Origin of the sequence: Methylobacterium radiodurans, assembly GCF_003173735.1 — a bacterium.
Classification (GTDB): Bacteria; Pseudomonadota; Alphaproteobacteria; order Rhizobiales; family Beijerinckiaceae; genus Methylobacterium; species Methylobacterium radiodurans.
This window is the reverse complement of the sequence record NZ_CP029551.1, coordinates 2,290,849-2,402,501: the sequence shown is the minus strand read 5'-3', so window position 1 is coordinate 2,402,501 and position 111,653 is coordinate 2,290,849. Positions and strand designations below refer to the sequence as shown.

Below are 111,653 nucleotides of genomic sequence, written 5' to 3'. Positions count from 1 at the left end.
TCGGCCTGGCTCCAACCGCTCCCACCGGGATCGAGGACCTCGGCGAGGCGCGCCTGCAGCAGGGCACGATCCTCGGGATGAACCGCGGCCCAGATCGTGTTGGCGTCGAGTTGGCCGACCGGCGCGAGCCCGCTGATCTCGGCCGTCCGCGCATCAAACACGAAACGGTCGCTCTCCACCTCGAACGACCATACGCCGAGTCGCGACGCGTCCAGGGCAAGGCGCAGCCGCGCCTCGCTCGCACCAAGTCGCTCCTCGGCTTCGCGGCGCTCGGTGATGTCGATGGCGATGATGCAGCCACCCACGATCTGGCCGCCCGCCTCGCGCAGCGCGCTCACGGCGTTGCGCACCCATACCGGCGTGGCATCAGGGCGTAAGTAGCGCTTCTCGATGGTAAACGGGATACCCTCGGCCAGCGTCCGCCGCAGCAGACGCGCGTTGGCCGGCCAGTCCTCCGGATGCGTGAGTTCACGCATGGAGCGACCGACGAGTTCGGTCCGCGCCCGCCCCAGGATCTCGCAGTAGCGATCGTTGGCGAAGGTGACGCGGTCGTCCGCGTCTACGAGGACGATGCCCGCCTCGGCCTGCTCGGCTAAAGACCGGAACCGCTCCTCGCTCGCGCGCAGAGCGCGCTCGGCCTCCGCGCGCTCGACCGCGTCCCAGGTGCGGGCTGCCACCTGCTCGATCAGGCTGATCTCGTCCGGCGTCCACGTTCGGGGAACGCGGTGCGCGGCGTACAAGACGGTCACCAAGCGCCCGCCACGCACGAGCGGCACCGATACGAAGGCGCGAGCGTCCAGGGTCTGCCAGAGTTCGGGGTTGGCAGCGGCCAGATGACCGACATCCGCTAGCGCGATCGTATGCCCCGCGCGCTGCCGCGCGAGAAGCTCGGATCCAAGCAACTCCATATCGCGCGAGCGGGGCTGCGGGCTTTCCCGGTCGGCATAGCGAACCTGCGCCCGGATGGTGCGGCCATCGGGCTGAACGGAGGCGTAGCCGACTTGACTCACGTCGAGTTGTCCGGCGAGCGCGCCCACGGCGATCTCCATGATCGCCCGCGGCTCAGCGAGCGGCTGCAACTCGTCACTGAGCCGCAGCAGGAAGGCTTGGCGGACCTCGCTCGCGTCGAGGGCATGGAGCTTGTGCAGGCGGTCGATCAGCGGCCCGAGGATGATGGTGTAGGTGCGAAGGAACTCCGTGTCCTCCGGCGTGAAGTCGCGCGGCTCGGTCGCGTCCACCTGGAGCAGACCGTAAGCCTTTCGGCCGGGCAGGAAGATCGGCGCGTTGGCAAGCGCGATCACCCCGGCCGCACGCATGAAAGCGGAGCCCGTGAAGCGCGTTTCGGCGCGTATGTCCTGTGTTACTACGGGCCTTCCGATGGCGATGGAGTAGCTCTCCAGAGAGTGCTCGCTCACGGGCAGGCGAACGTGGCCGACGACGTCGGCGGCCCAGCCGACGCCGGCGCGCACGAGGAAGACCGTGCCATCGTGCTGGATCTCCAAGATCTTGGCACGACCGGTGCCGAGCACGTCGGCCACGAGGCGGCAGGCCTCTGTCAGAATCGCGTCGAGATCCTGGCTTTCCAGGGCGAACTCGCCGAAGTCCGCGAGCACCTTCTGGCGCTGCAGCATCTGCTCGCAATTTGGCATCACGATCGTCCCGGCTCGAGCAACGTCGTGCTTCCAGTGCATAACGCTATCTGTGCGCGCGCGCCAACGGGTGAGCCTGTTCCAAGACAGGTGTCTTCGCGCTCTGGAACGCCTCGATCATTCTGTGCCGAGATGAATTATGACATGATAATTCATCTCTCATGACCGAAACTCATCGACAGATTTACCGCGACTTCATGTCGACCATACTGATGCGAGCTCAAATGTCAGCCGCGCATCTCGGTGCTCCGGTGCCGTCCCCTCAATGCACGCTCGATCTAACATCAACGGCTTGTTCCATGCCGCGCGATCACGAAGGTCAAGTGGAACCGGGGACTGAAGTTGATCTCTCGCCGGGAAGCAGACATGGCGCTTGGCGCCCCACACAGCCCTATAGCAGCTCGCAACCTTGTCCCGGACGCGGACGCTGAGCTGACAAAAGGCCCGGATCCGGATCGCACCAAGTGTGGTTCGCCGCCGTTCACGGGTCCGACCGGAACCGGCCTGTCCAAATCAGGTGATCAAACCGGGATTGCCTTCACGGCCGGCGGATGGCTTGGAGCCGCTCCGGTCCTGCATGAGATCGGGAGTGAAAGAGGCAGCCGACAAGTTACATCTGCATAGCCCGTTGAATTTACCGTCTGCCTTCCCCGATCGAGCTGCAACCACCGGAGCGGTGACCTCCGCCTCAAACAGCACCAGGGCAATTGCCGGCGTGAGCATCCGGCGCTGACTGCCCGTAGCCTCACGATCGACCGAGGTTGAGATGCCTTGACCGTGAAGCTGCACACCGAAAGGCAGCCTGACCCGATCTCACGGATCGCTGCAAATTTTGACGTCGTTGAGCGATTGTCGCCCACGGCTCAGACGATTGCCGACAATATGCGCAATATCGTGGCTGCTTTGCAGCGCCTTTCGTCTTTGCGTCTGCTTGCACTCGCTCGACAATTGCCGCGTCTTTCCGTGGGAGTTGGAGAACGATGGCGCATCTTACGCGGCGCGGCTTCGTCGGATCTGCGGCGCTGCTGGCAGCACCCGCGATCGTGCGGCCTGCCTTCGCGGCCGACACCGTGAAGCTCGGCTGCCTGTTCTCGTCGTCGGGCACGATGGCGAACATCGAGGGCCGCCTGAACCACGTCGTCCGCATGGCCGCCGACGAGATCAACGGCCGCGGCGGCGTCAACGGGCGCCGCATCGAGGTGCTGACCTCGGATCCGGCCTCCGACTGGCCGCTCTACGCGCAGATCGGCCGGCAGATGCTGCAGCAGGAGAAAGTGGCGGCCCTGTTCGGCTGCTGGACCTCCGTGTCGCGCAAGTCGGTCCTGCCGGTGGTCGAGCAGAACGACGGGCTGCTGTTCTACCCGCTGCATTTCGAGGGCGACGAGAATTCGAAGAACGTCGTCTACGTGAACTCGCCGCCCGCCAGTTCCGTGCTGCCGGCGGTCGACTACCTGATGGGCCCGGACGGGGTCGGCGCCAAGCGCTTCTTCATGATCGGCTCGGACTACGTCTGGCCGCGCACGATCAACAAGCAGCTGAAAGGTTACTGGAAGAGCAAGGGCATCCCGGAGAGCGCGTGGCGCGAGGAATACGTGCCCTTCGGCTTCTCGAACTTCCAGACGCTCGTGAACCAGGTGCGCAGCTTCGCCAGCCAGCCCGGCGGCCAGCCCATCGTCGTGCTCACCGTCGTCGGCTCGTCCATCCCCGACTTCCTGCGCGAGTTCGCCAACCAGGGGATCGCCGCCACCGACGTGCCGATCCTCGGCCTCGACATGGTGGAGGCCGACCTCGAAGGGCTCGATACGGCCAAGCTCGTCGGACACCTCAATTGCTGGGCCTATCTGCAGGCTGCCAAGGGCGAGAAGAACAAGGCTTTCCTGGCCGATTGGGCCGCCTACGTGAAGACGAAGAGCGTGCCCTTCAGCGCCGACACCGTGATCGACCCGATGGTGTCGGCCTACGACAGCGTCCATCTCTGGGCGCTGGCGGCCGCCAAAGCCGGCTCCTTCGCAGTGCCAGAGGTGCGCAAGGCCTTTGCGGGGCTCAGTTTCGCCGACCCTTCCGGCTACACGCTGACGATGACGGGGGAGAACAACTACGTCTCCCGTGGCGTCTTCATCGGCTCGGTCAACGAGCGGCGCGGCTTCGACGTGCTCTGGCAATCGCCCGATGCCCCGAAGCCGGTCCCGTTCAGCCCCTACGGTTGAATGCGGGACCCTGCGATGAACCGTGTCCGCGCCGCGCTCGCGGCGCTCGCGATGCTGGCGATTCCGGCCTCCGCCGCGCCCCTCGACCGGGGTGCGCTTGCGGTGGACCTCTGCGGCGACCCGGCCGCTCAGGCGCGCGGGGCGGAGGGCGTAGTGCGCGCCGCCGCCGACGCCTCGGTCGAGGATCTGAGAGCGGCCGGCCACCTGCTGTCGGCGCTTGCCGAACGGCGCCTCGCCTGCGGGAGCGCCGGCGCCCTGCTGCTCGACGGAGCGGGCGCTTCGGAAGGCCGTGACGCGCTCACGGGCGCGATGCGGCCCGCCGCCGAAGCGCGCGCGCCGGTGCTCGGCCTGCGCCAGCGTGCCCTCGTGGAGACCGCGCGCGCCGCCGTCGCGCTTCTCACGGCCGAGAGCGTCGCCGCGCGCGCCGCCGGGCTCGCCACCCTGGAGCGGCGCGCCGGCGCAGTGCCGGACGCGGTTCTGGAGCGAGCGCGGGATGCCGAGCGCGACCCCGCCCTCAGGACCGCGATCACGGGCGCGGCCCAGGCCGCCGCCCTTTCCTCGCCCGATCCGGAAAAGCGCCGCGCGGCGGTCGCCGCGGTGGCGGCGGCCCCCTCGGGGGCCGCCCTCGCCCGGCTCCAGGCCCTTCGGAACGAGCCCGCCGCAGCCGACCCGGCCTTCACCCGGGCGCTCGATGCCGGCATCGCCTCCGTGGAGCGGGCGGTGCGGATCGGAGACGGCCTCGCGATTCTCTACAACGGGCTGAGCTTTGCCAGCATCCTTTTCATGGCCGCGGTGGGCCTCGCGATCATCTTCGGCCTGATGGGGGTGATCAACCTCGCGCAGGGCGAGTTCATCATGCTGGGGGCCTACGCCACCTTCGGCGTGCAGGAGGCTTTCCGGCGCCTCGCGCCCGGTCTCCTCGATCTCTACCTCATCGCGGCGATCCCCGTGGCGTTCGGGGCGACGGCGCTCGTCGGCATCGCGGTGGAGACCCTCGTCCTGCGCCACCTCTACCGGCGCCCGCTGATGAGCCTGCTCGCCACCTGGGCGGTCAGCCTCTTCCTAGTGAACCTCGTGCGGGTCGCGGTCGGGACCCAGAACCTGCAATTCGCGATGCCGCCCTACGTCAGCGGCGGCGTGCCGCTCTACGCCGACTTCGTCGTCACCTGGAACCGCCTCTTCGCCATCCTGTTCGCGGCGGCGACCCTCGCCCTGACCCTTCTCGTCCTGCGCTGGACGCCGCTCGGCCTCGACATTCGCGCCGTGACGCAGAATCGGGAGATGGCGGCCTGCCTCGGCCTGCCGACCCGCCGGATCGACCGTCTCGCCTTCGGCCTGGGCTCCGGGCTCGCCGGCCTCGCGGGCGTGGCCCTCTGCCCGATCTACAGCGTGAATCCCGGCATGGGCTCAGGCTTCGTCATCGATGCCTTCATGGTGGTGGTGCTCGGCGGCGTCGGCAGTCTCGCGGGCACGCTGGTGGCCGCCCTCGGGATCGGCGGCGCCAACGTGCTGATCGAGCCGCTCTCGGGCGCGGTCGCCGCGAAGGTCATCGTGCTCGTCGGCATCATCCTGTTCCTGCAGCGTCGGCCGGAAGGCCTTTTCGCGGCGAGGCGGCGGCGATGAGCGGCGCGGTGCAGGCCGGCCTCGCAACCACCGCCCGGAAGCGGCGCGCGCCGCGCGATACGCTGGTCGCGCTCCTCGTCGGCCTGTGTCTCGCCGCGGCGCTGGGCCTCGTGCTCGGCAGGCCCGCTCCGTACCTCGTCAACGCGGTGGGCCAGCTCGCCGCCTTCGCGATCCTGGCGGTCTCCCTCGATCTGATCTGGGGCTACCTCGGCATCCTCAGCCTCGGTCACGGGCTGTTCTTCGCGATCGGCGGCTACGTCTGCGCCATGCATCTCCTGGCGCACGGGACCAGCGTGACGGGCCAGCTTCCGGATTTCGTGCAGTTCATGGGCTGGAAGGGCCTGCCGGCCTACTGGGCCGGCCTCGAACATGCGCCCTACGCCCTTCTGCTGGCCCTCGGGCTCGCCGGGCTCGTCGCCTTCCTGTTCGGGCTCGTCGCATTCCGCTCGCGCGTCAACGGGGTCTACTTCTCGATCATCAGCCAGGCGCTCGTCTACGTCGCGATGCTGCTGATGTACCGCAACGATACCGGGCTCGGCGGCAACAACGGTATGACGGGATTTCCGCTGCTCTTCGGCTGGCCGATGGGCTCGCCCGGTGTCGTCACCGGCCTCGCGGTCGCGACACTCCTGGCCCTGGCGGCGGTGCTCGCCGGCACGCGCTTCCTCGTCGGCAGCGCGATCGGGCGCCGGACGCTCGCCTGCCGCGACGACGAGACCCGCCTTCGCACGCTGGGCTACGCCACCACGCGGCTGAAGCTCCAGGTCTGGTGCCTCTCGGCGATGATCGCGGCGCTTGCCGGTATCCTCTACGTGCCGCAGGTCGGCATCATCAACCCGCGGGTGCTCGCGCCCGACCTCTCCATCGAGATCGCCGTCTGGGTGGCGATCGGCGGCATGGGACGTCTCGGCGGCGCAGTGATCGGCGCCGTCCTCGTCAACGCCCTGAAGTTCTGGCTCAGCGCCGCGATGCCTGAGGCGTGGCCCTTCATCCTCTCGGGCCTCGTCCTCGTCGTCGTGCTGGTCCTGCCGAACGGGCTCCTCGACCTCGCGGGCCTGCGCCTGCGGCCGACCTGGGCGCGGGGCACCCGATGAGCGCGCTCGTCGTCGATGGGCTGACCGTCGCGTTCGGCCGCTTCCGGGCGCTCGACGCGCTCTCGCTCGCCGTCGATCCCGGCGAGGTCCGCGCCGTGATCGGCCCGAACGGGGCCGGCAAGACCACGCTGCTCGACGTGATCTCCGGCATCACCAAGCCGATGTCCGGCCGGGTGATGCTGGGCGACCGGCTCGACCTCACGCGGATCTCCGAGGCCGCGATCGCCCGGGCCGGAGTGCGGCGCAAATTCCAGAAGCCCAGCGTCTTCCCCGCGCTCACCGTGCGCGAGAACCTCGCGATCGGCTGCGGGCCGGATCTCGGCCCGGGGCCGCGCGCGGCGCGGATCGCGGCTGTGCTCGGCGAGATCGGCCTCGGCGCCCGTGCCGCGGTGCCGGCGGGCTCGCTCGCGCACGGCGAGAAGCAGTGGCTGGAGATCGGCATGGTGCTGGCCGCCGAACCCAGGCTCCTGCTCCTCGACGAGCCCGTGGCCGGGCTCTCCGACGCCGAGACCCAGCGCACCGCCGAGTTGATCGGACGCCTGCGCCGGCCCGACCGCGCGATCCTGGTGATCGAGCACGACATGGGCTTCGTGGAGGCCATCGCCGACAAGGTGACGGTGCTGCACGAGGGCCGCACCCTGTACGAGGGCGGGATGCGGGGCGCCCGCGAGGATGCCCGCGTGATCGAGGTCTTCCTCGGCCGATGACCCGCGCGACCGCACCCGCCGCCCTCACCGTCGAGGGGCTCGACCAGCATTACGGCAGCGCGCAGGTGCTGCGCGGCGTCGGGCTCGCGATCGAACCCGGCGCCTGCCTCGCGGTGCTCGGCCGCAACGGCGCCGGCAAGACCACGCTGCTGCGCTGCCTCACCGGCATGATCCCGGCGAGCCGCGGCTCGGTTCGCCTCGACGGGGCCGACCTGACGCGCTTGGCCCCCGACCGGCGCGCGCGCGCGGGCCTCGCCTATGTTCCGCAGGGGCGCGAGATCTTCCCCGACCTCTCGGTTGCCGAGAACCTGCGGGTCGCAGCCCGCGCGCACGGACTGGAGCGGACCGACGCGGTTGACGAGGCCGCCGCCTTGTTCCCGGCGCTCCGCGGCCTCTGGGGGCGGCCGGGCGGCAACCTCTCGGGCGGGCAGCAGCAGCAACTCGCCATCGCCCGCGCGCTCGCGACCCGCCCCCGCGCGCTCCTCCTCGACGAGCCGACCGAGGGCATCCAGCCCTCGATTGTCGCGGCGATCGAGACCGTGCTCGCCGGGCTGAAGGGCCGGATCACCGTGCTCCTGGTCGAGCAGTACCTCGATTTCGCGCTCTCGGTCGCCGACGCCGTGGTGGTCCTCTCCCGCGGCAGCGTCGTCGAGCGCGGCGAGCGCGGGGCACTGAGCCGCGCCGACCTCTCGCTCCACATCGCCGTCTAGCTTTCCCTCAGGAGACCCCCGTGTCCACGCATCACGAGATTCCCGCCACCCCCGAGACAATGGTGCTCGGCTATTTCGACGCCGCGCTCGCGCCCATTCTCACCGTCGAGTCCGGCGACACCGTCACCCTGCACTCGCACCCGGCAGGCGGCCGAGAATCGCTCCACCCCGACTCGTCGCGGCTCCCGGCCGACCTTACGGCGGCGCTCGATACGCTGAAGCCCGGACCCGGCCCCCACTTCGTCACCGGACCTGTCCACGTGCGCGGCGCCGAGCCCGGCGACATGCTGCAAGTCGACATCCTCGATCTGAAGTTCCGGCTCGACTGGGGGTTCGTGGCGATCCTGCCGCTGCTCGGCACGCTGCCCGACGAATTCACCGACTACGAGACCGTTCACGCCGACATCGACGTCGCGCGCGGCGTCTGCCGCCTGCCCTGGGGCACGGAACTCCCGCTCGACCCCTTCTTCGGCATCCTCGGCACCGCCCCACCGGCTGCCTGGGGCCGGGTCGGCACGCCGGTACCGCGAGCCTTCGGCGGAAACATGGACAACAAGGAGATGCGGGTCGGCACCACGCTCTACCTGCCGGTGTTCAACCCCGGGGCCGGCTTCTACGCGGGCGACGGGCACGGCGTGCAGGGCGACGGCGAGGTCTGCATCACCGCGCTGGAGACCGGGCTGACCGGCACCTTCCGGCTCACCGTGCGCAAGGATCTCCGGGGCGTTTGGCCCTTCGCCGAGACACCCACCGACCTGATGTCGATCGGCCTGCACGAGACCCTCGACGAGGCGATGCGCCAGGCCGTGCGCGAGATGGTGCGCCTCGTCTGCGCGCGCACGGACCTCACCCGCAACCAAGCCTACATGCTCTGCTCGCTCGCCGGGAACCTGCGCATCACGCAGACTGTGGATGGCAACAAGGGCGTGCACATGCTGATGCCGAAGGCGGCTCTCGCCCAGAAGGGGTGAGCCGCGGACGGTGCCTCCCAACGGAGAGGAGGCCCGCGCCGCATCCGGCGGCGCAGGTGGCTCTCCTGCTCAATTCGCCGTCCGGACGAATGCGAAGCGGCCCACGCTGGCCTCCGCACCGCGATGGCGCGGACCCGGCCGCGGCGGCAGCGCCCGGTCGGCCGGGACGGAGCGCGCCGCCAGCGCCGCGCGCAGGCGCTGCACCTCCGCCCGCAGGACCGCGTTCTCCTGCTCCGCCCGGTCGAGGCGGACGACGCCCGCGGGCTTGAGGCCGCCGAGGCGGCGGCGCCAGCGATAGAAGGTGCCGAGCGAGACGTGGGCGCTCGCGCAGATCTCGGCGATCGGTATACCGCGCGCGGCCTCGCCCAGCAGGAAGGCGATCTCCTCGTCCGTGTGCAGGGATCGACGCATACAGGATCTCCCGGTTCGGCAGTCGCGAGTGCACCCCTCGGTTGCGAGGCGAGCAAGAAGCGGACCGATCCGGCAATTTTGACGTTTGGCGGCGGAAGCGCCTTCCGGGCGGGCCGAAGGGCGCCGATTTGCGCAAGGGCCGGCCGGTCCTGCAGCCCATTTCACCTTGGGATTCCACACACCGCGCCGGACAATCCTCGTGCGAGCGATGCAGCCTGAGGAGTTCCGATGGACCCCACGCCGACACCCGACAGCTCCGCCGACCCAAAGACCGCCCCCGTGCAGCTCGCGCTGCGCGGCATCCGCAAGAGCTTCCATGCCCGGTCCGGCCCGGTCCCAGTCCTCGACGGCCTGAGCTTCGACATCCACGAGCGCGACTTCGTCAGCATCATCGGGCCGTCGGGCTGCGGCAAGACCACGGTCTTCAACGTCATCGCGGGGCTGCTCGAACCGGATGCCGGCACGATGCTGTTCCGCGGACGGCCGGTGGCGGGCCTGCGGGGCCGGATCGGCTACATGATGCAGAAGGACCTGCTGTTTCCCTGGCGCACGGTGCTGCAGAACGTGATGCTGGGCCTGGAGATGCGGGGCACGGACCCGCGCGAGGCCACCGACACGGCCCGCCGCTACCTCGCCCAGTTCGGTCTCGGCGGCTTCGAGAACGCCTATCCGAAGACCCTCTCGGGCGGCATGCGCCAGCGCGCGGCGCTGATCCGGACGCTCATCATGGATCCAGACATCCTGCTCCTCGACGAGCCGTTCTCGGCCCTCGACTACCAGACCCGCCTCTACCTGGAAGGCGTGCTGCTCGACGCGGTGGAGCGCTTCGGCAAGACCGTGGTGCTGGTCACCCACGACATCGACGAGGCGGTGGCCCTGTCGAAGCGCGTCGTGGTGCTGGGCGGCCGGCCCTCGCGGGTGAAGAACGTGCACGCGATCGAACTCGGCGACCGCTCGCCGATCGGCGCGCGCAGCGACCCGCACTTCTCCGACTACTTCCACACCCTGTGCGGCGAGCTGGACATTCAGACCCGCGCCGGGACCGCCTCCACCGCCCGCGCCGAGGCCGCCTGATGACGACGCACGCTCTGAAATCCGCCGCACCGCCCGAGGCCGAGCGCCCCGCCGCGATCCGCCGCGGCCCGGGCCCGCTCGCCCGCGCGGTCGACACCGCCCTCGGCCGAGGCCTGATCCAGGTCGTCGCGGTGGCCGTGTTCTTCGCCGCCTGGGAGATCGCGGTCGATGCCGGCTGGCTCACCGAGTTCCTGGTCGGCGCGCCGTCCGGCATCTGGCGCGTCTTCCGGGCGAGCCTGATGGACGGCAGCCTCGCGGTCGACACCTGGTACACGCTGATCGAGGCCATCCTGGGCTTCGTCATCGGCACGGCGCTCGGCTCGCTGGCGGGCCTCGCGCTCTGGTACTCGGTCCTCGTCGCCCGGGTGGTCGAGCCCTTCATCGTGGCGATCAACTCGGTGCCCAAGATCGCGCTCGCGCCGATCGTGATCCTGTGGTTCGGCACCGGCTTCGTCTCGAAGGTGGCGCTCGCGGTCTCGCTCACCGCGCTGGTCGCGCTCATCGCCGCCTATCAGGCCGCGCGCGACGCCGACCCGGACCTCCAGGCGCTGATGGCCTCGATGGGGGCCTCCAAGAACCGGATCTTCCGCTCGGTCATCGTGCCCTCCACGCTGCCGGCGATCATCGGGATGTTCCGGATCAATATCGGCTTCGCGCTGGTCGGTGCGGTCGTGGGCGAGTTCATCTCGTCCCAGCGCGGCCTCGGCCACCTGATCTACAACGCCTCGTCCCTGTACGACCTGAATACGGTCTGGGTCGGGCTGTTCGTGCTGATGTTCGTCGGCTTCGTCCTCTACCACGTCATCGACGTCGTCGAGCGCCGCATCCTGCCCTGGCGCCAGGTCTCGACGGCCGGCGGCATCCAGGTCTGACGCCTCTCTTCCCCTCCCGCCCCTCCCGCCCAGGATCCGTCCCGATGAAGCCGCTGCGTCCCGCCCTGCTCGCCGCACTCCTCGCCTGCGCGAGCCCGCTCCCCGCGCTCGCCGCCGAGCTGAAGGCCACGGTCTCCCAGGCCTTTCAGTCGATGCTCTACCTGCCGCTCTACGTCGCCATGGACGAGGGCCTGTTCGAGAAGGCCGGCATCGACGTCACGAAGGAGACGGCAGGCGCGCCGAGCGTCGCGCTCTCCGCCGTGATCTCGAAGAGCGCGCAGTTCTCGATCCACGGGCCCGAATGGACCGCGGTGGCGGCCTCCAAGGGCGCACCCGTCAACGTGGTGGCCAACGTCGTCAACGGTGCCGCGGTCTGGATCGCCACGGCGCCGGACTTCCCCTGGACGGACGTGAAGAGCCTGAAAGGCCAGACCATCGTCACCGGCCTGATGCCGACCACCAGCACCTCGCTCTTCCTGAAGCTCCTGAAGGAGAACGGGATGAGCAAGGACGACGTGACGCTCACGCAGGTCGCGCTCGGCACCGAGCCGGGGCCCTTCCTCGCCGGCCAGGCCAAGGTCGCGGTGATGTACGAGCCCGGCCTCGATCAGGTCGTCGCCAAGGGCATGAAGGTGGTGCTCGGCTTCCCCGAGAAGTACGGCCCCTACGCCTTCTCGGCCGTGAGCGCCCGCAAGGACGTCGACCCGGCCGTCGCCCAGGCCTTCGTGAACGGCATGCAGGCGGCGATCCGGCTGATGCACGCCGAACCCGCGCGAGCCGTGGCGGTTGCCAAGAAGCAGTTCCCGACTCTGGACCCCGCCGTGGTCGAGGCGGCGGTGAAGCGCATGACGACCGAGAAGGTGTATCCGGACAGCGTGGACATCACCAAGGAGGCGATGACCCTGGGTCTGGACACGCAGATCGCGCTCGGCAACCTCGCGGCCCAGCCCGATTACGCGACGTTCGTGCGGCGCGACTTCATCACGAAGGCGACGGCCGGCAACTGAGGAGCTGACGCAACCGTGTCGATGCACGAACGCGGCCTCGTCGAGGCGGTCCTGGCGATCCGCGCCGGCCGCCTCGACCCCGAGGCCTACGCCGCCGCCCTCCACGCGCGGGCACGGCAGCTCGATCCCACCGTGCGCGCCTTCACGGTCCTGGCCGAGCCGATGGAGCCGGCGGACGGCCCACTCGGGGGCATCCCGGTCGCCGTGAAGGATATCGTGGCGACCCGCGACCTGCCGACCGCGAACGGCTCGCCGATCTACGCGGATCACGTGCCTGCGGCGGATGCCTGGGTGGTGGCGCGCCTGCGCGACCTCGGCGCCTCGGTGCTCGGCAAGACCGTCACCACGGAGTTCGCCTGGCGCCATCCCGGCCCGACCCACAATCCCTGGCGCCTCGGGCACACGCCCGGCGGCTCGTCCAGCGGCTCCGCCGCTGCGGTCGCGGCCGGGCTCGCTCCGCTGGCGCTCGGCAGCCAGACCTTCGGCTCGGTGATCCGCCCGGCCGCCTTCTGCGGCGTGGTGGGGCTGAAGCCGAGCTACGGCGCGATTCCCCGCACCGGCGTGCATCCGCTGGCCGGCTCCCTCGACCATATCGGCCTGTTCACCCGCTCGGTCACGGACGCGGCCTTCGCCCTTGGATTGCTCGCGGGCGCGAGCGATGCGGACCCGCACGGACAGCCCCTGCCGCCGTTCCGGATCGACCCGGAACAGGGCGTCGAGCCCCTCGCGGGCCCGCGCCTCGCCCTGGTCCGGATCGGACCCTGGGACGAGGCGGAGCCGGCGGCGCTCGCCTGCCTGGAGGCCTCCGCAGCGCGGTTCCGAGTGGCCGGCGCCCGCGTCGAGAGCCTCGCCCTGCCCGAGGCCTTCGCCGGGACGGCGGAGGCGGCGCGCACCATCCTGGCCTGCGAGGCCTCGGCGATCTATGCGCCGCTGATCGCGGCCCATCCGGACAAGGTCAGCGCCCCGCTGCGCGATCTCGTGCAGGAGGGCGCCGGCATCCCGGCGGTCCGCTACATCGCTGCGCGGCAGTTCCAGGCGGAGCTGCGCGCCGAGTTCGGCGCGGCGCTCGACGGCTTCGACGCGCTGCTCACGCTGCCGTCGCCCGGTGCCGCGCCGCAGGGCCTAGCCTACACGGGCGACCCCTCCTTCTGCGTGCCCTTCACGTATCTCGGTGTGCCCTGCCTCACCCTCCCGGCGGGCGGTATCGACGGCCTGCCGCTCGGCATCCAGCTCGTCGCGGCCTACCGCAACGATCTGCGCCTGCTGCGGATCGCGCGCTGGTGCGAGACGATCCTCGATCGCCCCCGGCGCTTCCCCGCACTCTGACGAGCCCCTGTCCGACACTCGGCGGCCGCGCAGTCGCGCCGCCAGAAGGCTGTTCCATGCTCTCGCTCATGTCCCTTCGCGCCCGCATCGAGGCGGGCACCCTCACGCCTGCGGGTGCATTGGCGCTCGTCCGAGAGGCGATCGCGGCACGCGAACCGGAGGTGGGTGCCCTCGTCAGTCTCGACCCGGACCCGGTCGTGCCGCAGGCCGGCCCGCTCGCCGGCATCGCCTTTGGGGTGAAGGACGTCATCGATACCGCCGACCTGCCGACCCAGATAGGCTCGTCGATCTACGAGGGCTGGCGCCCGAAGGCCGACGCGCCGGCGGTGGCGCGGTTCCGCGCGCTCGGCGGCGTCGCGCTTGCCAAGACCACCACGACCGCCTTCGCCTTCATGGACCCGACGCGGACGCGAAACCCCAATGCGCCGGGGCGCACGCCGGGCGGCTCCTCGGCGGGCTCGGCCGCCGCGGTCGCCGCCGGGATGCTGCCGCTGGCGCTCGGCACCCAGACCGGCGGTTCGGTGATCCGGCCGGCCGCCTTCTGCGGGGTCGTGGGCATCAAGCCCTCGTTCCGGCTCCTGCCGACCGTCGGGATGAAGTGCTTCTCCTGGACCCTCGACACGCTCGGCCTGTTCACCGCGAGCGTCGCGGACGCCGCTCACGCGCTGGCGCTCCTCACTGACCGGGCTGAGATCGAGCGCCTCGACGACGCACCACTCCGCATCGGAGTTCTTGTGCCGGATTTCTGCGCGGACCCGGAGCCGGAGGGCCTCGCCGCGCTCCGGCGCGCTGCGCGGGCCGCAGAGGCGTCCGGCGCGTCAATGTGCGATCTCGCCCTGCCGGGTCTCTACCGGGAGGCCTTCGAACTGCACGGCACGATCCAGGATTTCGAGGGGATCCGCGCGCTCGCTTGGGAATACACCCACCACCGCGCGGCGCTGCCCCCGCTGCTGCGGGCGCAGCTGGATGCGGCGGGCGCGATCCCGGCCGCGGCCTACGACGCGGCGCGGCGGGTGGCCCGCGCGGGCCGGCGAGATTTTCGCGACATGCTGAAGGGTGAGGGCGTCGACGTCGTGCTTACCCTGCCGGCGCCGGGCACGGCGCCTCACGGCTACGCCTCGACGGGCGACTCGCGCTTCAACCGGCTCTGGACGCTGCTGGGCGTCCCCTGCGTGACAGTCCCGGTCCCCGGTGACGGACCGCCGCTCGGCGTGCAGGTGGTCGCACCGTTCGGGGAGGATGCCCGCGCGCTCGCCGCCGCAAGCTTCGTCGAGCGGGCCTTGGCACGCTGACTGCCGCGCTGAAAGTGCAGTCCGCCGAGCGGTTCGTCAGAGCGGACGTTCGACCGTCGGGAGGTCTTCTGACCGGCAGGATGACTGGCCCCGAACAACTCATTCCGGCCGCGGACGAGCCTCGCAACCGAAACCCGCGTCTCATATTTTCACGCCCTGGAACCGGTGCGCGTGGGGGGTCGCGACGGTGCTTCCGATCTCGGCGCGACGGCGGCATCGTGCTGGCCGCTGCGGGCCAGGGCGGTCGCTACGAATCCGGACGCCTTCATCTCCTCGATGTAGCGAGCCAGATAGGCCAAGGCCGTGTCGCGTCCTCTCGGTGCCGCCATGGCCTGCTCGATCACCATGAATCGCCCGGGAAGGACGCGCACATCCGCATGGTCGCGTGCGTAGATCTCCAGCGGCTGCCTGACGGAGGCGACCGCGTCCAGCCGTTCCTGGCGGAACAGGTCCAGGGCCACCTGTGAGGTCGGAGCGAAAACGCGCTCGGCCGACGTGAGGGCGCGCGCCAGATACAGGTCGTAGGCCGTGTTTCGGCCGACCGCGATCCTGACCCCGGGCCGGTCGACTTGGTCGTTCTCCAGGATCGGAGAGGCTTTCGGGACCATGTAGGCCCCCTCGATGATCACCTAGGGCGGGGTGAAGGCGATCGTCTGGGCTCGCTTCGGATCGACGGCCAGAAAGGCCACGTCCCAGCTCCCGGGGCCGTTCAACGCATCGACGACCTTGCCGGCCGTGTCGAAGGTCGTGAACGACACTGGAACCTTGAGCCGGCGTCCAAGCTCACGGGCCAGATCGGCCGAGATCCCGGCCGGCTCCCCGTCCGGCCCCCGCTGGGCCAGGACGATGTTGCCGTAGTTGATCGCGGCCCGCAGCGTCCCTGTCGGCGCGATGTGACGCGCGATGTCGTCATCGTCAGCTCTCGCCATCCTGCTATCTCCGGCGTTGATGAGCATGAGGACTGCACAAATCGTGGCCTGCACCGCCACGTAACGGAAGCGCGTCATCGGTGGCTCGCTCTCTCGGCCCTTCGCCGTTCAGTTCCCGCAGATGAAGGCGCCGCCGAGCCGAATGTTCAACAGGGCGGCGACGGCCGTCATCGTCGGGGCGGTAGCCGGTACCAACGGCCTTGAAGCGCCCGTCCGAGCCGTAAGCGTCCGTCAGCGTCCAGCCCGAGCCGCGTCATGCCCGTGCGACCGCGCTGGTGGCGCCGACCTCGCCCGTCCGGGATCGCCGGCGACCAAGCCAGAAGACCAGGGCGCATCCCGTGCCCGTGAGGGCGCAGAGCGGCAGGAGGGCAAGCGGGAAGCTCCCCGTCTGCTCGCGCAGCACGCCGATCAGCGAAGTGATCGCGCCGGTTCCAAGATGCGCCAGGGTGTTGATGGCCGCGATGCCCGCCGCCGCCTGGGCCGGCGGCAAGGTCTCGGTGGCGAGGGCGAAGAACGGACCCTTGATGGCGTAGTTGCCGAGCAGGACCAGCGACAGCAGGACCAGCGTGATCCAGAGCGAGCCCGTCAGCAGCGTCAGGGCGAAGCTGAGGGAGGTCAGCGCGAGTGGCAGGGCCGTACTCCAGATGCGCTCGCCGCTGCGGTCCGCCCGCAGGCCCCAGACGATCATGAACACCGAGGCGATGCCGAACGGGATCATGTTCAGCAATCCGGTCTCCAGGTTGCTGAGGCCGAACCCCTTCAGGATCTGCGGCATCCAGAGGGACAGCGTGTTGCTGGTTGCCGAGCTGCCCGCGTAGATCACGGCGAGGATCCAGACCTTACCGTTCGTGAGCACCGCCCGGACCGCGGCGAGACCGTGCGCGTGCGATTGTCCGGCCTCGGCGGCCCGGCGCTCGGTGTCGAGGCGGTCCGTCAGCCAAGCCCGCTCCTCGGCGGTGAGGAACGTCGCCTCCGCGGGGCGGCTCGGGAGCAGGGCGAGGGCGGCGAGACCGAGGAGGACCGCCGGCACGGCCTCCAGGATCAGCAACCACTGCCAGCCGCGCAGGCCGCCCGAGCCGTCGAGGGTCAGCAGCGCGGCGGAGAGCGGCGAGCCGAAGAAGCTGGAGAGCGGGATCGCCACCATGAACATCGCTACGATGCGCGCCCGGTAGGCCTTCGGGAACCAGTAGGTCAGGTAGAGGATGACGCCGGGAAAGAACCCGGCCTCGGCCGCGCCGAGCAGGAAGCGGGCGACCGAGAAGCTGACCGGGCCGGTCACGAAGGCCGAGCCGATGCCGACGAGCCCCCAGGTGATCATGATGCGGGCGATCCAGATCCGCGCGCCCACCCGCTCCATCGCGAGGTTGCTCGGCACCTCGAACAGCACGTAGGCCACGAAGAACAGGCCCCCGCCCAGGCCAAAGGCCGCGGTGGAGAGGCCGAGGTCGCGGTTCATCGTCAGCGCCGCGAAGCCGACATTCACCCGGTCGACGTAGGCGATGAAGTAGCACAGCACCAGAAAGGGGATCAGGCGGAGCCCGACCTTGCGCATCGTCCGGCTCTCGAAGGTGCCGCCGGCCTCGGTTGGGGATACGGTCGTCCGTGACATGGGTCAGTCCTCGTCGTCTGGTCCGGAGCGCCGGGCTCGCGGGGGCTATCGGTCGAAGCGAAAGAGCTTTGCGGGGGTGTCTCCGAGGACGATCCGGCGCTCGGCCGCGTCCGGTATCCAGGCTTCGAGGTCGCGCAGCGCCTCGGCGGGGCTCGCCTGCGTCTCGAACTGCGTGTGCGGCCAGTCGCTGCCCCAGAGCAGCCGTCCCGCTCCGAAGGACGCCCGCAGGCGCTCGGCGGCCGCCCGCGCCGTCTCTCTTCCCGCCTCACCGCTGCCGATGCGGTAGGCGCCCGACAGCTTCACCCAGACGCCGCTGCCGGCACCGAAGCCCAGGAGCTGCGCGAAGCCGGGATCGGCGATGCCGAGGGCGGGATCGATGCGGCCGAAATGATCGACCACCACGGGGATTCCCGCCGCGATCAGCGGCGGGAGAAGGCCACCGAGGCGGCGGGCCTCGGCCTGGACCTCGATCTGCCAGCCGAGATCCTTCACCCGCGCCAGATGGCTCTGCCAGACGGGCGTGCCGAAATCCGGGTCCGGCCGCCCGATCAGGTTGAGGCGCAGGCCGACGACTCCCGCCTCCGCCAAGTCGCGCATCGTCCCGGCATCCACCTCAGGCGACAGGACCGCGATGCCGCGCAACCGCTCCGGCGCCTGGCGCAGGGCCGAGACCATGTAGCCGTTGTCGGTGCCGAGGAAGCTCGGCTGGATCAGCACGCCGCGGGCCATGCCGTTCCGGTCCAGCATCGTCAGGTAATCGGCGGTGCTCGCGTCGTAGTCGGGGGCGTAGCGCCGCTCGCCGGCCAGGGTGAGGGCGCGGGTGAAGACGTGGGCGTGGGTGTCCACCGCGGCGGTGCCCTGGGCGAGGCCCGGCGCAATACGCGAGGCCGTCGCCTCCGCTGCGCGGCCAAGCCCGGGAAGGGCGAGAGCGAGGCTGCCCGCGAGCAGGTCGCGGCAGAAGGTGCGCCGGTTCATCGGATCATCTCGGGGTTTGGGGGAGGAGCGCGCCGCCGCTCCGCGCGTCCGGCAGGAGGCCGACGGCGAGGAGGACCAGCCCGTAGGCGGCCAGGGCGAACAGGCCGATAGCCGGACCGAGGCCGCAGATCTCGCTGAGCAGGCCGACGCCGAGGGGAAGCGCAGCGGAGGCGAGACGCCCGGCATTGTAGCAGAAGCCCATCCCGGTCCCCCTCAGGCCGGAGGGGAAGAGCTCGCTGAACAGGGCCGCGAGGCTCGCCGGGATCCCGGCCGCGCAGAAGCCGAGGGGGGCGCCGAGGAGCAGCAGGACCGTGCCGTCGATGGGGACCAAGAGGTAGAGGACGACCAGGGCCATGCAGCCCCCGGCGAAGAGCGCCACCGTCCGCCGCCGGCCGAGGCGGTCCACCAGTCCGCCCGCGACGAGGCAGCCCAGGCCGAAGGACGCGATGATGATCGCGAGGTAGAGGCCGGTGCCGAGGACCGAGGTGCCGCGCTCGGCGCTCAGATAGGTGGGCAGCCATGTGAATAGGGCGTGGAAGCCGCCGTGGGCGCCCAGCCCGAGGAGCGCCCCGATCACCGTAGCCCGGCGCAGGCCGGGCGAGAAGATCGCGAGGGGACCGGCGTGCGCAGGAACGGCCGCGGCGGTGCGGGGCCTCGCCGGTTCGGGCACGGAGCGGCGGAGGTAGAGGATGAAGAGCGCCGGCGCGAGGCCGCAGGCGAACAGCGCGCGCCAGGCGACCTCCGGTTCAAGACACGAGAATGCGAGGGTCGAGAGGAGCACGGCGGCGCCCCAGCCGATCGCCCAGCCACCCTGAACGGCGCCGAGAGCCTTCCCGCGATGCTCCGGCCGGATCGCCTCGGCCATCAGGACGGCCCCGGCCGCCCACTCGGCACCGAAGCCGATTCCCTGCAGCAGCTTCAGCGCCAGGAGCTGCGTGAAGCTCTGCGCGAAGGCGGCCAGGAAGGTGGAAACCGCGAACCAGAGGACCGTGATCTGCAGGGCCCGAACCCGGCCGAGCCGGTCCGACAGGAAGCCGCCGATCCATCCCCCGAAGGCCGCCGCGACCAGGGTGACGGCACCAATGAGGCCGGCATCCGAGCGGCTGAGCCCGAAGGTGGCGATCAGGGCCGGGATCGCCAGGCTGAACATCTGCACGTCCAGGGCGTCGAGCGACCATCCCCCGAGGCAGGCCCAGAAGGTGCGACGCTCGGCCGGACCGGTCTCACGGTACCAGCGGAACACGGGGTTTCCTCCGTCCTCGCAAGAGGACTAGTCATTTATATGACTAGAGGAACACGGTTCGTTGCGAGCGTCAAGGCACCCGAGAACGGTCAGCGGATGTCGATACGGTAGCGAAAGTCCGCGGCCGCACCCCGGGTGAGGCGCCACTCGATCGGGCGGCCATCGAAGCCGAAGGCGAGGCGCTCGACGACGACGACGGGTGCGCCCTCGGCGATATCCAGGCATTCCCCGTCCGCCGCGGTTGCTGAGGCGACGGTCAGCGTCTCCTCGGCGCGGGCGACGATCTCGTTGCAGAGCCGCTCGTAGGCCGGATAGAGGAGATCGCCGATCTCCGGAAGCGGCGCCGTGAGCAGGGGGGCGAAGCGCCCGGCCGGCAGCCAGATCTCCTCGGACAGGATCGGGCGCCCCTGCAGCAGTCGGAGGCGGACCAGCTGGATCGTCTCGGCGCGCGCATCGACGGCGAGAGCCGCGCGCACGGTTTCGGGTGCCGGGCGAAGCGCGCGCGACAGGATCCTGCCTTCCGGCACGACTTGGCTTCCGTCCGGTCCGAGGTGCCGGAAGAAGCGGAACAGCGAGCGGTCGAAGCGCGGACGACGGACGAAGGTGCCGCGGCCCTGCTGGCGCTCGACCAAACCGTCGGCGACAAGGACGTCGATCGCCTTCCGCACGGTGCCTATGGCGACACCATGCGTGGCGGCGAGTTCGGCCTCGGTCGGGATCGGCTCGCCGGACCGCCAAGTGTTGCGCGCGATCTGGTGCGCGATCTCGTCGCGCAGGCGCTGGTAGAGAGGCAGGCGAAGGTCAGGTTGGGTCGTCGGGCTCGAAATCATGTGTATGACTGTATGACCCGCCTGCCCGCTAGCCAATGGGGTCGGAGCGAGAAGTCCGGCCCAACCGATTCTATCCGCTGTCAGCGCTCTCGCACCGCATCACGCGGCGCCATTGTCGGAGGCGATCGAGGCGACGGTGCGTTTCGGTCCACCAAAGCATCAGCTGGCGGCCGGTCAGCTCCATGTCCGGCGCGCCGGCCTCGCTGCGGCGCTACAGGGACACGATCGTGCTGGCGGCCAGATAGAGGCCGAGCACGAGCATCGCGATCAGGAACCACCGGCGGAACCCATCCGGATCCATCCGCTGGCGGATCGCCTGGCCCGCGAACATGCCGGCGAAGGCGGCCCCCATCGCGAGAAGCCCCGGCAGAGCGGTCGAGGCGTTGAGGAGGCCCACGCTCGTGAGATTGAACGCCTGCGCCAACGTCGCCACCGTGAAGAAGACGCCGAGCGCCTGGACCAGTTCGTCCTTCTCCAGGCCAATCGACTGCAGGTATGGCATCGACGGTATGACCTGAACGCCCGTGGCAGCCGAGATCACGCCCGTCAGGAGGCCGACGATGCCGCCGATCCATTTCTCGTTCCGGGGCGCCGTCCGGAACTGCAGACGCGTCAGCCCGAGCCCCGCGTAGATCACCAGCAGGATCCCGAGCACGATTGTGGCGTAGCGCGCGTAGGGGCCCGCTATCAGCGCGCCGGATGCCCAGATCGCGACGCCGGTGACGAGGAGCAGCGGCCACAGCCTGCGCAGGATGCTGGGCAGGTAAGGCCCGGCGAAGGTCTGCCAGATGTTGGTGACGATGGCGGGCACGATGACGATGGTCAGGGCCTGCAGCGGCGTCATCGCCACGGCGAGCAGGCCCATCGAGACGGTCGGCAGCCCGAGGCCGATCACCCCCTTCACGAAGCCGGCGATGCCGAAGACGACGGCGATGAGGACGAGCATGCTGGGGAGCCTGACTGGAGGATCGGCCCGATCGTGCGAGCGGCGGTTGCGCCTTAGGTTCCCTTCCGCCGCGACGCCAGCCCTGGCAGCCGGCAGCATGACGCAGACTGGGCGCCCGCGGACGGCAGGGCCTGGGCGGCGCGCGCGATTGGCCGCTCCTCGGGCGGTGTGATATCCGGGCCGGATGTCCGAAGCTCTCGAGATTGCCCACGGCGACTTCGGCCGGGTGGCCCTGCTCGACATGGACCGCGGCCTGGTCCGGCACGCGCATCATCACTGCCACGTCCTGCTGAAGGTCGAGGGCGACGACACACAGTTCCTGGTCGGCGAGCGCGTCGTCCGCCTCACGGACGAGCAAGCCGTCCTCGTCAACGCCTGGGAGACGCACGCCTACTTGCACGATCCGGCGCGCGACAAGGCGATGATCCTCGCGCTCTACATCGAGCCCGCCTGGCTCGGATCGTTCCGCAACAACTGGGCGGCGAGCGGCGCTCCGGGCTTCTTCGAGCAGCCGGTCGGGCTGATCACGGCCCGGATCCGTCAGCTCGCCCGGGATCTCGCGGCCGAGATGGTCTACGCACCGGACGCGCGCCACATCCGTGAGACCCTGCTGCCCGGGCTGATGATCGCCCTGATCGAGCGGTTCACCGCGTGGCGCGAGGCCGGGTTCTCCCTGCGGGGCGCCAGCCGCGGCCGGGACTGGCGCGTGCAGCGGGCCATCGTCCGGCTCCGGGCCGAGCCGGGGAGCGAGACCGGCATCGACGCGCTCGCGCGCGAGGTCGGGCTCTCGCGGGCCCATTTCTACCGCCTGTTCGAGCAGACGACCGGCGCCTCGCCGAACGTCTTCAAGAACGCCATCCGGGTCGAGCGCGCGGTCCGGACCATCGTCGGCACCGACCAGGGACTGACGGAGCTCTCGCTCGGTCTCGGCTTCTCCACGCCCGCGCATTTCTCACGCTTCTTCCGCGACCATGTCGGCGTCCCGCCGAGCGTCTTCCGCAGCATCGTGCGCCGCGGCGCGCCCCCGCTCGCCTGAGCACCACCGGCTTCTTGCCGCGGCGCTTTTTGAGACGTTTCGGTAAGTCGTGAGACGCGGCGGGATCCTCCGTCGCGTTCAACGCGATGCATCCTCCTCGCACCGGGCCGGCAAGAGCCCCGGACGAGGACGCGAACGTTGGGCATCGAGCACATCCCGTTCGTCGGACGGTCGGTCGCGCGCGTCGAGGACGCGGGCCTTCTGTCGGGGCGCGGGCGCTACATCGACGATCTGGGCACGAAGCCGGGCACGCTGCACGCGGCGATCCTGCGCTCGCCCCACGCGCACGCGGACATCCTGGCGATCGACGCCGCCGCCGCGCTGGCTCTGCCGGGCATCGCGGCCGTGTTCACCGGGCGCGACCTCCTCGACATCACCGCGGGCCTCGTCCCCGCCCTGCGCGCGGCCTTGGATGCCCGCGCCGTCGCGGTCGATCGCGTCCGCTACGTCGGCGAGCCGGTCGCCGTCGTCCTAGCGATCGACCGCTACGTCGCCGAGGACGGCTGCGACCTCGTCGAGGTCGCGTACCGGCCGCGTCCGGCCGTGGTCGATCCGCTCGCGGCCCTGGCGCCCGACGCGCCCGTCCTCCACGAAGGCGTCGGCGCGAACCAGGTCAGCGACCGCTCCTTCCGCTACGGCGACCCGGAAGCGGCTTTCGGGCGGGCGAAGCACACCCTCTCGGTGACGGTGCGCTACCCTCGCAACACCGGCTCCCCGATGGAGACCTACGGGGTCGTCGCCGAGTACGACGCCGCCGACGACAGCTACGACGTGCTCGCCAACTTCCAGGGCCCGTTCAGCATCCACGCCGTGGTCGCCCGGGCGCTCAAGGTGCCGGGCAACCGCCTGCGCCTGCGCACGCCCCCCGATTCCGGCGGCAGCTTCGGCGTGAAGCAGGGGGTCGCGCCCTACGCGGTCGTGATCGCGGCGGCCGCCCGCAAGGTCGGCCGTCCGGTGAAATGGGTCGAGGACCGGCTGGAGCATCTCGCCGCCTCGGTCTCGGCCACCAACCGGGTGACCACGCTCACGGCCGCCTTCGACGACGAGGGCCGCGTCGAGGCCCTCGACTGGGATCAGGTCGAGGATTGCGGGGCGTATCTGCGCGCGCCCGAGCCCGCCACCCTCTACCGGATGCACGGCAACATGACCGGCGCCTACGCGATCCGGAACGTGCGGATGCGCAACCGCGTAGTGCTGACCAACAAGACGCCGACCGGGCTGGTGCGCGGCTTCGGCGGCCCGCAGGTCTACTATCCCCTGGAGCGGCTGATGCAGCGCATCGCCGTGACGCTCGGCCTCGACCCGCTGGAGGTGATCCGCCGCAACCTGATCCCGGCCGACGCCTTCCCCTACCGCACGGCGACCGGCGCGCTCTACGATTCCGGGAACTACCAGCACGCCCTCGACGTGGCCGCGCGCGACGGCGGGCTCGACGCCCTCGTCCGCCGCCGCGCCGAGGCCCGCGCCACGGGCCGCCTCTACGGCATCGGCTACACCGCGGCGGTCGAGCCCAGCGTCTCGAACATGGGCTACATCACCACCGTCCTCACCGCGGCCGAGCGCGCCAAGGCCGGGCCGAAGAACGGGGCGCAGGCCACCGCGACCATCACGCTCGATCCGGTCGGCGCGGTGACCGTGCAGGTCGCCTCCGTGCCGCAGGGCCAGGGCCACCGCACCGTGCTGGCGCAGGTGGTGGCCGACGTGTTCGGGATCGGCCTCGACCAGATCCGGGTCACCGCCGACCTCGACACCGCGAAGGACGCGTGGTCGATCGCCTCGGGCAACTATTCGAGCCGCTTCGCCGCTGCGGTGGCCGGCGTGGCGCACCAAGCGGCCGTGCGGCTGCGTGAGAAACTCGCGGCGGTGGCGGCGACCCAGCTCAACCTGCGCGCGGACGACCTCGTCTTCGCCGGGGGCCGCGTCGGATCGCGCACGAACCCGGACGCCTCGCTTCCCTTCGCCCGCGTCGCGGCGACGGCCCACTGGTCGCCGGGCCTCCTGCCCGACATGGACGGCGCGCCGATCCGCGAGACCGCCTTCTGGACGCCCCCGCAGCTCACGGCGCCGGACGAGGCGGACGCGATCAACTCCTCGCTCTGCCACGGCTTCATCTTCGATTTCTGCGCGGTCGAGGTCGATCCGGTCACCGGCAAGATCGCGATCGACCGCTACGTCACCATGCACGATTGCGGGCGGATCCTGCATCCCGGCATGGTCGAGGGGCAGGTGCGCGGCGGCTTCGCGCAGGCGCTCGGCGCGGCGGTCTACGAGGAACTCGCCTACGGCGAGGACGGCGCCTTCCTGTCGGGGACGCTGGCCGACTACCTCCTCCCCACCGCGACCGAGATGCCGGACCTCACGGTCCTGCACGTCGAGAGCCCGTCGCCCTTCACGCCGCTCGGCGCCAAGGGCGTCGGCGAGGGCAATTGCATGTCGACCCCGGTCTGCCTCGCCAACGCGGTGGCGGACGCGCTCGGCCTCGCGGCGATCGACCTGCCGCTGACCCCGGCCAAGCTCGCCGCGCTCGCCGCCGGCCGCGACGAGCCGGCGCCGCCCGCCGGGCAGCGCCCGTCAGCCGCCAAGCCCGGCGACCGCACGATGCGGGGCGAGGGCTCGGCGCTCGTCGCGGCGGCGCCCGAGGCCGTCTGGGCGATGCTGCTCGATCCCGATGTGCTGGCCTCGGTAATCCCGGGGGCGCACGGCGTGCGCAAGTGTTCGGACACGCATTTCACCGCCGAGGTCACCCTCGGCGTCGGACCGGTGAAGGGCCGCTACAAGGCCGACATCCGGCTCTCCGACCTCGACGCCCCGCGCGCGGCGACGCTCGCCGGCACGGTGACCGGCGCGCTCGGCAACGGCGGCGGCTCCGGCCGCATCACCCTGACGCCCGAGGGGCCGGGCACGCGGATCGGCTACGCCTACGAGGCCGCGGTCGGCGGCAAGGTCGCGGCGGTGGGCGGGCGCCTGCTCGACGGCGCCGCCCGCGTGATCATCGGCGGCTTTTTCGCGGCGCTGGCCCGCAGGGCCGGTGGATCCGCGGGCGCACGCGCGAACGCCCCGGGCCTGCTGCGCCGCCTCCTCGCCCGCCTGGGGATCACGCGATGAAGCCCGCCCCCTTCGGCTACCTGCGCGCGGAAAGCCTCGACCAGGCGCTCGACGCGCTCGCGCGGCACGGCGACGAGGCCCGCGTTATGGCGGGCGGCCAGTCCCTCCTGCCCATGCTGAACATGCGGCTGACGAAGCCTGCCCTGCTCGTCGACGTGATGCGGATCGCGGCGCTGCGCGAGCCCGTGCCGGAGCGGGGCGCGCTCGTGATCCCGGCCGGCGTGCGCCAGGCGATCCTGCTCGACCGGCCGGGGCTCGCCGCCGACCTGCCGCTGCTCGCCGCGGCGCTCCCCTGGGTCGGGCATGTCCAGACCCGGGCGCGGGGCACGCTGTGCGGCTCGGTCGCCCATGCCGACCCGAGCGCCGAGATCCCGCTCTGCCTCGTAGCCCTCGAAGGTGAGGTGCGGCTGCGCGCGCGCAAGCGTCGGCGGAGCGTGCGCGCCGAGGACTTCTTCACCGGCATGATGGTCACGGAGCGTGCCGACGATGAGCTGATCGAGGCGGTCAGTTACCCGACCCGGGCGGCGGGGACCGGCTACGCCTTCGCCGAGGTCGGACGCCGCCACGGCGACTTCGCCATCGTAGCCTGCGCGGCGGTCGTGGACGCCCGGCGCATGCGCCTCGCGGTGGGCGGCGTCGCCGACCGGCCAACCGCGCGGGACTTCCCTCTCCTCGACGGCTCCGCCCTCGACGACGCCCTCAACGCCTTCGCCTGGGATCTCGGCGCGGGCGAGGATCTCCACGCCACCGCCCGCTACCGCCGCGACCTCGTGCGCCAGCTCGGTCGCCGCGTGCTGAGCGAGGCGCGACAGGACAGCCTCCGATGCAGCTAGACGCGCATCAGCGCCACCGCGTGCGCTTCACCCTGAACGGCGCGCCCGCCGAGGTCGAGGTCGAGCCGCGCACGCTGCTCACCGACGCCCTCCGCCACGGGCTCGGGCTCACCGGCACCCATGTCGGCTGCGAGCACGGCGTCTGCGGGGCCTGCACGGTCGCGATCGACGGCGTGCCGGCGCGCGCCTGCCTGACGCTGGCGGTCGGGGTCGAGGGCTGCAACCTGCGCACGGTCGAGGGACTGGCCCCCGAGCCCGGACGCCTCGGCGTGCTCCAGGCGGCCTTCCGGCGCCACCACGCCCTGCAATGCGGCTTCTGCACCGCCGGGATCCTGATGTCGCTCGACGCCTACCTGCGCCTGCGTCCGCGGGCCGGGCGCGCGGAGCTCACGGAAGTCGTCGGCGGCCATCTCTGCCGCTGCACCGGCTACGCCTCGATCCTCGCGGCGGCGCTTGAGGCCGCCGCCATCCTGCGCGGCGAGGACCCGTCCGACCCCGCGACCCGAGAGGCGACCGACGCGGAGAAGCCCCATGCTTGACCTCGGCACCAGCTTTCTCGCGAGCGTCTCGCGGGACCCGCACGCGCTCGCCATGGTGGACGGCGAGACCCGCCTGACCTACGCGGCCTGGTACGCGCGGATCTCCGACACGGTGGCCGGGCTCGACCGCCTCGGCCTCAAGCCCGGCGACCACCTTGTCACCGTGCTGCAGAACCGCCTGGAGGCGGCGACGCTGCACTGGGCCTGCCAGTTCGCCGGCCTCGTGCTGACGCCGATCAACTGGCGCGCCAAGCCCGACGAGATCGACTTCGCGATCGAGAATTCCGACGCCCGGGCACTCGCCTACGAGGAGGTCTCGGCAGCCGCCGTGCGGGCGAGCGCCGCCGCCAGGAGCCTGCCGCGCATCGCTGTCGGCCACGGCACGGGCTCGGGGACAATTCCTTTCGCGGATCTCGCGCGGCCCGGGGCGCCGCCGGTCCGGCCCCGCGTCGGCGCGGAGGCCACCTCGCTGATGCTCTACACCTCGGGCACCACGGCCAAGCCGAAGGGCGTGCCCCGCCGCCACCGCGCGGAGCGCGCCGCCGCGCTCGCCCATGTGGCGCAGAACCTCTACGCGCGCGGCGAGCGGACGCTCGGCGTCATGCCGCTCTACCACACGATGGGCGTGCGCTCGCTCATCGCCATGTCGCTGATCGGCGGAGCCTTCGTCTGCCTGCCGCGCTTCGACGTGGCCGGGGCGCTCCGCCTGATCGCGGCCGAGCGGGTCACGAACCTCTACCTCGTGCCGACCCTCTACCACGACCTCGTGCACCATCCGGATTTCGCCCGGACCGACACCGCCTCGGTGCGCAAGCTCGGCTTCGCCGGCGCGCCGATGACCGACGGCCTGCTCGCGAGACTTACCGAGGCGTTCCGGCCCGACCTCTTCGTCAACCATTACGGCTCGTCGGAGGTCTACACCTTCACGATCAACCAGGACGCCGCGAAGAAGCCCGGATCCGCGGGCCGCGCCGGCCTCAATACCCTGGTGCGCGTGGTGCCGCTCGGCGCCGCCGATCCGGAGGCGACCGCCGCCCCCGGCGAGGAGGGCGAGATCGCGGTGATCGCCAGCGGCGACGAGGCCTTCGAGGGTTACTGGCGCCGCCCCGAGGCGGACGCGAAGGCGTTCCGCGGCGGCTGGTACTTCACCGGCGACACGGGCTTCGCGGATGCCGACGGCGACATCTTCGTCACGGGCCGGGTCGACGACATGATCATCACCGGCGGCGAGAACGTCTCGCCGGTCGAGATCGAGAGTTGCCTCTCACTGCACCCCGCGGTCTCCGAGGTGGCGGTGGTCGGCCTGCCCGACGAGCGCTGGGGCAAGCGCGTCACCGCCTTCGTCAAGCGCCGCGACGGCACCGACGGCCCCGCCCTCGACGCCCATTGCCGCGCGGCCGGCCTGCCGAGTCACAAGCTGCCCCGCGCCTACGTCTTCGTGGGCGACATCCCGAAATCACCCGTGGGCAAGCTGCTCCGCCGCCAGCTCGTGGCCGGCGAGTACCAGCCCGAGGCCGCGGGCGAGCCGGCCGCCGCCTGACGAGGCCCGCCCTCCCCTATCCCCTTCCGAGCAGAGAGCGCCGATGACCGACGATCCCCGCCTGACGAACCTCGACGGATTTCGCGTCGAGATCGACCCCGCCCGCGAGCGCGCCGACGTGATCCTGAACCGGCCGCCGATGAACGTGATTGCGATGCCCCAGCGCGACGAGATCCGGAAGGTCTTCGAGGCGCTCGACGAGGATCCGCGCGTGCGCGTGATCGTGCTGCGGGCCGAAGGCGAGCACTTCTCTTCGGGCGGCTACATCAAGGGCTTCCTGGAGGCCTCGCCCGAGCACGTCTCGAAGCTCGCCTGGAACATCGCCGCGCCCGCGCGCTGCACCAAGCCGGTGATCGCGGCCAACCGCGGCTACACCTTCGGGGTCGGCTTCGAGATCTCGCTCGCCTGCGATTTCCGCATCGTCTCCGAGACCTGCCGCTACGCGCTCCCCGAGCAGAAGCTCGGCCAGATCCCGGGATCGGGCGGCTCAGCCCGCCTGCAGAAGATCGTCGGCATCACCCGCACCAAGGACATCGTGATGCGCTCGAAGCGCATCCCGGGCCGGCAGGCGCTCGACTGGGGCATCGCCACCGAGTGCGTGGCCGACGCGGACCTCGAGACGGCGGTCGACGCGCTGGTGGAGGAACTGCGCGCCTTCTCGCCGATCGCCCAGCGCACCGCCAAGAAGCTCCTCAACGACACCGAGGATTCGAGCCTCGCGATCGCCATCGAGCTCGAGGGCCACTGCTACAGCCGCCTGCGCCAGGCGGACGACTTCCGCGAGGGCGTCGAGGCCTTCCACGAGAAGCGCCAGCCGAAGTTCAGCGGCCGCTAGAGCCGCCCGCCGAGGGACGCCGGGGAACGACCGCCGCGCCGGCATCAAGACCGGCGGGCGGCATAGGGGCGGGCTCGCGCGGGCCAAGAGGGAGAAGAGACATGGACGCCACCACGACGCTGGCCGCCCCCGCGGCCCTGCCCAAGCCGACCACGCGCCAGACGGCGACCGCCGCGCTCGCCTCGCTGTTCGGCTGGGGCCTCGACCTGTTCGACCTGTTCATCCTGCTCTACGTGGCGCCGGTCGTCGGGACCCTGTTCTTCCCGGCCGACAAGCCGATGCTGTCGCTGGCCGGCGCCTACGCCTCCTTCGCGGTGACGCTGCTGATCCGGCCGCTGGGCTCGGCGCTGTTCGGCACCTATGCGGATCGCTTCGGGCGCCGCCGCGCCCTGATGGTGGCGGTCATGGGCGTCGGCCTCTCGACGGCCGCCTTCGGCCTCCTGCCGACCGTCGGCCAGATCGGCTGGGCCGCCACCGCGATCTTCCTCGTCTTCCGGCTGATCCAGGGCATCTTCGTGGGCGGCGTGGTCGCGGCCTCGCACACGATCGGCACCGAGTCGGTGCCCGAGCGCTGGCGCGGCCTGATGTCGGGCTCCGTCGGCGGCGGCGGCGCGGCGATCGGCAGCCTGCTCGCCTCGCTCGTCTTCTCCGTGGTCTCTCTGCTGGCGCCCGGCGAGGCCTTCGCGGCCTGGGGCTGGCGGGTGATGTTCTTCTCCGGCCTCATCACCTCGGTGGTCGGACTTATCCTGTTCCGCAATCTCGAGGAATCACCGATCTTCCGGCAGCTCCAGGCCGCGAAGGCGGCCCGCCGGGCCGACGCCATGGCGCCCGTCTCGCCGGTGCGGGCCCTGTTCTCCGCCGAGCACGGCCGCAGCTTCCTGCTCGCCTCGCTGCTCTCCTTCGGCGGCGGCGCGGCCTACTACCTGACCTTGGGCTATCTCCCGACCGTACTGAAGCTCGTGAACGGCCTGCCCAACGCCACCGCCTCGATGATGCTGATCGGCGCGAGCCTCGCCGCCGCGGTCGGCGCATGCGGCCTGGGCGAGCTGAGTCAGCATATCGGCCGCAAGCGATGCTTCCTTCTGATGGGCGCGGTGCGGCTCGTCGCCTTCCCGGTGCTGTTCCTGGCGCTCGGACGCGCCACGGACGTCCTCGAGATCGGGCTCTACGCCATGCTCCTCGCCTTCGTGGCGAACGGCAGCTACGGCCCGCTGCTGATCTTCCTCAACGAGACCTTCCCGACGGCCCTGCGGGCCACCGGCACTGGCTTGAGCTGGAATATCGGCTTCGCGCTGGGCGGCATGCTGCCCACGCTCGTCTCGCTCACAGCCGACGGGCCGGGGCAGATCACGCTGGTGCTGGCGATCTTCTCGACCCTGGTGACGGTCGCCTACCTGATCGGCGCGATGCTGATGCCGGAGACGCGGGGCAACCTCGATCGCGGGTGAAGGCGAGATGGCGGGCGCGATGTCGGACAACGCGTTCTGGGACTCCGCCCTCGATCTCGACGGATGGGCGGGCGCGGCACCTGCCGGATGGGCGCCTCCGGCGATCCCGGGGCAATGGTCGGCCCGGCCGGCCTCATCGTCGGAATCGAAGGATTGACGGTGGCGGACGCCTCCGTCATGCCGCGGCTGCCGAGCGCCAACACCAATGTCCCGACCCAGATGATCGCCGAGAAGATCGCCGATGACCTTCGAGCCGCCTGAGGCCGAAGGATCCGCCTCGGGCTTTCTCCACCTCGGTGCGCAGCGTCTCGAGTATCGGCGCACCCTGCTGCGCTCCGTGCACTCGTGCACGATCGTGCTCCTCCACGAGGGCCTTGGTTCTGCCGCGGGCTGGTGGCCGTTCGCCGACGCGCTCGCCGAGGCTGCAGGATGCCCGGTCTTCGCCTATTCCCGCGCGGGCTATGGGCGATCGAGCCCGGCCGCTCTGCCCCGCTCCATCCACTACCTGGAGCGCGAGGCGGAGCTTCTCCCGCGCGTGCTCGACGCGGCCGGAATCCGTGACTGCGTTCTCGTCGGCCACTCGGACGGTGCGACGATCGCCGCCCTCGCGGCGGCCGCCGGAGAGCCACGCATCCGGGGAGCGACCCTGATCGCGCCGCACGTCGTTGTGGAGGCCCTCACGCTCGCCGGCGTCCGACGCGCCGTGACGGCCTTCGAGACGGGCGACCTCAGGCGACGCCTGGCCGCGCAGCATCTGGATGTGGACGGCGCCTTCCGCGGATGGAGCGATGCGTGGCTCGATCCCCAGCGGGGCGCCTGGGATGTTCGGGCGGCCCTGCGGGACCTGACCGTGCCTCTCCTGCTCATACAGGGCGCGAAGGATCGCTACGGCACGGCGTTGCAGATCAATGCCGTGGCCCAGTCCTGCCCTCATGTGGAGGTTCATTACCTGGGCGAGCTGAGTCATGCTCCCCAGGAACAGGATCCCGCAGGCACTCTGGCTATGATTTTAGATTTCTTCCTCAAGCACAAAATACTGTAACTGCGTTTAATTGATCGAGCTGCGCGGCTGCTCCGGCCTCGGAAACCGCGGCAGCGCGCGCGTGCGCCGATACAGCTCGTTGCGCACAGAAGGGCAGAGATCTGAATGAAATCGACGTCGGCTCTCAGAATCGACCCTGACAAGCACACTGGTCCGCGCCGAGCGCACGTTTCTCGGCCTCCTGAACATTGAGGAAAAATGGGTGCAACACCTCGCGTGTGTTTCACGGACGGATAATCGGCGCGGACGAGTTCGGTGAGCAGGGTCCGCGCGCCCTATTCATCGTAGCCATTCGTCAAGGCTCTGCGATCAGCCGAAGATTATAGCCTGGCGGCTTCGTCCGCTCGATCGCCGCAGCCACCCGCACCACGTCGAACTCACCGAGGCTGCGACCGACAATCTGCAGCCCGACCGGCATTCCGTCAGAGGCGATTCCCGCGCAGACGGAGGCAGCGGGCTGGCCGGTGAGGTTGAAGGGGTAGGTGTAGAAGGCCCAGGAGACGAGGCTGCGGTCCTCCAGCCCGTCCGGGATGTTCCGGCCTGCCTCCAGGGACGAGATCGGCAATGTCGGCGATAGAAGGACATCGTACCCGGTGAAGAAGCGGGCCATCCGGTCCCGCAGCGCGTAGCGCGCGAAGACGGTCTCGTAATAGGCGCGCATCTCCTGGCCGAGGGCGGCATCCAGCACGTCGGCGACGGCCGGATCCAGGAGATCGCGGCGGCCTTCGAGGACGCCGCGCAGGCGTGTGCCGATCCCCGCGTAGAACTCGGCGGTCCAGAGGTCGGCCGGATCGGACTCGAAGACGGTCTCAACCTCTTCCACGACCGCACCCTGGTCTGCCAGAGCCATCGCGGCGGCGCGCGCGATGGCGGCGACGTCCGCGCTCGGCCGCGCGTAGCCGAGCGTCGCGCTCCAGGCGACACGCAGGCCGGCGATAGAGGCCCGTGCCGCCCCCAGAAGGTCGGGCATGGGGCCGGCCACCGCGAAGGGATCGCGCGGGTCGTGGCCGGCGACCGCGATCGTCAGCAGAGCGGCGTCGGCCACGTTGCGCGCGAGCGCGCCGACATGGGCGAGCGTCGGCGTCGCCGAGGTCGGCCAGACCGGCACGCGGCCGAACTGCGCCTTGAGGCCGACGAGGCCGGTGAGCGCGGCCGGGATGCGAAGCGAACCGCCGCCGTCGGTGCCCAGCCCGAAGGGCGTGATGCCGGCCGCAACCGACGCGGCCGCGCCGGCGCTCGATCCGCCCGGTGTCTTCGTCGGGTCCCAGGGGTGGCGGGTGATGCCGGTGAGCGGCGAGTCGCCCACGGGCTTGGCCCCGAACTCGCTCGTCGTGGTCTTGCCGATGATGACGGCGCCCGCGGCGCGCAGGCGCTCGACGGACGGGGCGTCTGCGGCGGCGACGGTGCCCGCCATGGCCCGCGAGCCCGAGGCGTAGGGCTGACCGCCCACCGCGATCAGGTCCTTCACCGAGACCGGCAGGCCGTGGAGCAGGCCGAGCGGCGCGCCCCGCATCACCGCCTCCTCGGCGCGCCGGGCGGCCGCCAGGGCTTCCTCCGGCATCAGGTGGCAGAAGGCGTTGAGCGTGGCCTGGCTCGCCTCGGCCCGCGCGAGCGCGCGCTCGGTCAGCTCCACCGGCGACACCGCGCGCGTCGCGATCAGGCGCCGCAAGTCGAGCGCGGTCATGAAGTCGAGGTCGCGCGTCATCGCTCCGCTCTTCCTGAATCGGGGTGCGGCGCCCCACGGGACGCCGCGGTCGCGTCAGTCGTTGACGATGGCGAAGGCGCGCACCGGCGAGCCGGAGCCGCCCTTGAACTTCAGCGGTGCGCCGAAGAACTGCACCTCGCCCTTGCCGAGCAGCTCCTCGAGGTTCACCAGCCACTCCCAGTGGCTCATGCCGAGGTCGCGGCAGAGACGGTGCTGGGCGAAGATGTTGTCGCTCGGCTTGTCGGTCGAGGGGCCCTCGACGCCGTGCATCCGCGAGCCGCGCGCGTGCAGCCACTGCGTCGCCTCGGCGGTGAGCAGCGGATTCTTCCAAACCGAGTCGAGGCCCGGATAGTTGCGGGCGTGGAAGCCGGTGCAGAGCAGGACGATGTGCCCGTCGACCTTGACTCCGCTCTGGGCCTCGGCCGCTTCCATGTCGGCGACGGTGATGTCACCGAGGTCGGGGATGTGGCGCAGGTCGAAGCAGACGGCCTTGCCCATGAACAGGTCCAGCGGCATCTCGTCGACGGGCTGGCCGTTCGGGTTCACGTGCAGGAAGGCGTCCACGTGGGTGCCGACATGGTCGAGCATCGCGATGAAGTTCGTCTGGAAGGTCATCGCATCGCCCGGCACGCCGAGGTTCAGGGCGGCCGAACTCTCGTGGCTGAGATGCGTGGTGATCACCGGCCGCTGAAAGAGCTTGTGGGCCGGCATGTTGTCCTCGATCAGGAGGCTCAGGTCGACGACGCGCTGGGGCATGGCGGGTCCTTATCGGGCGTGGGAGACCGTTCGCGGCACTGGAGGGTGCCGCGCCGGATCGGGTCTTCGGGGATGCCGCTCTCAGGCGGCTTTCTTCTTGCCGAGGAAGGCCTCCATGACCTCCGGGTCGCGGGCGATGAGCCCGCTCGGGCCGTCCCGCACCACGCGCCCCTGCGCCACCACGTAGGCGTGGTCGGCGATGGCGAGCGCGTAGGCCGCGAGCTGCTCGACGAGAAGAATGGTGAGGCCCTGGCGGTTGAGGTCGCGCAGGACGCCGATCAACTGCTCGACCACGCGGGGCGCGAGGCCGAGGGAGAGTTCGTCGATCACGAGGAGGTCGGGCTCGGCCATCAGGCCGCGGGCGATGGCGAGCATCTGCTGCTCGCCGCCCGACAGGCTGCCGGCGGGCTGGCGCACCCGCTCGCGCAGGCGCGGGAACAGGGCGAGCGCCCGCTCCAGGGTGGCCTGCGCCCGCGCGGTCTTCAGGCCGCCATGCGCGTAGGCCCCGAGGATCAGGTTGTCCTCGACGGTCTGGTCGGGGAAGATCAGGCGGCCCTCGGGCACCATGGCGAGGCCGCGGGCCACCTTGGCGTGTGCCGGCAGCCGCGTGACCTCCTCGCCCTTGAACAGGACACGGCCGCCGCTCGGCCGCACGAGGCCGGTGAGGCCGCGCATCAGCGAGGTCTTGCCGGCCCCGTTGTTGCCGATCACGGCGACGAGCTGACCGCGCGGGACGGTGAGGCTCGCGCCGCGGAGCGCCGTCGCCGCGCCGTAGCGGACTTCCAGGTTCTCGACCGCAAGAAGGATATCGCTCATCACGCGGCCTCCGCATCGAGGATGGCGGAGGGGCCGCCGAAATAGGCCTCGATTACCCGCGGATCCGCCTGCACCACCTCCGGACGGTCGCTCGCGATGATCTGGCCGTAATCGAGAACCGTCACGGTGTCGGCGACCGCCATGATCAGGTCGACATGGTGCTCGATGAGCAGCACCGAGACCCCGAGCCCGGCGATCTTCCGAATCATCGCCTCCAGCTCGTCGATCTCCTGCGTGGTCAGGCCTGCGGCGGGCTCGTCGAGGAGCAGCAGGCGCGGACGCGTGGCGAGCGCGCGGGCGATCTCCAGACGGCGCTGGTGGCCGAAGGGCAGGAAGCGCGCCTGCTCGTTGGCCGCGTCCGTGAGGCCCACGAAGTCGAGCAGACCGATCGCGGCGGCGCGGCAGGCGGCCTCCTCGCGCCGGAAGCGGGGCGTGCGCAGAATCGTGCCGGGCAAGCCGTAGCGGAGATGGCTGAAGCCGCCCACCATGACGTTCTCCAGCACGCTCATCTGCCCGAACAGCTCGGTGTTCTGGAAGGTGCGGGCGAGGCCGAGCCGCGAGACGGCGTGGACCTTCAGGCCGGCGAGGTCGGTCCCGTCGAAGTGCACGCCCCCCTCGCTCGGCCGGTAGAAGCCCGAGATCGTGTTGACGAAGGTCGACTTGCCGGCCCCGTTCGGGCCGATCAGGGCATGGATCTCGCCCGGGGCGACCCGAACGCTCGCGGCGGAGAGTGCCGTCAGCCCACCGAAGCGCACGGTGAGACCGTCGGTCTCCAGGCCGGCCGGCGCGCGGCCCGCCAGGATCTCGGCGGCGGGCGTGCCCTCGGCCGGGGGAACACCGCGCGGACCGGGGCGCAGGCGGGCGTAGAGCTGGCCCAATGTGCCGAGGATGCCGCCCGGCAGGCCGAACATCACGGCGAGCAGCAGGGCGCCGTAGGCGAATTTCTGCCATTCGGCGAAGCTCTGCAGCACCTCCGGCAGGTAGGTCAGGATGAAGGCGCCGACGACCGGCCCGAAGGTCGAGGCCGCGCCGCCCAGGATCACCATCAGCAGGAAGCGGACGGAATCCGAGAAGGTGAAGATGTCGGGCGAGATGTAGGCGTTGAGGAAGGCGTAGAAGCTGCCTGCGATCCCCGCCGTCAACGCCGCAACCGCGAAGGCGAGCGTGCGGATTCCCGTGGCGCCGATGCCCAGGCTGCGCGCGGCCGTCTCGCTCTGGGCGACCGCCAGCATCGCGCGGCCGTAGCCCGAGTGCTTCAGGTTGTGCGCCGCCAGCGTGGCGAGAAAGAGGGTGATCGCGAGCACCGCGTAGAAGGCGTAGCCCGAGAGCGGGTAGCCGAGGATGTTCGGGCCCGGGATGCCGGTGAGCCCCGTGGTGCCGCCGGTGAGGCCCTGCCACTCGATGGCGACGTTCTCGACGATCAGGCCGAAGGCGATCGTCACCACCGCGAGGTAGACGCCCCGCACCCGCACGCTCGGATAGGCGAGCGCGGCGCCGAACAGCCCGGCGACGAGGGCCGCGCCGAGGCTGGCGAGCACGAGGTCGAGGCCGAGCCGGATCGCCAGGATCGCCCCCGTATAGGCGCCGAGCGCGAAGAGGCCGGCCTGACCGAGGGAGACGAGGCCGGTGAGCCCGACCAGGACGTTCAGGCCGACCGCGATCACGCCGTAGATCAGGAACAGCATGAACAGGCGCAGCTCGTACTCGTTGCCGGAGGTCATCGGCACGACGAGGAGGACGGTCGCGAGCAGCGCGAAGCCGAGGATGTGGAGGGTCCTCATACCTTGAAGATCTCCCGGCGGCCGAACAGGCCCTGAGGAAAGGCGAGGAGCACGAGGATCATCGCGCTGAAGCCGACGATCTCGCGCGCCGCGGTCGAGACGTAGCCCTCGACGAACTTTTCCATGACGCCGAAGGCGAGGCCGGCGAGCACCACGCCGGGCCCGCTGGTGATGCCGCCTATGATGGCGACCGCGAACCCCTTCAGCCCGAGCAGCACGCCCATGCTGGCGGAGGCCTGGATCACGGGCGCGACGAGGACGCCCGCGCCCGCGCCGAGCAGGGCCGCGAGACCGAAGGAGAACATCACGATCCGATCGACATCGATGCCCATCAGGGCCGCCGCCTGCCGGCTGTGGGCGACCGCCTGCATCGCCCGCCCGACGAGCGTATGCCGCTGCATCAGGTGGAGGCCCGTCATCGCCAGCACGGCGACCGCCGGGATGATCAGTTCCTGCAGATAGACGCCCGCGCCCAGGATCGAGATCGCCCCGCCAACGCCCGGCGAGGGCAAGGGTCGCGAGAAGCCGCCGAACTGCATTGTGGCGAGCGATTCCGCCATGATCCCGACCGCGATCGTGGTGAGCATCCAGCCGATCGAGGCGTTCGCGCCGATAAACGGCCGGACCGCGAAGCGCTCCAGGAGGACGCCGAACAGGGCGCCTGCCAGGATCGCCAGCAGGCAGGCGAGCGGCAGCGGCAGGCCGGCGTCGAGGCCCATCACGGCGAGCACGGCGCCGATCATCAGCGTGTCGCCGTGGGCGAAGTTCACGGCCTTGGCGGCCGACCACATGATGTAGAAGCCGAGCGCGACGAGGGCGTAGATGCCCCCGATCGCGAGGCCCGAGAGAGTGTATTGCAGGGCGGTCGTCATGGCTGCCGCGGCGGGGCTCCCAGTGCGAAGCGGGCGGGTCGTTCAGCGGAGGCAGGGCGCGGTCCGGCCCGGTGAGGGGAGGATTCGGGCGAACCGCGCCCTGCCCCTCCCCGCTGGGGAGGGCGTGAGAGGCGCGTGCGCGCCTCCAATTCGCGTTCTCAGTTCGACTTGCCGTAGGGCGTCTGGGCGATCGGCAGGAGCTTGCCGTCGGACCAGACGGTCAGCTTGTAGTCGCGCGGCAGAATCGCGTCCTGACGCTCGGGATCGGCGGCGTCGAAGGCCGGGTCGTACTTGGCGACCAACCCGTCGTGGCGGACCTGGTAGAGCGCCTCGCGGACCTTCTTCCAATCGTAGGCGCCGGCCTTCTCGATCGCCTGGGCCACGATGTGGACGGCGTCGTAGGCGTTGGCGATGCCCGAACCCATCTTGATCTGCGACGGGTCCTTCAGGCCGTACTTCGCCTGGATCTTCTGCCAGAGCGCCTGACCCTTGGGATCGAGGTCGCCCATGAAACTGTAGGTCTGCACGACCTCGACGCCGTTGGCGAGCGGGCCGGCGAGCTCGCCGAGATTGCCGGCGATGCCCCAGGCGCCGATGATGGTGGGCTTGTAGCCGACCTTGTCCATCGAGCGGACGAGCTGGTTACCCTCGCGGTCGAGAGCCCAGAACAGGGCGACGTCGGCGCCGGCATCGCGCGCGCGGATCGCCTGCGCGGTCATGTCCTGGTCGTTCCAGTTGAAGGTCTCGGTGGCGACCAGCTCCTTGCCCGCCTTGGCGACGGCGGCCTTGACGTCCGGCACCGCGCCGTTGCCCCAGCCGGTATTCTCGTAGAAGAACGCGATCTTGCCGGTCTTCGAGACCTTGGCGGCCTGCTCGACCAGGAAGCGGGCGACCCATTTGTCCTTGGCCGAGACCCGGAACATATAGTTCGGGCTGCGGCCGTTCTCGATCGCCTGGGTATTGGCGGCGAGCACGCCGACGAAGGGGATCCCGATGGCGTGCACCGGCTCGACCTGCGCCACCGAGACGGTCGAGTGATAGCCGCCCAGAATCACCACGCACTTGTCGGCGAGCGCGATGCGGCGGGTGTTGTCGACGCCGCGCGGCGGCGCGCCCGCATCGTCGTACTGGACGAAGCGCAGCGTCTTGCCGAGCACACCGCCCCGGGCGTTGATTTCCTCGATGGCGATCTCGGCCCCCATCTTGATCGCCTGACCGCCGAAGGCCGCAGGACCCGTGATCGCGGCCGAATTGCCGATGCAGGGTTCCTGCTGCGCCAGTGCGGAACCGGGCACGGTGAAAGCCAGGGGCGCGGCCAGGACGAGGCGGCGCAAATACTTGTGCGCTTCCATGCGATGGGCTCCAATATCCCGATGATGGCCCGGGTTAGGTCCCGATGCTCGATCGACGAGCCTCAGGCTACGCAGCCAATACAGGGGCCCGCAAAGACCAATTTCCGATACGAGACATCGGAAAATCCTATGCGCCTAGATCATAGGCGGGATCCGACGCGGTGTTCAGGCGTCAACACACTGCGATACAATCACAATTATTGACGCAATGCACATAGCTTGCGCAGATTGCCCAGGCCTAGAGCAGTTTGACATGCTCGTAGCGTTGCAACGATCCTGGTGTGCGCCTTGAGTAGGATCGCCATGGATCTTCGTCAGCTTCGATATTTCGCGCAGATCGCGGAGAGCGGAAACGTGTCGCGGGCCGCCGAGGTGCTGCGGATCGCCCAGCCCTCACTCAGCCAGCAGATGCGCAACCTCGAGGACGAACTCGGCGTGGCCCTGCTGTTCCGGCACGCCCGAGGGGTGACGCCCACGGAACTCGGGCTCAAGTTCTACGAGCACGCGCGGCGCATCCTGCAGGAGGTCGAGCGCGCCAAGGAGGTCGTGCGCTCGCAGGCGACGAGCCCGAGCGGGCGCATCTCGGTCGGACTGCCGACCTCGGCCTGCCGCGGCCTGTCCCTGCCGCTCCACCGAACGATGGCGGAGGCGCTGCCCAACATCGGCCTGCACATCGTCGAGGCGATGAGCGGAACGCTGGACGAGTGGATCCAGTCCGGACGTCTCGACGTCGCGCTGCTCTACGACCACAAGGCGTTCGAGCACGTGGCCTGGACCGAGATGATGGTCGAGGACCTGATGTTCGTCGTACCCGCCTCGCACTCGCTGGCCGCGCGGCACGAGATCGCGTTCGGCGAGGTCTTCCGGCAGGCGCTTCCCGTGGTGCTACCCGGGCGGCCGAACGTCCTGCGCACCGTGATCGAGCAGCTCGCGGCGCGCCACGACATCACGCCGCTGGCCTCCGACTGCGAGAGCCTGCCAGCGATCGCGGAACTCGTGCGCGCCCAAGCCTTCGCGGCGATCATGCCGCATTTCGCCCTCGCCGCGGAGATCGAGCGCGGCGAGATGGTCGCCATACCGATCGTCGATCCGACGCCCTCTTGGCGGCTCTCGGTCGTTGTCTCGCAGCGGACCCTGAATGCCCGAGGCAGCGAGGCTGTCGCGGAAGTTCTGGCGGGCGTGATCGGAGACCTCGTCGAGCGCTCGATCTGGCGCGCCCGCCTCAAGCCGACGGAGCGCCCCGCCCCCGTGCGGGTGCGCGCATAAGAGACTGAGACCGCATGACCGATTTCGACCTCGCCATCCGGGGCGGCACGCTGGTGACCGCCACCGATACGCTCCGCGCCGATCTCGGCATCCGCGACGGGCGCATCGCGGCCGTGGCCGAGCGGATCACCGACGCCGCGCGCACGCTCGACGCGTCGGGCCTCCTCGTGCTCCCCGGCGGCATCGACAGCCACGTCCACATCGCGCAGGCCTCGGGGCCCGGCATCGTCATGGCGGACGATTTCGCCTCGGCGACGCGTGCCGCGGCCGCCGGCGGAAACACCTGCGTGATGCCCTTCGCCCTGCAGCCGCGCGGCGCGTCCCTGCGGGAGGCCACCCACGCCTACCGGGCGCTAGCCGAGGGGCAGTGCCACATCGACGTGGCCATCCACCTCATCGTCTCGGACCCGACGCCCGCCGTGCTCGGCCAGGAGCTGCCCGCGCTGATCTCCGAGGGCTACACCTCGTTCAAGGTCTTCATGACCTACGACGACCTCGTCCTGAACGACCGCCAGATCCTCGACGTGTTCGATCTCGCCCGCCGCGAGGGCGCGCGCGTGATGGTCCATGCGGAGGGCTACGACACCATCCGGTACATGACCGAGAAGCTGGAGCGCGCCGGCCAGACCGCGCCCTACGGCCACGCCCTGTCGCGGCCCGAGCTGGTGGAGCGTGAGGCGGCACACCGGGCGATCGCCCACGCGGAGCTGGTGGATCTCCCCATCGTCATCGTGCACGTCTCGGGCGAGCAGGCCATGGAGCAGATCGCCTGGGCCCGCGCCCGCGGCCTGAAGATCCACGCCGAGACCTGCCCGCAATACCTCACGCTGACGGCCGAGGACCTGAAGGGCCGCGGCAATTCCGATCCGATGGCGGGCGCGAAATACGTCTGCTCGCCCCCGCCCCGCGACGGCGCGAGCCAGGCCGCGATCTGGCGCGGGCTGGAGACAGGGGTGTTCGAGATCGTTTCCTCGGACCATTGCCCGTTCCGCTACGACGACCCGAGCGGCAAGCTGAACCCGCGGGCAAAGGAGTCCTTCCGCTACGTGCCCAACGGCATCCCGGGCATCGAGACGCGTCTGCCAATCCTGTTCTCGGAAGGCGTCTCGACCGGGCGGATCTCCCTGAACCGTTTCGTGGAACTCACCGCCACGAACCACGCCAAGCTCTACGGCCTCTACCCGCGCAAGGGTTCCATCGGCGTGGGGTTCGACGCAGATCTTACGCTCTGGGACCCCAACCGCCGCGAGACGATCACCCAGGCGAGGCTGCACCACGGCGCGGACTACACGCCCTGGGAGGGATTTTCGGTGACGGGCTGGCCGATCATGACAATCGCGCGCGGCACGGTGGTTGCCGAAGACGGCCGGGTCACGGGGGACTTGGCTCGGGGCCGGGTGATCGACCGAACGGTGCAGGCCGATCCGCCCCTCACTTGGCGCGTCTGACTGGGCATCTGCATCAAGAGAAGCATGGGCATTGTAATGATCTGTCAGACTGCAAACGAATGCTGAAGTAAGCGCTGTATCTCACCCCCGTTCGAGCGATGAGTAAGCTTTGATCGCCAATTCGGCACTATGGGGTCAGAGTGCAGCTGGAAGCGCCGCTGGCGGGTGGGGCATAGCAGGGCAGGATGAGGCTGGCAGGCAGCTGGCCGTCGATGGCCCGCCCCACGGCAGGCATGCTCGGGGATGACGGCCGACTGCCGTCACGACGGCGCACACCAAGGCACCTACGCCACCGCTCTCGACGCCTGTCAGGGCCGCGTGCAGGCCAGCTTCGCCAGCTCGTGGGCGGACTTCCTCGGCCCGGAAGTCGCGGGGATGGGCGACGACTTCGACCGGAAGCCGCGCGCTGGCGTGCATCTGAGCGAGATGCAGCTCGGTTTGGTTCAACTCGCGGTCCGTGCCGACACCGCGCGGCTCACGCGCGGTGCTCGCTCGGTTCCGGAGGGCGGGCCGAAGCCGTCAACCGGCCGCGCGAAGCGGCTGCCGGGCGAGCCTGATCGCCTCGGGGATCCGCTCGATCAATCCGCCCACCTCCTGCGCCGGGCGCGCCGGGCTGTACAGGAAACCCTGGACGGAGTCGCAGCGCCGCGCCCTGAGAAGCTCCGCCTGCTGCTCCGTCTCGACGCCCTCGACCGTCACGTCGATGCCGAGATCGCGCGCGATGATCATGATCGCCTTGACCACGCTGAGACATTCCGGACGGCTGCTCAGCTCGCGCACGAAGGCGCGATCGATCTTGATCTTGTCGACGGGGAACTGCGTCAGGTAGCTCAGCGACGAGTAGCCGGTTCCGAAATCGTCGAGCACGATGCGCACGCCGAGCGCCCGAAGAGCGCTGAGGTTCTCGAGGACGTGCGGGGTGCTGGCGAGGAAGATCGACTCCGTGATCTCGATCTCAAGGCGCCCGGGGGCGAGCCCGGTCTCGGCGAGAGCCTGCTCGACCTCCCGGAAGAAGCCGGCGAGCCGGAAGTGTATCGACGATATGTTGACGGCGACGCGCAGGGGCGGCGGCCAAGTGAGCGCCTCGGCGCAGGCCTGCCGCAGGGCCCAGCGCCCGATCGTGATGATGAACCCGGTGCTCTCGGCGATCGGGATCATCTCGGCGGGCGAGACGGGACCGTGACCGGGCCGCATCCAGCGCAGGAGCGCCTCACAGCCGACCACCTGACCGTCCTCCAGTCGCACGAGGGGCTGGTAGTGCAGCTCCATCTCGCCGTCCGCGAGCCCGGCACGCATGGCGCCGTCGAGCTCGCGCCAGCGCTGGACGCGCTGCTCCAATTGGTGATCGAAGCATTGCCAACGACCTTTGCCGGCCTCCTTGGCACTGTAGAGCGCGAGATCGGCCTTGCGCAGCAGATCCTCCGGGCTCGTCGCGTCGCGCGGTGCGCGCGCGATACCGATGCTGACGCCGATCTCCGCCCGGACCCCGTCGATGAGGTAGGGCTCGCGCAGGGCCGCGACGATCGCGTCGGCCGCCACTTCCGCCTGCGCCGAGTCCCTGCCGCGATGCAGGACGGCGAACTCGTCTCCACCGAGGCGGAACACCTGCGCGTCTGCGACGATCACGGCCTGCAACCGCGCGGCAACCTCGGATAGAAGCGCGTCGCCCGCGGCGTGACCGGCCGTGTCGTTGACTTTCTTGAATCCGTCGAGATCGAGATAGAGGAGGCTGACGAGCGCGCCTTCCGTGTCCAGGGCCGCGCAGGCCTTCGAGGCGGTCTCGTGGAACGCGACCCGGTTCGAGAGGCCCGTGACGGGATCGCGGGTCGCCAGGAAGGCGATGCGGGCCTGGGCCTCGCGGCTCTGCGTGACGTCCGAGCCGACGCCGCGGAAACCCGCGAAGTGGCCGCGCTGATCGAGGAACGGTTTCCCGCTCAGCTGGAGCCAGCGCATGCCGGTCGCGGTCTCGATCTCTACCAACTGCTCACGGAAGGGCCTGCCCGCGCGGAGCTGTTCGAGCAGTTCGACGTTCCGGCCCGCCTCCCTGCGCAGGCCCACCTGCTGCGCGAGCAGTGCCGGGAACGATCTGCGTTGCAGCAGCTCGATCGGACAGCCTAAAGCCTCCGCCATCCGCGCCGAGACGTGCTGGAAGCCGCCCGCGGCGTCGGTCTCCCAGAGCCAGTCGCTGGCGTTCTCCTCGAACTCGTTGAGCAGCAGGCCGATAGTCTCGCTCTGATCCTCGACGCGCACCCGGTCCAGGATGCGCTGGCGGGACAGGCGGCTCATCCGGCTCACGCTCAGCACCACGAAGGTCGCGTAGACGAGGAGCAGCACCGCGATGCTCATCGCGATCGGCTCGCCGCTTCGTGCCAGCCCGGCGAAGCTGCCGACGATGACCGGCACAACGAAGAGGTAGGAGACAGACAGGAGCGGACCGACGACGTAGGCGTCCGAGATCAGGCCCGCCGCGATGGCGACGACGAGCAGCCGCTCGTCGCTGCTGGCTGGCGCGAACAGCACGATCGGCATGGTCGCCCAGGCGAGGCCGAGGGCGTAGGCGAGCGCGCCGGACACCCGGTAGCCGCGCGCGACGCCAACCTCCGACACCGCCGCCGTATAGGTGCGCCGGTAGAGGCGGTTCGTGTAGATCGTCGCCACGATCACCACGGCCACGACGGCGAGCAGACAGAGCAGATAGGAGCGCGGCGCCGAATCCCAGAAGAAATACGCCACCGCGACAGCGATGATCAGGTGCGTCACAGCGGAGTAGTTCGCGAGCTTCAAGGTCTCGTCGAGAAGGCCCGCCCTGACCTGCAGACGGTAGCGATCGGGCAGATCCTCAACGGTGTCGATGCCGCGAGCGCGATCGACCAGAGAGGTCGACGCGCCACCGGGCAGCGGCGCGGGCTCGAGCATGCCGCGGGGTCCGGATGCAAGGTCAGCGGACATGACGCGGGACGACCTTCATCTTGATGCCGCCCTTCGGCCGAAGCGTCACGCGGAACTGAGCGGCCGGCATTTCGGCCCGGACCGGAACGAAGCGGAATGCGGGCAGCAGGGTCGCCAGGATGACCAGGCACTCGGTCAGCGCGAGGCCCATGCCGATGCAGATGCGCGGCCCCGCCCCGAAGGGAAGATAGGCGTAGCGGTCGCGGCCGGCGGCACGCTCCGGCGCGAACCGGTCCGGATCGAAGACATCCGGCGTGTCCCAGAGGAGCCGGTGCCTGTGCAGGGCGTAGACGGGCACGTGAACCGACTCGCCGGCCGGCACCGTGATATCGCCGAAGCGCAGATCGGCCGCCGCGCGCCGCACGATCAGCGGGGCCGGCGGGTAGAGGCGCATCACCTCGAGCAGGACCTGCCGCGTATAGGTGAGCCTCTCGACGGCAGCCGGGTCGGCGGCCGGATCCACGCCGAGGCCGGAGGCCTCCTCGATCACGCGTCGCTCGATCTCCGGGTGTTCCGCCAGGATTCGCAGGGTCCAGGCCAGGACCAAAGCCGTCGTCTCGTGGCCGGCCGCGACGAAGGTCAGCAGGTTGTCGACGAGGCTCGTGTCGCCAAGCGGTTGGTCCGTCTCCGGATCCCGTGCCTGCAGGAGCAGGCCCAGAAGGTCGTCCCCGGGCTCGCCGCGCGCACGGCGCCGGGCAATTGTCCGGGAAACTTCGCCGCGCAGGTAGGTGGCCGCCCGCGCGCCCGCCCGTGCGCCGGGATGGGGGACCCAGTCCGGCGCGTCCAGCATCGAGAGCGCGACCTTCCAGCTCGTCTGGCCGAGATAGGTCTCGACCGCGCGTCCGAACGGCTCGACCGCCAATTGGTCGTCGCCCGAGATCATGGTCGCGATGATGACGTCGAAGGTCGTGCGCATCATCTCGGCGGAGATGTCCCGCACAGTTCCCGCAGGACTGCCGGCCTCCCACCGCCTGCGGGTGGCCTGGGCGGCGCGCGCCATCGCGGGCACGAAGCCCTGCACGCGGTCGGGGCGGAACATCGGAGCGGCCGTGCGGCGCTGCGCGCGCCAGTGCGGACCGTCCGCGGTGAGGATACCGGACCCGAGCGCCGGCACGAGCGCCCGCATCATGAAGGTCTCGCGCGCGAGCGATGCCGCCTGATCGACCATCAGGCTGCGGATATGCGCGGGGTCGCACACAAAGGTCGTGCGCTGGCCGAGGAAGCGCGTGGTCACGAGCGGCTGCCTGTAGACCTGCTCGGGCCACGCCTCGATCAGGCTCCGCAGCATCGTGGCGAGCAGGGCGGGCAGCGCGACAGCCTCGGCGAGCGCGTCACGGTAGGAGAGCCCGCCCGGTTGGCAGACCCGAAATGTTCCCGCATACGGCATACCAAAGGCCTCCCAGGCAGACGATCCGAGCAACCGGTTAACGTTTTTCACACTTGGCCGGTGAACTCGTCAGCAAGTGTGCAGGATACGCGCCCAGGTCGTTAGGTTATCTGACGAAATATTGCCGTCCTGCTAAGCGAATCGAACACCGAGCGGGGATTCGCCACGACCGCTCCTGAACGCGCGCTGTGACACACTTTGTCACGAAAGGGCGACCGCTGAGCCAAACGACCCGGCTACGGAAAACCGGACGCCGTGGCCGACGATCGGTCGAGCGGCAACGCAATGCCCACGCTGGGGATGACCCGATGAAGAGCCCGCTCGCCGCGATCCCGGGTGCGGCGATCCTGACGCTGTTCCTCGCGCTGGTTCTGGCGCTCGGAAGCGGGTTCGCCCGCGCCCACGAGGGACACAGCCACGGGGACGAGGCCCCGGCAGCGCCTGTCGCGACGGCGCCGCGGGGCGCGTCGAGCAGCAGCGCGCTCGAACTGGTGGCGGTGGCTCGGAACGGAGCCCTCACGGTCTTCATCGACCGGCACGACACGAACGAGCCAGTGACCGACGCGGTGGTGCGGGCCGAGATGCCGGACGGCGCCGCCACGGCGGAGGCGATGCCGGACGGCAGCTACCGGCTCGACGCGCACTGGAGCGAGCGCCCGGGCGAGCACGAGGTTCTGTTCGAGGTGGCGCGCGGGGGTGAATCCGAGATTTTTCCGGTCACGCTCACCGTCGAGGCCGGCGCCGCGCCCGGGCCCGCAGGCGGATTCGCGGCCTGGTCGGCCGGCCTCGCGGTCGCCCACGATTTCCGCCGCCACATCGCGGAGGCCGACCCCCTGCCCTTGCTGATCGGCGGCTCCGGCTTCGTGCTCGGCATCGCCGCGACGCTGCTGATGCGCGGGCGGGGCCGAGGACCGGCGCTCGCCGTGCTCGTGACAGCGACGGTGCTGCTCGCCGGGAACGCCGCGCTCGGCGCCGAGACGCCTACCCCACCGGGCGCATTCCTGGCCGCGGCGCCGGCCCCGAGCCAGGATCTCGCCCGACGCATGGCGGACGGGTCGGTCTTCGTGCCGAAGCCCACCCAGCGCGTCCTTACGGTGCGCACCCTGGTCACCGCCTCCGACATGCTCGGGCGCACGAGCGAGCTGCCCGGCCGCATCATCGCCGACCCGAACGGCAGCGGCGTCGTGCAGTCCTCGGTCGGCGGCCGACTGTCGCCGCCGCCCTCCGGCCTGTTCCCGCGGCTCGGCTCTCGGGTCGAGAAGGGCGAGGTGCTGGCCTACGTCACGCCGCCCGTCCAGGCGGTCGACATGTCCGACATGCGCCAGCGCCAGGGCGAACTCGACCAGCAGATCGCCATCGTGGAGCGCCGGGTCGAGCGCTTCCGCAAGCTCGCCCCCGGCGGCGCGGTCTCGTTGGTCCAGCTCGACGAGGCCCAGGCCGAGCTGAAAGGGCTGACTGACCGCCGCACCGCCCTCGACAACATCCGGCTTCAGCCCGAGGCCCTGACGGCGCCGGTCTCGGGCGTGATCGCCGAGGCGAACGCGGTCGCCGGCCAGATGGCGAGCCCGGGCGTGCAGGTCTTCCAGATTGTCGATCCGGCCCGGCTCTGGGTCGAGGCCCTGAGCTTCAACGCGCGGGTCGGCACCCGGGACGCCACGGCGCGCCTAGCGGACGGGCAGGTCCTGCGCCTGCGCTACATGGGCGCGGGGCTGGCCGACCGCAGCCAGGCGGTGCCGATCCAGTTCGCCGTCGAGAACCCGCCGTCGGAGCTGCGCACGGGCCAGTTCGTCACCGTGCTGGCCACGACGGAAGCCAGCCAGCAGGGCCTCGCCCTGCCGCGCACCAGCGTCGTGCGCGGCTCGAACGGCCAGAGCATCGTCTACGAGCACACGGCGCCCGAGCAGTTCCAGCCGCGCCAGGTCCAAGTCGAACCCCTCGACGCCGCCCGCGTCCTCGTGGTCTTCGGCATCGGTCCCGGCAAGCGGGTGGTGACGCAAGGGGCCGAACTCCTCAACCAGATCCGCTGAGGGGCCGACCCGTGTTCACGCTCCTCGTCACGCAGTCGCTGCGCAACCGCCTGCTGGTGCTGGCGCTGGCCGCCGTGCTGGTCGCCTACGGTGCCTTCACGCTGACCCGGCTCCCGGTCGACGTCTTCCCCGATCTCAACCGCCCGACCGTCACGGTGATGACGGAGGCGGAAGGGCTCGCGCCCCAGGAGGTGGAGCAGCTCGTCAGCTTCCCGCTGGAGACGCAGATGAACGGCCTGCCCGGCGTCGCCCGGGTGCGCTCGGTCTCGGGCGTCGGGCTCTCGGTGGTCTATGTCGAGTTCGACTGGGGCACCGACATCTACCGCAACCGGCAGCAGGTCGCCGAGCGACTCGCGATGGTGCGGCCGCAGCTACCGCCGAATGTGACGCCCATGATGGGCCCGATCTCCTCGATCATGGGCCAGATCGTGATGGTGGCGCTCACCGGCGATACGGTGAGCCCGATGCAGCTGCGCGAGATCGCCGATTTCACCATCCGGCCGCGCCTGCTCTCGATACCCGGTGTCGCCCAGGTGATCCCGATGGGCGGCGAGGTGCGCCAGTTCCGGGTGGCGCCCCAGCCGACCGCGCTGCGGGCGCTCGGCGTGACGCATGCCCAGCTGGAGACGGCGCTGGCCCAGTTCGGAACAAACACCGGCGGCGGCTTCACCGACCAGTACGCCCGCGAGTACCTGATCCGGAATCTCGGCCGGACCATGAACCTCGACGACCTGCGCAACATGGTCGTGGCGACCGTCGGCAACCGACCGGTCTACCTGCGGCAGGTGGCCGACGTCTCGTTCGCGGCCCGCGTCAAGCGGGGCGATGCGGGCTACATGGGCGCGCCCGCCGTCGTGGTCTCGGTGGAGAAGCAGCCGGGCGTCGATACGGTGCGGCTCACCCGCACCATCGAGGCGGCACTGCAGGAGATCGGCGCCGGCCTGCCTGCGGGCGTGCGCGCCGACCGGCTGATCTTCCGGCAGGCGAACTTCATCGAGACCTCGATACGCAACGTCGAGACGGTGCTCGTAGAAGCCATCGTCGTGGTGGCGATCGTGCTGTTCGCCTTCCTCCTAAACCTGCGCACCACCGCGATCTCGCTCACCGCGATCCCGGTCTCGATCCTGACCACCGCGATCATCTTCCACGCGGCCGGGCTATCCATCAACACGATGACGCTGGGCGGGCTCGCCATCGCGATCGGCGAGCTGGTGGACGACGCGGTGGTGGACGTCGAGAACATCTACCGGCGGCTGCGCGAGAACCGACAGGCGGGCAACCCGCTCTCCGTCTTCGACGTGGTGGTCTCCGCCTCGCAGGAGGTACGCTCAGGCATCGTCTATGCCACGATGGTGATCGTCCTGGTCTTCGTGCCGCTCTTCGCGCTCACCGGCATCGAGGGTCGGCTTTTCGCGCCGCTCGGCCAAGCCTACATCGTCTCGATCCTGGCAAGCCTCATCGTCTCGATCACCCTGACGCCGGTCCTGGCCTACTACCTGCTGCCGGGCCTCAAGCGCCTCGACGCGCACGAGCCGGGCCTCGTCCGCACCCTCAAGCGCCTCAATGCGGCAATCCTGCGCGCCACCCTCGGCCGCCCGCGCCCGATCTTGGCGGCCGCCGCCCTCGGCGTCGCGCTCGCAGCATTCGGGGCGCTGGCCCTGCCGCGGGCCTTCCTGCCGCCCTTCAACGAGGGCAGCTTCACCGTCACCATGGCGTTCAACCCCGGCATCTCGCTCGCCGAGAGCAACCGGGTCGGTCTGATCGCCGAGAAGCTGGTGTTGGAGATGCCCGACGTGCGCTCGGTTGGCCGCCGCACCGGCCGGGCCGAGCTCGACGAGCATGCCGAGGGCGTCCACTCCTCCGACCTCGAGATCGACCTCAAGCCCGGCGCGCGGCCGAAGGCCGAGCTCGTCGCCGACATCCGCGGTCGCCTCGCCGTGCTCCCGGTCAGCGTCAATGTCGGCCAGCCGATCTCGCACCGGCTCGACCACATGCTCTCGGGCGTGCGCGCCGAGATCGCCCTGAAGATCTTCGGCGAGGATCTCGACACCCTGCGGGGGCTGGCCGAGGATCTGCGCGGGCGCCTCTCCGACATCCCGGGCCTCGCCGATCTCCAGGTCGAGAAGCAGGTCTTGATCCCGCAGCTGGAGATCCGCGTCGATTACGCCCGCGCCGCCCTCTACGGGGTACAGCCGGCCGCGCTCGTCGAGCAGCTGAGCCGCCTCTCGAACGGGCAGGTCGTCTCCCGGGTGGTCGACGGCTACCGCCGCTTCGACGTGGTGATGCGCCTTTCCGACACGATGCGCACCACCCAGCGCCTCGGCGACCTTCTGATCGAGACGCCCTCCGGCTGGGTCCCGGCTCGGCAGATCGCCGACATCCGCGAGACGGACGGACCGAATCAAATCCTGCGTGAGAATGCCCGCCGCCGCATCGTGGTGCTCGCCAACACCGCGAGCGGCGCCGACATGGGGGCGATCGTCGAGGCGATCCGCCAGCGGATCGCCGCCGCGAAGCTGCCGGAGGGCTACGCGGCCTCTCTCGAGGGCTCGTTCCAGGCGCAGGCGGAGGCGAGCCGCACCATCGGGCTCCTGTCCCTGCTCTCGCTCGCCCTCGTCTTCGCGCTCCTCTACAGCCGCTACCGCTCGGTCGTGTTCACGCTGATCATTCTCGGCAGCATCCCGCTGGCGCTGATCGGCTCGGTCGCAGCCCTCTGGCTCGCCGGCCAGCCGCTCTCGGTCGCCTCGATGATCGGCTTCATCACGCTCACCGGCATCGCGACGCGCAACGGCATCCTCAAGATCAGCCACTACCTCAACCTCGCGATCCACGAGGGGATGCCCTTCGGGCGCGACCTCGTGATCCGCGGCAGCCTGGAACGTCTGACACCCGTGCTGATGACGGCGCTCTCGGCGGGCGTCGCCCTGGTGCCGCTGCTCGTCGGCGCGGACGCGCCCGGCAAGGAGATCCTGCACCCGGTCGCCGTGACGATCTTCGGCGGGCTCGTGAGCGCCACCCTGCTCGACACGGTGGTGACCCCGCTCCTGTTCCTGACCTTCGGCGCCAAACCCCTGGCGCGCCTGCGCGCGGAGGCCGACCCGCGCCCCGAGACGGCGCAGGGCGCGCCGGCCGAAGCCTTCTGACGACGCTCGATAAGGACACGGCCATGCGCATCCTCCGAACCATCACCCTCTTGGCCGCTCTCCACGGAGGCCTCATGGCGGGCCCCGCGCTCGCCGCCGGCCCCAACGGAGGCCGCACAACGGTCGCCGATGGGCACCCGGTCGAGATGGTCAGCTCCGGGACGGGGTTGACCTTCTTCGTGGTCGAAGAGGACGGAAAGCCGCTGAATACGGCGGGCCTGAGCGCCAAGGCCTTCGTCCAGAGCGGCGGCAGGACCGAGACCGTGCCGCTCGTCGGCGCGGCGCCGAACCGGTTCGTCGGCGCGCTGAAGGCGCCGCTCCCGGCCGGCGCGAAAGTCGTGTTCTCAACCAAGGTCCACGGCCACAACCTCCAGGCCCGGTTCGAGTGAGCCCTGCGGCATTGCTGGACTCGGCGCCCCGCATGTTTAAGCCGGTGGTCGCTCCAGGGGTGGCCGGGGACGGTTCGGGATGGTGAGCACGGAATCCGGCGAGGCGCGCATCCTGCTGGTCGAGGACGACGACGGGATGCGCCTTCTCGTGGCGCGGGCCCTGCGCGAGAGCGGATTCAGCGTCACCGGCTGCCGCAGCGGGGCCGAGATGTGGTCGCTCCTGCCCGGGACGGGCGTCGACCTCGTGCTCCTCGACGTGATGCTGCCCGGCGCCTCCGGGCTCAACCTGCTGAAGGCCCTGCGCGCGAAGAGCACGGTCCCGATCATCATGCTCAGCGCGCGGAGCGAGGAGGCGGACCGGGTGCTCGGCCTCGAACTCGGCGCCGACGACTACATCGCCAAGCCCTTCGGCCGCCCCGAACTGCTGGCCCGGATTCGGGCCGTGCTGCGCCGCGCCGCGATCGCGCCGGCTCCGGCCGCGGCGGCGCGGGCGGAGCGGGTAAGCTTCGACGGCTGGCAGCTCGACCTGCGCAGCCGGGCGCTCACCGATCCGGAGGGCGCGGCGGTCGATCTTTCGGGAGCGGAGTTCGACCTGCTGCAGGTCTTCCTCGACCGGCCGGGCCGCGTGCTCACCCGCGAGCAGATCCTGGAACTGAGCCGCGGGCGCCTCGCCGCGCCGTCCGACCGCAGCGTCGATACCCTCGTCAGCCGCCTCCGGCGGAAGCTCGAACCGCCCGAGGGAAGCCCGCCTGTGATCAAGACCGTGCGGGGCTCGGGCTACATGCTAGCCGCGCAGGTCGAGCGCGCGTGACGGAGAACCACCTCGGCCGGCTGGCGCGCCTCGTGCGCAGCCTGGAAGGGCGCACCGTCGCGGTGCTGCTGGTGGCCGTCCTCGTCGTTCATGGCGGGGCGCTCGCCCTCTACCGCCTCTCGGCCACGGCCGCGGCGGACGAGGCCTTCGCGACCGAGATCGCGCGCCAGCTTGTCCTGGCGCGGGAGGCGGTGCTGCGGCGCCCGGCCGACCAGCGCGGGGCGGAGGCCGGCGCGCTCTCCTCCCACCATTTCGAGATCGGCTGGGAGCCGAGGTCGGCCGAGGGCGCGCGCACGACCGATCCGATCCTGCGGGACCTGCGCGCCCGCATCCTCGCGCGCGAGCCGGTTCTGGGAGCCGACATCGTCCTGACGCTCGACGCGAGCGACGACCCCCTCCACCAGCAGGATCTGCACGGGATCGTCCCGCTGCCGGACGGCAGCGTTCTGACCTTCCGCTCGGCCCACGCGCCGAGCCTCGTCCGCCTCGCGCCCTGGACGTTCCTGGCCACCGCGATGGCGATCCTGGTCGGCGGTGCCGCCGTCGTGCTGATGCACCGCATCGCCGGTCCCCTGCGGGACCTCACCCGGGCCACAGGGCGGATCGGGCACGGGCCGATCGTGCGCGTCCCCGAGATCGGACCCGACGAGATCCGCGGGATCGGCCGGGCGCTGAACGCGGCGCAGGACCGCATCCACCGCCTCGTCGCGGAGCGGACGCAGGCGCTCGCCGCCGTCTCGCACGACCTGCGCACGCCGATCGCCCGGCTGCGCCTGCGCCTCGACCGCGTCGAGGACGAGGGCGAGCGGCAGGCGATGGCGGCCGACCTCGCCGACATGCAGGCAATGATCGACGCGACGCTCGCCTATCTGCGCGGCGAGGCCGATCCCGAGCCGCGGCAGGTCACGAACGTCGCCAGCATCCTGATGGGCGTCGCTGACGCCTCGGCGGATGCGGGACGGGACGTGGTCTACGCGGGTCCGGGCCGGGCACTGGCGACGGTGCGGCCGGTGGCCTTCCGGCGCGCGCTGGAGAACCTCGTGGACAACGGTGTGCGCTACGGCGCGCGCGTCCGCATCGGCCTGGAAATCGAGCCGGACGCCCTCGTGCTGCGGCTCGACGACGAGGGCCCGGGGATCCCGCCGGACATGGTGTCCCGGGCCTTCGAGCCGTTCACCCGGCTCGAAGGCTCGCGCAACCGCAACACCGGCGGGACCGGGCTGGGGCTGACCATCGCCAAGCGGGCGGTGGAGGCGGAGGGCGGGACGCTCGGGCTGGCGAACCGGCCGGAGGGCGGATTGCGGGCCGAGATCCGCCTGCCGCGCAGCGGTACCGGGAGTTGAGAGCGGTGCGTCAGCCCGCAAGTTCCCGCTCGATGCGCTCGGCTGCCTCGGGGGGTACGTCGAGCGCCTCGCCCAGCATCTTGAGGAACTGCCGCTCCTGCACCGTGTCGAGGTCGATCGCGAGGCGGGCGGCGGCGTAGATCCGAGCCGCGGCCTCGGGCGCGTCCACGGCGTCGGCGATCTCGTCGATGTCGGCGGGGCTCTCCAGTTCGCGCTCCAGCCAAGCCCGCCCGTCCGGATCGATGCTGGCCTCCGCGACGGCGCTGTGGAGGCGCTCGCGCTCGCCCGCGTCGATCAACCCGTCCGCGAGGGTGGCGGCGACCATCGCGCGCAGCATCAGGCGCGCCTCGTCCTCGGCGACGTCCCGGAAATCCGGGGTCGCGCTCTCCGGCGCGGCACCGCCCCGCAGGGCGTGCCAGGCGATGCTGCCGACCAGGGCGAGGCCACCGAGCGCGGCACCGGCGGCCAAGCCGCCGCGGCGGGCGCGCACGAGTGCGTCGACGATCCGTTTGCTGTCGGCCATGGGCGAGAACTCCGTTGGAACACGGAGCGGCAACGGCCAAAAGGCCGCCCGGGTTCAAGACGGACCCCGGGCGGCGGAGGCGTCAGGCGTCGAGCTTCTGCCCGTCCTCGTCCTCCTCGTCCTCCTCGTCGATGTCGACCAGGAAGACGATGTCGGCCTCGTCCTCGTCCTCCTCGGAATCGGCGTGGGCCTCGACCGGCTCGAAGTCGCCCGTGCCGTCGTCGTCGGCGAGCGCGTCCTCGAACATCTCGACCTCGTCCTCCGTCGCCGGGCGGACCTTCAGCTCGGAGGTGCCGTTCCAGAGCGGCTTACCGGCGCTGGTCAGCTCGCGGATGTCGGACTTGAAGCCGTCGCAGGTGAACAGGTCGCGCGCGGTCTCCTCGTCTCCGTTGATCACCGCCACGGCGGTGCCGTCGATCTCGAGGGTGAACATGGCCGGCATCCTTCTGTCAGGCGCGTCGCGGGAGCGCGTCGCGATTCTTGCGCGCTCCCGCCGCGCCGCCTCAGTAGGCGGGCCAGCCCCGCGCGCCAACCCCGCCGCACGCGCCTATCCCATTCGGCGCGACGCCGCGGCGATCGGACGCCTTCCTCAGACGCCGCCGCCCGCCCGGGCGACCGCCCGCTTGACCACGCCCTGCACCTCCTTGTTCGACAGGAACAGGTCATGGTTGATCAGGCCGCCGCCGTAATCGGAGGCGTCGGCCACGCGCACGCCGAGTTCCTCCAGCCGGGCGCGGTCGGCGGCGCCCGCCCGCACGACGCCGCCCGCGATGGTGCTCGACAGTTCCAGCGCCCGGTCGTTGGTGGAGGAGATCACCGTGATCTTGTTCACGTCGGGCCCGAGCCGCCGCACGCCGTTGGCGAACAGATCGAAGTCGATGTCGGGCGCGGCCAGCACCACGGCGCCGATGCGCGCCATCGCGGCCTCGCCGGCCTCCGCGCGCAGCATGCGCAGGGTCTCGAGTGTCAGCAGCGTGCCCATCGAGTGGGCCACGATGTTGATGCGGCCGCCGCTGGGCGATGAGGCCAGCGTCTTCAGGAGGTCCTCGAAGGCGTCGCGGGAGTAGAGCGCGCTCTCGCGGTCGTAGCCGTAATCGAAGGTCGCGGCGGCGGACGGCCAAGTGAACAGGCCCGAGACGCCGCGGAAGCGGATGCCGTCCGAGAGCCGCGCGGCGCTGACGGTGGCCGATTCGAAGGATTCACGATACCCGTGCACGTAGATCAGCACGTCGCGGCCGAGCGCGGCCTGCGCGAAGGCGTCCGCGGCGCCCGCACCCGTCTCGATCTTGGGCACCTCGCCGATGGTCCAGTCGCCGGTGACGACGGAGGAGACCTTGCCGATCAGCGAGCGGTCGGGAGGCGAGAGCCGCACCTCGGCGAAGCTCAGCCCCTTGCCGCGCTCCGAGCCGAAATAGGGCGCGCGCGGCCCGTTCGCGACGGGCTTGCGGGTGGTGGCCACGAGGAGCACCGGCATAACGTCCAGCGCCGACTGCTTCTCGGGGATCGCGGTACCGGTGGTGAGGCCGTCCGTGATGCAGCCGCCGAGGGTGGGGCTGAGCGCGGCGACGCCCGCGAGCCCGCCGAGGCGGACGAGGGAGCGTCGGGTAAGGGACTGGCGCAGCATGATCCGGGGTCGCATCCGTGGCGCTGGAGGCTCGGGACCTCCGCCGACCTCCTAGCCTCTGGCCGAGGATCGTGACCATGGCGCGGCACAAGCGTGGCCGTGCCGCGTGTGAATTGCGGGCAGCCCGCTCTCTGTTGTGCCGGAGGCACAGGCCGTGGGCAGCACGCCCCTCGACGAACGCGCGCGCTCCCGGCATGAAGGAAGCATGGCCGCTCCCGCCCTCGACCTCGACGACCTCCGAGACCGGCTGCTCGCCGGCGAGCGCGCGGCGCTCGCGCGCGCGATCACGCTGGCGGAATCGAAGCGGGCCGACCACCGGGCGGCGGCGCGCGACCTGATCGACGCCGTGCTGCCCCACACGGGCAAGGCGATCCGCGTCGGAATCACCGGCGTGCCGGGCGTCGGCAAGTCGACCACGATCGACGCGCTGGGCTCGAACCTCACGGCCGCCGGCCACAAGGTGGCGGTGCTGGCCGTCGATCCCTCCTCGACCCGCACCGGCGGCTCTATCCTCGGCGACAAGACCCGGATGGCGCGCCTCGCGCTCGATCCGAACGCCTTCATCCGGCCCTCACCCTCCTCCGGCACGCTCGGCGGCGTCGCGGCCAAGACCCGCGAGACCATGCTGCTCTGCGAGGCGGCGGGCTTCGACGTGATCCTGGTCGAGACGGTCGGCGTCGGCCAGTCCGAGACGGCGGTGGCGGACCTCACCGACTTCTTCCTCGTGCTGATGCTGCCCGGCGCGGGCGACGAGTTGCAGGGCATCAAGAAGGGCATCCTCGAACTCGCCGACATGATCGCGGTCAACAAGGCCGATGAAGGCGAGGCCGAGCGCCGGGCGAACGCCGCGGCCTCCGAGTACCGGGCCGCGCTCCACATCCTGACGCCGGCCTCCGCCACCTGGACGCCGCCCGTGGTGACGATCTCAGGGTTCCACAACCTGCGGCTCGACGCGCTCTGGGAGAAGGTGGTCGATCACCGGGAGCGCCTCACCGCGACCGGCGAGATCGCGCGGAAGCGCCGCGAACAGGACGTGAAGTGGATGTGGGCGCTGGTGCACGAGCGCCTGCACCAGCGCCTCGTCGGCACCGCGGAGGTGCGCGAGCGGACGGCCGAGGCCGAAGCGTCGGTGTCCCGCGGCGAGCACTCCCCTGCAGCAGGCGCCGCGCGGATCGCCGAACTGATCGGGCTATGAGCCCGATCCTCGTCACGGCGTTCGGGCCCTTTCCGGGCATGCCCGCAAACCCGAGCGCCGCGCTGGCAGGGGCGGTCGGGCAGCGTTTGCGGCGCGAGCCCGGCGGGCCGGCCCGGGTCCTGGTGTTGCGCACCGCCTACAGCGCGATCCCAGGCGCGCTGCTGCCCGCCCTGGCGGAGCGGCCCGCCGCGGTGCTGATGCTCGGCGTCGCCTCGCGGGCGCGTCGGATCCGGGTGGAGATCCGCGCCCGCAATCGGGCGAGCCGGCTCTATCCGGATTCCTCGGGACGGGCCGCCTCCCGGCTCGTCCTCGACCCGGAGGGCCCGGCCGCGCGAAGCGGCACGGCGGCGGCCCAGGCGCTCGCAGCCCTGCGCCGCCGCGGCATCGACGCCCGGCTCTCGAACGATGCCGGGCGCTACCTCTGCAACGCGAGCTACTTCGCGGCGCTCGGAACCGGCCTGCCGGTTCTGTTCGTCCACATCCCTCCGGTCCCGCGCACCCGCCGGCCGCGCCGGCCGGGCAGATCCTCGCCTCCCCGGCAGGCGGCGGCGCTTGCCGAGATCGCACGGCTCCTCGCGCGTGGCTCCCGCGGCGCAACGACGGGCGCGTGAAAAGTCACGGTCGGACGGGGCGAATCCGGATCTCGCACGTTCAGTGCTCGACGGACGGCGCCCGGGTCTTCCCGGATCCAAGCGGTGCCCCGCAACCGAATGGGAGAGACCACCATGGTTGATACGGATCGGATCGTCGGCGGCGCGAAGGAGTTCGTGGGCCGCGCGCAGGGTGCCGCCGGCGACTTCGTCGGCTCGAACCGGGACTCGGTCGAGGGCCGCTACCGCGAGGCCCAGGGCACCGCGCAGAATCTCTACGGCCAAGCCAAGGACACGGTCCGGGACGTGGCCGACAACGCCGGCAGCTACGCCCGCGACGCCTACGACCGCAGCGGGTCGTACCTGCGCGAGGGGCGCGAGGCAGTGGGCTCGCGCGTCGAGGAGAATCCGCTGATCGCGCTCGTGCTGGCGGGCGCCGTGGGCTACGGCCTCGCGCTGCTGCTGCACGGCCGCCGCTGAGCTGCCGAGGTCGGCAGGTCGAGCTCCCCTCTCCCCGCATGCGGGGAGAGGGGATGCATCGCGACCGGCGCGCTACTGCGCCGTCCAGCCCCCGTCCATCGTCAGGTTCGCGCCCGTGATCTGGCTCGCTCCGTCCGAGCACAGGAACACCGCCAGCGCCGCGACCTGATCGACCGTGACGAACTCCTTGGTCGGCTGAGCCTTCAGGAGCACGTCCTCGATCACTTGCTCCTTCGTCAGTCCGCGGGCCTTCATCGTGTCGGGGATCTGCGCCTCGACCAGCGGCGTCCAGACGTAGCCCGGCGAGATGCAGTTCACCGTGACCTTGTGGGGCGCGAGTTCGAGGGCCGCCGTCTTGGTCAGCCCCGCGATGCCATGCTTGGCCGCGACGTAGGCCGATTTATAGGGCGAGGCGACGAGGGAGTGCGCCGAGGCCGTGTTGATGATGCGGCCCCATGCCCGACGCTTCATGCCGGGGATTGCGGCCTGCATGGCGTAGAAGGCCGAGGAGAGGTTGATCGCGATGATCTGCTCCCACTTCTCGCCGGGGAACTCCTCGATCGCCGAGACGTACTGGATGCCGGCATTGTTCACGAGCACGTCGACCGAGCCGAAGCGCTCCTCTGCGTCGCGCACCATCGCGGCGATCTGATCGGGCTTCGTCATGTCGGCGTCGGAATAGTGCGCCCGGACGCCGAACTCGGACTCGATGCCGGCACGCGCCCGCTCGATCTCCTCCGGCTTGCCGAACCCGTTGATCACCACGTTGGCGCCCGCCCGCGCGAAACCGCGGGCGACCGCGAGGCCGATGCCGCTGGTCGAGCCGGTGACGAGGGCGGTCTTCGAGCTGAGCGAGGCTGTGGACGACATGGGTTCTCCGGGGCTCGCGCGGGCCGCGCTTCTTCGAGGGGCAACCTGTCGCCGCGCGGGCCCGAGGACAAGGCCGCCCGCGCGACGGCCCGCTCAGGGCGTCACGTCCGCCGCCGCGGCGTCGGCGTCGAAGGCGCTGGCGAGATATGCCCGCACGAAGGGCGGCATCCGGCCGGCGTCGATCGCGTCCTGCCCTCGCACCGTGACGACGCGCTCCAGCTCGGGCTCGCGCTCGGCCAGCCGGTGCCGCTCCATCCGGGCGGCGAGCGCCTCCGCGCTCTCGGGGAAGCGGGCCGGGTACAGGAAGGCGAGCTGTCCGTCGCCGCGCAGCAGCGCCCACTCGCCCGCCATCGCGTCCGCGACATCACCCGGCAGGGCGAGGCCGGTCTCCTCGCGCAGCTCGCGTACGGCGCTGCCGGCGAGATCGACCACAGTGCCGCGCACGTCGTCCCGGTCCGGCGTGCCGCATGGGAAATAGATCTGCCCGGCATTGGCGGTGTGCCCGCCCATCTGCCCGAGCAGCACCGCGCCGTCCGCGCTCCAGGGTACGACCGCCGCGAAGGCGTTGGCGACGTGCCCGTCCGGCGAGCCGCCGTCGCGGTAGGCGATGAAGGCGGCGTAGCGGGTCTCGAAGAAGTCGACCTGGCAGGTGCCGTCCGCGATGGCGCAGCCGCAGGCGAGCAGCACCGGGCCGTCGAACAGGCCGGGCTGGAGCGCGAGGCGGCGGCGCCAGTTCTCGGCGATCCGCTCCGCGTTGTCCCGCACCCAGGCCCAGTCGTAGGCCACGAGCCGCGCCTCGATATGGGCGAGGCGCACGACCTCGAAGCCGTAGGGCCGTCCCTCAGACATGAAGCGTGCCCTCGGAGACGAGGACCGCCCCGCCGCCGATCTCGACCGAGCGCAGCCCGCCCGCCTCGACCACCACTTGGAGATCGATCGCGCTCGGGCGGCCCATCGCCTCGCCCTGGCGGATCGCCACGTCGTGCGTGCCGTCGCCGAGCGCCTCGAACTGCATCAGCACGCCCGCGAAGGCCGCCGCGGCGGAGCCGGTGGCCGGATCCTCCGGCATGCCGAGGCGCGGGGCGAACATGCGGGAGCGGTAGCGCTGCCCGAGCCCTTCCGGGTCGGGCGCGTAGACGTAGAGCCCTTCGGCGAAGCCCTGCGGGACGCCCATCGGGCTCAGCGCGTCGAGCCGCTCCGCGGAGGCGACGGGCAGGAAGGTGAAGCTCGGGCCCGCGCCGTGCCGGCTCGGCCGATGCCGGCCAAAGCCGATCTCGTTGGCCGCGAGGCCGAGCGCCGCGCCGAGCGCCGCGGCCTCATCCGCCTCGCCGAGATAGGTCGGCAGGACCGGCAGCTTGAAGCGCGCCCGACCTCGGGCCCCGTCGGCCTCGACCACGCAGGGCACCACGCCGATCTCCTCCTCCAGGCCGAAGGCGACCGCGTCGGCGATCTCCGCCTTGGCGTCCCGCAGCGCCAGTAGGACGGCGGTGCCGACCGTGGGATGCCCGGCGAAGGGAAGTTCCCGCGCCGGCGTGAAGATGCGCAGCCGCGCCCGGTGCCGCGCCTCGGTCGGCGGCAGGACGAAGACCGTCTCCGACAGGTTGAACTCGCGGGCGATCGCCTGCATCGCCGCCGCGTCGAGCCCCTCCGCGTCGAGCACCACGGCGAGCGGGTTGCCCGCGAGCGGCGCGTCGGTGAACACGTCGAGGGTGGCGAAGCGGCGGGTCATGGGCGGGATCCCTGCTGTATGGGGGCGGCGGGCTCAGACGGGTGCGACCGGGAAGGTCTCGCTCGGGGCGACGAACTCCTCCTGCGCGGCGACCGTGAGGATCTCGCGCGAGCCCGCCTCCGCGGTGCGCTTCAGAAGACCGTAGACCGAGGCGCCGGCCATGCCGAGGGCGAGGGCCGCCGAGCCGGTGCGGGCATAGTGCACGTAGAACAGAGCGGCGATGCAGTCGCCCGCGCCGTTGACGTCGAGGCTGAGGCGCGGCGTGCGCAGGCCCCAGAACTGGCCGCCCTCGCCGGCCAGCAGGTCGATCGAACCGCCCGGCGTCGCCTCGGTCATCAGCGAGGTGACAAGCACCACCCGCGGGCCCAGCGCCTGGAGCGCCCGCACGCCCGCCTTGGCGCCGTCGAGCGTGGCCGTCGCCAGCCCGGTCAGCGCCTCCAGCTCGAACTGGTTCGGCGTCACGATGTCGGCCCCGGGTACGGCGCGCTCACGCATGAATTCGGGGATGCCGGGCCGGACGTAGACGCCGCGGCCGGCATCGCCCATCACCGGGTCGCAGCAGTAGAGCGCCGCCGGGTTGGCGGCGCGCACCGCCGCGACGGCGCGCAGGATCGCCGTGCCGATATCGGCCGAGCCCATGTAGCCGGAGAGCACCCCGTCGCAGGTTCCGAGCACGCCGCGCTCACTGATTCCCGCGACCAGCTCCTCGATGGAGGGCCCGTCGAAGACCCGGCCGCGCCACGCGCCGTAGCCGGTGTGGTTGGAGAACTGCACGGTGTGGATCGGCCAGACCTCGACGCCGAGCCGCTGCATCGGGAACACCGCCGAGGCGTTGCCGACATGGCCGTAGGCGACGTGGGACTGGATCGACAGGACCTTCACGGACCGCACACCCTCTCTCGCGACGGGACCCCGCCTGTTAGCGCCTTTGCGCCGCGGCCGCACCCACGCGGCACGGCAGAGCTTGCCCCGCGGCGCTGGCCGCACCAGATCGCGGCTGAGCTTTCCCCTGACGGATGCCCGATGGATCTCGAAGCCCTGCGGACCACGGCGCTCGGCTTCGTGGAGACCCACAAGGCGTGGGCGCCGCTGTTTGCCGGTGTCTGCGCCTTCTGCGAATCGATCGCCTTCCTGTCGCTTCTCGTGCCGGCGACGGTGATCCTCATCGGCATCGGAGCGATCGTCGGCGCGGCCGATGTCGCGCTCTGGCCGGTTGTCCTGGCGGCAGGCACGGGCGCCGGCCTCGGCGACTGGCTCTCCTACGCGTTCGGCCGCCACTACGGCGACAGCGTCCGCCGGATGTGGCCGATGCGCAACCATCCGGAGATGGTGGCCCGGGGCGAAGCCTTCCTGGCGCGCTGGGGCGCCCACTCGATCGTGCTCGCACGCTTCGTCGGCCCGGCCCGCGCCGTGGTGCCGCTGATCGCCGGGATGTTCGGCGTGCGCCCCCTGCCCTTCCAGGTTGCGAACTGGGTCTCGGGCTACGCCTGGGCCTTCGTGCTGCTCGCGCCGGGGGCCGGGCTGCTCGCGTGGTTCCGGGGCTGAGGCGCCCACGCGCCGCAGGTGACAGAGGGGCTTCCGTCTTGGCAGAGTGTTCCGAAACGGAACAGTGCCGATGCCCACCCTCGCCTCCCGCAATCCTGACCACCTCCCCGAGCTCGTGTTGCCGGCCGACGGCCGCCAATCGCCGACCGCGCTTCGGCTCCAGCGCGGCGTGCGGCGCCTGTTCTCCGAGATGGGCTGCGTGACGCTGCCCGAGTTCTCGCTGGTGAACGGCCGGCGCGCCGACGTCATCGCGCTGTGCGGAGCGGGCAAGCTCACCATCGTGGAGATCAAGTCGAGCGTGGCCGACTTCCGGGCCGACCGGAAATGGCCGGACTACCGCGACTTCTGCGACCGCTTCTTCTTCGCGATCCCCGAGACCGTGCCAGAATCCCTGATCCCGGAGGAATGCGGCCTCATCGTCGCCGACGCCTTCGGGGCCGGCATCGTGCGCGAGGCGCCGGAGCACGCGCTCAGCGGCGCGCGCCGCAAGGCGGTGACGCTGCGCTTCGCCCACAGCGCCGCCCGCCTGCTGCACGCGCTGGCCGATCCCGGCGCGGTACGGGAGGGCGCTCTCTAGCTCTTCAGGCGTCTGCTGCGCCGGGCCGAGACCCGGGCGAGCGCCGACCAATCCTTGTCGCCGTCGCCGTGGGCGATCGCTTCGATCAGGCCGTCGCGGACCGCGCTGGCGAAGGGCATCGGTACGCCGGCGGTCTCCGCCGCCTGGAGGGCGAGGCGCACGTCCTTGGCACCGAGTTTCAAAGCAAAGCCCGCCGGTTCGTAGCGCTGCTCGGCGATCATCGCGCCGTAATTCTTGTAGGCGGGCGCGGCGAACAGGGTGTTTGTCAGCAGGTCGAGCAGGTCCGCGCCCGCGACCCCGTGCGCTTCCGTGAAGGCGCAGGCCTCGCCCATCGCCTCGATCGCCGAGATCAGCATGAAGTTGCCGGCGAGCTTCACGGCGTTGGCGCGCGCCGCCTCGGTGCCGAAGCGCCAGGTCTTCGCGCCCATCGCGTCGAGGAGCGGCGTAGCCCGCACGATCTCGGCCTCGGGTCCGGCGGCCACGATGTTGAGCGCGCCGCGCTCGGCCGCGTCCGGGCGGCCGAAGACCGGGGCGGCGATATAGGGCACGCCCGCGCGCTCGTGGATCGCCGCGAGGTCGCGGGCAAGCGCCACCGAGATCGTGCTCATGCTGAGATGCAGCCCCGGCCGCTCGGCCCTGTCGAGCAGGCCGCCCTCGACGATCACGGCACGGAGCGCCGCGTCGTCGGCCAGCATCGTGACGGCGGCATCGCCCCGGAAAGCCTCGGCCGCGCTCGCGACCGGGATCACGCCGTCCAGCCCATCGGCGGCGCCGGGCGAGCGGTTCCAGACCCGGACCGTGTGTCCCGCCGCGACGAGCCTGCCCACCATCGCGCGGCCCATGCGCCCGAGCCCGATGAAGCCGACATCCATCCCGCTGTCCTCCTGTGCCTGACGCCCCGACAACGCTGCGGAGCTGGAAAAGCTCAGGCGGCGCGGCTGACGGGCTCGGACGCGGGCACGGTCTCGGACGGCTGACGGCCGGCGAGCGGCAGCTCGATCATCGCCGCGAGACCGCCCTGCGGCCTGTTCTCCAGAACGAGTCGTCCGCCATGTGCCTCCACGATCGCCTGGACGATCGAGAGGCCGAGACCGAAGCCGGTGGCATCGTTGAGATTGCGCGCACGGTCGCCGCGCACGAAGGGCTGCAGCATGGCCTCCCGCTCGGCCTCGGCGATGCCGGGTCCGGAATCGTGCACCGCGACTCGGATCCCGCGGGGCGTCGCCTCCATGATGACGCGGGCCTCGCCCCCGTACTTCACCGCGTTGTCGACGAGGTTGGTCAGGGCGCGCTGCAGGTCGTCGGTGCGGCCCCGCACCAGGACGTGGCGGCTGCGCTCCACGACGACATGCGCGCCCACATCCGTGAAGCCATCGCAGACCGTCTGCACCACCGAGGCGAGGTCGACCAGGGTGTGGCTTCCGGTGTCGCGCGCCTGCCCATCGCGCACGAAGGAGAGCGCCGCCTCGACGAGGCCGTTCATCTGGTCGAGGTCGCGCAACGTCGCGGCGCGGGCGTGCTCGTCCTCGATGAACTCCGCGCGCAGGCGCAGGCGCGTGATCGGGGTCCGCAGGTCGTGGCTGATCGCCGCCAGCATCTGGGTCCGGTCGTCGATCAGGCGGCGCACACGGGCGCGCATCCGGTCGAGGGCGCGGGACATCGCCAGCACTTCGCGCGGGCCCGCCTGTGGAAGGGCGGCGTGGTCGTCGCGGGTGCCGAATGCCTCCGCCGCGGCCTCCAGCCGGGCGAGCGGCGCGGTGAGCGCCCGCGTCGCCCAGACCGAGAGCAGCGCCAGCGTCAGGCCCAGGAACACGAAGGTGAAGATGATGGCGCCCTGGCGCGGCGGGGTCAGCGGATCGTCCGGCACGACGATCTGAAGGCGGGCGCCCGCGGGTGTCTCGAGGCCGAGGCGCAGCGCGGGCTCGCCGCGGCGCGTCTCGGCGCCGAGATCGGCGATGGTGAGCGGGCGGCCGAAGCCGTCGCGCAGCCGGCGGATCACCGCGTGGTCCGGCTCGGGCCGGCCGCCCTGCCCGTCCCAGGGCGCGATCTCAAGAGTAGGCAGGCTCCGGGCCGACGCAGCGATCAGCGCGTCGCGGCTCCCGGGCTCGGAGGCGTCGAGCAGGCGCGCCACGGTGGCGGCGCGCCCGACCATCACGCCTGGCCGGTCGTCCGGCCGCCAAGGCTCGCGCAGAATGACGAAGGCCAGCGTCGCGACAACATGCGCCACAGCGATCGCCGCGACGATCAGCAGGGCGATCTGCCCGGCGATGCTGCGCGGGCGCAGCCGCGCGCGGAGCGCCGAGAATCTGCCTGCGAGCCTCATGACCGGGTGACCTCCGGCGTGAACAGGTAGCCGCCCGAGCGGATTGTGCGGATGATCTCGGGATTGCGCGTGTCGCGCTCGATCTTCTGGCGGATCCGGCTGATCAGTACGTCGATGCTGCGCTCGAAGGGCCCGGCGGCGCGCCCCTGCGTCAGGTCGAGGAGCTGATCGCGGGAGAGGACGCGGCCGGGGCGCAGGCAGAGCGCGTGCAGGAGGTCGAACTCGGCGGCGGTCACGGCAACGCGCGCGCCTTCCGGGCTCAGCACCTGCCGGAGTGCCACGTCCAGCGTCCACCCGGCGAAGTGGAGCTTGCGCACGCCGTCGTCATCCGGAGCGCTCGCCGCGCTGCGCCGCAGGATCGCGCGGATCCGGGCCAGCAGCTCGCGCGGGTTGAAGGGCTTGGCCAGGTAGTCGTCGGCGCCGAGTTCGAGGCCGATGATGCGGTCGATCTCCTCGGTCTTGGCGGTGAGCATCAGGATCGGGATCGACGACGCGGCGCGCAGGCGTCGGCATAGGGCGAGCCCGTCCTCGCCCGGCAGCATGATGTCGAGCACGATGAGATCGACCCGGGCGTCGCTGAGCGCCCGGTCCATCTCGCGCCCGTCCCCGGCGACTGTCACGCGGCACTCGTTGCCGCGCAAGTAGCGCGCAACGAGGGCGGAGATCTCCCGGTCGTCCTCGACGACGAGGATGTGGGGCGTGGCGGCTGCAGACATGGTCGGGTGTTCGACGGCGAGCATGCCGCTGTTATGCCGGGAGTTTTCTGGTTATCGGAACGCCCGGGCGGGCGCAAATTTGTAACCAGGCGTTTCCGGGCGGACGCCCGATACGTTCGGCAACAGTTTCGGGAGCTTTCCCGAGCACCGCGCTTCCGCTCCCCGCGCAGGGGGAGCGCGGCGCGCCCTACCCGTTCACCCGCTCCACGCGGCTCACCGCCCGCTTGCCGCGCAGCTCCGCCACGATCGCGTTGAGGTGCTGGAGATCCCAGACCGACAGATCGATGGTGATGTCCGTGAAATCCTGCGTGCGGCGCTTCATCGAGATGTTGTCGATGTTGCCGTCGTGGTCGGCGATGACCTGGGCGATCTGCGCGAAGGTGCCGGGCTCGTTGATCGATTGCAGGGCGATCCGGGCCGGGAAGCGCTCGGTCGCCGGGCCCTCGATATCCCAGCGCACGTCGATCCAGCGGTCTGGCTCGTTGTCGAAGGCGGCGAGCGCCGCCGACTGGATCGGGTAGATCGTCACCCCCTGCCCCGGCGTCAGGATGCCGACGATGCGGTCGCCCGGCACGGCGCCTCCGTTGGGCGCGAAGCTCACCGGCAGGTCTCCGTCGAGGCCGCGGATCGGGATGGCGCCTGCATCGGCGCGGCCGTCGCCGCCCGGCAGGGTCAGGCGGATGGTCTGGTCCTTCGAGCGGGTGAGCCGGCCCGCCCCGTTGACCGGCAGTTGCGGCGCGCTCGACGCTGCGGCGCGCCGTTCGTCCTTGTAGTCCGGGTAGACCGCCCGCACGACGTCGCCCGAGAACATCTCGCCCCGGCCTACCGCCGCGAACACGTCCTCGGTCGAGCCGCGTGCGAGGCGCGGCAGCGCCCCGCGCAGCTTGTCCTCGGAGAAGCTCTTGCCCGCCCGCTCGAAGGCGCGGTCGAGGATCTGGCGTCCGAGGCCCGCATATTGCCGCCGCACGGCCGAGCGCGTCGCCCGGCGGATCGCAGCGCGCGCCTTGCCGGTGACGACGAGCGATTCCCAGGCGGCGGGCGGCGCGGCCCCGTCCGAGCGCGCGATCTCGACCTCGTCTCCGTTGGTTAGTTCGTGCAGCAGCGGCACGATCCGGCCGTTGATCTTGGCGCCGACCGCCGAGTTGCCGACGTCGGTGTGCACCGCGTACGCGAAATCGATCGGCGTGGCGCCGCGCGGCAGAGCGATCAGCCGGCCCTTCGGGGTGAAGCAGAAGACCTGGTCCTGGAAGAGTTCGAGCTTGGTGTGCTCCAGGAACTCCTCCGGCGAGTCGCCCTCGGCCAGGAGCTCGATCGTGCGGCGCAGCCACTGGTAGGCGCCGCTCTCGGTGGCGAGCCGCGGGTGCACGCCGCCCTCCCCGCGCGCCGACGCCTCCTTGTAGTGCGCGTGGGCGGCGATGCCGTACTCGGCGATCTCGTCCATCGCCTGCGTGCGGATCTGCAATTCGACGCGCTGAGACTTCGGCCCGATCACCGTGGTGTGGATCGAGCGGTAATCGTTCTGCTTCGGAGTCGAGATGTAGTCCTTGTAGCGGCCCGGCACCATCGGCCAGGCCGTGTGCACCACGCCGAGCGCTGCGTAGCACTCGGGCAGCGTGTCCACGACCACCCGGAAGCCGAAGATGTCCGAGAGCTGCTCGAAGGCGACCGACTTGCGCTCCATCTTCGACCAGATCGAGAACGGCTTCTTCAGCCGCCCGGTGACCTGGGACCGGATGCCCTGCGCGGCGAGCTTGGCGGTCAGATCCTGCTCGATTGTCTCTACCATCCGCTCGGACTTTTGCGAGAGCGCGGTCAGCCGCTGCGTGATCGTCTCGTAGACGTCGGGCTTGAGGTTGCGCAGCGAGAGGTCTTCCAGCTCGTCGCGCAGCTCCTGCATGCCCATGCGGCCGGCGAGCGGCGCGTAGATGTCGAGCGTTTCCTGGGCGATGCGGGCCCGCTTCTCGGCCGGCATGTGGCCGAGGGTCCGCATGTTGTGCAGCCGGTCGGCGAGCTTGACGAGGAGCACCCGCACGTCCGCCGCCACCGCTAGCAGCAGCTTGCGGAAGTTCTCGCCCTGCGCCGCCTGCTTCGAGACGAGATCGAGCCGCTTCAGCTTGGTCAGCCCGTCGACCAAGGACCCGATCTCCGGCGAGAACAGCTCGCGGATCTCGTCGAGGGTCGCCGCCGTATCCTCCACGGTGTCGTGCAGGACGGCGGCCACGATGGTGGCGTCGTCGAGCCGGAGGTCGGTGAGGATCGCCGCGACTTCGAGCGGGTGGGCGAAGAACGGGTCGCCGGAGGCGCGCTTCTGCGTGCCGTGGGCGCGCATCGCGTAGACGTAGGCACGGTTCAGCAGGGCTTCGTTCGCGGCCGGGTTGTAGCGCTTCACCCGCTCCACGAGTTCGTACTGGCGCATCATAACGCGGTGAAAGCCCTCAACCCTCGTTCCGGCGGCTGGTCCCGGCCCGGGGGAATGTCGTCCATCGCGGCGCGGCGCGCCAGATACCCCGCGTCGCAGCAGGGATGATTCCGGCATCGCGGCAAAGAAAAAGCCCGGCGTCGCCGCCGGGCTCTGACATCGTCGCGGTCGAGGCGCGGCTCACTCGCCGGTGTCTTCCTCGGTCTCGACCGGGGGCGCGAGGTTCTCGAGGCCGCGCAGGAGGTCGTCCTCGCTCATGCGATCGAACTGCACGGCGCTGTCGTCCGAGGACGACTGGGGCGCGACCGCGGCGGCGGCGGGCGAGCTGGAGAGCAGCGGCACCGTCTCGGCCTCAGGCTCGTCGACCTCGACGTACTTCTGCAGCGAGTGGATCAGCTGCTCCTTGAGGTCGTCGGCGGTGATCGTCTCATCGCCGATCTCGCGGAGCGCCACGACCGGGTTCTTGTCGCGGTCGCGGTCGATGGTCAGCGGCGCGCCCGCGGCGATCAGGCGGGCCCGGTGGCTCGCCAGCAGAACCAGCTCGAAGCGGTTCTCGACCTTCTCGATGCAGTCTTCAACGGTGACGCGAGCCATGCGGGGCGGCTCCTTTATACGCGTGCGGGATGTCGGATTGTTCCGGGCTCATACACCCGATGCGGTCCGCCAACAAGCGCAACGGCTTGGGCGGGGCTTGACGGGCGGTGGTTTTCCCGTCCGGGCGCTGACAGAGCCTCCGGCGTCGCACCGATTTGCGCACCGCACGATTGACTTGGCGGAGGCACGGTGCGACTGCGCCGCCCCACCCAAGGCGTTGATTCGACAAGCGGAGCCGCAATCTCAACCATGGCGCGCGCACTCATCTTTCCCGGACAGGGCAGCCAGGCCGTCGGCATGGGCAAGGCGCTCGCCGAGGCCTATCCGCAGGCCCGCGCGGTCTTCGATGAGGTCGACGCGGCGCTCGGTGAGAGGCTCTCCGCGCTGATGTTCGAGGGCCCGGCCGACGAGCTGACGCTCACCGCCAACGCCCAGCCGGCCCTGATGGCCGCGAGCCTCGCGGCTCTGCGCGTGCTGGAGGCCGAGCGCGGGCTCGACCTCGCCCGGGACGTTGCGTGCGTCGCCGGCCACTCGCTCGGCGAGTACGCCGCGCTCGCTGCCGCCGGCAGCCTCTCGGTGACGGATGCTGCCCGCCTCCTGCGCATCCGCGGCGAGGCGATGCAGCGGGCCGTCGCCCCGGGCGCGGGCGCCATGGCGGCGCTGATCGGCACCGACCCGGAGACGGCCTCTTCGATCGCCGCGGAGGCCGCGGGCGACGAGGCCTGCGACGTGGCCAACGACAACGGCGGCGGTCAGGTCGTGCTCTCCGGCCACCGCGCCGCGGTCGAGCGCGCGGTGGCGGTGGCGCAGGCCCGCGGCATCAAGCGGGCGGTGCTGCTCAACGTCTCGGCACCCTTCCACTGCCGGCTGATGGCGCCCGCCGCCGAGGCCATGCGGGCGGCGCTCGCCGAGGTCGCGCTCGCCGCGCCCAAGGTCCCGCTCTACGCCAACGTGACGGCCGCGCCCGAATCCGACCCCGACGCGATCCGCCGCAACCTCGTGGCCCAGGTCACCGGCACCGTGCGCTGGCGCGAGAGCGTCGCGGCGATGGCGGAATCAGGCGTCACGCAGTTCCACGAGGTCGGCTCCGGCAAGGTGCTCTCCGGCCTCGTCAAGCGCATCGCGGCCGGCGCCACGGCCTCCGCCATCGGCACGCCCGACGACGTCGCGGCCTTCAGCCTCTGAGGAACACGAGCATGTTCGATCTCACCGGCCGCAAGGCCCTCGTCACCGGCGCCACGGGCGGCCTCGGCAACGCGATCGCGCGGGCGCTCCACGCGCAGGGCGCGAGCGTCGCGCTCTCCGGCACCCGGGCGGAGGCCCTGGAGGCGCTGGCGGCCGAACTCGGCGAGCGCGCCCACATCGTCCCGGCGAACCTCGCCGACGCCGCCTCGGTCGAGGCGCTGGTGCCGGCGGCGGAGGCCGCGCTCGGCGGGCTCGATATCCTGGTCAACAACGCGGGCATCACCCGCGACAACCTCTCGATGCGGATGAAGGACGAGGAGTGGGAGCAGGTCCTCGGCGTGAACCTGACGGCCGCCTTCCGCCTCTCGCGCGCGGCCCTGAAGGGCATGATGCGCCGCAGAGCCGGCCGCATCGTCAATATCGGGTCGGTCGTCGGCACCACGGGCAATCCGGGCCAGGCGAACTACGCGGCGGCCAAGGCGGGCCTCGTCGGCCTCACCAAGGCGCTGGCCGCCGAGGTCGCCTCCCGCAACGTCACGGTGAACTGCGTCAGCCCCGGCTTCATCACCTCGCCGATGACCGACGTGCTCAACGACAAGCAGCGCGAGGGGATCCTCGGCCGCGTGCCGGCGGGCCGGCTCGGCACCGGGCAGGAGATCGGCGCGGCGGTGGTCTACCTCGCCTCCGACGAGGCGGCCTACGTCACGGGGCACAACCTGCACGTCAACGGCGGCATGGCGATGGTGTGACGGCGCGGCGGTGATGCACCGGCGCAACGCCTTGACGCCCTTGTGGATATTCAGGAGATGAACCCCCGCTGAACCGCCCCTCGCCAGGGCGGGAACGCTGTGTTAACACCCCGTCCGCCGGGCATGGGGGGTTGACGGCTCCGCGGGTTAACAGTCCAAGACACAGCCCGTGAGCGACGGGACGGCGCGCGACCGGCTTGGGGCGGTTCGCGCAACGCTCGACCGGTTCGGTAGGGTCGGCAACGGCCCGAAACGCCTTCACCAGCAACACGACGATCAGATCAAGAAGACGAGGACCGGAAACGATGAGCGATATCGCTGAGCGCGTGAAGAAGATCGTCGTCGAGCACCTGGGCGTCGAGCCCGAGAAGGTGGTCGAGGGTGCCAACTTCATCGACGACCTCGGCGCCGACAGCCTCGACACCGTCGAGCTGGTCATGGCCTTCGAGGAAGAGTTCAACGTCGAGATCCCGGACGACGCCGCCGAGACCATCCAGACGGTCGGCGACGCGGTGAAGTTCCTGGAGAAGAACTCGGCCGCCTGAGGCGCCGGGCTCGGCCCAAAAAACGCGGCGCGGACGGGGCCAAACGCCCCGCGCGCCGTTATTCGTTTCTGAGTGTGGCAAACGGGATAGTGCGATGCGGCGGGTGGTCGTCACGGGTCTGGGCATGGTCACGCCGCTCGGCAGCGGTGTCGAGCACGTCTGGAGCCGTCTGATCGCGGGCGACAGCGGGGCGGCCAAGGTCACCTCCTTCGAGACGGACGATCTCGCCTGCCGGATCGCCTGCCAGATCCCGCTCGGCGACGGCAGCGACGGCACCTTCAACCCCGACGCCTACATGGAGGCGAAGGAGCAGCGGAAGGTCGACCCGTTCATCGTCTACGCGATCGCCGCCGCCCACCAGGCGCTCGACGACGCCGACTGGCACCCGACCTCCCACGAGGACCAGTGCGCCACGGGCGTGCTCGTCGGCTCCGGCATCGGCGGCATCGGCGGCATCTACGACGCCTCGATCACGCTGCACGAGAAGGGCCCGCGCCGGGTCTCGCCCTTCTTCATCCCGGGCCGCATCATCAACCTCGCCTCCGGCCAGATCTCGATCGCCCACGGCCTCAAGGGCCCGAACCACGCGGTCGTCACCGCCTGCTCCACGGGCGCGCACGCCATCGGCGACGCGGCCCGGCTGATCGCCTTCGGCGACGCCGACGTGATGGTGGCGGGCGGCGCCGAATCGCCGGTCAACCGCCTCTCGCTCGCGGGCTTCGCGGCCTGCCGGGCGCTCTCGACCGGCTACAACGACCAGCCGACCAAGGCCTCGCGCCCTTACGACAGCGGCCGCGACGGCTTCGTGATGGGCGAGGGCGCGGGCGTGGTGGTGCTGGAGGAGTACGAGCACGCGAAGGCCCGCGGCGCGAAGATCTACGCCGAGATCATCGGCTACGGCCTCTCGGGCGACGCCTACCACATCACCTCGCCCTCGCCGGACGGCGACGGCGCCTTCCGCTGCATGACGGCCGCGGTGAAGCGGGCCGGCATCGACCCCTCGCAGATCGACTACATCAACGCCCACGGCACCTCGACGCCGATGGGCGACGAGCTGGAGCTGAAGGCCGTCGAGCGCCTGCTGGGCGATGCCGCCGCCAAGGCCTCGATGTCCTCCACCAAGTCGGCCATCGGCCACCTGCTCGGCGCCGCCGGCGCCGTCGAGGCGATCTTCTCGATCCTCACCATCCGCGACGGCGTGCTACCGCCGACGCTCAACCTCGACAACCCGAGCGTCGAGACGCAGATCGACCTCGTGCCGCACGAGGCGAAGCGCAAGCGGGTGGACGTGGCGCTGTCGAACTCGTTCGGGTTTGGTGGGACGAATGCGTCGCTGGTGATGCGGCGGGTTTAACCCGCCTCCCTAAAGCACGGATTAAATATAGGACGTCTCGGATTTTCTGATTTCCACTCCAGTAAGGCCAATAGTATTCAGGTAAACACTGACTCCGCTGGGGAGGGCCTTATTTTTTGGCCCTAAATATACAATCTTAATTGGATTCTCTTGCTTATCATTTGAAAAGTCAAGGTCGAGATACGAAACTGGGATCTCTCCCTTCATTCGAAATTGAACTGGCAGACCAGAAACTTTTCGACCCCAGGCAGTTCCACCGCGGTCTACCAATTTACTGCTCGGCCCATAGTCTGAAAAAGTCAATATATGCGCTAATCTAATCTCCAGCTCTTCCTTGAAACCAGGATTTTTTAATCCGCAAAGATCTAGCGCTCTCATGGCGACATGGCTTTTAAAATCGTCCCCATAAGTGAAGCCATTATTCTTTTCCACTTCATATATGGCTTTGAGCCAAGTGCTTACTTCTTCAATCTGTTGATCTTTATTATAAAGTACCTCTACAGGTTTCGCTGGCATGTTGTCCAACATTTTAGCAGAAAATCCAATCGCATAACCAGATCCATCTTGTCCATATGCCCTCCATTGACTTAGAACGTCTCCATCTAACGAAAAGCAGCAGACCAAAGGTAGCATTCCAGTTTTTGCCCCTGAAACTATCCCATCTATCTCATCAAAATATGTCTTAGGAATTTTCTCTTGAAGCATAGAGGCTGATTGCTCGAATATGTCGTAACCCCAATGCATCTCATTAAAATCATTCATGGAAAATATATCACTAAATCTCAACGTCCTGTGTTTTGTGATGTTCAAAAACGTTTCAGCAGAGCAGTAATGATATATAATATCACCTTCTTTCGGAAAGTACCATCTCGGATGAATAACCTTTATTTTCTCAGGTGATAACTTTACTTCATTCTCGTTAACTGATTCAATCTCCTCAGGTTTGCTGGAAAATCGCTCCTTCAAACGTTCAAATACATTTAACTTAAAAAATATTCCGCCCATTTTCCCTCTCTTTCGAGAACTTTTTTACTTGCCACCTTACCACCCCCGCCGCTCCCCCTCTCCCGGCACCCGCCCCTGCGGCGTGAGGCCGTTGATCACCTCCGGGAGGACCTGGGCGAGCTGGGTGAGCAGCGTGTCGCGGCTCATCCCCGTGGCGCGCTCCAGGGTGCCGAGCGTGTCGGGGCCGAGCGCGTCGGCGAGCTGGTTGGGCTGGACGGGGCGGTTCTGGCCGTGGCCGATCCACGACTCGATCACGTCGCCGAGGCCGCCGCGGCGGAAGCCCTCGATCAGGCCGTCGAGGCCGCCGAGATCGGGCAGGTCGCCGGGCTCGCGGTCGAGATGGGCGTAGGGGCCGGCGCCGGGCGCGCGATCGGGGGACCCGCCGGGGCCGTCCAGCATGCCGGAGAGGTCGCTGAAATCGCCGGGCGGCAGCGGCGCGTCGCGGCGCCCGCCCTCCTGGTCCCAGCCGCCGGAGCCGCCGGCGCCCTCGTCACGGCCGTAGGGCCCGGCGCCACCGCTGCGGTCGGCCTCCGGTCCCGGCTCGCCGCGGCGCCCACCCCCGAAGATGTCGCCGAAGCCGCCGCTCGCGCCCTTGGCCAGCAGCAGCATCAGCAGCGCCTTCACGAGCGGTGACATCGCGGAGCCCATGGCGGAACCCCCGCCCTGATGCCCGCCCCGGCCGCCGCCGAGCACCTGACCCAGCACCCCGCCGATCACCGTATCGAGCAGACCCATGGCGTTCTCCTGCGGTCGTCCGCGTCCGGGGCTGGGCGCCGCCGGGCTTCGGGCTGGTTAACGGCGCGGTCGGGCGCGGGGTTGCGTGACACCCCGCGCGACTCCCCCTCCCCCCTCTGCGGGGGAGAATGGCCCCTGCGTCAGCAGGGGTCGGGAGAGGGGAGCCCGGCTTCAGTCAGAGGCGTGAGCTTCATGCAGGGCGCAGCCCAATCCCGAAGCGTCGCTCCCCTCTCCCGACCCGCTTCGCGGGCCACCCTCCCCCGCAGAGGGGGGAGGGAAAACGCGTGCGGGCCTCAGCCCTCGCCGTCTTCCACCTCGATCCCGTGCTCGGCCAGAATCCAGAAAATCGCCTCGAGGTCCTCCGCCGAGACGTCGCGGGCGGGCAGCGCCTCCTCCAGATCCTCGTAGGTCAGGGCGCGGCTGCGCTGGCGCTCGGCCTTGGCGAGCAGGGTGTCCACCGCCCGGCGGATGTCGGCCGGCAGCGCGTCGAGGCTCGGCAGGCGGTAGGTGAAGGCGGGGCGCAGGGCCGATTCGAGCATGCCGTCGATGATCGCCTGGCGACGCGCGTGCGCGTCGTCCCGATCCGGCTGGTCCTTCTTGGTCGGCCTCTTGCCCATGCGGCCTGATCTAGACCGCCACCGCCCGGCGTCGAGTCCCACGCGCGACGCCGGCTACCCGACGCCGACCGGCCGCTTCGTCACCGCCGGCACCCGCATGGTGACGAGTTCCTCGGCCGCCGTCGGGTGGACCGCGACGGTGCGGTCGAAATCGGCCTTGGTCGCCCCCATGGTGACGGCGATGCCGACCGCCTGGATGATCTCGCCCGCATCGTGCCCGACGATGTGGACGCCGACCACCCGGTCGCTCTCGGGCTCGACCAGCACCTTCATCAGCACCCGCTCCTGGCGGCCCGAGAGCGTGGCCATCATCGGCCGGAAGGCGGCGCGGTAGACGTCGATCTCGCCGTAGCAGGCCCGCGCCGTGTCCTCGTTGTGGCCCACCACCCCGATCTCGGGCGTGGAGAACACCGCGGTCGGGATCAGGCGGTGATCGACCTGCGCGGGCTTGCCCCCGAAGACCGTGTCGGCAAAGGCGTGGCCCTCGCGGATCGCGATCGGCGTGAGGTTCGCCCGGTTGGTGACATCGCCCACCGCATAGATCGAGGGCACGCGGGTCTGCGACCACGCATCGACCGGGATCGCGCCCGCGCTGTCCAGTTCGATGCCGACCCGCTCCAGCCCGAGCCCGGCGACGTTCGGGCGCCGGCCGGTCGCGACCAGCACCTGATCGACCACGAGGCTCGTGCCGTCGTCGAGGGTGGCGCGGATCGCGCCGTCCGCCCGCTCGAGCCGCTGGAGCGTGCGGCCGAGGCGCAGGTCCATGCGCTGGGCGTAGGCCTCGCCCAGCGCGTCGCGCACCTCGTCGTCGAAGCCGCGCAGCAGCTTCTCGCCTCGGTGCAGCAGCGTGGTCCGGGAGCCGAGCGCGGCGAAGACGCCCGCGAACTCCACCGCGATGTAGCCGCCGCCGACGATCAGGATCCGCTCGGGCAGCGAGTCCAGCTCGAACACCTCGTTCGAGGTGATGCCGAGCTCGCCCCCGGGGATCGCCGGCTCCTTCACCGGATGGGCGCCCACCGCCACGAGGATGTGAGCCGCCGTGATGCGGCGGTCCGAGCCGACGAGCCGGACCGTGTGCGGGTCCTCGATCACCGCGCGCTCCGGGTGGATCTCGACCCCGGCGCGGATCAGGTTGGCGTCGTAGATGCCCTCCAGCCGCGTCACCTCGGCGTCGCGGCGCTGCTTGAGCACCGACCAGTCGAAGCGGGGCTTCTCCACGCTCCAGCCGAAGCCCGCCGCGTCCTCGAAGGCGTCCGCGAACCGGCCCGCATAGACCATCAGCTTCTTGGGCACGCAGCCGCGGATCACGCAGGTGCCGCCGACCCGGTACTCCTCGGCGAGCCGCACCCGGGCGCCGTAGCCAGCGGCGATCCGCGCCGCCCGCACCCCGCCCGAGCCGCCGCCGATGACGAAGAGGTCGCAGTCGAAGTCGCTCATGCGGGTCCGTTCCCGGGTTTGGTCGCCTCGCGGAGCCACGTGATGGCAGCGCCGAGCGACGCCGTCCACCACGCCGCCCAGGCGTTGTGCTCCACGAAGGCGATCGCCGCCGCCGCCGCGGCGAGCCCGAGCGCCGCTGCCGCCGCGGGGCGAGCGAGAGCCGCGACCGGCCGCAGGGCGAGGAAGAGCGCCAGCGCCAGCAGCACCGCGCCGACGAGGCCGAGTTCCGCCCAGACCTGCAGGAACGTGTTGTGCGGGTGGCCGACCGCCAGCATCGGCCGCAGGTCCGGCTCGATGCGGGCCGCGGCCGGGGTCTCGGCAAAGCCCGGCGCCACGCCGAAGCCCGCCCCGCGCCACGGGTCGGCGGCGACCGCCGCGCCGAAGCTCCGCGCGATGGCGACGCGGGCGCGGGAGGAGGATTGCACCAGCCGGGCGTGGGCGGCCTCCGGCATCAGGCGCTCCAGCAGGTCGCCCTCCACGGGCGCCAGCGCCACCGCGAGCCCGAGGCCGAGCCCGGCGATGCCGACGGCGACGCGCCGGGGCAGGATCGCGGCGAGCGCCGCCATGGCGAAGCCGGCCCCGAGCCCCATCGCGGCGGCGCCACTGATCGAGCGCAGCGCGCCCACGCTCGCGAAGGCCAGCGCAGCGGCGCCGAGCCAGGGCCGGCCCTGCCGCCACAGCACCAGCGCGACCGGCGCGCCGAGAAGCACCAGGGTCATGGCCGGGCGGTTAAACACGAAGGCGGCGTCGCGCTGCCCGAGCCAGGCCTGGAGCCGCAGATCGGTGGCGAGGCTCGCCACGATGATCGCGGCCGCCAGCGCGAGCGCGGCGCAGGCGAGCGGTCCGGCGAAGGCCGGAATCCGCCCGGGCGCGAGCCGGGCGAGCAGGAAGGCGGCGAGCAGCGTCGGCGCGAACTCGGAGAGCGCCCGCAGCGAGACCGCCGGGAACGGCGTCCAGGCGAAGGAGGCGAGCGTCCAGGCCAGCAGCGCCAGCACCGCGAGCCCCAGCGGCGCGACGAGCGCGCCCACGAGGTCGCGCAACGTGCCGGCCGCGTCCTCGGCGAGGCGCCCGGCCAGGACGAGGAGCGCGGCGACCGCGACGAGGGCGGGGCTGGAGCGGTTGGCCAGCGCCATCGCCAGCGGCACCAGCGCGAGCGCGACGGCGCCCGCGCCGCAGAGGCGCGCGCCGAGCGGACCGGACGGCGGCACCGGCTACTGGAGCTGGTGGCCGCGCTTGCCGAGTTCGGCGCGCACCCGCACCATCACGTATTCGGAGACTTCCTGGGTCCAGTTCTGCATGGCCTGGACCATCTCGTCCAGCACCGCCGGCTGGGACTCGACGTAGCGCTTGCCGGCGGGCGAGCGGAAGAAGGCCGCGATGTCCTTCAGTTCCGCCTCGGTGAGCTTGTCGGCGTAGATCCTGGCCGCCGTATCGACCATGCGCTGCTTCTGCAGCTCCATCTCGGGGCCGAGCGCGGTCAGAACCTCGTTGAGGTCCTTGGCCAGCTCCGGACGGGTCACGGCCTGCTGGCGAATCTGGTCCGCGAAAGCCGGGATGATCGAGTCGAACGACCGGGCGATGCCGGACGACAGCATCACCTCACGGGCGAGCGCGAGGTGGTTCGCGTTCGGTGCGGCGGGGGCGGGCTGCGCCGCGGCCGGCTTGGCGGCCGGCGCGGCGGGCTTCTGCGCCTGGGCGCTGGCGAGGCCCGGCAGGGCGGCGGCGAGGATCGCCAGGGCGGCGGCGAGGCGGCGGGTCATGGAAGCCTATCCGTAGAGGGTCGAATGCTTTGCCGGGGGAGCGCTCAGTCGATCCGGCCCAGCACGGTGACGTGCGCCTGCCCCGCGCGGTCCTCGGCCAGGATCGCGGCGGTGGCGAGGCCGAGGAAGAGGCCGTGCTCGACCACGCCCGGCACCGCCCAGAGGGCCGCCGAGAGCGCCTCGGGATCGTGGATCGCGCCGAGATGGGCGTCGAGGATGTGGTGGCCGCCATCGGTGACGAGGGGCGCGCCGTCGGGGGCGAGACGGAGCCGAACCTCGCCTGTGCAGCCGGCCCGGGCGATCGCCGCCTCGACGGCGATGCGGGTGGCGGTGCGGCCGAAGGGGTTCACCTCGATCGGCAGCGGGAAGGCACCGAGCGTGCCGACCCGCTTGGCCGCGTCGGCGATCACCACCATGCGGGTGCTGGCGAAGGCCACGATCTTCTCGCGCAGCAGCGCCGCGCCGCCGCCCTTGATCAGGCGGAGCTGGCCGTCCACCTCGTCGGCGCCGTCGATCGTGAGGTCGAGCTGCGGGATCTCGTCGAGGGTGGCGAGCCGGATGCCCTCGGCCTCGGCCTGGGCCCGGGTCGCCTCCGAGGTCGGCACGCCGACGACGTCGAGCCCGTCGCGCACCCGCGCGCCGAGCAGCGTCACGAAGGCCGCCGCCGTCGAGCCGGTGCCGAGCCCGAGCTTCATACCCGGCTCGACGAGGTCGAGGGCGCGCGCGGCGGCGGCACGGCGCAGGTCCGGCCCGCTCAACGCTGGGCTCCGGCGGGGCTGGGGCGGGTCATCGGCGACAATCCCTGGCGCGATCCAATTCGGCGGCCCCTAGCACGGTCGCGCCGGGATCGGAACGCCCGTCCGGTGAGAGTGGCGTGGCTTCGTCAGGACAAGCCTCAGGGACGGCCGCCCTGCGGCGGCGTGGCGCCCGCGCCCGAGCGGCCCGGAGCCGGCGGCGCCGCATCCGCGGCGGCCTCGGCCGGCGGGTTGGCCTGCTGGGTGCAGACTACCTGCTCCTTCTTCACCAGCACGAAGCAGATGCTCATCTCGCCGGTGCGGTAATTGACCCGGAACACGCCGGCCTCGCGGGTGTGGCGGGTGGCGACCAGCCCGTACTCAGAGGGCGTCTGCGCACCGGCGCCCTCGCCGGCCGCGAAGCAGACGGTCAGCCCGATGCCGCCGCCGCTCTCCTGCAACCCGTACTGGCAGGAGGTGACTTCCCCCGTCACCTTGTCGACCCGGTACATCCGGTTGAGGTCGGCCTGGGGCGCCGGCACGAACTCGTAGGAGGCGGCGGAGGCCCCCGTGGCGGCAAGGCCCAGGGCAAGGCCGGCGAGGAGGGCGAGCGGGACGCGACGGGTCATGGCGGCGGATCTCGAAACGGGAGACCCCGTGTCGAGGGAATTTCGGGCACGAGTGGGGCGCGCCGCGGCCGGCGCGCCCTCCGTGACGCGGGAGCGCGCTCAGCGCTCCACGACGAAGTTCAGCTCGCGCTGGCGCTCGGTCACCACGTTGAACGGGAACTTGTAGCGCGTGTCGACGCCCGGCAGCGTGCCGGGACAGGCGATGTAGGAGAGCTTCACCTGCGTGAAGCAGACCGCCTGCTGCCGGGCGAGGAAAGCGAGCCGCGGGTTCACGCAGCTGCCGTCCACGAGCCGGCCCTCCGGGCAGGCGACAGGCCGGACCTGGGCCGCGGCGGGCGCCGCGGTGGCCGCGAGCGTGGCCCCCGCAACGACGAGGGTGAGGATCTGGCGCATCGTCGGGCTCCTCAGAACTTGATCGTGGCGCCGCCGCTGATCGACCAGCCGGCGTAGGAGAGACGGGGCTGCCCGGTTCCCGGGACGATGCCGCCGGGAAAGAACTCCTTATCGGGATTCGCCGCCTCGTGCACGAAGATGCGTTCGCCGCGCAGGCTCAGCGAGACCGCGTCGGTGATCGCGTACGTGAAGGTGCCGCCCCGTAGCGCTCGCGCGCGGGCAGGAATTGGAATGTGAGCGGATCGTAGGAGTTCACATCGCGGTAGAGGAAGCTGAGCGTCGGGCCCAGCGCAAGCGCTCCGGTACGGTAGAGCGTGTCGAGCCCCACCCGGTAGAGGTTACTGTTCGAGTTGCGCGGCTCCGCGATGAGCCCCGGAAGGGGCGCGTCCGGCACGAAGTTGCGCTCCGAGTGGTTGAACGAGGCGCTGAGCGTCGTGCCCCAGGCCTCGGACCAGGCGTAGCCGACCTGCCCCGACAGGCCGACGCGCGCACCCGAGCGAATGGCGGCCACCCGATTGATGAAGGTGGTGCCGTCCTGGGAATAGACCACGGCTATGTTGCCGCTCCAGGGGCCGGCCTCGTAGACCAGCGAGCCGTTGACCGAGAAGGTGTCGCCTGAGCGCGTGTCGACGAAGACGTCGATGCCCGTGATCGGATCCGGCGCGCCCTCGCGGAAGTACTGGCCGCGGGCCGTGTAGCCGAGGGTTCAGGTTGAACAGCATCGTCTGGCCGATCGGCACGTTCACGCCGACGCTCGGACCGATGTTCAGGCCCTCGCCGAAGGTCGGCACGTCCACGAGATCGGAATCGAAGCGGGCGAGGTAGCGCGTGCCGGCGAGATACGACGTGCCGGTCGACAGGTTGAAGTTCAGCGAGGCGAAGGGCTGCACGCCGTCGAGGCCCAGATAGGTCGCGGTCGCCGAGAGCTGCGTGTCGAGGATGCTGTCGCCGGGCCGAGCGCGGAGTTGCTCCCGCAGCTCTTCGGGCTCAGCCCTGCCCAGGCGGCGCTCTGCGTGCAGCTCGCCCGCGGCCTAACCTTCGAGGCGGCGGCCGACGAGCGCGGCGTCGCGCTCAGCACCGCGCGCACCCACTTCCTCGGCATCCTGCAGAAGACCGGGGCGGCGAACCTGCGCGACCTGCTGCGCCTGCTCGGCACGCTTCCCCAGGTCCGGTGAGGCGCAGGGCCGGGTTGCGGCGGCCCCGCCGCGCGGCTAGCGAGGGCCGATCTCCGAGAAGCTCCGGGAGCGCCGATGTCCCTTCCCCCGATCGCCGTGTTCGACCTCGACGGAACGCTCGCCGAGACGGCCGGCGACCTCATCGGCACGCTGAACGCGCTGCTGACCCGCGAGGGCCTGCCGGAACTGCCGCTCGCCGGCGCGCGCGACCTGATCGGCGCGGGCGCCAAGGCGCTGATCGCCCGCGGCTTCCAGGCGGCCGGCGCGACGCTGACGCCGGAGCGGCACGATCAGCTCTTCCTCGACTTCATCGAGCATTACGGCCGGCACATCTGCGAGAAGTCCTACCTCTATCCCGGCCTCGTCAAGGCGCTCGACCGGCTGGAGGCGGATGGCTTCCGGCTGGCGGTCTGCACCAACAAGGTCGAGGGTCTGGCGGTCGATCTCCTGGAGAAGCTCGGCATCGCGGGGCGCTTCGCGGCGATCTGCGGGCGCGAAACCTTCCCGTTCCACAAGCCCGATCCGCGCCACATTACCGAGACGATCGCGCGCGCCGGGGGCGACCCGGCCCGCGCCGTGATGGTGGGCGATTCGCGCGCCGACATCGATGCCGCGAAGGCCGCGGGCGTGCCGGTGGTGGCAGTGACCTTCGGCTACACCGACACGCCGGTCGATCAGCTCGGGCCTGACCGGATCATCTCCGACTTCGCCGACCTCGTCGGCGCCGTCGAGGCGCTGGTGCCGCGCAAGGCCGCCTGAGCGCCGCGCAACCCGCCTTCAGCCTCGGGATGATCCTTTTTTAAGGGTCGGTCCGGTGCAATGCGCGCCCGACCGGCCCCAAGGACACCTCCCGATGTCGCTCGATCCGAGCCCCGGCGCGCGCAACGGGGCCCTCGACGCCCTGCGGGGGCTCGCCGCCCTCGCGGTCGTGCTGCATCATTACGGCTTCGGCTACGCGGACCGCGTCGCGCCCCACAACGCCGCCGTCCCGCTGTTCTCCGCCGGGCATTTCGGCGTCGAGCTGTTCTTCATCCTCAGCGGCTTCGTGATCACCGACACGTTGGAGCGCGCGGCGTCGCTCCGGCAGTTCGCCGTCTACCGCGTCGCGCGCCTGTATCCGGCCTTCCTGGTCTGCTCCGGCCTGACGCTCGCCGTCCTCGCGCTCGGCGGGCCGAATCCGCTGGCGGTCTCCCCGCTCACGGCCCTGGCCGGCCTGACGATGCTGGCGCCCCTGGCCCAGATCCCGCCGATCGACCCCTCGCACTGGACGCTCAGCTTCGAGGTCGCCTTCTACGCGCTGGCCGGGCTCTGCCTGAGACGCGATCTGGAGACGGGCTGCGCGGTCTGGCTCGCCGCGGCGCTCCTGGCGACGGCCTTCCTGCCGGCCGCGGTCTGGCAGGTCCTCGTCCTGCTCTACCTGCCGCTGGCCCTGCTCTTCGTCATCGGCGCTCTGCTCTCCCGGCTCGTCGCGGGCCGCCTCTCGGTCCTCGGCCGCGGCACGCTCCTCGCCGCGCTCGGCCTGACGAGCGTCGGGCCGTTCGCCGACCACGGCAATCTCGGGACGCCAGCCTACGTCGCCCTCATCGCGGCCTTCACCGCCGCGGTCTGGGCAGCCGCGACGGGCCGGCTAGCCTGGCTCGGCCGGACGCCGCTGGTGTTTCTCGGTGCGGTCTCCTACCCGCTCTACCTCGTCCACCAGATCCTCGGCTACGCGATCATCCGGGACCTCGAGGCGCACGGATGGTCCGCGGCGGTCGCGATCCCGGCCGCCCTCCTCGCCGCCGCCGCGCTCGCCGCGCTCATCCGCGTCGGCGTGGAGGTTCCGGCCCAGCGCGCGATCAGGAGGGCCTGGGCGAGGGGTTGGGCCCCGACCGCTCGGCCCGCACGACTGGGCGCCGAAACCTAGGTTCCGGCACCGACCTGCGGCGGCCTATTCGAGCGCGTGGTCGTCCCCCGCGAGCGCGAGGCGGCGCAGGTCTCCGAGGGCGCGGGCCAGGGCGTCGCGGGTCGGGGCCGCGAGGGCGAGGCGGACGGCGTTCGGGGCGTGGCCCGGATTCACCGCGAAGGAGGCGGCCGAGATCAGCGCGATGCCGCGGCGGAGCGCGGCCGCCGCGAAGGCCTCGGCGCGCCAGGTCTCGGGCAGTTCCAGCCAGAGGTGGTAGGCGCGCGGGTCCCCCGCGACCGCGAGGCCCGCCAGGCTCTCGCGGGCGATGATCTGGCGGGCCGCAGCGTCCGCGCGCTTGGCCGCCACGAGTCGAGCGGCCGAGCCGTCGCTCATCCACTGCACGCCCGCCGCGAGCGGCAGGCCGGTCGCCGACCAGCCACCCTGGCGGACGGAGGCCGCGAGGCGGTCCACGAGGTCGGGCGGGCTCGCGAGGAGACCGATCGTCAGCCCCGGCATCACCCGCTTCGACAGGCTGTCGACCAAGATCGTCCGGCCCGGTGCGAGCGCCGCCAGCGGCACGGCGTCGGAGAGGAAGCCGTAGACCGTGTCCTCGATCGCCGTGAGACCGGTCCGCGCCAGGATCTCGGCGATCTCGGCCCGCCGACCCGGCCCCATCGAGGCCCCGAGGGGGTTCTGCAGCGTCGGCTGCAGGTAGAGGCCGGAGAGCGGCGTGGCACGGTGGGCCTGCAGGATCGCCTCGGGCCGCACGCCCTCCGCGTCCATCGCCAGCGGCACCAGCGCGATGCCGAGGCGGGCCGCGATGCCCTTCGCGACCGGGTATGTCAGCGGCTCGCAGCCGATCCGCTCGCCGGGCGGCGCCAGCGCGGCGAGCGCGGCCGCGAGCGCCTGACGCCCGTTGCCGGTGAAGAGCAGACCCGCGGGATCGGGCGCGTAGCCGTCCCGCGCCAGGAAGTTCGCCGCGACCCGGCGCGCCGCGGGCGTGCCGGCCGGGCCGAACTGGTTCAGCGCCGCCTCCGCCGCGCCCCCGCGGGCCAGCGCCGCCAGCGTCTCGGCGAGCACCGTCTCCTGCTCGGGCAGGTGCGAGTGCGTGCGCTGGAGATCGACCGCCGCGGGCGGCGGCTCGGACTGGATCGGCCCCGGGCCGTTCAGGTCGGAGCGCACGTAGGTGCCGCGCCCGACCTCGCCCGTCACGAGCCCGCGCCGGGCGAGTTCCGCGTAGACCCGGCTCGCCGTCGAGACCGCGATGCCGCGCCTGTAGGCGAAGTCCCGTTGGGGCGGCAGGCGGTCGCCGGGCCGGAGGGCTCCAGAGGCGATCTCGCTGGCCACCGCGTCGGCCACGTCCCGGAAGTCAGCCAGCGGCATAATTGCTCCGAGGTCAATGTTTCGATTGATCCGAGATGCGTATCGGATCAATTCTCACTGGGCAATCCCGGCCGGACTGCGCTGACCACGAATTGGAGTATCGGCCATGGCCGCCACAATCCTCACCCAAGCCGGAGCGGAATCGCTCGCAGCGCGCGCGAGCGTGCACCTCGCCCTGCCCCGCCTCTGGCTGCGCCGCATCAGCGCCCGGCGGGCGCTCGCCGCCCTCCACCCGGAGCAGATCCGCGAGGCCGGCCTCGACCTGTCTCGCCTGCGTGTCGAGATCGCCAAGCCGTTCTGGCGGGCGTGAGGGAGCCCGGCAGCGCCTCGAGGACACCGCCGTCCTTGTCCGGACGCCAGGAGCGTCCGCGGAGGGTGATACGGGAAACAGGGCGGTGGCTCGTCCCCGGCGGGCTCGGCCCCGATCCCCTCAGAACAGGCTACCCTGCACGTCCTCGTCGGAAGAGCGCGGCCGTTCCGCGGGAGACCCGCCCGGATCCGGCGTCCCCGCCCGCGGGCGCACCACCAGCTCGATCAGTCCCGCATCATCGTTGCGCGCATCGTTGACCCGAGGACTCACGGGGTCCATCCGCAGCCACGCATCCGGGCAGGGCCGGCAGAGCGCGGCGGCTTCCATCGCGTCGGTGGCGCGGGCGTCGAGCCAGGGCTCGACCTGCTCGGGGGCCAGGATCGCCGGCATTCGGTCGTGGATCGCGGCCAGCGTCCCGTTCGCCCCCGTCGTGACAATGGCGGCGGTGTCGATCTCCGATCCGTCCGCGCCCATCCAGGCCTCCCAGAGGCCGGCGAGCGCCATCGGCGCCCCGTCGGCGCGCCGGATCATGAAGGGCGTCCTGGTCGCCCCGCGCCCCGTGCCCTCGCGGCGCCACTCGTAGAACCCGTCCGCCAGGAAGACGCAGCGCCGGTGCCGGATGGCGCCGCGAAAGGTCGCCTTCTCCAGCACGGTCTCGACCCGGGCGTTGATGACGAGCGGGAAATCCTTCGGGTCCTTCAGCCAGCCGGGCCAGAAACCCCAGCGGACCAGCCGAAAGTGGCGTCCGCCCTGCTCGTGCAGCACCACCGGCACGGGCTGGGTCGGCGCCACGTTGTAGCGGGGCGGGAAGTTCGGGCGCTCCGGGTAGCCGTAGAAGGCCGCGAAGACCTCCGGCGCCTGCGCGATGAAGAAGCGCCCGCACATGGCGCTAGAGCCAGCGCTTCCAGCGGAAGAAGGCGTAGGGCAGCACGGCCGCCACGATCATCATCACCACCGCCATGGGATAGCCGAAGGGCAGGTCCAGCTCCGGCATGGTCTTGAAGTTCATGCCGTAGATCGAGGCGATGAGCGTCGGCGGCATGAACACCACCGCCATGACCGAGAACAGCTTGATGATGTTGTTCTGCTCGAGGTTCACGAGGCCGAGGGTCGCGTCGAGCAGGAAGTTGATCTTGGTCGACAGGAAGGTCGCGTGCTCCTCGAGCGATTGCAGATCGCGCAGCGTCGAGCGGACGTCCTCGCGCAGCTCCCGCGGCGCCTTGTTGGTGCGGTAGGTCGCCGAGAGCGAGAGCAGGATGCGCTCCATCGAGACGAGGCTCTCGCGCTGCTTCGAGATCAGGTCGTTGTGGCGCCCGAGCGCCCGCAGGGTCTCCTGCAGGGCGGTGTTGCGGGCGGACGGGTCGTCCTGCTCCTCGAAGATCTTGGCCGAGAGCCGGTCGATGCGTTCGCCCTGGAGCTGGAGCACGTCCGCCGCCCGGTCGATCACCGCCTCGATCAGCCCGGCGAGGATCGACTCGCCCGAGACGAGGCTCGTCGGCCCGTTCCCGGTCGTCCGGCCGGCGCGCTGCGCGTACATCCGGAAGGCCTGCGGCTCCTCGTAGCGCACCGTGACCAGCCGGTTCCCGCGCAGGATGAAGGTGATGCCGGCGAGCCCCGGCTCCTCCGAATCGCTGACCTTCGAGAGCACGCGGCCCGTCATGTAGCGCGCGCCGTCCTCGACGTAGAGGAGTTCCGAGGGCTCGATGTCCTTCATCTCCTCCCGGGTCGGGACCTCGATCCCGGAGAAGCCTTCGACCTTCAGCTCCTCCTCGCGGCTCGGCCGGACGAGATCGAGCCAGACGGTGTCATCGGGGATCGGATCCTGGAGTTCGAGGGCGCGGCGCTCGAGCTGCGTCTGGCCGGAACCGGTCACCGGCTGATGGATGAAGATCACGCGGGGCTCAAGGGTTCGGGCGGCTCAGGCGAGCGCGCCGGGAGGAGGTTGGCTCGCATCCGGCACGAAGAAGTCCGGCGCAAGAGGGACGCCGGGTGTGACGCGGTATTTTGAAAAGTCCGTGACGCCCTCGTCGGACAGGAAGCTGTCGTCGATCAGGAACCGGCCGGTCACGGCGCGGGCCTCCTTGAGGAACAGGGCGTGGGCGGCGTCGGCCATGATCTCGGGCGTGCGGCTCGCCTGCACGATCGCCTCGCCGCCGAGCAGGTTCTCGATCGCGGCGGTCGCGATGGTGGTGCGGGGCCAGAGCGCGTTGACCGCGATGCCCCGGCGGCGCAGCTCGCCCGCGAGGCCCAGGACGCACATCGACATGCCGAATTTCGCCATCGTGTAGGCGAGGTGGGGCGCGAACCACTTCTCGGCCATGTCGAGAGGCGGCGAGAGCATCAGGATGTGCGGGTTCTCCGCCTTCTCCAGATAGGGAATCGCGTATTTGGAGACCATGTAGGTCCCGCGGGTGTTGATCTGATGCATCAGGTCGAAGCGCTTCATCTCCGTCTGCGGCGTCGGCGTCAGGGAGATCGCGCTGGCGTTGTTCACCACGATGTCGAGGCCGCCGAAATGCTCGGCCGTCCGGCCGACGGCGTCGCGCACCGCCGCCTCGTCGCGCACGTCCACGACGAGGGGCAGCGCCCGGCCGCCCGCCTGCTCGATCGCCTCGGCAGCGGTGTAGATCGTGCCCGCGAGCTTCGGATGCGGCTCGGCGGTCTTGGCGGCGATCGCCACGTTCGCCCCATCCTTGGCGGCGCGTAGGCCGATCGCGAGACCGATGCCCCGCGACGCGCCGGTGATGAAGAGGGTCTTGCCGGCGAGGGTGCCGCTCATCGTGTCCTCCGGATCAGGTGTTCTCGTTGGCCAGGACCGCCACAGCGTACATGCGGCCGTAGGGATCCTGCTCGCTCACTTCAGAGCCCGCGGGCCCCCCTCTCCCCGCGCGCGGGGAGAGGGGAAGTTGCGGCTCCGCAGTCGATCGTCCGGACACGCCATCACTCCGCCTCCCCGATCCGGAACCGTTCGGGCTGCGTGCCGTCGGCGTCGGTGAAGCCGTAGCGGCGGGCGAGGTCGGCGGCGTGGAGCACCGCGCCGGCATTGCGGGAGACCTCCGGGTCGGCCGCCAGCGCGGCGAGCGCCCGGCCGGCGTAGAGCGGGCTCTCGGTCGCCATCTCCGCCTGTCCCAGGTCGCGCACGCGCTCCGTCGCTACGAAGCCGGGTGAGAGCGCGAGCGCCGTGACGCCGTGAGGCGCCAGTTCCGCCGCGAAGGCCAGCGCCAGCCGGTTGGTGGCGGCCTTGGCCGAATCGTAGAAGACGTCGCCGAGATAGCCGTCCGCGGTGTCGAACGAGACGAGCGCGATCAGTCCGGACCGGGCCGAGACCATCGCGGGCGCGACGGCACGGGCGAGCAGCAGCGAGGCCAGCGGGCCGCCCTGCAGGAAGCCCAGATAGGGCTCGGCGGAGCGGCGCCAGAACGGCGTGCCCCAGCCGGCCCCGTCGGGATAGCGCGTCCCATCATAGCCCTCGTTGCCGCCCCAGACGCTCGACACCGCCACGTCGATCCGGCCGAAACGGCGCAGCGTCCAGCGCACCAGCTCGTCCACGGCGCGCTCGCTGCGGTGGTCGCAGAGGTAGTGGTGCCCCTCGCCCCCCGCCGCATCGACCTCGCGGGCGGTGTCCTCGACCGCCTCCGGGCGCATCTCGGTGCGCGGCCCGGTCTCGCTGGAGCGCGCCGTGACGATCACGGTCGCGCCGGCCTCGCCGAGGCCGCGGGCGATGCCCCGCCCGACGCCGCGGGAGGCACCCGCGACGAGGCAGACCCGCCCCAAGAGATCGCGCCCGCTCACGCGCCCGTTCACGCGGAGGCGGGCTTGGCGCGGTTGAGGAAGGCCCGGAAGATCGCCTGCGTCTCCTCGGTCCGCAGCTGACGGTCGAAGGCTCGGGCCTCGGCCTCGACGACCGCCTCGACCTGCTCCTGATCGCCCCGGATCAGCGCCCGCGAGGCCTGGAGCGCCCCGCGCGGCAGGGCGGCGAGGCGGGCGGCCTGGGCCACCGCGTGCTCGACGAGCATGTCGGAGGGCATCACCGCGTTGACGAGGCCCAGCGCCTCGGCCTGATCGGCCCCGAACATCTCCGAGAGCAGCAGCAGCTCGGTCGCCTTCAGGCGCCCGACGCGGCGCGGCAGCAGGTAGCTGGAGGCCGCCTCCGGCACGAGGCCGAGCTCGACGAAGGGTGTGCGGAAACGGGCCGAGGGACTCGCGTAGACGAGGTCGCAGTGCAGCGTCAGCGTGGTGCCGACACCGACCGCGACGCCGTCCACCGCCGCGACCATCGGCGTGCGGGTGCGGGCGAGCTGCCGGATGAAGCGCAGGGAGGGCGCCTCGCCGAAGGGCTTGTCGGCCCGGGTCACGAAATCGGCGATGTCGTTGCCGGCGCTGAAGGCCCCCGGCACACCGGCGAAGACCACCGCGCCGACCGCCTCGGAGGCGTCCGCATCCTCCAACGCGCCGCGCATCGCGTCGTACATCGCGCCGGTGAGGGCGTTCTTCTTCTCGGGCCGATTCAGGCTGACGAGGCGGACGCCGCCCTCAAGGTCCTCGACGCGGACATGCTCGCTCATCGCACTCTCCCTCACGGCGCCAGAACCTTACTGAGCCAGGACCAGGGCGGCCTCGTCCACGAAGGCGCCGCCATCGATGACCTCGACTTCGAGGCCGGAGGCTGCCGGCAGCAGGTTGTGGGCGAAGAAGCGGGCGAGCGCGATGCGCGCCCGATGCGCCGGATCGGTCTCGCCGGCGGCGAGCGCCGCGCGCGCCGCGAGGGCCGCCGTGCCGAGGCAGGCGGCGCCCTGGACGAGGCCGAACAGGCGCAGGTACGGCGTCGCCCCGGCGAGCGCGATCTCGGGCCGGTTCGAGCCGAGCACGGCGAGCTGGTGGCTCGTCGCCCGGTCGAGGCACTCGATGCCCGCCCGCAGCCGGGCCGCGGCGTGGCCGAAGGCCGGGTCGGCGCTCTTCAGCAAACCCTCGGCCGTCCGCCGCATGGCCGCGATCTGCGCCCGCACGGTCGCGCCGCCGTTGAGCGGGAGCTTGCGGCTGGTGAGGTCGATCGCCTGGATGCCGTTGGTGCCCTCGTAGATCGCCAGGATGCGCGCGTCCCGCATCAGCTGGGCGGCCCCCGTCTCCTCGACGAAGCCCATGCCGCCGTGCACCTGCACGCCGAGCGAGGTCACCTCGTTGGCGATGTCGGTGGAGAAGGCCTTCGCGACGGGCGTGAGCAGCGAGGCGCGGTCGCCGGCCGCCTGCCCCTCGGGTCCGCGCGCCGCGTCGAGGGCCGCCGCGGTCAGGTAGCAGATGCTGCGGGCCGCCGCCGTGTAGGCCTTCATGGTCAGGAGCATGCGCTGCACGTCGGCGTGCTGCACGATCGGGCTCGCCTCGGCCGAACCCGGCGCGCGGCCCTGGCGGCGCTCGTGGGCGTAGGCCAGCGCCCGCTGGGTGGCGGCCTCTGCCACGCCGACGCCCTGCAGGCCGACATTGAGCCGGGCCGAGTTCATCATCGTGAACATGCAGGCCAGGCCACGGTTCTCCTCGCCGATGAGCCAGCCGGTGGCGCCCCCGCGGTCACCGAAAGCCATCGAGCAGGTCGGCGAGGCGTGGATGCCGAGCTTGTGCTCCAGCCCCGAGCAGCGCAGGTCGTTGGCCGACCCGTCCGGCAGCACCTTCGGCACGAGGAAGAGCGAGATGCCGCGGGTGCCGGCGGGCGCGTCCTTCAGCCGGGCCAGCACGAGGTGGACGATGTTGTCCGCCATGTCGTGCTCGCCGTAGGTGATGTAGATCTTGGCGCCGGTGATCCGGTAGGTGCCGTCGCCCGCGGGCTCGGCGCGGGTCCGCAGGCCTGAGAGGTCCGAGCCCGCCTGCGGCTCGGTGAGGTTCATGGTGGCGGTCCAGGTGCCCGAGACGAGCTTCTCGAGATAGCGGGCCTTGAGGTCGTCCGAGCCGTGCGCGACCAGCGCCTCGATGCCCCCCGCGGTCAGAAGCGGGCAGAGGCTGAACGAGAGATTCGCGCCGTTCCAGATCTCGGTCGCGGCGGCGCCCAGAAGCTGGGGCAGGCCCTGGCCGCCGTGGTCCGGGTCGGCCGCGAGCCCGTTCCAGCCCCCTTCCACGAAGGCGCGATAGGCCTCAGCGAAGCCCGGCGCGGTCGTCACCCGTCCCTCGCTCAGGGTCGCGCCGTGGCGGTCGCCGGTGCGGTTGAGGGGGGCGATCACCTCGGCGGCGAGCCGGCCGGCCTCGGAGAGGATCGCCTCGGCGTCGGCTCGGCCGATCGCCTCCTCGGGCAGGCCCGCGACGTGGGCCAGCGTGAACACCATCTCGGATACGGGCGCGCGGTAGCTCACGGATGTCCCTCCCCGGCCGGCTTGTGCCGGTCCGCTCGTTTGACGGGCGCCCGGCCCAGGGGCTAGGCGGACGCGCTCGCGCCGACATAAGCCTAAGGCGCGGCCTCCGTCACGACCGGAGATAGTTTATATATGAACGATCTCGCGTCAACGCCGCCCGAACCGACCGCGCGCCTGTCTGGCGACCAGGAGGGGATCGCTGAAGCGGCCGGGCTCCTGCGGTCCGGGCAACTCGTCGCTTTCCCGACCGAAACGGTCTACGGCCTCGGCGCCGACGCCACCGATCCGGCAGCCGTCACGCGCATCTTCGCCGCCAAGGAGCGCCCGCGCTTCAACCCCTTGATCGCGCACCTGCCCGATCTCGCCGCGGCGCGGCGGCAGGGCCGGTTCGACGCCTTCGCGGAGGCCCTGGCCTCGGCGTTCTGGCCGGGGCCGCTGACGCTGGTCGTGCCGGCGACGGAGGCGACCGAGGTCTGCGACCTTGCCCGAGCCGGCCTGCCGAGCGTCGCCCTGCGGGTGCCGGGCCATCCGGTTGCGCGGGATCTTCTCCAGGCCTTCGGGCGGCCGCTCGCCGGCCCCTCCGCCAACCGCTCCGGTCGGGTCAGCCCGACCTGCGCGGAGCACGTGCTGGCCGACCTCGACGGCCGGATCGCGGCCGTGCTCGACGGAGGATCCACGCGGGTCGGGATCGAATCGACCGTGGTGGCCTGCCTCGGCGGCACGCCGCGCCTGCTGCGGCCCGGCGGGATCACCCGCGCAGCGCTCGCCGCCGTGCTCGGCCAGGAACCTGAGACGGCGGGGGACGCCGATGCTGCGAGGCCCGCGGGGCCGGGCCTCCTCGCCTCTCACTACGCGCCACGGGCGCGGGTGCGCCTCGACGCCACCGCCCTCGAGCCGGGCGAGGCGGCCCTGCTCTTCGGCGGGGCACGGCCGGAGGGTCTGGCGGAGGCGGCCGCCGTGCTGGATCTCAGCCCCGACGGCGATCTCGGGGAGGCTGCCGCGCGCCTGTTCGGGGCGCTGCGAGACCTCGACGCCTCGAAGGCGCCCTGCATCGCCGTCTCGCCAATCCCAAAGACCGGGCTCGGCGAGGCGATCCGCGACCGCCTGAACCGGGCCGCCGCACCGCGCTGAAATTTTTTTCGCGACGCCGCGGAACCAGGGCCCGGCCGGGCCGTTCAATCATCACGAAGGCCAGTTCAGCCCCCAATGGCCTTTTCCCTTCAGAGGCTCGGAGTGATCCGAGCCTTTTTTCTTGGGCACTGTCCTCCCGGTCTCTCCCCGGGCTACGCCAGCTTGCTGGCGATCGTCGCGACATGCCGGCCCTGGAAGCGGGCGCCGTCGAGTTCGACCGCGCTCGGCCGGCGCGAGCCGTCGCCGTCCGCGATCGTGGTGGCGCCGTAGGGCGAGCCGCCCTTCACGGCCTCCACCCCGTTCTGGCCCTGGAAGCTGTAGGGCAGGCCGACGACCACCATGCCATGGTGGAGCAGCACGGTGTGGAAGCTCGTCAGCGTGGTCTCCTGGCCGCCGTGTTGCGAGGCCGTGGAGGTGAAGACCGAGCCGACCTTGCCGACCAGGGCGCCCTTCGCCCACAGGCCGCCGGTCTGGTCGAGGAACTGCTTCATCTGCGCGGCCATGTTGCCGAACCGGGTCGGCGTGCCGAAGATGATCGCGTCGTACCCGGCGAGCTCGTCGGGGCTGGCGACGGGCGCCGCTTGGTCGAGCTTGTAGTGGAACTGGCGCGCGACCTCCTCGGGCACGAGTTCCGGCACACGCTTGATCGTGACCTCGGCCCCCGCCTCGCGGGCGCCCTCGGCAGCGGCCTGCGCCATCTGCTCGACGTGGCCCCAGGACGAGTAGTAGAGCACCAGAACCTTCGCCATCGCGGCCTTCTCCTCGTGACGCGCTGCCTGCGGGCCTTGCGCCCGCGAGGCGCCTGTATCCTCCGCTTCGCCGCTTGCCGGAATGCCCTCGCTTGCAAGATCATGCTTGCATGATCGCAAAGAGCCCGCTCGCCTGGGACGATTTCCGCATGGTCAAGGCGATCGCCGACCGCGGGGCCCTCACCCAGGCCGCCGCCCATCTCGGCATCAACCACTCGACCGCGTTCCGGCGCCTGCAGCAGATCGAGGCCGCTCTCGGCACGACGCTGTTCGAGCGCCACCGGACCGGATACGTGGCGACGCCGGCGGGCGAGGCCATGGTGGCGGCGGCCGCGCGGATGGAGGCGGACGTGGCCGGCTTCGGCCGCGAGGTCGCGGACCGCGCGGACACGCCGGCCGGCACCCTGCGCATCACAGCGGCGGCCGGCTTCGTGGCCGAACTGCTCGTCCCGCTCGTCGGCCGGTTCCTGGCGCGCTACCCGGCCGTGCGCGCCGATCTCGTTGTGGCGGAAGAGGCCCTGAACCTCTCCCGACGCGACGCCGACGTGGCGCTTCGCGCCGGCATCGACCCACCGCCGACCCTGGTGGGGCGCCGCCTGTCCGGGATCGCCTGGGCGATCTACGGGCGCGCCGACGACGGCGCCGCCCTGTCCGGCCGCTGGGTCGGCCTCTCGGACTCGGTCGCGGGTGGGCGCTTCGCCCGCTTCGTGAGAGCGCGGGCCGGCGCGGACCGGATCGTCCTGCAGCTCAACACGGTGATGGGGCTGCGCGAGGCGATCGCGGCGGGGATCGGCGTCGGGCCGCTGCCCTGCTACGCCGGAGACGCCGATCCGACGCTGCGCCGCCTCGGCGAGCCCGAGCCGGACTTGGCAGCCGACCTCTGGCTCCTCACCCATCCGGGCCTACGGCACGCTCCCCGGGTGCGCGCCTTCATGGACTTCGCGGCCGAGGCCATCGCCGCGATGCGGCCCGCCTTCGAGGGAGCGCCGCCGACAGGGGGGCGGGAAAAATGCAACCTCGCGTAGATTTCTCTTCAATCACAATTTTCGCTGGTCGAATTGTCGCACGACTACAGGGCGGACCTGGGAAATTGACCTTTGTTAAGATCACGAATCCTTGACGCACAGCAATATTAGCGATTTGATAACCGGAATCCTCCAGAACAGTGCTTGTAGGTTCCCAAAAGGAAAACCTATCCCGAGATCTAGCGGACGCGTCTCGACGTCCATGATGTCGGCCGCAGTTCGGGAGGGAGGCCAACGATGTTCGAAGGTATTCGCGGACGATCCCGCAGCTCGGCTCGGCTCGCGGCTCTGGACGACGCAACGTTGACGGCCGAACTGGCGCTGGACGGCACGGTTCGGGCGGCCGGCGACCGCCTGTGCAGCCTCCTCGGCTACGATGCGCGCGAGATCGTCGGCCGGAACCACCGCGGATTCGTTGCCGGCGATGCGGTGGACGAGGCCCTCTGGACTGCCCTCGCCCGCGGTGAGCACCGGGAGGCGCTCGCGCAGGGCACGACGAAGGACGGGCGCACGGTCTGGCTGCAGGCCCTCTACCTTCCGGTGCGGAACCGGGGCGGCAAGGTGGAGCAGGTGATGCTCCAGGCGAGCGACGTCACGGACAGGGTCCGCGAGCGCCTCGACCTGAGAGGACAGATTCGTGCGATCGACAAGACGCAGGCCGTGATCCAGTTCGACCTCGACGGTCGGATCCTCGATGCGAACGCGAACTTCCTCGACGCCGTGGGCTACCGGATCGAGGAGCTGCGCGGGCAGCATCACAGGATCTTCATGGCGCCCGGCACGACGGGCCCGGATTACGAGGCGTTCTGGGCGCGCCTGAACCGGGGCGAGCCCCTGGCCGGCATGTTCATGCGCCACGGCAAGGGCGGCCGGGAGGTGTGGCTCCAGGCGAGCTACAACCCGATCCTCGACGCCGCCGGGCGCCCGTCCAAGATCGTGAAGTACGGCGTCGACATCACCGCCGAGCGCCAGCGGGACGCGGAGTTCCGCGGGCAGATGGAGGCCATCAGCCGCTCGCAGGCGGTCATCGCCTTCGCCGTCGACGGGACGATCCTGGAGGCGAACCGCAACTTCCTCGACGCGGTGGGCTATCAGTCCGGCGAGATCGTCGGTCAGCACCACCGGATGTTCGTCGACCCGGCCTATGCGGCAGGACCGGAATACGCGGCCTTCTGGGCCGATCTGCGCCGCGGAAACTTTCGCAGCGGCGTCTTCCAGCGACGGGCACGGAACGGCCGGGATATCTGGATCCAGGCGAGCTACAACCCGATCCTCGACGCCGCCGGCCGACCCTACAAGGTGTTGAAGTTCGCCGCCGACATCACCGCCGCGACCCAGGCCCGGCTCGAGGCCACCGACGCCACGCGCTACACCCTGAGCAACGTGCAGGCGGTGGCCGCCGCGGCCGAGGAGCTGAGCGCCTCCGTCACCGAGATCAGCGCCAACATGGCTCGCTCGAAGCGGGCGGTCGACGCGATCAGCCAACGGTCGCATGCGGCCGACGCCTTCACCCGGCAGCTGCGGGACGCGGCGCGCGCGATGGACGGGGTCGTGCAGACGATCACAAAGGTCGCCGAGCAGACCAACCTGCTGGCGCTCAACGCCACGATCGAGGCCGCCCGGGCCGGCGCGGCCGGCAAGGGCTTCGCGGTGGTCGCCACCGAGGTGAAGGCGCTGGCAAGCCAGACGACGGCCGCGACGGCGGAGATCTCCAGCCAGATCGCCCGGATGCAGACGGTCTCCGATGAGGTGGCCGAGATGCTGAACGCGATCGGCCTGACGGTGGGCGAGGTGCAGGACTACGTCACAGGCGTCGCCAGCGCGATCGAGGAGCAGAGCGCGGTCACCCAGGAGATCTCCGGCAGCATGCACGCGGCGGCGGGCGACCTCGGCCGGATCAGCAGCAGCCTCGATCAGCTGAGCAGCAACGCCGCCTGAGTGCCGCGCGATCGCGCCGCGACGGCGGCGTCGGGGTCGCGCTCAGCGGATCTCCGCCACCTCGACCTCCTGCCCGTTCACCTCGACCACATCGCCGACGCTCTTGCCGGTGATCGCGCGAGCGAGCGGGGCGACGTAGGAGATCGAGCCCCTGGCCGGATCGGCCTCGTCCTCGCCGACGATGCGGAACGTCTGGCGGCTGTCGTCCTCGCGCCGGACCGTCACGGTCGAGCCGAAATGCACGGTCTCGCCCTCGACCCGCTCTACGGGCTGGGCCGTGCCCTGGCGGGCGGTCCAGTAGCGCAGGTCACGCGCCACGCGGGCCTGTCCGGCCTTGTCGGCGGGATCGAGCCGGCCAACCTCGGCCTGGAGGCGCGCGACCTCGGCCTCGATCTGCGCGAGGCCCTCGGGCGTCACGAAGTTGGTGTGCGGGGAGATGGGGCGGTCGGGAAGATCCTCGAAGGCCTCCCCGCCCTCCTTCTCACGGACGAATGCGATGCTCATGAAGGCGGCAATGCCGCTGCCGGCTCCCCGGTTCCGGCGGCCGTGTCAGCCGATCGTCAGCACCGTGCGGCCCCGCACCTTGCCGGAGAGGATCTCTTCCCCGAGCCGCCCGATCTCCTGAAAGCCGACGCGGTTCGACATCGCGCCGAGCTTGCCGAGGTCGAGCTCGGCCGCGAGCCGCGACCAGGCCTCGCGGCGCTTCGGCTGTGGAGTGGTCACGCTGTTGATGCCGAGGAGCGCGACGCCGCGCAGGATGAACGGCGCGACCGAGGCCGGCAGGTCCATGCCCTGCGCGAGCCCGCAGGCCGCCACCGCGCCGTCCGCCCGTGTCCCCGCCAGGACGTTGGCCAGCGTGGTGGAACCGACCGCGTCGACGGCCGCCGCCCAGCGCTCCTTCGCCAGCGGCTTGCCCGGCACCGACAGCTCGGCCCGGTCGATGATCTCGGCGGCACCGAGCCCGCGCAGGTAATCGGCCTCCGCGTCCCGTCCCGTCGAGGCGATGACGTGCCAGCCGGCGCGGGCCAGCAGCGCGACCGCGACCGAGCCGACGCCGCCCGAGGCACCGGTGACGAGGGCCGGGCCGTGCTCGGGCTTGAGCCCGTGCGCCTCGAGCGCCATCAGCGACAGCATCGCGGTGAAGCCCGCCGTTCCGATCGCCATGGCCTGCTCGGGGGTCAGGCCCTCCGGCAGCGGCACCAGCCACGCGCCCCTGACCCGAGCCTTCTCGGCGTAGGCGCCGAGATGGGTCTCGCCGACGCCCCAGCCCGTCAGCACGACCGCGTCGCCGGGCCGGTAGGCGGGATCGTCCGAGGCCTCGACCACGCCCGCGAAGTCGATGCCGGGGATCATCGGAAACCGGCGCACCACCGGCGAGCGGCCGGTGAGCGCCAATCCGTCCTTGTAGTTGAGACCCGAATGCGTGACCCGGACGGTCACGTCGCCCTCCATCAGGTCGGCCTCTTCGAAGTCGCGGAACGTCAGGCTCTGACCGCTCTCGCCCCGCTCGACCACCCACGCCTTGAACGTCGCCATCTGCACCTCCCCAGGTTGCAGGTGACCTGTGGCGAGCACGCCTCGAATCAAGATCGCCGGGGACTGGCCCCGGCGATGCGAACGGGCCGGAGGAGCCGTGACTCAGTACCCGTCGTAGACGCTGCCGCGCGAGAGCCCGAGGCCGACGCCGATATCCGCGGCGCTCGCGCCCGCGATGCCCAGCGCGTCGGGGATCGAGCCGACCAGCGGGCCGGGACCGCCGACCGGACCGACCGGACCCGCTCCGTAGCCGGGGCCGTAGCCGCCGCCCGACGGCACCCAGCCGGCGCGCGCCGGAGCGACGAGGACGCGGCGGCTCACGGTGGCGTATTCGGGCGGGATCGTCTCGGGGATGGACTGGGCGGGTTGCACGAGCACCTGGCGGTGGCGCACGGCGAAGCGCGGGGGCGTCGAGACCCAGCAGCCCTCCAGCTCGCCGTACGGGCCGCGGCGGGTCGTCCAGACGCGCCCGCCGGGAGACACCATCACCTTCTCGGCGACCGTGTCGTAGACCGGCGGCGTGGTGCGATAGACGGTGCGTGGCGGGCGCACCAGCACGTTCTCCTGCACGGTGTCGAACACCGGCGGGGTCGAGACGTAGCGGTAGCAGGCGGTGCCGGCGCAGCCGCCGGCCTGGGCCGGAGCGGCGATGAGGACGGCGCCGGCGAGCGCGGCGATCGTGAGGGCTGTACGGGTGACCGGCGCGGTCATGGGTGGGCTTCCTCGGACGCTTGAGAAGGACGAAACGGATGCGGCGCTGCTTGGCGCTCATCTCGACGTCCAGAAGGCGTCCCGGTTGCCGTTCACGCAAGCTTAATTGCGACTCACGGTAAAATTAACCCTTGGTCGCGACTGCGGATTCGCACTTACGTAAGTATATCGACTTCACGAAAAGCTGTGCACATCAGGTCTGGCCGGGCTTGAGAGTGTAGAAGATGTGCCGGCCGATCACGTCCATCCGGCGCAGCCGGCGCGACCAGCCGGGCCTGACGTAGTCGGCGTGGTAGTGCGTCGCGGCGCCGACCTCGGCGAGATAAGTCCGCCCCTCGATCACCGACTGGGCGATGCGGGTCGCCGTCTGCCAGGAGCCGGAATCCGTGATCCGCAGCGACTTGCCCTCGCAGGCGAAGGAGAACTGGCAGCCCATGTAACGGTGCCGGTTCTGGTAGACGACGCCGCAGACATTCGTCGGGTAGAGCCCGCTCTTCACCCGGTTCAGCACGACCTGCGCCACGGCGGCCTGCCCGGCCTCGGGCTCGCTGCGCGCCTCGAAATAGACCGCCTCGGCGAGGCAGCGCTGCTCCTTGTCGAGCGCCTCGGGCGCGATCAGGTCGGCGTAGCGGGAGCGGGCGCCCTCCGGCGTGACGGGCGCGGCGCGCTCGGAGCGCAGGGGCGCCTCCGGCATCAGCAGACTCGCGGCAGCCACCTCGACAGGCGTCGCGTCGGCCGGTGCGGGCGTCGTGGAGGAGAGCGCGACGGCCCGGGGAACGGGGGGCGTCGAGCCGTCGTGGCGCAGCACGTCGCCGGCCGTGACGTCGGCGCTGCCCGCACCCGTCGAGGCGGCGCTGCCGGCGCCCGTGGTCAGCCCAAGGTCGGCCACCGGCACGAAGCCCTGGTCGGGATCGAGATCCGGGCTCCACGTGGCAGAGCCCGGCGTCAGCAGACCGCTCACATTGGCGGTGAGTTCGAGGTCGAGGAGCGAGGCCGGCCGCCGGCCGGAGCCGCTCGCGGGCCGCTCGAAGGACGGCAGGGCCGAGCGGCGCAAGGCTCCGAGCGTCATGAGGTCGGCCGGCAGGGCGCGGATCAGGTCCCGGTCCGGCCCCAGGATGCCGGGGCCGCCGGTGCCGGCATCGGCCGTGAAGGAGACCAGGAAGGCGGTGCCGGCGATCCAGGGAGCGACGGCGGCCCCGATCCAGCGCAGGCCGGTGGGGCGGCGCGCGCCCGCGTTGCGTCCACGTCTCGTCATCACGGCGCGAGCCATCCGTTACGCCACTGCTGCCGCGCGCCCGTGAGCACCGCCGGCCCGACGATTTATTCCGCCCGATGGTTTCGGGACGGTTAAGCCTGCCCGAGCGGACGTCGCGACCCGCCATGCCGCAGATTGTGGCGTCCGCGGCCCGACCATCCCAACCAACCCACTTGCACAAATGTCAATTTCATGTTGCCTTTCTAAACCTCAAGGAGATTATCGAGATGCCCACTAAGACTGTCGGTGGAAAAGTCAGCGCGAAAGGTACCTCGATTGGCACGGCAACCGGATATCGCAGTACGCGCGTGGAAACGGGTCGATACATCGTCGTCTTCGATCCACCTTTCAAAGATATCCACGGCTTCTCTGCGACGCAGATCTACAGCGAAGAGCAAGGATCGACTCTCGACAACGTCGTCGTTCAATCGATCGAGAACGGGCAGGTGCAGGTGAAGACCGGCGACAGCAGCGGCCATATGAGAGACAGGGAGTTCACTTTCGTCGCTTACGGCGAGGTCGCCTGACAGGACGACTCGAGCGATCCCTCTCGAACCTCGATCAGGCGAGGCGTGCATTCCCACGCCCTAGAAGCAAGCGCCGAATATCCTGTCGTTCCCGGACATGATCACCCAGTTGATCCTCCGGGCACCCGACGGATTCGAGAGGGGCGCCGTACGCCGTGATGCCGCCGGCCGCACGGCTCGCATGATGTCCCGAGCGCGCAGCTTCGGGATGCGGGTCCGCTTCGGCTATGGCAGAACGCCGCCGCATGACGCCCTACGTTTCCTGCGCGCCTGACAGACTCTACCCGCCCGCCGGCTCGATCGACGCACCGGAAGCAGTCGCGGACCTGAGAGCGGCAGGCGCTGCCGCCGCAGTTCTGGAGGAACTCTACCCGGCTTGGCGCTACGACTGGCCCATGCCCGAGACGCTGCACCTGCACGACGTGCCGGCGCCCCCTGCGATGCGGCTCAGATTTTCCCGTTCAGGCACCGGCCATGCGCCCGCCGTGCTGCTGGTGCGGCTCGACCAAGCGGTGCTCCTGCGCAACGTCCTGTATATTGGGGAGCTCGGGCGACGGCGCGTGATCTACGAGAGCCACCGCCCCGAGGAGCGCGCGCTCTCGGGCGCGCTCGAGCCGGAGGTGGCCGCCGAGGATTTCCCGACCGGGACCGGACCCTGCCTCTATGTCGGCAACCAGGGCTCGTTCAATTACGGCCACTGGCTCTGCGAGGACCTGCCGCGGCTCTCCGCTCTCGACGTCCTGCGGGCCCGATACCCGGGCGAGAGAATCACCCTGCTGCTGCCGCGCCAGGACTGGCACAACAACCGGATGCGCGAGCGCTCGGTGCGGCTCTGGCTGGGAGACGCGCGCGACGTGGTGCTCCGCTTCATCGACCCGGAGACGGCCTACGGCTTCCCGCAACTCCACTGGGTCACACCGATCCGCCACCTGGGCCTCGCCAAGTCGCCGGACGCGCTGGCACGGCTTGACGCGGTGTTGCGGAGCCGTGTGGGCGGCCTGCGGTCGGCCGCGCTCGGTCCCCGCCTCGCCGCGCTGCTGCATGGACGGCGGCGGCTGCGCCTGTTCGTCGACCGCAACCGGCTGCGCCAGCGCGAACTGCTGAACCGAGCGGCAATCCTTCCCCTCCTGCGTACCCGCGGCTTCACGATCGTCGATACGGAGCGGATGGAGGTCGCCGATCAGGTCGCGCTGTTCGCGGCGGCCGAGGCGGTCGTCGGCATCAAGGGCGCGGGCCTCGTCAACACGGTGTTCAGCCCGCCCGGCACCCCGGTGGTCCACCTCGCGCCCGAGACCTTCCAAGACCCCTATTACCGCGACATCGCGGCCGCCCGCGCCCAGCCCTACCACGTGCTCTACGGGACCGCCGCGCCGGGCGAGCGGCGCGACCACCTCAGGGATTTCACAATCGCGCCGGACGATCTGGCAGCGGTGCTGGACCAGCTGAGGCTACGCTAGAGCATCGTCTTTTCCCGAAAGCCGGCAACCACCTTTCGGGACGATGCTCTAGCGCAACCTTGGCCGGCCGCGCGGGGTGCCGGTCACTCCGTGGCGGAGCCTCGGAGCGCGCTCGACGCCCTCCGGATGCCGTAGGACTTCATGCGGGAGGCCAGCGTCGTGGGCGGCAGGCCGAGCAGTTCGGCGGCGCCGCCCGGGCCGAAGACCTTGCCGCCGCACAGGGCGAGCGCCTCGGCGATCTCGGCCCGGTCGCGGGCGCGCCGCTCCGTCTCGCTCCGGGGGCGGTGTTCGGGCGCCGCGGTCACCCCGCCATGCCGGACGAGCGCGACGGGAGCGGGTTCCTCCGCATCCGGCAGGTCAAGGCGCAGGCGGCCGCGCTGGGCCAGGATGACGCCGCGCTCGACGACGTTCTCCAACTCGCGCACGTTGCCGGGCCAGTCGTAACGGATGAGGCGGCGCACATCGCCCTCCGTCAGACGGGGCTCCGGCACGCCGAGACGCTGCGCAGCCCCGGTGAGCATGTGCTGGGCGATCAGCGGGATGTCCTCCGGACGCTCGCGCAACGGTGTCGCGCCGATGGGGAAGACGTTGAGGCGGAAGTAGAGGTCCCCGCGGAAGCGCCCGCGGCGCACCTCCTCCTTCAGATCGCGGTTCGTCGCCGCCACGAGGCGAATGTCGACCGCGCGGGTGCGCTCCTCGCCGACACGCTCAAAGGAGCGCTCCTGCAGCACCCGCAGGAGCTTGCCCTGCAGGTCGAGGGGGATCTCGCCGACCTCGTCGAGGAACAGCGTGCCGCCGTCGGCGAGCTCGAAGCGCCCGACCCGGTCGCGCAGCGCGCCCGTAAAGGCGCCGCGGGCATGGCCGAAGAACTCGCTCTCGAACAGCTCGCGCGGCACGGCGGCGCAATTGACCCGGATCAGCGGGCGCTCGCGGCGGCGGCTCGCCTCGTGGATCGCGCGGGCGATCAGCTCCTTGCCGGTGCCGGATTCGCCGGTGACCAGCACCGTGGCGTCGGTGCCCGCCACGAGGTCGATCTGGCGCCGGATCGCCTCAATGGCCGGGCTCTTCCCGATGATGCCCTGGTGGTGGCTGCCGGCCCGGATCTCTTCCTTCAGGTAGGCGTTCTCGAGTTCCAGCCGCTCGCGCAGGGAGACAACCTCGGCCAGCGCCTGCCGCAGACGCTCGTCCGCCTCGCGACGCTGGCTGACGTCGCGGAACACGATGACGGCGCCGACGAGCGCGCCGCGGTCGCGGATCGGCGTCGAGGTGTACTCGACCGGAAAGGAGGTGCCGTCGCGGCGCCAGAACACCTCGTCGTCGACCTGATGCACCGCCCCGTCGCGGAAGGCGGCGTAGATCGGGCAGTCCTGGTGGGGATAGTGGCACCCGTCCGGGTGGGTGTGGTGCACGGCGCTGTGCATGTCCCGCCCGACGAGATCGGCCGCCGACCAGCCCAGCATCCGCTCGGCGGCCGGATTGACGAAGGTCGTCACCCCCTCGGCGTTGACACCGTAGATGCCCTCGCCCGCCGCGCGCAGGATCAGCTGGTTCTCCCGCTCGATGTCGCGAAAGATCCGCTCCATGCGCTGCCACTCGGAGAGGCCGGCGCGCATGTGCCGGTCGGCCTCGGAATCGACCTGGCGCTGGCGACGCTCCTCAAGGTCGAACAGGGTGACGAGGACGAGCCCGTCCGGCAGGACAGTGCCGGCGGCCTCGATGCTGAGTGCGCGGCCGGCCCCATGGCGCGGCGTCAGCGCGCGGGTCCACCAGCGCCCCTTGGCCAGGACGCCCTGCGTGAACACGATCAGCGCCGGAAGCTGTCCCGGATGCAGGGCGCTCGCCGCCATGCCGCGCAACGCGGACCGCTCGTAGCCGAGCAGGCGCGCCGCAGCGTCGTTGGCATCGAAAATCCGGTCGGCATCCGGATCGAGCACCAGCATGGCCTCGACACCCGCCTCGAAGACGGGCCCGAAGCCGGGATCCGGCGGATTGCCGAAGGACACGTCAGGCATCACGAGATCTCGTCGTCGAACTACGAAAATTCGTATTACACGAGATTTCGTAGCTTTGCAGGATTACCCCAACTCATTCGTGCAGAAGGATGTTTTCGATCTTCTCCGCTTGGCACACGCCTTGCCAAACCCTTCGCGTCCCGAACCGCGAGGCGCAGATGGCTCTGTTCGACAATCCCTTCGATGCCAAACGACGCCTCGCCCGCGGAGGCTGCTCCTGCGGCGCCCATGCGAGCCAGGCCGCCCACGATGCGGCCGAAGCCACACCGACGGGCGAGGCCGCGCTGGAGCGGGCGGTCGAGGGTGCGGTGATGCGCGCGCTCTTCCCGCACGACGCCGAGCGCCGCGCCTTCCTGCGCAGCGTCGGGGCCGCCACGGCGCTCGCGGCGGTGAGCCATTTCTTCCCGACGAGGTTCGCCGCCGAGGCCTTCGCGCAAGGGGCCAAGCCAGAGAAGACCGACCTCAAGGTCGGCTTCATCCCGATCACCTGCGCCACGCCGATCATCATGGGCAAGCCCATGGGCTTCTACGAGAAGCAGGGTTTGAACGTGGAGGTGGTGAAGACCGCGGGCTGGGCGGTGATCCGCGACAAGACCCTGAACAAGGAATACGACGCCGCCCACATGCTGGCGCCGATGCCGATCGCGATCTCGCTCGGCCTGGGCTCCAACCCGCAGGCCTACACCATGCCGGCGGTGGAGAACGTCAACGGCCAGGCCATCACCCTGGCGATGAAGCACAAGGACCGGCGTGATCCGAAAGACTGGAAGGGCTTCAAGCTCGCCGTGCCCTTCGATTACTCGATGCACAACTACCTGCTGCGCTACTACCTGGCGGAAGCGGGCATCGACCCCGACACTGACGTGCAGATCCGCGCCGTTCCGCCGCCCGAGATGGTCGCGAACCTGCGCGCCGACAACATCGACGGCTTCCTCGCCCCCGATCCGGTGAACCAGCGCGCGGTCTACGACGGCGTCGGCTTCATCCACATCCTGTCGAAGGAGATCTGGGACCGGCACCCGTGCTGCGCCTTCGCAGCCTCGGAGGCCTTCATCCGGGAGACGCCGAACACCTACGCGGCGCTCCTGCGGGCGATCATTCAGGCGACCGCCTACGCCTCGAAGACCGAGAACCGCAAGGAGATCGCCGCGGCGATCGCGCCGGCGAACTACCTCAACCAGCCGCTGACCGTCGTGGAGCAGGTGCTGACCGGCACCTTCGCGGACGGCCTGGGCCAAGTGCGCAAGGTGCCCGACCGCGTCGACTTCGATGCCTTCCCCTGGCAATCCTTCGCGGTCTGGATCCTGACCCAGATGAAGCGCTGGGGTCAGCTCAAGGGCGACGTCGACTACGCGGCCGTGGCCAAGCAGGTCTACCTCGCTACCGACGCCGCGAAGCTGATGAAGCAGGACGGCTTCACCCCGCCCGAGGCGACCACCAAGACCTTCGCGGTGATGGGCAAGACCTTCGACCCGGCCAAGCCGCAGGAGTACCTGGACTCCTTCAAGATCAAGCGGGCGAGCTAGAGCCATGGCGCGCAGCCTCAACCTCCGCGCCGGCGTGCTCGCGCTGGCGCTGCTCGCCGCGCTCCTGCTCGTCTGGCAGATCGCGGTGAGCGGGACCGCCAAGACCGAGGCGATGGATCCCGAATACGCCGCCCTGATGGGCGCCACCGCCACCACCGGCAAATCCGCCATGCCGGGGCCGCTCGATGTCGGCGCGACGATCTGGAAGCACCTGAAGGACCCGTTCTACGACCGCGGCCCGAACGACAAGGGCATCGGCATCCAGCTCGCCTACTCGGTCGGGCGCGTCGCGCTCGGCTACGGGCTCGCGGTGCTGGTGGCGATCCCGGTCGGCTTCCTCATCGGCATGTCGCCGCTGATGAGCCGGGCCCTCGACCCCTACATCCAGATCCTGAAACCGGTCTCGCCGCTCGCCTGGATGCCGCTCGCCCTCTACACGATCAAGGATTCGAGCCTCTCGGCAATCTTCGTGATCTTCATCTGCTCGCTCTGGCCGATGCTGATCAACACGGTGTTCGGCGTGTCGAGCACCCGCAAGGAGTGGCTTAACGTCGCCCGGACGCTGGAGGTCGGGTCGATCCGCCGGGCCTTCACGGTGATCCTGCCGGCGGCGGCGCCCACCATCCTCACCGGCATGCGGATCTCGATCGGCATCGCCTGGCTCGTTATCGTGGCGGCCGAGATGTTGGTCGGTGGAACCGGTATCGGATACTTCGTCTGGAACGAGTGGAACAACCTCTCGATCACCAACGTGATCACCTCGATCCTGGTGATCGGCCTCGTCGGCATGGTCCTCGACCAGCTGCTCGCCCGCGCGCAAGCCCTCGTCACCTTCCCGGAGTGAGGCATCGGATGAGCACGCTTCTTCCGTTCGTGCGGCGCGCGTCCGGCGCCGCTCCCGACCCCAATGCCGGGACCGGCCGCATGTCGAATTCCGAAAAATTCATCTCGATCGAGGGGATCGCCCGGCGCTACCCGGCGCCCGGGGGCAAGAAGGGTGGGAAGACCACCACGATCTTCGAGGACCTCTGGCTGCCCATGCGGCGCGGCGAGTTCGTCTGCATGATCGGCCATTCGGGCTGCGGCAAGACCACGGTGCTGAACATCCTGGCGGGGTTGGAGGCGCCCTCCGACGGCGCGGTGATCGTCGACGGGCAGGCCATCGCGGGCACCAGCCTCGACCGCGCCGTGATCTTCCAGGGCCACGCCCTGCTGCCCTGGCGTAGCGTGCTGGGCAACGTCGCCTACGCGGTCTCGTCGCGCTGGCGGAAGGCGCCGCGGGCCGAGATCGAGGCGCGGGCCAAGCGCGCTATCGCGACGGTTGGGCTCGCGGGCTCCGAGCACAAGCGGCCATCCGAGCTGTCGGGCGGCATGAAGCAGCGCGTCGGCATCGCCCGCGCGCTGTCGATCGAGCCCAAGATCCTGCTGATGGACGAGCCCTTCTCTGCGCTCGACGCGCTGACTCGCGGCACGCTCCAAGACGAGGTGCGCCGGATCTGCGTCGAGACAGGCCAGACCGTGTTCATGATCACCCACGACGTGGACGAGGCGATCTACCTCGCCGACCGGATCGTTCTGATGACGAACGGGCCGGAGGCTAAGGTCGCCGAGATCGTCGAGAACCCGCTACCGAAGGACCGCGACCGCACGCAGCTCCACCACGCCCCGGGCTACTACGCGTTGCGCAACCACCTGATCGACTTCCTCGTGACGCGATCGAAGACCCTGCGGGACACGATGCCCGCGGACTACGACCCCCGCCACCCGCCGGTCGTCCGCCCCGCGCTCAGCGAGGCCGACGCCGCCGCGATCGCGGCCGAGCCGCCCGCCCGCCGGGCCTGAGCCGGCCGCACCGTTCCGGTCTCCGGGCACTACACCGCGCCGCCCCTCGACGGCCGGTGTCCGGGACCGCGCCCCGCGAGGGGTGGGACGGCGGGGGGTGCGACACGAGCCGCCCGTCGCCGTCCGATGCCGAACCCCGACACGCGCCGCCCCGCCGGGGCAGGCCCCATCCGGAGAGAACCGATGAAGCGCGAAGACCTCACCGAGAAGCTGCTCGACATCAAGCGGGAGAAGGGCTGGACCTGGAAGTACATCCAGGACGAGATCGGCGGGATCTCGCCGATCCTGATCACCGCCGCCTGCATGGGCCAGATGAAGCTGCCCAAGGCCCAGGCCAAGAAGGCGGCCGAGCTGTTCGGCCTCTCCCAGGCCGAGGAGCGGATGCTCAACGAGGCGCCCTACCGCGGCTCGATTCCCCAGATGCCGCCGACCGACCCGCTGATCTACCGCTTCTACGAGCTGGTCATGGTCTACGGCACGACCTGGAAGGAGCTGATCCAGGAAGAGTTCGGCGACGGCATCATGTCGGCGATCGACTTCAACATGACCATGGAGCGCGAGCCCAACAACAAGGGCGACCGGGTCAAGATGAACCTCTCGGGCAAGTTCCTGCCGTACAAGTACTACGGCAACGAGGAGGGCGTGCCCGAGTACGGCTTCAAGGAAGGCTGAGGCCGGGATGGCCGGCGCCGGTTCGGCGCCGGCCTCGTCGCATCGCTTCCGCGCGTGATCGAGCCCGCCGCTCGGGAGCGCGGTCGGCTGCCATCGAACCGACGATCGCAGGTCGAACCTGGGACGCCGGGCGTCCGGCTGGTCCGCCTAAAGGCAGGGATCCTCCGCCGCCTCCAGCCGGCCGCTGGCGATCGCGGCGCGGAACAGCGCGTGATCGGCCTCGTTGCGGTCGCCGTAGGCTTGGGCCCAGTCGGCGACGGCCTCGCGCAGATCCGTGTTGCCGTCGCGGCCGCAATAGCCGCAGATCGCGGCGGCGTCGCCGGTTCGGGCATGCGCGCGGGCGAGCAGCGCGCCGTAGGCCCAGGAGAAGGTGAGGAGCGGCTGGCCGCGCATGCAGGCGACCGGGATCTCGCCCTTCATGTTCTTCATCTGGCGCACGTAGTACGGCCGGTCCTCGATCGTGGTCCAGCCGAGGAGCGGATCGCCGACCGCCTGCAGCAGGCGCTGGCCGTGGATCACCCGCTCGCCCTCGTGGCCGGCATAGGGCTCCGGCATGCCCGGCAGATAGGGCGCGTGGGCGGGGCGCACGGCCTCCTTCACCTGAAGGAAGAGCACGTCCTGGTCCGAGTTGCCGCAGAGCAGCGCGAGGTAGGCGCGCGTGCCGACGCTGCCGACGCCGACCACCCGGTGGGCGACGTCCACCACATGGTAGCGGCTGAGCATGAACCGGCGCTCGCGCGGCAGGGTCTCGGCGTAGTGCTCTAGCCCGGTGATCACCGCCTCGCGCACGGAATCCGCGACGGGGGTGAGGATCGGCGGGTCGTCGCGCAGGCGCCACGCCCCGTCGATGCGGCGCTCGCCCACGCTGTCGAGCAGGCTGCGGTTGTGGCGCTTGCGCGCCTTGGCCACCGCCTTGCGCACGACCTCCTGCGAGTCCTCGTCGATATCGATGCCCGAGATCGCGAGCTGGTCGGCGCGGGTGACTTGATACCAGACGTCGAGCGAGCCCTGGGGCGCCAGTTCCGTCATGGTGTGCTGATAGCCCGAGACCGCCGCGATCACGGCGCGGCGGCGATGCTCGCCCGGCACGTCGTCGATCCGGGTCGCGACCTCGATGCTCGCCGCGAGCCGCTTCAGGTCCCATTCCCAGGGCCCGACCGTGACCTCGTCGAAATCGTTGAGGTCGAGCACCACGTCGCGCTGGGGCGTTCCGAACAGGCCGAAATTGGAGATGTGGGCATCGCCGTTCATCACGACGGAGATCCCGCTCGTCGGGGTGCGGGCGAGATCCCAGGCCATGACGTGCGCGGCGCCGCGCAGGAAGGCGAAGGGGGAACTCGCCATGCGGGCGACGCGCAGCGGGATCAGATCGGCCTGACGGCCCTCGTGCGCCCGCTCGATCAGCGCGACCGGGTCGGGCCGGTCGTCGGCCAGGTCGAGAGCGGCGTGCGCCTCGTGCGGGACGGCCTCGCGCAGGGCTTTGCCGGCAGCGCGCCGCTTCTCCCAGGGTTCACCGCTGCCGCGCAGATCGATTCGCGGGTAATCCGCCAGCGGCTCCAGCACGACATCCTCAGCCGGGCCGTCGCCGTCCTGCGCCTGCATGTCCTCAGGCCTGAGGCCGCTCTGCCGATCCATGAGATCCCGTTCCGTCCACGATCCGCATCTAGGGAGCCAAAATCACGCGCCCACAGGGATGACGTCGCACCATCACACGTGTCTACCCGCAAAGCGTTGCCGGAGAACCAATGGGGACGCCGCGCGTATCCCCGGTGTAGCGGCCGAACGATCCGGCCAGGGGGCGATACGAGGATGATGGACCGACCGCGTCGCGGCAGCGTTGACCATGCCGAGACCGATGACGCGACAGAGATCATTTACCGTGCGAGCGCGACGCCGCGCGACATGGACTGGCAGACGCCGACCGCCGACCGTGAAGCACTCTCCCTACCCTGTCCGTCGCTACGCCGCAGCGTGCCCTCCCGCCCGGAGGGAGGCCGCAGGCTGCGGGAACTGTTCGCCGCCATCGCCGCCCCGCACCCCCTGCTCTGGCTTGCAACGCTGGGGCTGATCATCGTCGATGCCGTCTGGCTCGCCGCCGCCGACATCCGGCTCGACTCGGCCGCGCCGCTCGCGCTTGCGGCGTTGGTCATCGCATTGCTGGGGGCGGCCGCCTGCCTCGGTCCGATCAAGTCCGAGCCCTCGCTGCGGGCGATGGCGCTGGCGAGCGCCGCCCTGATCGCCTTCACGGTGCCGGCCGCCATCCTGCACTACGCCGCCGCGACGCTCGGCCTGCCCCTCATCGACGGCGCGCTGGCGCGGGTGGAGCGGACCCTCGGCTTCGACTGGCCGGTCTACGTGGCGCTCCTCGCGGCCCATCCGGATCTGAACTGGTGGTTGTCCCTGGCCTACCACACGAGCGGTCCGCAGATCGCGGTGGTGGTGATCGTCCTCGCGGCAACCCGCCGCCTCGGGCGCCTCTGGGCCTTCGTTCGCCTATTCTGCGCCACGCTGCTCTGTGTGATCGCCGTCTCGGCCCTGCTGCCCGCCGCGGGCGCCTTCGCGCACTACGCGCCCGCCACGGTCCCGCCCGCCGGGATCGAGACGGTCGGCGCGCTCTGGCACCTCGACGCGCTGGAGCGGTTGCGCGCCGGCACCTTCGACAGGCTGGCGCTCGGCGACCTGCGAGGGCTCGTGACCTTCCCCTCCTTCCACGTCTGCCTCGCGATCCTCACCGCGTGGGCGCTGGGGCCCGTGCGGGTCGTCGGGCCGCTCGCCCTTCTGCTCAACGCGGCGGTGATCATTGCTACGCTCGGGTCCGGCGGACACTACCTGGCCGATCTCGCGGGCGGCGCGGCCGTGGCGCTCGCCGGCCTCTGGCTGCACGGCGGGCGGAGCGGGCCGCTCGCGCACGGGAAGGGTCGGGACGGCGCGCAGGCGCTCTTGGCCGCGAGCCCAATAGTATCAGGAACCTAGAAAGCAACGCTTGGTTGCACTTGCGACGACCCTGCCACCGCCGCGGTACCAGGGGATGCGTCCTTCAACCGGGAGTCCCCGATGCTGCGCCGCGAATTCCTCGTGCACATGATGACGGCCACCGCTGCCCTCGCGGTGACCCGGACGGCGATCGCCCAGCCGACGCCCGCGGGCGCACTGCCGACGCCGGCCTATCTGGAGATGGCCACCAAGGGCGGCCTGTTCCTCGAGAACACCGCTCGCGACGCATTCGCCAAGACCCGCAACCCCGCCGTGAAGCGCTTCGCGCGGGCCGAGGTGACCGAGCAGGTCAACCTCGCCAACCGGATCGACGGCTACATCGGCGGCGCGCCCGTCGCCGTGGGCCGGCCCGGCGTGGGCGGCGTAGTGGGCGGCCTCGTCGCAGCCCCGTTCGCGGTGGCGGGCGGCGCGGCCATCGCCGCGACGGGGATTGCCGGGGGCGTCGTGGGCGGCGTGCTGGGCATCCCGGGCGGTGCGGGCAGCGGACAGCCCGGCGGCATGACCACCGACGCGCAGAAGCAGCAGATCCTGGGTCAGCTCACGAGCATGGAGCCCGGACCGCAATACGACGCCGCCTTCGTGGCCGCCTCGCTGCAAGGCCATCGCGAGGCCCGCATGATCCACGGCAGCTACGCGCAGACGGGCGAGGATCCGGGCCTGCGCCGCATCGCCCGCGGGGCGCTCCCGCTGATCGACCTGCACATCGCACAGCTCTCGCGGATGCAGGGCGGGACGGGCGGCCGGGAGGGCTGAAGGCACCTCAAGGTTGCCGGCCGGCCCGACGGGGCCGGCCGGTATCGCGCGGTCAGTAGGGGTAGCCGTAGGCAGGGCGCCGGACGGGTGCGCGGCGATAGACGCGCGGCTCGTCCTCGTAGCCGTAGGTCTGGACGTAGGGGTCGAAGCGCGGGGGCCGGTAGTTGCCGTTATTCACGCCCGCCGAGCGGTCGTTGCCGTTGAGCGCGGC

105 protein-coding genes and 2 pseudogenes (2 of these 107 only partly in view) are annotated in these 111,653 nt (G+C 70.9%); 52 read left to right on the top strand and 55 right to left on the bottom strand.

Annotated elements, in window-relative coordinates; all coding sequences use genetic code 11:
• A protein-coding gene (locus DK427_RS26685; protein WP_204165301.1) for a PAS domain S-box protein crosses the window boundary here: on the bottom strand, positions 1-1,691 show its 5' portion. The gene continues 1,147 nt to the left of window position 1, outside the view; 1,691 of the gene's 2,838 nt are visible here — the first part of the coding sequence; it begins with the start codon at positions 1,689-1,691; the stop codon falls past the left edge of the window.
• Between the two features lie 938 nt (positions 1,692-2,629).
• Here DK427_RS26685 and DK427_RS11085 point away from each other — a divergent pair.
• From DK427_RS11085 to DK427_RS11060, 6 genes are read left to right on the top strand one after another with little or no spacing between them, the layout of a single operon-like run.
• Positions 2,630-3,856: a transporter substrate-binding protein gene (locus DK427_RS11085; protein ID WP_109951311.1), complete on the top strand. Its 1,227-nt coding sequence runs from the start codon at positions 2,630-2,632 to the stop codon at positions 3,854-3,856.
• 15 nt (positions 3,857-3,871) lie between these two features.
• Positions 3,872-5,479 (top strand): urea ABC transporter permease subunit UrtB, encoded by a 1,608-nt coding sequence (urtB, locus tag DK427_RS11080; protein WP_109954111.1) that lies wholly within the window; start codon positions 3,872-3,874, stop codon positions 5,477-5,479.
• Positions 5,476-6,573, top strand: coding sequence for an urea ABC transporter permease subunit UrtC (gene urtC / locus DK427_RS11075; RefSeq protein ID WP_109951310.1), 1,098 nt, complete (start codon positions 5,476-5,478; stop codon positions 6,571-6,573). The genes urtB and urtC overlap by 4 nt, the downstream gene beginning before the upstream one ends.
• Positions 6,570-7,280, top strand: coding sequence for an ABC transporter ATP-binding protein (locus DK427_RS11070; protein WP_109951309.1), 711 nt, complete (start codon positions 6,570-6,572; stop codon positions 7,278-7,280). The genes urtC and DK427_RS11070 overlap by 4 nt, the downstream gene beginning before the upstream one ends.
• Positions 7,277-7,990, top strand: coding sequence for an urea ABC transporter ATP-binding subunit UrtE (urtE, locus tag DK427_RS11065; protein ID WP_109951308.1), 714 nt, complete (start codon positions 7,277-7,279; stop codon positions 7,988-7,990). The genes DK427_RS11070 and urtE overlap by 4 nt, the downstream gene beginning before the upstream one ends.
• Positions 7,991-8,010: 20 nt before the next feature.
• Complete coding sequence (locus DK427_RS11060) at positions 8,011-8,961, top strand: acetamidase/formamidase family protein (protein WP_109951307.1); 951 nt, start codon at positions 8,011-8,013, stop codon at positions 8,959-8,961.
• A gap of 69 nt (positions 8,962-9,030) precedes the next feature.
• Here DK427_RS11060 and DK427_RS11055 read toward each other — a convergent pair whose 3' ends face one another.
• Positions 9,031-9,372: a transposase gene (locus DK427_RS11055; protein ID WP_109951306.1), complete on the bottom strand. Its 342-nt coding sequence runs from the start codon at positions 9,370-9,372 to the stop codon at positions 9,031-9,033.
• Between the two features lie 228 nt (positions 9,373-9,600).
• Here DK427_RS11055 and DK427_RS11050 point away from each other — a divergent pair, with 228 nt between their 5' ends.
• The 5 genes from DK427_RS11050 to DK427_RS11030 are packed head-to-tail and all read left to right on the top strand — an operon-like array spanning position 9,601 to position 14,943.
• Positions 9,601-10,446: an ABC transporter ATP-binding protein gene (locus tag DK427_RS11050; RefSeq protein ID WP_109951305.1), complete on the top strand. Its 846-nt coding sequence runs from the start codon at positions 9,601-9,603 to the stop codon at positions 10,444-10,446.
• Positions 10,446-11,318, top strand: coding sequence for an ABC transporter permease (locus DK427_RS11045; protein WP_109951304.1), 873 nt, complete (start codon positions 10,446-10,448; stop codon positions 11,316-11,318). Before DK427_RS11050 ends, DK427_RS11045 begins: the two co-directional genes overlap by 1 nt.
• Before the next feature lie 44 nt (positions 11,319-11,362).
• Positions 11,363-12,325, top strand: a complete 963-nt coding sequence (locus DK427_RS11040; protein ID WP_109951303.1) for an ABC transporter substrate-binding protein — start codon at positions 11,363-11,365, stop codon at positions 12,323-12,325.
• A 21-nt stretch (positions 12,326-12,346) separates the two neighbouring features.
• On the top strand, positions 12,347-13,651 hold the full coding sequence (locus DK427_RS11035; protein WP_109951302.1) for an amidase: 1,305 nt from the start codon (positions 12,347-12,349) through the stop codon (positions 13,649-13,651).
• Positions 13,652-13,707: 56 nt separating this feature from the next.
• A complete protein-coding gene (locus tag DK427_RS11030; protein WP_109951301.1) occupies positions 13,708-14,943 on the top strand; it encodes an amidase family protein in 1,236 nt (411 codons plus the stop codon).
• A gap of 149 nt (positions 14,944-15,092) precedes the next feature.
• Here the strand turns inward: DK427_RS11030 and DK427_RS27535 are convergent, their stop codons facing one another.
• The 7 genes from DK427_RS27535 to DK427_RS11000 all read right to left on the bottom strand — a co-directional run bounded on the left by DK427_RS27535 (position 15,093) and on the right by DK427_RS11000 (position 21,475).
• The gene (locus DK427_RS27535) at positions 15,093-15,551 is read right to left on the bottom strand and encodes a type 2 periplasmic-binding domain-containing protein (protein ID WP_425452582.1); all 459 of its coding nucleotides are present in this window, start codon (positions 15,549-15,551) and stop codon (positions 15,093-15,095) included.
• Between the two features lie 21 nt (positions 15,552-15,572).
• Positions 15,573-15,950, bottom strand: a complete 378-nt coding sequence (locus DK427_RS27530; protein ID WP_425452581.1) for a transporter substrate-binding domain-containing protein — start codon at positions 15,948-15,950, stop codon at positions 15,573-15,575.
• Between the two features lie 175 nt (positions 15,951-16,125).
• Positions 16,126-17,481, bottom strand: coding sequence for an MFS transporter (locus tag DK427_RS11020; RefSeq protein WP_109951300.1), 1,356 nt, complete (start codon positions 17,479-17,481; stop codon positions 16,126-16,128).
• 45 nt (positions 17,482-17,526) lie between these two features.
• The gene (locus tag DK427_RS11015) at positions 17,527-18,456 is read right to left on the bottom strand and encodes an amidohydrolase family protein (RefSeq protein WP_109951299.1); all 930 of its coding nucleotides are present in this window, start codon (positions 18,454-18,456) and stop codon (positions 17,527-17,529) included.
• Between the two features lie 4 nt (positions 18,457-18,460).
• Positions 18,461-19,699: an MFS transporter gene (locus tag DK427_RS11010; RefSeq protein WP_109951298.1), complete on the bottom strand. Its 1,239-nt coding sequence runs from the start codon at positions 19,697-19,699 to the stop codon at positions 18,461-18,463.
• A gap of 89 nt (positions 19,700-19,788) precedes the next feature.
• Positions 19,789-20,529, bottom strand: a complete 741-nt coding sequence (locus DK427_RS11005; RefSeq protein WP_109951297.1) for a GntR family transcriptional regulator — start codon at positions 20,527-20,529, stop codon at positions 19,789-19,791.
• A gap of 211 nt (positions 20,530-20,740) precedes the next feature.
• Positions 20,741-21,475, bottom strand: coding sequence for a sulfite exporter TauE/SafE family protein (locus DK427_RS11000; protein ID WP_109951296.1), 735 nt, complete (start codon positions 21,473-21,475; stop codon positions 20,741-20,743).
• A gap of 184 nt (positions 21,476-21,659) precedes the next feature.
• On the opposite strand from DK427_RS11000, the gene DK427_RS10995 reads away from it, so the two are divergent.
• The 9 genes and pseudogenes from DK427_RS10995 to DK427_RS10955 all read left to right on the top strand — a co-directional run bounded on the left by DK427_RS10995 (position 21,660) and on the right by DK427_RS10955 (position 31,853).
• Complete coding sequence (locus DK427_RS10995) at positions 21,660-22,511, top strand: helix-turn-helix domain-containing protein (protein WP_109951295.1); 852 nt, start codon at positions 21,660-21,662, stop codon at positions 22,509-22,511.
• Positions 22,512-22,649: 138 nt separating this feature from the next.
• On the top strand, positions 22,650-25,616 hold the full coding sequence (locus DK427_RS10990; RefSeq protein WP_109951294.1) for a xanthine dehydrogenase family protein molybdopterin-binding subunit: 2,967 nt from the start codon (positions 22,650-22,652) through the stop codon (positions 25,614-25,616).
• Complete coding sequence (locus DK427_RS10985) at positions 25,613-26,449, top strand: FAD binding domain-containing protein (RefSeq protein WP_109951293.1); 837 nt, start codon at positions 25,613-25,615, stop codon at positions 26,447-26,449. The genes DK427_RS10990 and DK427_RS10985 overlap by 4 nt, the downstream gene beginning before the upstream one ends.
• Complete coding sequence (locus tag DK427_RS10980) at positions 26,440-26,988, top strand: (2Fe-2S)-binding protein (protein ID WP_109951292.1); 549 nt, start codon at positions 26,440-26,442, stop codon at positions 26,986-26,988. The genes DK427_RS10985 and DK427_RS10980 overlap by 10 nt, the downstream gene beginning before the upstream one ends.
• Complete coding sequence (locus DK427_RS10975; protein WP_109951291.1) at positions 26,981-28,528, top strand: AMP-binding protein; 1,548 nt, start codon at positions 26,981-26,983, stop codon at positions 28,526-28,528. The genes DK427_RS10980 and DK427_RS10975 overlap by 8 nt, the downstream gene beginning before the upstream one ends.
• A gap of 43 nt (positions 28,529-28,571) precedes the next feature.
• Positions 28,572-29,363: an enoyl-CoA hydratase/isomerase family protein gene (locus DK427_RS10970; RefSeq protein WP_109951290.1), complete on the top strand. Its 792-nt coding sequence runs from the start codon at positions 28,572-28,574 to the stop codon at positions 29,361-29,363.
• Positions 29,364-29,464: 101 nt separating this feature from the next.
• Positions 29,465-30,811, top strand: a complete 1,347-nt coding sequence (locus tag DK427_RS10965) for an MFS transporter (RefSeq protein ID WP_109951289.1) — start codon at positions 29,465-29,467, stop codon at positions 30,809-30,811.
• Between the two features lie 75 nt (positions 30,812-30,886).
• Positions 30,887-31,054, top strand: a pseudogene (locus DK427_RS10960) (GMC oxidoreductase); the annotation flags it as partial.
• Entirely contained in the window at positions 31,053-31,853 is an 801-nt protein-coding gene (locus DK427_RS10955) for an alpha/beta fold hydrolase (protein WP_109951287.1), read from the top strand. The pseudogene DK427_RS10960 and the gene DK427_RS10955, both read left to right, overlap by 2 nt.
• Positions 31,854-32,148: 295 nt before the next feature.
• Here the strand turns inward: DK427_RS10955 and DK427_RS10950 are convergent, their stop codons facing one another.
• The 6 genes from DK427_RS10950 to DK427_RS10925 all read right to left on the bottom strand — a co-directional run bounded on the left by DK427_RS10950 (position 32,149) and on the right by DK427_RS10925 (position 39,135).
• Entirely contained in the window at positions 32,149-33,558 is a 1,410-nt protein-coding gene (locus DK427_RS10950; RefSeq protein WP_109951286.1) for an amidase family protein, read from the bottom strand.
• Between the two features lie 54 nt (positions 33,559-33,612).
• Complete coding sequence (locus DK427_RS10945) at positions 33,613-34,314, bottom strand: cyclase family protein (protein ID WP_109951285.1); 702 nt, start codon at positions 34,312-34,314, stop codon at positions 33,613-33,615.
• An 81-nt stretch (positions 34,315-34,395) separates the two neighbouring features.
• Positions 34,396-35,130 carry an ABC transporter ATP-binding protein gene (locus DK427_RS10940; RefSeq protein WP_109951284.1) on the bottom strand — a complete coding sequence of 245 codons (735 nt, stop codon included), beginning with the start codon at positions 35,128-35,130 and terminating at the stop codon, positions 34,396-34,398.
• Complete coding sequence (locus DK427_RS10935; RefSeq protein WP_109951283.1) at positions 35,130-36,911, bottom strand: branched-chain amino acid ABC transporter ATP-binding protein/permease; 1,782 nt, start codon at positions 36,909-36,911, stop codon at positions 35,130-35,132. Before DK427_RS10935 ends, DK427_RS10940 begins: the two co-directional genes overlap by 1 nt.
• Positions 36,908-37,783, bottom strand: a complete 876-nt coding sequence (locus tag DK427_RS10930; RefSeq protein ID WP_109951282.1) for a branched-chain amino acid ABC transporter permease — start codon at positions 37,781-37,783, stop codon at positions 36,908-36,910. The genes DK427_RS10935 and DK427_RS10930 overlap by 4 nt, the downstream gene beginning before the upstream one ends.
• A 158-nt stretch (positions 37,784-37,941) precedes the next feature.
• On the bottom strand, positions 37,942-39,135 hold the full coding sequence (locus DK427_RS10925) for an ABC transporter substrate-binding protein (RefSeq protein ID WP_109951281.1): 1,194 nt from the start codon (positions 39,133-39,135) through the stop codon (positions 37,942-37,944).
• A gap of 303 nt (positions 39,136-39,438) precedes the next feature.
• Here DK427_RS10925 and DK427_RS10920 point away from each other — a divergent pair, with 303 nt between their 5' ends.
• The 3 genes and pseudogenes from DK427_RS10920 to bcsS all read left to right on the top strand — a co-directional run.
• Positions 39,439-40,401, top strand: a complete 963-nt coding sequence (locus DK427_RS10920; RefSeq protein ID WP_109951280.1) for a LysR family transcriptional regulator — start codon at positions 39,439-39,441, stop codon at positions 40,399-40,401.
• A gap of 14 nt (positions 40,402-40,415) precedes the next feature.
• On the top strand, positions 40,416-41,849 hold the full coding sequence (hydA, locus tag DK427_RS10915) for a dihydropyrimidinase (RefSeq protein ID WP_109951279.1): 1,434 nt from the start codon (positions 40,416-40,418) through the stop codon (positions 41,847-41,849).
• Between the two features lie 243 nt (positions 41,850-42,092).
• A pseudogene (gene bcsS, locus DK427_RS27525) lies at positions 42,093-42,302 on the top strand (cellulose biosynthesis protein BcsS); the annotation flags it as partial.
• A 66-nt stretch (positions 42,303-42,368) separates the two neighbouring features.
• Here bcsS and DK427_RS10905 read toward each other — a convergent pair.
• Both DK427_RS10905 and DK427_RS10900 read right to left on the bottom strand, forming a co-directional pair.
• On the bottom strand, positions 42,369-44,765 hold the full coding sequence (locus DK427_RS10905) for a putative bifunctional diguanylate cyclase/phosphodiesterase (RefSeq protein WP_245930886.1): 2,397 nt from the start codon (positions 44,763-44,765) through the stop codon (positions 42,369-42,371).
• 22 nt (positions 44,766-44,787) lie between these two features.
• Complete coding sequence (locus DK427_RS10900; protein WP_109951277.1) at positions 44,788-46,185, bottom strand: cytochrome P450; 1,398 nt, start codon at positions 46,183-46,185, stop codon at positions 44,788-44,790.
• Positions 46,186-46,493: 308 nt separating this feature from the next.
• Here DK427_RS10900 and DK427_RS10895 point away from each other — a divergent pair, with 308 nt between their 5' ends.
• The 5 genes from DK427_RS10895 (at position 46,494) to DK427_RS10875 (ending at position 53,898) form a co-directional block, all read left to right on the top strand.
• Positions 46,494-48,212 (top strand): efflux RND transporter periplasmic adaptor subunit, encoded by a 1,719-nt coding sequence (locus tag DK427_RS10895; protein ID WP_109951276.1) that lies wholly within the window; start codon positions 46,494-46,496, stop codon positions 48,210-48,212.
• Between the two features lie 11 nt (positions 48,213-48,223).
• Positions 48,224-51,355, top strand: a complete 3,132-nt coding sequence (locus DK427_RS10890; protein ID WP_109951275.1) for an efflux RND transporter permease subunit — start codon at positions 48,224-48,226, stop codon at positions 51,353-51,355.
• Between the two features lie 23 nt (positions 51,356-51,378).
• Entirely contained in the window at positions 51,379-51,744 is a 366-nt protein-coding gene (locus DK427_RS10885) for a hypothetical protein (RefSeq protein WP_109951274.1), read from the top strand.
• A 79-nt stretch (positions 51,745-51,823) separates the two neighbouring features.
• Positions 51,824-52,555, top strand: coding sequence for a response regulator transcription factor (locus DK427_RS10880; protein WP_109951273.1), 732 nt, complete (start codon positions 51,824-51,826; stop codon positions 52,553-52,555).
• Positions 52,552-53,898 (top strand): ATP-binding protein, encoded by a 1,347-nt coding sequence (locus DK427_RS10875; RefSeq protein WP_109951272.1) that lies wholly within the window; start codon positions 52,552-52,554, stop codon positions 53,896-53,898. Before DK427_RS10880 ends, DK427_RS10875 begins: the two co-directional genes overlap by 4 nt.
• A 10-nt stretch (positions 53,899-53,908) precedes the next feature.
• On the opposite strand, the gene DK427_RS10870 is transcribed toward DK427_RS10875, so the two are convergent.
• The 3 genes from DK427_RS10870 to DK427_RS10860 all read right to left on the bottom strand — a co-directional run bounded on the left by DK427_RS10870 (position 53,909) and on the right by DK427_RS10860 (position 56,045).
• The gene (locus DK427_RS10870) at positions 53,909-54,421 is read right to left on the bottom strand and encodes a DUF533 domain-containing protein (protein ID WP_109951271.1); all 513 of its coding nucleotides are present in this window, start codon (positions 54,419-54,421) and stop codon (positions 53,909-53,911) included.
• Positions 54,422-54,503: 82 nt separating this feature from the next.
• A complete protein-coding gene (locus tag DK427_RS10865) occupies positions 54,504-54,854 on the bottom strand; it encodes a hypothetical protein (protein ID WP_109951270.1) in 351 nt (116 codons plus the stop codon).
• A 156-nt stretch (positions 54,855-55,010) separates the two neighbouring features.
• Positions 55,011-56,045, bottom strand: coding sequence for an alpha/beta hydrolase (locus tag DK427_RS10860; protein WP_109954110.1), 1,035 nt, complete (start codon positions 56,043-56,045; stop codon positions 55,011-55,013).
• A gap of 205 nt (positions 56,046-56,250) precedes the next feature.
• On the opposite strand from DK427_RS10860, the gene meaB reads away from it, so the two are divergent.
• From meaB to DK427_RS10845, 3 genes are all read left to right on the top strand, one after another.
• Positions 56,251-57,240 carry a methylmalonyl Co-A mutase-associated GTPase MeaB gene (gene meaB / locus DK427_RS10855; protein ID WP_109951269.1) on the top strand — a complete coding sequence of 330 codons (990 nt, stop codon included), beginning with the start codon at positions 56,251-56,253 and terminating at the stop codon, positions 57,238-57,240.
• On the top strand, positions 57,237-57,851 hold the full coding sequence (locus DK427_RS10850) for a pyroglutamyl-peptidase I family protein (protein WP_109951268.1): 615 nt from the start codon (positions 57,237-57,239) through the stop codon (positions 57,849-57,851). The genes meaB and DK427_RS10850 overlap by 4 nt, the downstream gene beginning before the upstream one ends.
• A 114-nt stretch (positions 57,852-57,965) precedes the next feature.
• Positions 57,966-58,310 carry a CsbD family protein gene (locus DK427_RS10845; RefSeq protein WP_109951267.1) on the top strand — a complete coding sequence of 115 codons (345 nt, stop codon included), beginning with the start codon at positions 57,966-57,968 and terminating at the stop codon, positions 58,308-58,310.
• A gap of 72 nt (positions 58,311-58,382) precedes the next feature.
• Here DK427_RS10845 and DK427_RS10840 read toward each other — a convergent pair whose 3' ends face one another.
• From DK427_RS10840 to pdxY, 4 genes are all read right to left on the bottom strand, one after another.
• On the bottom strand, positions 58,383-59,180 hold the full coding sequence (locus tag DK427_RS10840) for a 3-hydroxybutyrate dehydrogenase (protein WP_109951266.1): 798 nt from the start codon (positions 59,178-59,180) through the stop codon (positions 58,383-58,385).
• Between the two features lie 93 nt (positions 59,181-59,273).
• Positions 59,274-60,029, bottom strand: coding sequence for an NUDIX hydrolase (locus DK427_RS10835; protein ID WP_109951265.1), 756 nt, complete (start codon positions 60,027-60,029; stop codon positions 59,274-59,276).
• The gene (locus DK427_RS10830; RefSeq protein ID WP_109951264.1) at positions 60,022-60,909 is read right to left on the bottom strand and encodes a PhzF family phenazine biosynthesis protein; all 888 of its coding nucleotides are present in this window, start codon (positions 60,907-60,909) and stop codon (positions 60,022-60,024) included. Before DK427_RS10830 ends, DK427_RS10835 begins: the two co-directional genes overlap by 8 nt.
• A 33-nt stretch (positions 60,910-60,942) precedes the next feature.
• Complete coding sequence (gene pdxY, locus DK427_RS10825; RefSeq protein WP_109954109.1) at positions 60,943-61,791, bottom strand: pyridoxal kinase PdxY; 849 nt, start codon at positions 61,789-61,791, stop codon at positions 60,943-60,945.
• Between the two features lie 141 nt (positions 61,792-61,932).
• Here pdxY and DK427_RS10820 point away from each other — a divergent pair, with 141 nt between their 5' ends.
• Complete coding sequence (locus DK427_RS10820) at positions 61,933-62,454, top strand: DedA family protein (RefSeq protein ID WP_109951263.1); 522 nt, start codon at positions 61,933-61,935, stop codon at positions 62,452-62,454.
• Positions 62,455-62,524: 70 nt separating this feature from the next.
• The gene (locus DK427_RS10815) at positions 62,525-63,031 is read left to right on the top strand and encodes an MmcB family DNA repair protein (RefSeq protein WP_109951262.1); all 507 of its coding nucleotides are present in this window, start codon (positions 62,525-62,527) and stop codon (positions 63,029-63,031) included.
• On the opposite strand, the gene DK427_RS10810 is transcribed toward DK427_RS10815, so the two are convergent.
• From DK427_RS10810 to rpoZ, 5 genes are all read right to left on the bottom strand, one after another.
• Positions 63,028-63,903, bottom strand: coding sequence for an NAD(P)-dependent oxidoreductase (locus DK427_RS10810; RefSeq protein WP_109951261.1), 876 nt, complete (start codon positions 63,901-63,903; stop codon positions 63,028-63,030). The genes DK427_RS10815 and DK427_RS10810 overlap by 4 nt on opposite strands.
• Positions 63,904-63,956: 53 nt before the next feature.
• Positions 63,957-65,354, bottom strand: coding sequence for an ATP-binding protein (locus DK427_RS10805; RefSeq protein WP_109951260.1), 1,398 nt, complete (start codon positions 65,352-65,354; stop codon positions 63,957-63,959).
• Positions 65,351-66,070 (bottom strand): response regulator, encoded by a 720-nt coding sequence (locus DK427_RS10800; protein WP_109954108.1) that lies wholly within the window; start codon positions 66,068-66,070, stop codon positions 65,351-65,353. The genes DK427_RS10805 and DK427_RS10800 overlap by 4 nt, the downstream gene beginning before the upstream one ends.
• Positions 66,071-66,257: 187 nt before the next feature.
• A complete protein-coding gene (locus DK427_RS10795; protein ID WP_109951259.1) occupies positions 66,258-68,489 on the bottom strand; it encodes a RelA/SpoT family protein in 2,232 nt (743 codons plus the stop codon).
• Positions 68,490-68,669: 180 nt separating this feature from the next.
• The gene (rpoZ, locus tag DK427_RS10790) at positions 68,670-69,083 is read right to left on the bottom strand and encodes a DNA-directed RNA polymerase subunit omega (protein ID WP_066926230.1); all 414 of its coding nucleotides are present in this window, start codon (positions 69,081-69,083) and stop codon (positions 68,670-68,672) included.
• Between the two features lie 249 nt (positions 69,084-69,332).
• Between rpoZ and fabD the strand changes: the two genes are divergently transcribed.
• From fabD to fabF, 4 genes are all read left to right on the top strand, one after another.
• On the top strand, positions 69,333-70,268 hold the full coding sequence (fabD, locus tag DK427_RS10785; RefSeq protein ID WP_109951258.1) for an ACP S-malonyltransferase: 936 nt from the start codon (positions 69,333-69,335) through the stop codon (positions 70,266-70,268).
• An 11-nt stretch (positions 70,269-70,279) separates the two neighbouring features.
• The gene (gene fabG / locus DK427_RS10780; RefSeq protein WP_109951257.1) at positions 70,280-71,017 is read left to right on the top strand and encodes a 3-oxoacyl-[acyl-carrier-protein] reductase; all 738 of its coding nucleotides are present in this window, start codon (positions 70,280-70,282) and stop codon (positions 71,015-71,017) included.
• Between the two features lie 305 nt (positions 71,018-71,322).
• Complete coding sequence (locus DK427_RS10775) at positions 71,323-71,562, top strand: acyl carrier protein (RefSeq protein WP_066926221.1); 240 nt, start codon at positions 71,323-71,325, stop codon at positions 71,560-71,562.
• 94 nt (positions 71,563-71,656) lie between these two features.
• On the top strand, positions 71,657-72,916 hold the full coding sequence (fabF, locus tag DK427_RS10770) for a beta-ketoacyl-ACP synthase II (RefSeq protein WP_109951256.1): 1,260 nt from the start codon (positions 71,657-71,659) through the stop codon (positions 72,914-72,916).
• A 21-nt stretch (positions 72,917-72,937) separates the two neighbouring features.
• On the opposite strand, the gene DK427_RS10765 is transcribed toward fabF, so the two are convergent.
• The 11 genes from DK427_RS10765 to DK427_RS10715 all read right to left on the bottom strand — a co-directional run bounded on the left by DK427_RS10765 (position 72,938) and on the right by DK427_RS10715 (position 80,776).
• Entirely contained in the window at positions 72,938-73,921 is a 984-nt protein-coding gene (locus tag DK427_RS10765) for a DUF2971 domain-containing protein (RefSeq protein WP_109951255.1), read from the bottom strand.
• A 36-nt stretch (positions 73,922-73,957) separates the two neighbouring features.
• The gene (locus DK427_RS10760) at positions 73,958-74,656 is read right to left on the bottom strand and encodes a YidB family protein (RefSeq protein ID WP_109951254.1); all 699 of its coding nucleotides are present in this window, start codon (positions 74,654-74,656) and stop codon (positions 73,958-73,960) included.
• A 293-nt stretch (positions 74,657-74,949) separates the two neighbouring features.
• Positions 74,950-75,273: an RNA polymerase sigma factor region1.1 domain-containing protein gene (locus tag DK427_RS10750; RefSeq protein WP_109951253.1), complete on the bottom strand. Its 324-nt coding sequence runs from the start codon at positions 75,271-75,273 to the stop codon at positions 74,950-74,952.
• Between the two features lie 54 nt (positions 75,274-75,327).
• Positions 75,328-76,710 carry a glutathione-disulfide reductase gene (gene gor, locus DK427_RS10745; protein ID WP_109951252.1) on the bottom strand — a complete coding sequence of 461 codons (1,383 nt, stop codon included), beginning with the start codon at positions 76,708-76,710 and terminating at the stop codon, positions 75,328-75,330.
• Positions 76,707-77,843: an O-antigen ligase family protein gene (locus DK427_RS10740; protein ID WP_109954107.1), complete on the bottom strand. Its 1,137-nt coding sequence runs from the start codon at positions 77,841-77,843 to the stop codon at positions 76,707-76,709. Before DK427_RS10740 ends, gor begins: the two co-directional genes overlap by 4 nt.
• A gap of 78 nt (positions 77,844-77,921) precedes the next feature.
• Complete coding sequence (locus DK427_RS10735) at positions 77,922-78,470, bottom strand: DUF2059 domain-containing protein (RefSeq protein ID WP_109951251.1); 549 nt, start codon at positions 78,468-78,470, stop codon at positions 77,922-77,924.
• A 44-nt stretch (positions 78,471-78,514) separates the two neighbouring features.
• Positions 78,515-79,228 (bottom strand): ribose-5-phosphate isomerase RpiA, encoded by a 714-nt coding sequence (gene rpiA / locus DK427_RS10730; RefSeq protein ID WP_109951250.1) that lies wholly within the window; start codon positions 79,226-79,228, stop codon positions 78,515-78,517.
• A 137-nt stretch (positions 79,229-79,365) separates the two neighbouring features.
• Positions 79,366-79,833 (bottom strand): hypothetical protein, encoded by a 468-nt coding sequence (locus tag DK427_RS10725; RefSeq protein ID WP_109951249.1) that lies wholly within the window; start codon positions 79,831-79,833, stop codon positions 79,366-79,368.
• Between the two features lie 99 nt (positions 79,834-79,932).
• Entirely contained in the window at positions 79,933-80,226 is a 294-nt protein-coding gene (locus DK427_RS10720) for a hypothetical protein (protein WP_109951248.1), read from the bottom strand.
• Positions 80,227-80,237: 11 nt separating this feature from the next.
• Entirely contained in the window at positions 80,238-80,360 is a 123-nt protein-coding gene (locus DK427_RS27355) for a hypothetical protein (protein ID WP_281276987.1), read from the bottom strand.
• Between the two features lie 23 nt (positions 80,361-80,383).
• The gene (locus DK427_RS10715; protein WP_109951247.1) at positions 80,384-80,776 is read right to left on the bottom strand and encodes a hypothetical protein; all 393 of its coding nucleotides are present in this window, start codon (positions 80,774-80,776) and stop codon (positions 80,384-80,386) included.
• A gap of 415 nt (positions 80,777-81,191) precedes the next feature.
• On the opposite strand from DK427_RS10715, the gene DK427_RS10710 reads away from it, so the two are divergent.
• From DK427_RS10710 to DK427_RS10700, 3 genes are all read left to right on the top strand, one after another.
• The gene (locus tag DK427_RS10710; RefSeq protein WP_109951246.1) at positions 81,192-81,401 is read left to right on the top strand and encodes a helix-turn-helix domain-containing protein; all 210 of its coding nucleotides are present in this window, start codon (positions 81,192-81,194) and stop codon (positions 81,399-81,401) included.
• A gap of 75 nt (positions 81,402-81,476) precedes the next feature.
• Complete coding sequence (locus tag DK427_RS10705; protein ID WP_109951245.1) at positions 81,477-82,160, top strand: HAD family hydrolase; 684 nt, start codon at positions 81,477-81,479, stop codon at positions 82,158-82,160.
• A gap of 94 nt (positions 82,161-82,254) precedes the next feature.
• Positions 82,255-83,307 carry an acyltransferase family protein gene (locus DK427_RS10700; protein ID WP_109951244.1) on the top strand — a complete coding sequence of 351 codons (1,053 nt, stop codon included), beginning with the start codon at positions 82,255-82,257 and terminating at the stop codon, positions 83,305-83,307.
• A 24-nt stretch (positions 83,308-83,331) separates the two neighbouring features.
• On the opposite strand, the gene DK427_RS10695 is transcribed toward DK427_RS10700, so the two are convergent.
• Positions 83,332-84,669 carry an aminotransferase-like domain-containing protein gene (locus DK427_RS10695; protein ID WP_109951243.1) on the bottom strand — a complete coding sequence of 446 codons (1,338 nt, stop codon included), beginning with the start codon at positions 84,667-84,669 and terminating at the stop codon, positions 83,332-83,334.
• Between the two features lie 106 nt (positions 84,670-84,775).
• On the opposite strand from DK427_RS10695, the gene DK427_RS10690 reads away from it, so the two are divergent.
• Complete coding sequence (locus DK427_RS10690) at positions 84,776-84,979, top strand: translation initiation factor IF-2 (protein ID WP_245930885.1); 204 nt, start codon at positions 84,776-84,778, stop codon at positions 84,977-84,979.
• 120 nt (positions 84,980-85,099) lie between these two features.
• Here DK427_RS10690 and DK427_RS10685 read toward each other — a convergent pair whose 3' ends face one another.
• The 6 genes from DK427_RS10685 to DK427_RS10660 all read right to left on the bottom strand — a co-directional run bounded on the left by DK427_RS10685 (position 85,100) and on the right by DK427_RS10660 (position 91,314).
• Entirely contained in the window at positions 85,100-85,864 is a 765-nt protein-coding gene (locus DK427_RS10685) for an SOS response-associated peptidase (RefSeq protein WP_109951242.1), read from the bottom strand.
• Positions 85,865-85,868: 4 nt separating this feature from the next.
• Complete coding sequence (locus DK427_RS10680; RefSeq protein WP_109951241.1) at positions 85,869-86,873, bottom strand: magnesium transporter CorA family protein; 1,005 nt, start codon at positions 86,871-86,873, stop codon at positions 85,869-85,871.
• Between the two features lie 24 nt (positions 86,874-86,897).
• Positions 86,898-87,758 (bottom strand): SDR family oxidoreductase, encoded by an 861-nt coding sequence (locus DK427_RS10675; RefSeq protein ID WP_109951240.1) that lies wholly within the window; start codon positions 87,756-87,758, stop codon positions 86,898-86,900.
• A gap of 161 nt (positions 87,759-87,919) precedes the next feature.
• Positions 87,920-88,771 (bottom strand): SDR family NAD(P)-dependent oxidoreductase, encoded by an 852-nt coding sequence (locus DK427_RS10670; RefSeq protein WP_109951239.1) that lies wholly within the window; start codon positions 88,769-88,771, stop codon positions 87,920-87,922.
• A gap of 8 nt (positions 88,772-88,779) precedes the next feature.
• Positions 88,780-89,544, bottom strand: coding sequence for an enoyl-CoA hydratase-related protein (locus tag DK427_RS10665; RefSeq protein ID WP_109951238.1), 765 nt, complete (start codon positions 89,542-89,544; stop codon positions 88,780-88,782).
• Positions 89,545-89,571: 27 nt separating this feature from the next.
• Entirely contained in the window at positions 89,572-91,314 is a 1,743-nt protein-coding gene (locus DK427_RS10660; RefSeq protein ID WP_109951237.1) for an acyl-CoA dehydrogenase family protein, read from the bottom strand.
• A 132-nt stretch (positions 91,315-91,446) separates the two neighbouring features.
• Between DK427_RS10660 and DK427_RS10655 the strand changes: the two genes are divergently transcribed.
• Complete coding sequence (locus tag DK427_RS10655; protein ID WP_109951236.1) at positions 91,447-92,445, top strand: L-threonylcarbamoyladenylate synthase; 999 nt, start codon at positions 91,447-91,449, stop codon at positions 92,443-92,445.
• A 152-nt stretch (positions 92,446-92,597) separates the two neighbouring features.
• Here DK427_RS10655 and wrbA read toward each other — a convergent pair whose 3' ends face one another.
• Entirely contained in the window at positions 92,598-93,194 is a 597-nt protein-coding gene (gene wrbA / locus DK427_RS10650) for an NAD(P)H:quinone oxidoreductase (RefSeq protein WP_109951235.1), read from the bottom strand.
• A gap of 110 nt (positions 93,195-93,304) precedes the next feature.
• Here wrbA and DK427_RS10645 point away from each other — a divergent pair, with 110 nt between their 5' ends.
• Positions 93,305-94,219, top strand: a complete 915-nt coding sequence (locus tag DK427_RS10645; protein ID WP_109951234.1) for a LysR family transcriptional regulator — start codon at positions 93,305-93,307, stop codon at positions 94,217-94,219.
• Between the two features lie 303 nt (positions 94,220-94,522).
• On the top strand, positions 94,523-96,157 hold the full coding sequence (locus DK427_RS10640; protein ID WP_162559771.1) for a PAS domain-containing methyl-accepting chemotaxis protein: 1,635 nt from the start codon (positions 94,523-94,525) through the stop codon (positions 96,155-96,157).
• A 42-nt stretch (positions 96,158-96,199) separates the two neighbouring features.
• Here DK427_RS10640 and greA read toward each other — a convergent pair whose 3' ends face one another.
• From greA to DK427_RS10620, 4 genes are all read right to left on the bottom strand, one after another.
• Positions 96,200-96,661, bottom strand: a complete 462-nt coding sequence (gene greA, locus DK427_RS10635) for a transcription elongation factor GreA (protein WP_109951232.1) — start codon at positions 96,659-96,661, stop codon at positions 96,200-96,202.
• Between the two features lie 45 nt (positions 96,662-96,706).
• On the bottom strand, positions 96,707-97,693 hold the full coding sequence (gene acuI, locus DK427_RS10630) for an acrylyl-CoA reductase (NADPH) (RefSeq protein WP_109951231.1): 987 nt from the start codon (positions 97,691-97,693) through the stop codon (positions 96,707-96,709).
• Positions 97,694-97,795: 102 nt separating this feature from the next.
• Positions 97,796-98,404, bottom strand: a complete 609-nt coding sequence (locus DK427_RS10625) for a hypothetical protein (protein ID WP_109951230.1) — start codon at positions 98,402-98,404, stop codon at positions 97,796-97,798.
• Positions 98,405-98,597: 193 nt separating this feature from the next.
• Complete coding sequence (locus DK427_RS10620) at positions 98,598-99,662, bottom strand: cell wall hydrolase (RefSeq protein ID WP_425452580.1); 1,065 nt, start codon at positions 99,660-99,662, stop codon at positions 98,598-98,600.
• Positions 99,663-99,784: 122 nt separating this feature from the next.
• Here DK427_RS10620 and DK427_RS26270 point away from each other — a divergent pair, with 122 nt between their 5' ends.
• Both DK427_RS26270 and DK427_RS10610 read left to right on the top strand, forming a co-directional pair.
• On the top strand, positions 99,785-100,186 hold the full coding sequence (locus DK427_RS26270; protein ID WP_162559770.1) for a hypothetical protein: 402 nt from the start codon (positions 99,785-99,787) through the stop codon (positions 100,184-100,186).
• Between the two features lie 245 nt (positions 100,187-100,431).
• Positions 100,432-101,643 carry a glycosyltransferase family 61 protein gene (locus DK427_RS10610; protein ID WP_162559769.1) on the top strand — a complete coding sequence of 404 codons (1,212 nt, stop codon included), beginning with the start codon at positions 100,432-100,434 and terminating at the stop codon, positions 101,641-101,643.
• An 83-nt stretch (positions 101,644-101,726) separates the two neighbouring features.
• Here the strand turns inward: DK427_RS10610 and DK427_RS10605 are convergent, their stop codons facing one another.
• Positions 101,727-103,583 carry a sigma-54 interaction domain-containing protein gene (locus tag DK427_RS10605; RefSeq protein ID WP_245931004.1) on the bottom strand — a complete coding sequence of 619 codons (1,857 nt, stop codon included), beginning with the start codon at positions 103,581-103,583 and terminating at the stop codon, positions 101,727-101,729.
• 230 nt (positions 103,584-103,813) lie between these two features.
• On the opposite strand from DK427_RS10605, the gene DK427_RS10600 reads away from it, so the two are divergent.
• The 4 genes from DK427_RS10600 to cynS all read left to right on the top strand — a co-directional run bounded on the left by DK427_RS10600 (position 103,814) and on the right by cynS (position 107,695).
• Positions 103,814-105,181, top strand: coding sequence for a CmpA/NrtA family ABC transporter substrate-binding protein (locus tag DK427_RS10600; RefSeq protein ID WP_109951225.1), 1,368 nt, complete (start codon positions 103,814-103,816; stop codon positions 105,179-105,181).
• 4 nt (positions 105,182-105,185) lie between these two features.
• Positions 105,186-106,025 (top strand): nitrate ABC transporter permease, encoded by an 840-nt coding sequence (gene ntrB, locus DK427_RS10595; protein ID WP_109951224.1) that lies wholly within the window; start codon positions 105,186-105,188, stop codon positions 106,023-106,025.
• 8 nt (positions 106,026-106,033) lie between these two features.
• Positions 106,034-107,023 (top strand): ABC transporter ATP-binding protein, encoded by a 990-nt coding sequence (locus DK427_RS10590; RefSeq protein WP_162559768.1) that lies wholly within the window; start codon positions 106,034-106,036, stop codon positions 107,021-107,023.
• A 183-nt stretch (positions 107,024-107,206) separates the two neighbouring features.
• On the top strand, positions 107,207-107,695 hold the full coding sequence (gene cynS, locus DK427_RS10585) for a cyanase (protein ID WP_109951223.1): 489 nt from the start codon (positions 107,207-107,209) through the stop codon (positions 107,693-107,695).
• A gap of 147 nt (positions 107,696-107,842) precedes the next feature.
• Here cynS and DK427_RS10580 read toward each other — a convergent pair whose 3' ends face one another.
• The gene (locus DK427_RS10580) at positions 107,843-109,330 is read right to left on the bottom strand and encodes a DUF2252 domain-containing protein (RefSeq protein ID WP_109951222.1); all 1,488 of its coding nucleotides are present in this window, start codon (positions 109,328-109,330) and stop codon (positions 107,843-107,845) included.
• A 174-nt stretch (positions 109,331-109,504) separates the two neighbouring features.
• Here DK427_RS10580 and DK427_RS10575 point away from each other — a divergent pair, with 174 nt between their 5' ends.
• Complete coding sequence (locus DK427_RS10575) at positions 109,505-110,668, top strand: phosphatase PAP2 family protein (protein ID WP_245930883.1); 1,164 nt, start codon at positions 109,505-109,507, stop codon at positions 110,666-110,668.
• An 81-nt stretch (positions 110,669-110,749) separates the two neighbouring features.
• On the top strand, positions 110,750-111,442 hold the full coding sequence (locus DK427_RS10570; RefSeq protein WP_109951221.1) for a DUF4142 domain-containing protein: 693 nt from the start codon (positions 110,750-110,752) through the stop codon (positions 111,440-111,442).
• 52 nt (positions 111,443-111,494) lie between these two features.
• Here DK427_RS10570 and DK427_RS10565 read toward each other — a convergent pair whose 3' ends face one another.
• A protein-coding gene (locus DK427_RS10565; RefSeq protein ID WP_245930882.1) for a hypothetical protein crosses the window boundary here: on the bottom strand, positions 111,495-111,653 show its 3' portion. 111 nt of this gene lie beyond the right edge of the window; the window shows 159 of its 270 coding nt (coding positions 112-270); its start codon lies beyond the right edge, outside the window; the stop codon is at positions 111,495-111,497.

What these genes read in the sequence shown, in the direction of transcription:
- DK427_RS10600 (WP_109951225.1), top strand. Translation starts at nt 103,814, where the DNA reads ATGGCTCTGTTCGACAATCCCTTCGATGCCAAACGACGCCTCGCCCGC.
- DK427_RS10925 (WP_109951281.1), bottom strand. Translation starts at nt 39,135, where the DNA reads ATGGAAGCGCACAAGTATTTGCGCCGCCTCGTCCTGGCCGCGCCCCTG.
- DK427_RS10775 (WP_066926221.1), top strand. Translation starts at nt 71,323, where the DNA reads ATGAGCGATATCGCTGAGCGCGTGAAGAAGATCGTCGTCGAGCACCTG.
- meaB (WP_109951269.1), top strand. Translation starts at nt 56,251, where the DNA reads ATGGCCGCTCCCGCCCTCGACCTCGACGACCTCCGAGACCGGCTGCTC.
- DK427_RS27530 (WP_425452581.1), bottom strand. Translation starts at nt 15,950, where the DNA reads ATGACGCGCTTCCGTTACGTGGCGGTGCAGGCCACGATTTGTGCAGTC.
- DK427_RS10900 (WP_109951277.1), bottom strand. Translation starts at nt 46,185, where the DNA reads ATGCCGTATGCGGGAACATTTCGGGTCTGCCAACCGGGCGGGCTCTCC.
- DK427_RS10705 (WP_109951245.1), top strand. Translation starts at nt 81,477, where the DNA reads ATGTCCCTTCCCCCGATCGCCGTGTTCGACCTCGACGGAACGCTCGCC.
- hydA (WP_109951279.1), top strand. Translation starts at nt 40,416, where the DNA reads ATGACCGATTTCGACCTCGCCATCCGGGGCGGCACGCTGGTGACCGCC.
- DK427_RS10885 (WP_109951274.1), top strand. Translation starts at nt 51,379, where the DNA reads ATGCGCATCCTCCGAACCATCACCCTCTTGGCCGCTCTCCACGGAGGC.
- fabG (WP_109951257.1), top strand. Translation starts at nt 70,280, where the DNA reads ATGTTCGATCTCACCGGCCGCAAGGCCCTCGTCACCGGCGCCACGGGC.
- gor (WP_109951252.1), bottom strand. Translation starts at nt 76,710, where the DNA reads ATGAGCGACTTCGACTGCGACCTCTTCGTCATCGGCGGCGGCTCGGGC.
- DK427_RS11070 (WP_109951309.1), top strand. Translation starts at nt 6,570, where the DNA reads ATGAGCGCGCTCGTCGTCGATGGGCTGACCGTCGCGTTCGGCCGCTTC.
- DK427_RS10830 (WP_109951264.1), bottom strand. Translation starts at nt 60,909, where the DNA reads ATGACCCGCCGCTTCGCCACCCTCGACGTGTTCACCGACGCGCCGCTC.
- DK427_RS11020 (WP_109951300.1), bottom strand. Translation starts at nt 17,481, where the DNA reads ATGTCACGGACGACCGTATCCCCAACCGAGGCCGGCGGCACCTTCGAG.
- DK427_RS10700 (WP_109951244.1), top strand. Translation starts at nt 82,255, where the DNA reads ATGTCGCTCGATCCGAGCCCCGGCGCGCGCAACGGGGCCCTCGACGCC.
- DK427_RS11055 (WP_109951306.1), bottom strand. Translation starts at nt 9,372, where the DNA reads ATGCGTCGATCCCTGCACACGGACGAGGAGATCGCCTTCCTGCTGGGC.
- DK427_RS10735 (WP_109951251.1), bottom strand. Translation starts at nt 78,470, where the DNA reads ATGACCCGCCGCCTCGCCGCCGCCCTGGCGATCCTCGCCGCCGCCCTG.
- DK427_RS10695 (WP_109951243.1), bottom strand. Translation starts at nt 84,669, where the DNA reads ATGCCGCTGGCTGACTTCCGGGACGTGGCCGACGCGGTGGCCAGCGAG.
- DK427_RS10645 (WP_109951234.1), top strand. Translation starts at nt 93,305, where the DNA reads ATGATCGCAAAGAGCCCGCTCGCCTGGGACGATTTCCGCATGGTCAAG.
- DK427_RS10930 (WP_109951282.1), bottom strand. Translation starts at nt 37,783, where the DNA reads ATGACGACCGCCCTGCAATACACTCTCTCGGGCCTCGCGATCGGGGGC.
- DK427_RS11050 (WP_109951305.1), top strand. Translation starts at nt 9,601, where the DNA reads ATGGACCCCACGCCGACACCCGACAGCTCCGCCGACCCAAAGACCGCC.
- DK427_RS10870 (WP_109951271.1), bottom strand. Translation starts at nt 54,421, where the DNA reads ATGGCCGACAGCAAACGGATCGTCGACGCACTCGTGCGCGCCCGCCGC.
- DK427_RS11045 (WP_109951304.1), top strand. Translation starts at nt 10,446, where the DNA reads ATGACGACGCACGCTCTGAAATCCGCCGCACCGCCCGAGGCCGAGCGC.
- DK427_RS10880 (WP_109951273.1), top strand. Translation starts at nt 51,824, where the DNA reads ATGGTGAGCACGGAATCCGGCGAGGCGCGCATCCTGCTGGTCGAGGAC.
- DK427_RS10850 (WP_109951268.1), top strand. Translation starts at nt 57,237, where the DNA reads ATGAGCCCGATCCTCGTCACGGCGTTCGGGCCCTTTCCGGGCATGCCC.
- DK427_RS10655 (WP_109951236.1), top strand. Translation starts at nt 91,447, where the DNA reads ATGAACGATCTCGCGTCAACGCCGCCCGAACCGACCGCGCGCCTGTCT.
- DK427_RS10675 (WP_109951240.1), bottom strand. Translation starts at nt 87,758, where the DNA reads ATGAGCGGCACCCTCGCCGGCAAGACCCTCTTCATCACCGGCGCGTCG.
- DK427_RS10570 (WP_109951221.1), top strand. Translation starts at nt 110,750, where the DNA reads ATGCTGCGCCGCGAATTCCTCGTGCACATGATGACGGCCACCGCTGCC.
- acuI (WP_109951231.1), bottom strand. Translation starts at nt 97,693, where the DNA reads ATGGCGACGTTCAAGGCGTGGGTGGTCGAGCGGGGCGAGAGCGGTCAG.
- DK427_RS10575 (WP_245930883.1), top strand. Translation starts at nt 109,505, where the DNA reads ATGATGGACCGACCGCGTCGCGGCAGCGTTGACCATGCCGAGACCGAT.
- DK427_RS10800 (WP_109954108.1), bottom strand. Translation starts at nt 66,070, where the DNA reads ATGTCTGCAGCCGCCACGCCCCACATCCTCGTCGTCGAGGACGACCGG.
- DK427_RS10610 (WP_162559769.1), top strand. Translation starts at nt 100,432, where the DNA reads ATGACGCCCTACGTTTCCTGCGCGCCTGACAGACTCTACCCGCCCGCC.
- DK427_RS10970 (WP_109951290.1), top strand. Translation starts at nt 28,572, where the DNA reads ATGACCGACGATCCCCGCCTGACGAACCTCGACGGATTTCGCGTCGAG.
- DK427_RS11005 (WP_109951297.1), bottom strand. Translation starts at nt 20,529, where the DNA reads ATGATTTCGAGCCCGACGACCCAACCTGACCTTCGCCTGCCTCTCTAC.
- fabD (WP_109951258.1), top strand. Translation starts at nt 69,333, where the DNA reads ATGGCGCGCGCACTCATCTTTCCCGGACAGGGCAGCCAGGCCGTCGGC.
- DK427_RS10740 (WP_109954107.1), bottom strand. Translation starts at nt 77,843, where the DNA reads ATGGCGCTGGCCAACCGCTCCAGCCCCGCCCTCGTCGCGGTCGCCGCG.
- rpoZ (WP_066926230.1), bottom strand. Translation starts at nt 69,083, where the DNA reads ATGGCTCGCGTCACCGTTGAAGACTGCATCGAGAAGGTCGAGAACCGC.
- DK427_RS10980 (WP_109951292.1), top strand. Translation starts at nt 26,440, where the DNA reads ATGCAGCTAGACGCGCATCAGCGCCACCGCGTGCGCTTCACCCTGAAC.
- DK427_RS10840 (WP_109951266.1), bottom strand. Translation starts at nt 59,180, where the DNA reads ATGTCGTCCACAGCCTCGCTCAGCTCGAAGACCGCCCTCGTCACCGGC.
- DK427_RS10965 (WP_109951289.1), top strand. Translation starts at nt 29,465, where the DNA reads ATGGACGCCACCACGACGCTGGCCGCCCCCGCGGCCCTGCCCAAGCCG.
- DK427_RS10765 (WP_109951255.1), bottom strand. Translation starts at nt 73,921, where the DNA reads ATGGGCGGAATATTTTTTAAGTTAAATGTATTTGAACGTTTGAAGGAG.
- DK427_RS10760 (WP_109951254.1), bottom strand. Translation starts at nt 74,656, where the DNA reads ATGGGTCTGCTCGATACGGTGATCGGCGGGGTGCTGGGTCAGGTGCTC.
- DK427_RS10945 (WP_109951285.1), bottom strand. Translation starts at nt 34,314, where the DNA reads ATGCCCCAGCGCGTCGTCGACCTGAGCCTCCTGATCGAGGACAACATG.
- DK427_RS10625 (WP_109951230.1), bottom strand. Translation starts at nt 98,404, where the DNA reads ATGACCGCGCCGGTCACCCGTACAGCCCTCACGATCGCCGCGCTCGCC.
- DK427_RS11035 (WP_109951302.1), top strand. Translation starts at nt 12,347, where the DNA reads ATGCACGAACGCGGCCTCGTCGAGGCGGTCCTGGCGATCCGCGCCGGC.
- urtB (WP_109954111.1), top strand. Translation starts at nt 3,872, where the DNA reads ATGAACCGTGTCCGCGCCGCGCTCGCGGCGCTCGCGATGCTGGCGATT.
- DK427_RS10750 (WP_109951253.1), bottom strand. Translation starts at nt 75,273, where the DNA reads ATGGGCAAGAGGCCGACCAAGAAGGACCAGCCGGATCGGGACGACGCG.
- DK427_RS10720 (WP_109951248.1), bottom strand. Translation starts at nt 80,226, where the DNA reads ATGCGCCAGATCCTCACCCTCGTCGTTGCGGGGGCCACGCTCGCGGCC.
- DK427_RS11085 (WP_109951311.1), top strand. Translation starts at nt 2,630, where the DNA reads ATGGCGCATCTTACGCGGCGCGGCTTCGTCGGATCTGCGGCGCTGCTG.
- DK427_RS10590 (WP_162559768.1), top strand. Translation starts at nt 106,034, where the DNA reads ATGAGCACGCTTCTTCCGTTCGTGCGGCGCGCGTCCGGCGCCGCTCCC.
- DK427_RS10665 (WP_109951238.1), bottom strand. Translation starts at nt 89,544, where the DNA reads ATGAGCGAGCATGTCCGCGTCGAGGACCTTGAGGGCGGCGTCCGCCTC.
- DK427_RS10725 (WP_109951249.1), bottom strand. Translation starts at nt 79,833, where the DNA reads ATGACCCGTCGCGTCCCGCTCGCCCTCCTCGCCGGCCTTGCCCTGGGC.
- DK427_RS10920 (WP_109951280.1), top strand. Translation starts at nt 39,439, where the DNA reads ATGGATCTTCGTCAGCTTCGATATTTCGCGCAGATCGCGGAGAGCGGA.
- DK427_RS10690 (WP_245930885.1), top strand. Translation starts at nt 84,776, where the DNA reads ATGGCCGCCACAATCCTCACCCAAGCCGGAGCGGAATCGCTCGCAGCG.
- DK427_RS10950 (WP_109951286.1), bottom strand. Translation starts at nt 33,558, where the DNA reads ATGACGCGCGACCTCGACTTCATGACCGCGCTCGACTTGCGGCGCCTG.
- DK427_RS10795 (WP_109951259.1), bottom strand. Translation starts at nt 68,489, where the DNA reads ATGATGCGCCAGTACGAACTCGTGGAGCGGGTGAAGCGCTACAACCCG.
- urtE (WP_109951308.1), top strand. Translation starts at nt 7,277, where the DNA reads ATGACCCGCGCGACCGCACCCGCCGCCCTCACCGTCGAGGGGCTCGAC.
- wrbA (WP_109951235.1), bottom strand. Translation starts at nt 93,194, where the DNA reads ATGGCGAAGGTTCTGGTGCTCTACTACTCGTCCTGGGGCCACGTCGAG.
- fabF (WP_109951256.1), top strand. Translation starts at nt 71,657, where the DNA reads ATGCGGCGGGTGGTCGTCACGGGTCTGGGCATGGTCACGCCGCTCGGC.
- DK427_RS26270 (WP_162559770.1), top strand. Translation starts at nt 99,785, where the DNA reads ATGCCGCAGATTGTGGCGTCCGCGGCCCGACCATCCCAACCAACCCAC.
- DK427_RS11030 (WP_109951301.1), top strand. Translation starts at nt 13,708, where the DNA reads ATGCTCTCGCTCATGTCCCTTCGCGCCCGCATCGAGGCGGGCACCCTC.
- DK427_RS10905 (WP_245930886.1), bottom strand. Translation starts at nt 44,765, where the DNA reads ATGCTCGAGCCCGCGCCGCTGCCCGGTGGCGCGTCGACCTCTCTGGTC.
- greA (WP_109951232.1), bottom strand. Translation starts at nt 96,661, where the DNA reads ATGAGCATCGCATTCGTCCGTGAGAAGGAGGGCGGGGAGGCCTTCGAG.
- DK427_RS10940 (WP_109951284.1), bottom strand. Translation starts at nt 35,130, where the DNA reads ATGAGCGATATCCTTCTTGCGGTCGAGAACCTGGAAGTCCGCTACGGC.
- DK427_RS10685 (WP_109951242.1), bottom strand. Translation starts at nt 85,864, where the DNA reads ATGTGCGGGCGCTTCTTCATCGCGCAGGCGCCGGAGGTCTTCGCGGCC.
- DK427_RS10895 (WP_109951276.1), top strand. Translation starts at nt 46,494, where the DNA reads ATGAAGAGCCCGCTCGCCGCGATCCCGGGTGCGGCGATCCTGACGCTG.
- DK427_RS10605 (WP_245931004.1), bottom strand. Translation starts at nt 103,583, where the DNA reads ATGCTGGTGCTCGATCCGGATGCCGACCGGATTTTCGATGCCAACGAC.
- DK427_RS10820 (WP_109951263.1), top strand. Translation starts at nt 61,933, where the DNA reads ATGGATCTCGAAGCCCTGCGGACCACGGCGCTCGGCTTCGTGGAGACC.
- DK427_RS11040 (WP_109951303.1), top strand. Translation starts at nt 11,363, where the DNA reads ATGAAGCCGCTGCGTCCCGCCCTGCTCGCCGCACTCCTCGCCTGCGCG.
- DK427_RS10975 (WP_109951291.1), top strand. Translation starts at nt 26,981, where the DNA reads ATGCTTGACCTCGGCACCAGCTTTCTCGCGAGCGTCTCGCGGGACCCG.
- DK427_RS10995 (WP_109951295.1), top strand. Translation starts at nt 21,660, where the DNA reads ATGTCCGAAGCTCTCGAGATTGCCCACGGCGACTTCGGCCGGGTGGCC.
- DK427_RS10580 (WP_109951222.1), bottom strand. Translation starts at nt 109,330, where the DNA reads ATGGATCGGCAGAGCGGCCTCAGGCCTGAGGACATGCAGGCGCAGGAC.
- DK427_RS10985 (WP_109951293.1), top strand. Translation starts at nt 25,613, where the DNA reads ATGAAGCCCGCCCCCTTCGGCTACCTGCGCGCGGAAAGCCTCGACCAG.
- ntrB (WP_109951224.1), top strand. Translation starts at nt 105,186, where the DNA reads ATGGCGCGCAGCCTCAACCTCCGCGCCGGCGTGCTCGCGCTGGCGCTG.
- DK427_RS10955 (WP_109951287.1), top strand. Translation starts at nt 31,053, where the DNA reads ATGACCTTCGAGCCGCCTGAGGCCGAAGGATCCGCCTCGGGCTTTCTC.
- DK427_RS11000 (WP_109951296.1), bottom strand. Translation starts at nt 21,475, where the DNA reads ATGCTCGTCCTCATCGCCGTCGTCTTCGGCATCGCCGGCTTCGTGAAG.
- DK427_RS10835 (WP_109951265.1), bottom strand. Translation starts at nt 60,029, where the DNA reads ATGTCTGAGGGACGGCCCTACGGCTTCGAGGTCGTGCGCCTCGCCCAT.
- DK427_RS10815 (WP_109951262.1), top strand. Translation starts at nt 62,525, where the DNA reads ATGCCCACCCTCGCCTCCCGCAATCCTGACCACCTCCCCGAGCTCGTG.
- DK427_RS10810 (WP_109951261.1), bottom strand. Translation starts at nt 63,903, where the DNA reads ATGGATGTCGGCTTCATCGGGCTCGGGCGCATGGGCCGCGCGATGGTG.
- cynS (WP_109951223.1), top strand. Translation starts at nt 107,207, where the DNA reads ATGAAGCGCGAAGACCTCACCGAGAAGCTGCTCGACATCAAGCGGGAG.
- urtC (WP_109951310.1), top strand. Translation starts at nt 5,476, where the DNA reads ATGAGCGGCGCGGTGCAGGCCGGCCTCGCAACCACCGCCCGGAAGCGG.
- DK427_RS27535 (WP_425452582.1), bottom strand. Translation starts at nt 15,551, where the DNA reads ATGGTCCCGAAAGCCTCTCCGATCCTGGAGAACGACCAAGTCGACCGG.
- DK427_RS10865 (WP_109951270.1), bottom strand. Translation starts at nt 54,854, where the DNA reads ATGTTCACCCTCGAGATCGACGGCACCGCCGTGGCGGTGATCAACGGA.
- DK427_RS10860 (WP_109954110.1), bottom strand. Translation starts at nt 56,045, where the DNA reads ATGCTGCGCCAGTCCCTTACCCGACGCTCCCTCGTCCGCCTCGGCGGG.
- DK427_RS10845 (WP_109951267.1), top strand. Translation starts at nt 57,966, where the DNA reads ATGGTTGATACGGATCGGATCGTCGGCGGCGCGAAGGAGTTCGTGGGC.
- DK427_RS10935 (WP_109951283.1), bottom strand. Translation starts at nt 36,911, where the DNA reads ATGAGGACCCTCCACATCCTCGGCTTCGCGCTGCTCGCGACCGTCCTC.
- DK427_RS10805 (WP_109951260.1), bottom strand. Translation starts at nt 65,354, where the DNA reads ATGAGGCTCGCAGGCAGATTCTCGGCGCTCCGCGCGCGGCTGCGCCCG.
- DK427_RS11015 (WP_109951299.1), bottom strand. Translation starts at nt 18,456, where the DNA reads ATGAACCGGCGCACCTTCTGCCGCGACCTGCTCGCGGGCAGCCTCGCT.